At 63.1% G+C, this 112,398-nt stretch carries 100 protein-coding genes, 1 tRNA gene, 1 other RNA gene and 2 pseudogenes (1 of these 104 only partly in view); 49 read left to right on the plus strand and 55 right to left on the minus strand.

Annotation, left to right across the window (positions count from 1 at the left end; translation table 11 throughout):
* Positions 1–972 carry the 5' portion of a DNA/RNA non-specific endonuclease gene (locus tag ACPEE1_RS08455; protein WP_116925945.1) on the minus strand. It extends 96 nt beyond the left edge of the window, so 972 of the gene's 1,068 nt are visible here — the first part of the coding sequence; its start codon is at positions 970–972; its stop codon lies off the left edge, out of view.
* A 537-nt stretch (positions 973–1,509) separates the two neighbouring features.
* Here ACPEE1_RS08455 and ACPEE1_RS08460 point away from each other — a divergent pair.
* Positions 1,510–1,785, plus strand: a complete 276-nt coding sequence (locus ACPEE1_RS08460; RefSeq protein ID WP_182342827.1) for a hypothetical protein — start codon at positions 1,510–1,512, stop codon at positions 1,783–1,785.
* A gap of 940 nt (positions 1,786–2,725) precedes the next feature.
* Here ACPEE1_RS08460 and ACPEE1_RS08465 read toward each other — a convergent pair.
* Positions 2,726–3,421, minus strand: a complete 696-nt coding sequence (locus tag ACPEE1_RS08465) for a LexA family transcriptional regulator (RefSeq protein ID WP_182342825.1) — start codon at positions 3,419–3,421, stop codon at positions 2,726–2,728.
* Positions 3,422–3,847: 426 nt separating this feature from the next.
* Between ACPEE1_RS08465 and ACPEE1_RS08470 the strand changes: the two genes are divergently transcribed.
* The 15 genes from ACPEE1_RS08470 to ACPEE1_RS08540 all read left to right on the plus strand — a co-directional run bounded on the left by ACPEE1_RS08470 (position 3,848) and on the right by ACPEE1_RS08540 (position 18,054).
* Positions 3,848–4,120, plus strand: a complete 273-nt coding sequence (locus tag ACPEE1_RS08470) for a helix-turn-helix transcriptional regulator (protein WP_182342823.1) — start codon at positions 3,848–3,850, stop codon at positions 4,118–4,120.
* A 2-nt stretch (positions 4,121–4,122) separates the two neighbouring features.
* Positions 4,123–5,064, plus strand: a complete 942-nt coding sequence (locus ACPEE1_RS08475; RefSeq protein ID WP_182342821.1) for a hypothetical protein — start codon at positions 4,123–4,125, stop codon at positions 5,062–5,064.
* Positions 5,061–5,522, plus strand: coding sequence for a hypothetical protein (locus ACPEE1_RS08480; RefSeq protein WP_182342819.1), 462 nt, complete (start codon positions 5,061–5,063; stop codon positions 5,520–5,522). The genes ACPEE1_RS08475 and ACPEE1_RS08480 overlap by 4 nt, the downstream gene beginning before the upstream one ends.
* A gap of 52 nt (positions 5,523–5,574) precedes the next feature.
* A complete protein-coding gene (locus ACPEE1_RS08485) occupies positions 5,575–6,087 on the plus strand; it encodes a hypothetical protein (RefSeq protein WP_182342817.1) in 513 nt (170 codons plus the stop codon).
* A gap of 721 nt (positions 6,088–6,808) precedes the next feature.
* Positions 6,809–7,456, plus strand: coding sequence for a phage tail tube protein (locus tag ACPEE1_RS08490; protein ID WP_182342815.1), 648 nt, complete (start codon positions 6,809–6,811; stop codon positions 7,454–7,456).
* Between the two features lie 99 nt (positions 7,457–7,555).
* Positions 7,556–7,939 carry a phage tail assembly chaperone gene (locus ACPEE1_RS08495; RefSeq protein WP_182342813.1) on the plus strand — a complete coding sequence of 128 codons (384 nt, stop codon included), beginning with the start codon at positions 7,556–7,558 and terminating at the stop codon, positions 7,937–7,939.
* The gene (locus ACPEE1_RS08500) at positions 7,939–8,280 is read left to right on the plus strand and encodes a DUF1799 domain-containing protein (RefSeq protein WP_182342811.1); all 342 of its coding nucleotides are present in this window, start codon (positions 7,939–7,941) and stop codon (positions 8,278–8,280) included. Before ACPEE1_RS08495 ends, ACPEE1_RS08500 begins: the two co-directional genes overlap by 1 nt.
* A gap of 64 nt (positions 8,281–8,344) precedes the next feature.
* Positions 8,345–13,342, plus strand: a complete 4,998-nt coding sequence (locus tag ACPEE1_RS08505; protein ID WP_182342809.1) for a phage tail length tape measure family protein — start codon at positions 8,345–8,347, stop codon at positions 13,340–13,342.
* Entirely contained in the window at positions 13,339–14,235 is an 897-nt protein-coding gene (locus tag ACPEE1_RS08510) for a hypothetical protein (RefSeq protein ID WP_182342806.1), read from the plus strand. The genes ACPEE1_RS08505 and ACPEE1_RS08510 overlap by 4 nt, the downstream gene beginning before the upstream one ends.
* Positions 14,236–14,300: 65 nt before the next feature.
* On the plus strand, positions 14,301–14,891 hold the full coding sequence (locus ACPEE1_RS08515; RefSeq protein WP_182342804.1) for a hypothetical protein: 591 nt from the start codon (positions 14,301–14,303) through the stop codon (positions 14,889–14,891).
* A 33-nt stretch (positions 14,892–14,924) separates the two neighbouring features.
* Positions 14,925–15,698 (plus strand): glycine-rich domain-containing protein, encoded by a 774-nt coding sequence (locus ACPEE1_RS08520; protein ID WP_423936415.1) that lies wholly within the window; start codon positions 14,925–14,927, stop codon positions 15,696–15,698.
* A 138-nt stretch (positions 15,699–15,836) separates the two neighbouring features.
* Positions 15,837–16,493 (plus strand): SGNH/GDSL hydrolase family protein, encoded by a 657-nt coding sequence (locus ACPEE1_RS08525; protein ID WP_182342800.1) that lies wholly within the window; start codon positions 15,837–15,839, stop codon positions 16,491–16,493.
* A gap of 57 nt (positions 16,494–16,550) precedes the next feature.
* Positions 16,551–16,889 (plus strand): hypothetical protein, encoded by a 339-nt coding sequence (locus tag ACPEE1_RS08530; RefSeq protein ID WP_423935946.1) that lies wholly within the window; start codon positions 16,551–16,553, stop codon positions 16,887–16,889.
* Positions 16,886–17,518, plus strand: coding sequence for a glycoside hydrolase family protein (locus tag ACPEE1_RS08535; protein WP_260719908.1), 633 nt, complete (start codon positions 16,886–16,888; stop codon positions 17,516–17,518). Before ACPEE1_RS08530 ends, ACPEE1_RS08535 begins: the two co-directional genes overlap by 4 nt.
* Positions 17,515–18,054 (plus strand): hypothetical protein, encoded by a 540-nt coding sequence (locus tag ACPEE1_RS08540; protein ID WP_182342794.1) that lies wholly within the window; start codon positions 17,515–17,517, stop codon positions 18,052–18,054. Before ACPEE1_RS08535 ends, ACPEE1_RS08540 begins: the two co-directional genes overlap by 4 nt.
* A 312-nt stretch (positions 18,055–18,366) precedes the next feature.
* On the opposite strand, the gene ACPEE1_RS08545 is transcribed toward ACPEE1_RS08540, so the two are convergent.
* Positions 18,367–18,451: transfer RNA gene (locus ACPEE1_RS08545), tRNA-Leu, on the minus strand.
* A 37-nt stretch (positions 18,452–18,488) separates the two neighbouring features.
* On the opposite strand from ACPEE1_RS08545, the gene cysM reads away from it, so the two are divergent.
* Genes cysM through ACPEE1_RS08560 form a run of 3 tightly spaced genes read left to right on the plus strand, consistent with a single transcriptional unit; the run spans position 18,489 to position 20,334 of the window.
* Positions 18,489–19,400 (plus strand): cysteine synthase CysM, encoded by a 912-nt coding sequence (gene cysM / locus ACPEE1_RS08550; protein ID WP_182342792.1) that lies wholly within the window; start codon positions 18,489–18,491, stop codon positions 19,398–19,400.
* Positions 19,401–19,447: 47 nt separating this feature from the next.
* The gene (locus ACPEE1_RS08555; RefSeq protein WP_423935949.1) at positions 19,448–20,074 is read left to right on the plus strand and encodes an NUDIX domain-containing protein; all 627 of its coding nucleotides are present in this window, start codon (positions 19,448–19,450) and stop codon (positions 20,072–20,074) included.
* 32 nt (positions 20,075–20,106) lie between these two features.
* A complete protein-coding gene (locus ACPEE1_RS08560; protein ID WP_027010629.1) occupies positions 20,107–20,334 on the plus strand; it encodes a sulfurtransferase TusA family protein in 228 nt (75 codons plus the stop codon).
* A 71-nt stretch (positions 20,335–20,405) separates the two neighbouring features.
* Here the strand turns inward: ACPEE1_RS08560 and galU are convergent, their stop codons facing one another.
* The 9 genes from galU to hemC form a co-directional block, all read right to left on the minus strand.
* The gene (galU, locus tag ACPEE1_RS08565; RefSeq protein ID WP_116925950.1) at positions 20,406–21,293 is read right to left on the minus strand and encodes a UTP--glucose-1-phosphate uridylyltransferase GalU; all 888 of its coding nucleotides are present in this window, start codon (positions 21,291–21,293) and stop codon (positions 20,406–20,408) included.
* A 108-nt stretch (positions 21,294–21,401) separates the two neighbouring features.
* Positions 21,402–24,305 carry a valine--tRNA ligase gene (locus tag ACPEE1_RS08570; RefSeq protein ID WP_423935952.1) on the minus strand — a complete coding sequence of 968 codons (2,904 nt, stop codon included), beginning with the start codon at positions 24,303–24,305 and terminating at the stop codon, positions 21,402–21,404.
* A 231-nt stretch (positions 24,306–24,536) separates the two neighbouring features.
* On the minus strand, positions 24,537–25,112 hold the full coding sequence (locus ACPEE1_RS08575) for a YceI family protein (RefSeq protein WP_116925952.1): 576 nt from the start codon (positions 25,110–25,112) through the stop codon (positions 24,537–24,539).
* A gap of 43 nt (positions 25,113–25,155) precedes the next feature.
* Positions 25,156–25,731, minus strand: coding sequence for a YceI family protein (locus ACPEE1_RS08580; RefSeq protein ID WP_116925953.1), 576 nt, complete (start codon positions 25,729–25,731; stop codon positions 25,156–25,158).
* Positions 25,732–25,774: 43 nt separating this feature from the next.
* Positions 25,775–26,338 (minus strand): cytochrome b, encoded by a 564-nt coding sequence (locus ACPEE1_RS08585; RefSeq protein ID WP_116925954.1) that lies wholly within the window; start codon positions 26,336–26,338, stop codon positions 25,775–25,777.
* Positions 26,339–26,901: 563 nt separating this feature from the next.
* Positions 26,902–28,188: a heme biosynthesis HemY N-terminal domain-containing protein gene (locus ACPEE1_RS08590; protein ID WP_116925955.1), complete on the minus strand. Its 1,287-nt coding sequence runs from the start codon at positions 28,186–28,188 to the stop codon at positions 26,902–26,904.
* A 3-nt stretch (positions 28,189–28,191) separates the two neighbouring features.
* Positions 28,192–29,331 carry a uroporphyrinogen-III C-methyltransferase gene (locus ACPEE1_RS08595; protein ID WP_423935955.1) on the minus strand — a complete coding sequence of 380 codons (1,140 nt, stop codon included), beginning with the start codon at positions 29,329–29,331 and terminating at the stop codon, positions 28,192–28,194.
* Complete coding sequence (locus tag ACPEE1_RS08600) at positions 29,328–30,164, minus strand: uroporphyrinogen-III synthase (protein WP_423935957.1); 837 nt, start codon at positions 30,162–30,164, stop codon at positions 29,328–29,330. The genes ACPEE1_RS08595 and ACPEE1_RS08600 overlap by 4 nt, the downstream gene beginning before the upstream one ends.
* Before the next feature lie 20 nt (positions 30,165–30,184).
* On the minus strand, positions 30,185–31,105 hold the full coding sequence (hemC, locus tag ACPEE1_RS08605; protein WP_423935959.1) for a hydroxymethylbilane synthase: 921 nt from the start codon (positions 31,103–31,105) through the stop codon (positions 30,185–30,187).
* Between the two features lie 177 nt (positions 31,106–31,282).
* Between hemC and ppc the strand changes: the two genes are divergently transcribed.
* The 3 genes from ppc to ACPEE1_RS08620 all read left to right on the plus strand — a co-directional run bounded on the left by ppc (position 31,283) and on the right by ACPEE1_RS08620 (position 36,752).
* Complete coding sequence (ppc, locus tag ACPEE1_RS08610; RefSeq protein WP_423935961.1) at positions 31,283–34,168, plus strand: phosphoenolpyruvate carboxylase; 2,886 nt, start codon at positions 31,283–31,285, stop codon at positions 34,166–34,168.
* 180 nt (positions 34,169–34,348) lie between these two features.
* The gene (locus tag ACPEE1_RS08615) at positions 34,349–34,681 is read left to right on the plus strand and encodes an SMR family transporter (protein WP_133248137.1); all 333 of its coding nucleotides are present in this window, start codon (positions 34,349–34,351) and stop codon (positions 34,679–34,681) included.
* 127 nt (positions 34,682–34,808) lie between these two features.
* Positions 34,809–36,752: a trypsin-like peptidase domain-containing protein gene (locus ACPEE1_RS08620; protein WP_260719903.1), complete on the plus strand. Its 1,944-nt coding sequence runs from the start codon at positions 34,809–34,811 to the stop codon at positions 36,750–36,752.
* Positions 36,753–36,819: 67 nt separating this feature from the next.
* Here ACPEE1_RS08620 and ACPEE1_RS08625 read toward each other — a convergent pair whose 3' ends face one another.
* The 3 genes from ACPEE1_RS08625 to ACPEE1_RS08635 form a co-directional block, all read right to left on the minus strand.
* Entirely contained in the window at positions 36,820–37,740 is a 921-nt protein-coding gene (locus ACPEE1_RS08625; protein WP_116925961.1) for a sulfurtransferase, read from the minus strand.
* Positions 37,741–37,842: 102 nt separating this feature from the next.
* The gene (locus ACPEE1_RS08630) at positions 37,843–38,724 is read right to left on the minus strand and encodes a DMT family transporter (protein WP_116925962.1); all 882 of its coding nucleotides are present in this window, start codon (positions 38,722–38,724) and stop codon (positions 37,843–37,845) included.
* Between the two features lie 148 nt (positions 38,725–38,872).
* On the minus strand, positions 38,873–40,012 hold the full coding sequence (locus tag ACPEE1_RS08635; RefSeq protein ID WP_116925963.1) for an aromatic ring-hydroxylating oxygenase subunit alpha: 1,140 nt from the start codon (positions 40,010–40,012) through the stop codon (positions 38,873–38,875).
* Between the two features lie 397 nt (positions 40,013–40,409).
* Here ACPEE1_RS08635 and ACPEE1_RS08640 point away from each other — a divergent pair, with 397 nt between their 5' ends.
* The 4 genes from ACPEE1_RS08640 (at position 40,410) to ACPEE1_RS08655 (ending at position 44,943) form a co-directional block, all read left to right on the plus strand.
* Positions 40,410–40,667 (plus strand): exodeoxyribonuclease VII small subunit, encoded by a 258-nt coding sequence (locus tag ACPEE1_RS08640; protein ID WP_021026004.1) that lies wholly within the window; start codon positions 40,410–40,412, stop codon positions 40,665–40,667.
* Between the two features lie 9 nt (positions 40,668–40,676).
* Positions 40,677–41,585: a polyprenyl synthetase family protein gene (locus ACPEE1_RS08645; protein WP_116925964.1), complete on the plus strand. Its 909-nt coding sequence runs from the start codon at positions 40,677–40,679 to the stop codon at positions 41,583–41,585.
* Between the two features lie 125 nt (positions 41,586–41,710).
* Positions 41,711–43,624, plus strand: a complete 1,914-nt coding sequence (dxs, locus tag ACPEE1_RS08650) for a 1-deoxy-D-xylulose-5-phosphate synthase (protein WP_260719900.1) — start codon at positions 41,711–41,713, stop codon at positions 43,622–43,624.
* Positions 43,625–43,857: 233 nt separating this feature from the next.
* Complete coding sequence (locus tag ACPEE1_RS08655) at positions 43,858–44,943, plus strand: TRAP transporter substrate-binding protein (RefSeq protein WP_116925966.1); 1,086 nt, start codon at positions 43,858–43,860, stop codon at positions 44,941–44,943.
* Between the two features lie 292 nt (positions 44,944–45,235).
* Here the strand turns inward: ACPEE1_RS08655 and ACPEE1_RS08660 are convergent, their stop codons facing one another.
* Both ACPEE1_RS08660 and ACPEE1_RS08665 read right to left on the minus strand, forming a co-directional pair.
* On the minus strand, positions 45,236–47,065 hold the full coding sequence (locus tag ACPEE1_RS08660; protein ID WP_182342774.1) for a TRAP transporter large permease: 1,830 nt from the start codon (positions 47,063–47,065) through the stop codon (positions 45,236–45,238).
* Positions 47,066–47,086: 21 nt separating this feature from the next.
* Positions 47,087–47,719 carry a TRAP transporter small permease subunit gene (locus ACPEE1_RS08665; RefSeq protein ID WP_182342772.1) on the minus strand — a complete coding sequence of 211 codons (633 nt, stop codon included), beginning with the start codon at positions 47,717–47,719 and terminating at the stop codon, positions 47,087–47,089.
* A 442-nt stretch (positions 47,720–48,161) separates the two neighbouring features.
* On the opposite strand from ACPEE1_RS08665, the gene ACPEE1_RS08670 reads away from it, so the two are divergent.
* Complete coding sequence (locus ACPEE1_RS08670; protein WP_260719899.1) at positions 48,162–48,794, plus strand: OmpA family protein; 633 nt, start codon at positions 48,162–48,164, stop codon at positions 48,792–48,794.
* An 88-nt stretch (positions 48,795–48,882) separates the two neighbouring features.
* Here ACPEE1_RS08670 and modC read toward each other — a convergent pair whose 3' ends face one another.
* The 3 genes from modC to modA all read right to left on the minus strand — a co-directional run bounded on the left by modC (position 48,883) and on the right by modA (position 51,641).
* Complete coding sequence (modC, locus tag ACPEE1_RS08675; protein ID WP_260719898.1) at positions 48,883–50,019, minus strand: molybdenum ABC transporter ATP-binding protein; 1,137 nt, start codon at positions 50,017–50,019, stop codon at positions 48,883–48,885.
* The gene (gene modB, locus ACPEE1_RS08680; RefSeq protein WP_423935967.1) at positions 50,016–50,714 is read right to left on the minus strand and encodes a molybdate ABC transporter permease subunit; all 699 of its coding nucleotides are present in this window, start codon (positions 50,712–50,714) and stop codon (positions 50,016–50,018) included. Before modB ends, modC begins: the two co-directional genes overlap by 4 nt.
* 171 nt (positions 50,715–50,885) lie before the next feature.
* A complete protein-coding gene (modA, locus tag ACPEE1_RS08685; protein ID WP_423935969.1) occupies positions 50,886–51,641 on the minus strand; it encodes a molybdate ABC transporter substrate-binding protein in 756 nt (251 codons plus the stop codon).
* 200 nt (positions 51,642–51,841) lie between these two features.
* Between modA and ACPEE1_RS08690 the strand changes: the two genes are divergently transcribed.
* The gene (locus ACPEE1_RS08690) at positions 51,842–52,672 is read left to right on the plus strand and encodes a TOBE domain-containing protein (protein ID WP_182342762.1); all 831 of its coding nucleotides are present in this window, start codon (positions 51,842–51,844) and stop codon (positions 52,670–52,672) included.
* 255 nt (positions 52,673–52,927) lie between these two features.
* Here the strand turns inward: ACPEE1_RS08690 and ACPEE1_RS08695 are convergent.
* A pseudogene (locus ACPEE1_RS08695) lies at positions 52,928–53,455 on the minus strand (LysR family transcriptional regulator substrate-binding protein); the annotation flags it as partial.
* 46 nt (positions 53,456–53,501) lie between these two features.
* Here ACPEE1_RS08695 and chrA point away from each other — a divergent pair.
* Entirely contained in the window at positions 53,502–54,737 is a 1,236-nt protein-coding gene (chrA, locus tag ACPEE1_RS08700) for a chromate efflux transporter (RefSeq protein ID WP_423935971.1), read from the plus strand.
* Positions 54,738–54,769: 32 nt separating this feature from the next.
* On the opposite strand, the gene ACPEE1_RS08705 is transcribed toward chrA, so the two are convergent.
* Positions 54,770–55,654 (minus strand): LysR family transcriptional regulator, encoded by an 885-nt coding sequence (locus ACPEE1_RS08705; RefSeq protein ID WP_116925974.1) that lies wholly within the window; start codon positions 55,652–55,654, stop codon positions 54,770–54,772.
* A gap of 128 nt (positions 55,655–55,782) precedes the next feature.
* Here ACPEE1_RS08705 and argC point away from each other — a divergent pair, with 128 nt between their 5' ends.
* The gene (gene argC / locus ACPEE1_RS08710; protein ID WP_423935974.1) at positions 55,783–56,709 is read left to right on the plus strand and encodes an N-acetyl-gamma-glutamyl-phosphate reductase; all 927 of its coding nucleotides are present in this window, start codon (positions 55,783–55,785) and stop codon (positions 56,707–56,709) included.
* Between the two features lie 25 nt (positions 56,710–56,734).
* Here argC and ACPEE1_RS08715 read toward each other — a convergent pair whose 3' ends face one another.
* Positions 56,735–57,100 (minus strand): hypothetical protein, encoded by a 366-nt coding sequence (locus tag ACPEE1_RS08715; RefSeq protein WP_423935976.1) that lies wholly within the window; start codon positions 57,098–57,100, stop codon positions 56,735–56,737.
* A 75-nt stretch (positions 57,101–57,175) separates the two neighbouring features.
* Here ACPEE1_RS08715 and ACPEE1_RS08720 point away from each other — a divergent pair, with 75 nt between their 5' ends.
* The 6 genes from ACPEE1_RS08720 (at position 57,176) to ACPEE1_RS08745 (ending at position 62,011) form a co-directional block, all read left to right on the plus strand.
* Entirely contained in the window at positions 57,176–57,811 is a 636-nt protein-coding gene (locus tag ACPEE1_RS08720; protein WP_116925977.1) for an ABC transporter ATP-binding protein, read from the plus strand.
* A 118-nt stretch (positions 57,812–57,929) separates the two neighbouring features.
* Complete coding sequence (locus ACPEE1_RS08725; RefSeq protein ID WP_116925978.1) at positions 57,930–58,757, plus strand: undecaprenyl-diphosphate phosphatase; 828 nt, start codon at positions 57,930–57,932, stop codon at positions 58,755–58,757.
* A gap of 203 nt (positions 58,758–58,960) precedes the next feature.
* The gene (locus tag ACPEE1_RS08730) at positions 58,961–59,488 is read left to right on the plus strand and encodes a 2,4'-dihydroxyacetophenone dioxygenase family protein (protein WP_021026020.1); all 528 of its coding nucleotides are present in this window, start codon (positions 58,961–58,963) and stop codon (positions 59,486–59,488) included.
* A 1-nt stretch (position 59,489) separates the two neighbouring features.
* A complete protein-coding gene (locus tag ACPEE1_RS08735) occupies positions 59,490–60,227 on the plus strand; it encodes an SDR family NAD(P)-dependent oxidoreductase (RefSeq protein ID WP_423935979.1) in 738 nt (245 codons plus the stop codon).
* 34 nt (positions 60,228–60,261) lie between these two features.
* Complete coding sequence (locus ACPEE1_RS08740; protein ID WP_116925980.1) at positions 60,262–61,242, plus strand: Bug family tripartite tricarboxylate transporter substrate binding protein; 981 nt, start codon at positions 60,262–60,264, stop codon at positions 61,240–61,242.
* A 43-nt stretch (positions 61,243–61,285) separates the two neighbouring features.
* Entirely contained in the window at positions 61,286–62,011 is a 726-nt protein-coding gene (locus tag ACPEE1_RS08745; RefSeq protein WP_423935981.1) for an SDR family NAD(P)-dependent oxidoreductase, read from the plus strand.
* Between the two features lie 103 nt (positions 62,012–62,114).
* Here ACPEE1_RS08745 and tolA read toward each other — a convergent pair whose 3' ends face one another.
* The 9 genes from tolA to ACPEE1_RS08790 form a co-directional block, all read right to left on the minus strand.
* Positions 62,115–63,284 carry a cell envelope integrity protein TolA gene (gene tolA / locus ACPEE1_RS08750; RefSeq protein WP_423935983.1) on the minus strand — a complete coding sequence of 390 codons (1,170 nt, stop codon included), beginning with the start codon at positions 63,282–63,284 and terminating at the stop codon, positions 62,115–62,117.
* Positions 63,285–63,295: 11 nt separating this feature from the next.
* A complete protein-coding gene (locus ACPEE1_RS08755) occupies positions 63,296–63,730 on the minus strand; it encodes an ExbD/TolR family protein (RefSeq protein WP_021027304.1) in 435 nt (144 codons plus the stop codon).
* Positions 63,731–63,747: 17 nt separating this feature from the next.
* A complete protein-coding gene (gene tolQ / locus ACPEE1_RS08760) occupies positions 63,748–64,446 on the minus strand; it encodes a protein TolQ (RefSeq protein WP_021027305.1) in 699 nt (232 codons plus the stop codon).
* The gene (ybgC, locus tag ACPEE1_RS08765) at positions 64,443–64,856 is read right to left on the minus strand and encodes a tol-pal system-associated acyl-CoA thioesterase (RefSeq protein ID WP_116924447.1); all 414 of its coding nucleotides are present in this window, start codon (positions 64,854–64,856) and stop codon (positions 64,443–64,445) included. Before ybgC ends, tolQ begins: the two co-directional genes overlap by 4 nt.
* 105 nt (positions 64,857–64,961) lie before the next feature.
* Positions 64,962–66,146, minus strand: coding sequence for a pyridoxal phosphate-dependent aminotransferase (locus ACPEE1_RS08770; RefSeq protein WP_116924446.1), 1,185 nt, complete (start codon positions 66,144–66,146; stop codon positions 64,962–64,964).
* Positions 66,147–66,294: 148 nt separating this feature from the next.
* Positions 66,295–66,831, minus strand: a complete 537-nt coding sequence (nusB, locus tag ACPEE1_RS08775; protein WP_116924445.1) for a transcription antitermination factor NusB — start codon at positions 66,829–66,831, stop codon at positions 66,295–66,297.
* The gene (ribH, locus tag ACPEE1_RS08780) at positions 66,828–67,289 is read right to left on the minus strand and encodes a 6,7-dimethyl-8-ribityllumazine synthase (RefSeq protein ID WP_021027309.1); all 462 of its coding nucleotides are present in this window, start codon (positions 67,287–67,289) and stop codon (positions 66,828–66,830) included. The genes nusB and ribH overlap by 4 nt, the downstream gene beginning before the upstream one ends.
* 5 nt (positions 67,290–67,294) lie before the next feature.
* Positions 67,295–68,416 (minus strand): bifunctional 3,4-dihydroxy-2-butanone-4-phosphate synthase/GTP cyclohydrolase II, encoded by a 1,122-nt coding sequence (gene ribBA, locus ACPEE1_RS08785; RefSeq protein WP_260719890.1) that lies wholly within the window; start codon positions 68,414–68,416, stop codon positions 67,295–67,297.
* A 132-nt stretch (positions 68,417–68,548) separates the two neighbouring features.
* On the minus strand, positions 68,549–68,839 hold the full coding sequence (locus tag ACPEE1_RS08790; protein ID WP_116924442.1) for a 2Fe-2S iron-sulfur cluster-binding protein: 291 nt from the start codon (positions 68,837–68,839) through the stop codon (positions 68,549–68,551).
* 370 nt (positions 68,840–69,209) lie between these two features.
* Between ACPEE1_RS08790 and ACPEE1_RS08795 the strand changes: the two genes are divergently transcribed.
* The 3 genes from ACPEE1_RS08795 to ACPEE1_RS08805 all read left to right on the plus strand — a co-directional run bounded on the left by ACPEE1_RS08795 (position 69,210) and on the right by ACPEE1_RS08805 (position 74,439).
* A complete protein-coding gene (locus ACPEE1_RS08795) occupies positions 69,210–70,127 on the plus strand; it encodes an SDR family NAD(P)-dependent oxidoreductase (RefSeq protein WP_116924441.1) in 918 nt (305 codons plus the stop codon).
* A 226-nt stretch (positions 70,128–70,353) separates the two neighbouring features.
* Positions 70,354–71,886, plus strand: a complete 1,533-nt coding sequence (gene gshA, locus ACPEE1_RS08800; RefSeq protein ID WP_116924440.1) for a glutamate--cysteine ligase — start codon at positions 70,354–70,356, stop codon at positions 71,884–71,886.
* A 177-nt stretch (positions 71,887–72,063) separates the two neighbouring features.
* Positions 72,064–74,439: an FUSC family protein gene (locus ACPEE1_RS08805; RefSeq protein WP_260719889.1), complete on the plus strand. Its 2,376-nt coding sequence runs from the start codon at positions 72,064–72,066 to the stop codon at positions 74,437–74,439.
* Positions 74,440–74,593: 154 nt separating this feature from the next.
* Here the strand turns inward: ACPEE1_RS08805 and ACPEE1_RS08810 are convergent, their stop codons facing one another.
* The 3 genes from ACPEE1_RS08810 to ACPEE1_RS08820 form a co-directional block, all read right to left on the minus strand.
* Positions 74,594–75,538 (minus strand): IS110 family transposase, encoded by a 945-nt coding sequence (locus tag ACPEE1_RS08810; RefSeq protein ID WP_423935988.1) that lies wholly within the window; start codon positions 75,536–75,538, stop codon positions 74,594–74,596.
* Positions 75,539–75,763: 225 nt separating this feature from the next.
* Entirely contained in the window at positions 75,764–75,991 is a 228-nt protein-coding gene (locus ACPEE1_RS08815) for an oxidoreductase-like domain-containing protein (protein WP_182342738.1), read from the minus strand.
* Entirely contained in the window at positions 75,988–76,239 is a 252-nt protein-coding gene (locus ACPEE1_RS08820; RefSeq protein WP_021027316.1) for a hypothetical protein, read from the minus strand. The genes ACPEE1_RS08815 and ACPEE1_RS08820 overlap by 4 nt, the downstream gene beginning before the upstream one ends.
* Before the next feature lie 55 nt (positions 76,240–76,294).
* Between ACPEE1_RS08820 and ylqF the strand changes: the two genes are divergently transcribed.
* From ylqF to ACPEE1_RS08835, 3 genes are all read left to right on the plus strand, one after another.
* On the plus strand, positions 76,295–77,239 hold the full coding sequence (gene ylqF, locus ACPEE1_RS08825; protein WP_116924437.1) for a ribosome biogenesis GTPase YlqF: 945 nt from the start codon (positions 76,295–76,297) through the stop codon (positions 77,237–77,239).
* Positions 77,240–77,684: 445 nt separating this feature from the next.
* Positions 77,685–77,930 (plus strand): hypothetical protein, encoded by a 246-nt coding sequence (locus tag ACPEE1_RS08830; protein WP_182342736.1) that lies wholly within the window; start codon positions 77,685–77,687, stop codon positions 77,928–77,930.
* A gap of 40 nt (positions 77,931–77,970) precedes the next feature.
* Positions 77,971–79,944: an AAA family ATPase gene (locus ACPEE1_RS08835; protein ID WP_423935991.1), complete on the plus strand. Its 1,974-nt coding sequence runs from the start codon at positions 77,971–77,973 to the stop codon at positions 79,942–79,944.
* Between the two features lie 86 nt (positions 79,945–80,030).
* Here the strand turns inward: ACPEE1_RS08835 and ACPEE1_RS08840 are convergent, their stop codons facing one another.
* From ACPEE1_RS08840 to ACPEE1_RS08870, 7 genes are all read right to left on the minus strand, one after another.
* Positions 80,031–81,161: a TraB/GumN family protein gene (locus ACPEE1_RS08840; protein WP_182342732.1), complete on the minus strand. Its 1,131-nt coding sequence runs from the start codon at positions 81,159–81,161 to the stop codon at positions 80,031–80,033.
* A 62-nt stretch (positions 81,162–81,223) separates the two neighbouring features.
* Positions 81,224–82,420 carry a M20 aminoacylase family protein gene (locus ACPEE1_RS08845; RefSeq protein WP_116924435.1) on the minus strand — a complete coding sequence of 399 codons (1,197 nt, stop codon included), beginning with the start codon at positions 82,418–82,420 and terminating at the stop codon, positions 81,224–81,226.
* 142 nt (positions 82,421–82,562) lie between these two features.
* Positions 82,563–83,828 carry an MFS transporter gene (locus tag ACPEE1_RS08850; RefSeq protein WP_409935164.1) on the minus strand — a complete coding sequence of 422 codons (1,266 nt, stop codon included), beginning with the start codon at positions 83,826–83,828 and terminating at the stop codon, positions 82,563–82,565.
* Between the two features lie 57 nt (positions 83,829–83,885).
* Positions 83,886–84,698 carry a pseudouridine synthase gene (locus ACPEE1_RS08855; RefSeq protein WP_182342729.1) on the minus strand — a complete coding sequence of 271 codons (813 nt, stop codon included), beginning with the start codon at positions 84,696–84,698 and terminating at the stop codon, positions 83,886–83,888.
* Positions 84,699–84,764: 66 nt separating this feature from the next.
* Positions 84,765–85,178 carry a DUF6691 family protein gene (locus ACPEE1_RS08860; RefSeq protein ID WP_423935994.1) on the minus strand — a complete coding sequence of 138 codons (414 nt, stop codon included), beginning with the start codon at positions 85,176–85,178 and terminating at the stop codon, positions 84,765–84,767.
* A gap of 10 nt (positions 85,179–85,188) precedes the next feature.
* The gene (locus ACPEE1_RS08865; RefSeq protein WP_182342725.1) at positions 85,189–85,617 is read right to left on the minus strand and encodes a YeeE/YedE family protein; all 429 of its coding nucleotides are present in this window, start codon (positions 85,615–85,617) and stop codon (positions 85,189–85,191) included.
* Between the two features lie 36 nt (positions 85,618–85,653).
* Positions 85,654–85,977: an ArsR/SmtB family transcription factor gene (locus ACPEE1_RS08870; protein ID WP_116924431.1), complete on the minus strand. Its 324-nt coding sequence runs from the start codon at positions 85,975–85,977 to the stop codon at positions 85,654–85,656.
* 91 nt (positions 85,978–86,068) lie between these two features.
* Between ACPEE1_RS08870 and ACPEE1_RS08875 the strand changes: the two genes are divergently transcribed.
* Complete coding sequence (locus tag ACPEE1_RS08875) at positions 86,069–86,989, plus strand: MBL fold metallo-hydrolase (protein ID WP_182342723.1); 921 nt, start codon at positions 86,069–86,071, stop codon at positions 86,987–86,989.
* Between the two features lie 158 nt (positions 86,990–87,147).
* Here the strand turns inward: ACPEE1_RS08875 and ACPEE1_RS08880 are convergent, their stop codons facing one another.
* From ACPEE1_RS08880 to ACPEE1_RS08890, 3 genes are all read right to left on the minus strand, one after another.
* Entirely contained in the window at positions 87,148–88,428 is a 1,281-nt protein-coding gene (locus tag ACPEE1_RS08880) for an MFS transporter (RefSeq protein ID WP_116924430.1), read from the minus strand.
* A gap of 346 nt (positions 88,429–88,774) precedes the next feature.
* Positions 88,775–89,611 carry an META and DUF4377 domain-containing protein gene (locus ACPEE1_RS08885; RefSeq protein ID WP_182342722.1) on the minus strand — a complete coding sequence of 279 codons (837 nt, stop codon included), beginning with the start codon at positions 89,609–89,611 and terminating at the stop codon, positions 88,775–88,777.
* Between the two features lie 270 nt (positions 89,612–89,881).
* Positions 89,882–90,754 carry a peptidoglycan DD-metalloendopeptidase family protein gene (locus tag ACPEE1_RS08890; RefSeq protein WP_182345779.1) on the minus strand — a complete coding sequence of 291 codons (873 nt, stop codon included), beginning with the start codon at positions 90,752–90,754 and terminating at the stop codon, positions 89,882–89,884.
* A gap of 382 nt (positions 90,755–91,136) precedes the next feature.
* Here ACPEE1_RS08890 and ACPEE1_RS08895 point away from each other — a divergent pair, with 382 nt between their 5' ends.
* On the plus strand, positions 91,137–91,694 hold the full coding sequence (locus ACPEE1_RS08895) for a DUF2242 domain-containing protein (RefSeq protein WP_312986736.1): 558 nt from the start codon (positions 91,137–91,139) through the stop codon (positions 91,692–91,694).
* A gap of 102 nt (positions 91,695–91,796) precedes the next feature.
* On the opposite strand, the gene ACPEE1_RS08900 is transcribed toward ACPEE1_RS08895, so the two are convergent.
* The 10 genes and pseudogenes from ACPEE1_RS08900 to gyrA all read right to left on the minus strand — a co-directional run bounded on the left by ACPEE1_RS08900 (position 91,797) and on the right by gyrA (position 108,065).
* The gene (locus ACPEE1_RS08900) at positions 91,797–93,173 is read right to left on the minus strand and encodes a YdgA family protein (RefSeq protein ID WP_423935998.1); all 1,377 of its coding nucleotides are present in this window, start codon (positions 93,171–93,173) and stop codon (positions 91,797–91,799) included.
* A gap of 202 nt (positions 93,174–93,375) precedes the next feature.
* Positions 93,376–95,300 (minus strand): annotated as a pseudogene (locus tag ACPEE1_RS08905) (gamma-glutamyltransferase family protein).
* 149 nt (positions 95,301–95,449) lie between these two features.
* Complete coding sequence (locus tag ACPEE1_RS08910; RefSeq protein WP_423936417.1) at positions 95,450–96,964, minus strand: alkaline phosphatase D family protein; 1,515 nt, start codon at positions 96,962–96,964, stop codon at positions 95,450–95,452.
* A gap of 345 nt (positions 96,965–97,309) precedes the next feature.
* Entirely contained in the window at positions 97,310–97,636 is a 327-nt protein-coding gene (locus ACPEE1_RS08915) for an integration host factor subunit beta (protein WP_021027333.1), read from the minus strand.
* Positions 97,637–97,762: 126 nt separating this feature from the next.
* Positions 97,763–99,445, minus strand: coding sequence for a 30S ribosomal protein S1 (gene rpsA, locus ACPEE1_RS08920; protein WP_116924423.1), 1,683 nt, complete (start codon positions 99,443–99,445; stop codon positions 97,763–97,765).
* Between the two features lie 202 nt (positions 99,446–99,647).
* Positions 99,648–101,735, minus strand: coding sequence for a bifunctional 3-phosphoshikimate 1-carboxyvinyltransferase/cytidylate kinase (locus ACPEE1_RS08925; protein WP_116924422.1), 2,088 nt, complete (start codon positions 101,733–101,735; stop codon positions 99,648–99,650).
* Between the two features lie 145 nt (positions 101,736–101,880).
* Positions 101,881–102,774, minus strand: a complete 894-nt coding sequence (locus ACPEE1_RS08930; protein ID WP_232539687.1) for a prephenate dehydrogenase — start codon at positions 102,772–102,774, stop codon at positions 101,881–101,883.
* Between the two features lie 22 nt (positions 102,775–102,796).
* Positions 102,797–103,897: a prephenate dehydratase gene (gene pheA / locus ACPEE1_RS08935; protein WP_021027337.1), complete on the minus strand. Its 1,101-nt coding sequence runs from the start codon at positions 103,895–103,897 to the stop codon at positions 102,797–102,799.
* Between the two features lie 98 nt (positions 103,898–103,995).
* Positions 103,996–105,099: a 3-phosphoserine/phosphohydroxythreonine transaminase gene (serC, locus tag ACPEE1_RS08940; RefSeq protein WP_116924420.1), complete on the minus strand. Its 1,104-nt coding sequence runs from the start codon at positions 105,097–105,099 to the stop codon at positions 103,996–103,998.
* Between the two features lie 104 nt (positions 105,100–105,203).
* Positions 105,204–108,065 carry a DNA gyrase subunit A gene (gene gyrA, locus ACPEE1_RS08945; protein ID WP_116924497.1) on the minus strand — a complete coding sequence of 954 codons (2,862 nt, stop codon included), beginning with the start codon at positions 108,063–108,065 and terminating at the stop codon, positions 105,204–105,206.
* A gap of 227 nt (positions 108,066–108,292) precedes the next feature.
* Between gyrA and ompA the strand changes: the two genes are divergently transcribed.
* The 5 genes from ompA to ACPEE1_RS08970 all read left to right on the plus strand — a co-directional run bounded on the left by ompA (position 108,293) and on the right by ACPEE1_RS08970 (position 112,245).
* Positions 108,293–108,949, plus strand: a complete 657-nt coding sequence (ompA, locus tag ACPEE1_RS08950) for an outer membrane protein OmpA (protein WP_182342710.1) — start codon at positions 108,293–108,295, stop codon at positions 108,947–108,949.
* 84 nt (positions 108,950–109,033) lie between these two features.
* Positions 109,034–109,744, plus strand: a complete 711-nt coding sequence (gene ubiG / locus ACPEE1_RS08955) for a bifunctional 2-polyprenyl-6-hydroxyphenol methylase/3-demethylubiquinol 3-O-methyltransferase UbiG (RefSeq protein WP_182342708.1) — start codon at positions 109,034–109,036, stop codon at positions 109,742–109,744.
* Positions 109,744–110,409 (plus strand): HAD-IA family hydrolase, encoded by a 666-nt coding sequence (locus ACPEE1_RS08960; RefSeq protein WP_021027342.1) that lies wholly within the window; start codon positions 109,744–109,746, stop codon positions 110,407–110,409. The genes ubiG and ACPEE1_RS08960 overlap by 1 nt, the downstream gene beginning before the upstream one ends.
* 12 nt (positions 110,410–110,421) lie before the next feature.
* Positions 110,422–110,799, plus strand: a transfer-messenger RNA (tmRNA) gene (ssrA, locus tag ACPEE1_RS08965).
* A gap of 204 nt (positions 110,800–111,003) precedes the next feature.
* Complete coding sequence (locus ACPEE1_RS08970; protein WP_312986724.1) at positions 111,004–112,245, plus strand: tyrosine-type recombinase/integrase; 1,242 nt, start codon at positions 111,004–111,006, stop codon at positions 112,243–112,245.
* Positions 112,246–112,398: the final 153 nt, after the last annotated feature.

A 112,398-nucleotide genomic window follows, 5' to 3' on the forward strand; every position in this document is an offset into this window, starting at 1 on the left:
CACCCAGGCCCAGGCGCGTTGTTGCTGTTCATCAAACACCAGCTTGTACAAATGGCTGGGCACCCAGACCTGGTTGCGGCCGATGGTGGGGGTCTGGCCCTCAAACAAGGGGCCGGTATAGACAAACACGTTGCCGCTGGCGCGCTTGGCGTACTTGCGCACATCCGCTTCGAGCTTGGACCAGACCTGGCGGTTGTGCGTCGGGTCCTGCGGCACCATGTTGGACAGCGCAAAGGACTGCGCCATGCCGGTGGCGGTGCTCTGGTCCGCTGCCGGCGCCATATGGCCCCGGTCATAGCCACTGGCCTGGTAATCGGACAGCTCGGCCTTGTAGGCCGCGCGCAGGCGCGCATCGGCATAAAAGTGGTCGGTGCGCTGCAAGCCCGCCGCGCCTTGCAGCCGCTGGCGGCTCAAGCGCTCCACCGTGACGATCGGCGTTTTGGACAGCCCCGAATAAAGCACCGCAAACCCGGTCGAGCACAGGGTGACGGGCATCCAGTTGCGCCCCACACTGGCAGCACTGAGCGGCGCGCTGGCGGGCAACTGCTCGGCGCAGTCGGCAAAGCCCTGGCTGCCTTTATCGCTGCTCGCCTGGCTGGAAGGGGGCGGGGTGGGGGTGGCTGAAGCGTGCCCGGCATCTGACGCAGCGCCCCGGCTTTGCCGGGCAATCTCTAGAAAGCGGCTTTGCCAGTCTGCCGCGGTGGACTGGACCTCTTCCACCCAGTGCTGCACCGTTTGCACCGGCGGCAGCTGCTGCAGCCACTGAGTGCTATGGCTGACCGCCCATTGGCGGATAGGGTCGAGTTGCGGCACATAGGCGGCCGACGCGATGGCTGCGACCGCGCTGTAGGCGGCAATCGCCCCTTTGCCCACCATGCCGCGTAAATAACCGCGCAGCAGGCCGGGGGCGGACTTGGATGCTTTTTTCTTTTTGGCGGGGCGCTTGGCGGAACGGGGAGGAGGGCAGGCCATGAACTACGACAACCGGGGCATGCCGACCTTTAGCCAGCACAGCAAGACAACTGCCGTATTGTGGCTCAAATTGCTACCTGTTGCCTGAAATTGCTATGAATTTTTAAGCTAACTATCTAGTGCAATGAATGCGTTGTGGCTATATGGTGCTGAAGGCCGCCAAGCACAGGACTGTATAAAAATATGGCAAATATTGCGCTGTAGAAGCGCAGCTGGCACAGCCGCCCCCGCGCCACCGGGGCTGGTGCTTCAACCAACGGTCTGCGGCGGTGGCTGCATCCCTCATAAAACAGATTTCACACGAATAGCAAACAACTGCAAACTGATAGTTGTTGTTAACCACAAATAGATTTAATCGAATATCATATAGCTATCAATTATAGCTAAGTGTTAGCGCGGAGTTAATCGCTGTAGCCGTTTCTGTCATTTACCATCCGCGCTGGGGGAGAATCCAGTGCGGAATTTTTGATGGCGGCACAGGTAATGGGTAGTAATGGTATTTGCTGCCCCCTAATTCGCAAAGACAATATTTACTCAATGTACACCCCTGTCTACGTGTATTTGTCGTCAGAGCCGTTTTCGAAGATAAAACTCAAGCCCACCAGCCATTTCGGCGTGTACAGAACGGATCCCATCAAGCTCGTGGTGAACGAAACCACGGTGGCGACCTACCAGTATGTGCGGCTGGACCGGGTATTCAACAAGATTTTTATCTACGATATCCATTTGCGCCGCGATGTGGGCAGCCTGGGCCTGGGCCAGTTTTATGATGAGCAAATGGGCGGGCGGGCGAAGTCGGGCGGGGATGAGTAATTATTGAAGTATTTTAATAAGGTACTCATTGCTTTATTAAGCTGCACATGAGCTATTCGGCCAGTTTGGAAGTTAGCGATATGGATCTATTTGGTAGCCATGGATCGTTGCTTCAAATACCTTACTCAACATGCTGTATTTGTGCATTGTTGCCAAGCCCCTATGACGTTAGCTGGACACGCAGTTCAAATATCTACTCAGACTTTTGAGCTATATATGTGAGCACATGTGTTAGTAGTATCTCCATTTTCCAGAGCCATGCTACTGGACTGCGCACTGAAGTGGCATGCATTGCTCGCCGCTCTTAACCTCGTCGCTTATAGACGAGGTCACCCGATCAAGCCATCTCTTTGAACGGGAGGACCGCAGCACTAGCTGGTCGGAGTGCGCTGTTAGTAAATACACGGGGTGGTTTTGGCTACCTCAATGAATCAACCGCTCTCTGTGGAGCACGTCTATGGCGAACTGCTACAGGCTGCGCACCATTGTCATGACCTCTATCGCTGCATTGAGTATTATAGGTATCAAAATTAATTAAATGATATCTATGAGATGCTTTTCTGCGATCATGTGCGCTTGTTCGTGGCTTAGCGTCTTCCAATTTCAGCGGTTTCGGCGCCCGGTCCGAACCATCTGCAGTCGCGGGATCCGTTATTTGGGTTACGGTTTGCGCGGGCTATGTCCGGTGTCACTTGTTGGCTAGCCTTCGCCAGGATGGATAGATAGTCAAACCTAAGTTAATATCAAAATTTAACTATAGTTAAGTAAATTTCTGAACTATTCTTAATTTCTACAATAAGATGCCCGGTGTCGGGTGCAGCATTGGCGCCAAGTATGCAGGCAGTGCTGACCGGTGATCTGCACCGGTCGCCTGCAATCAATAGTTGGTGGGTCAAAAGCCCGAGCGTGCGGTGGGTAAAGACAAGGCTTTGGCTGGTGGTCAGAGCTTCTGTCCATTCCAGGCCCAAAGAACTCGGCCGCGCACATCGAGTTGCTCCCGGCCGTCGAGCAAGTCTGAGGTCTTGATGCTCGGGTTGTCGCTGCTGATCTCGAACTGGCCATCCCAGCGTTGGCGCACGCGTTTTACAAAAAGTCGGTCATGGGCGCACAGCACATACACCCCATCGATATCGACCAGGCGAATGCCAGTATCAACCAGCAAGATATCGCCATCGTTGAAGGTGCCCTTCATCGAGTCACCATAGGCATGGATAAAACGCAGCGCCTGCACATGGGAAGGCTTGACGCGCTGCGTGACCCACTCCTGAGAGAGCTTCAGATCTCCTGTCAGCACGTCGTGCTCCAGCAACTCTGCGCCTGAGCCCATCGATGCGCTGTTGGACAGCACAGGCACGGCGATGGTGGGACGCCCGGGAATCGGCGCAGGGGACAGGTCACTATAGGGCATCACCATGTTGGAGCGCGACATCGTACCTTCGCCCAGCGCCAGCCAATCAGACGAGACATTGAGCAGCTGCGCTGCGCGAGCGCTGTTCTCCGCCGTCAATGCCTTGGTGTTCCCGTCCACCACCTTCTTGATCGCTTGGTAGGACAGTCCCAGCCGGTCTGCCAGATCGGCTGTTTTCATCTCTGCAGCAGTCATCGCCTGAACCAGGCGGTCTTTGTATTCAACCATGGTTTAAATTCTCGTAGAAAACGTCTTAACTATAGTTGCTATTTGTTCTGAACTATGGTTTAATTGTGACATGTCTACACCAAAGTCACAAGCCATCCAAGATCAGAGCCAGGCCCCCGGTTCTGTGGTGGCGCATGAAGCAGCGCTCATGGAGTCGGTTTCAGAAGCAGGGGGCTCTTATGGCGTGGTGGGCCGCGTCGGATTCAACAAGTCAGGCTGGTCAACCCTTGGTGCTTCTGTGCACGCAGGGTTGGTCCCGAATGCCTTTAGCCGCCCGGCGCAGTCTGTTGCATCCAAGTTCAGCCCGCAGCGGGTATCCAGAACCGTGGAGCGCAATCCCCGATACCCCGGCTATTTCATCGAGAGCGGGGCCCAAGCCCAGGCCTCTCACCATAAAACCCAACGTATTTTGAAAGGAGCACTGCGATGAACAACACCCGAGCCTATGACCCTGTGAGCAGCCCCTGCGCTGCAGAGCATTCGGCACGGTTTGCTGACAGACATGTCTCCCGCATCATGGCAGCGCTGCAAGATGAGAAGTCGCTGACGGCAGGCGAGATGGCCGAATGCACTGGCATGACGGTTGAGCAAATCTGCCGTCGCCTGCCCGAGCTTGAGCGACGTGGCCATACCCAGGTAGTGCAGTTTGAAGGCGCGGATCTGCTGCGCAATGGCTATCGCGTATGGGAGGCGGTGTGAGCATGCAGCTGCCCTGGTTTCGCGCCTACACGGAGATGGTCGACGACGAGAAGCTGCGCCTGCTCGCCTTCGAGGATCGCTGGCATTTCATGGCGCTGCTGTGCCTCAAGGGGCGAGGTGTTCTGGATGATGCCGGCCCTTTGATGATGCGCAAGGTCGCCGTCAAGATGGGCATTGACACCCGCACCTTGGCGGAGGTGGGTCGTCGCTTGGCTGAGGTAGGTCTGATCGACCAGGAGAGCTTGCAGCCTTTGCGCTGGAACTCGCGCCAGATGCGCAGCGACACTGACCCCACGGCTGCTGATCGCAAACGCCGCCAGCGCGCAAAAGCCAAAGCCGGTTCCGCGCTGCAGTCCGAGACGGATGGGGTACGCGTGACCGCAGGCGATGTCACGCGTACAGACAGAGAGACAGATGCAGATACAGAAGCAGAGAAAAATACAAATGATGCTGGTGCGGTGACGGCTGGCGCAGGCCTGGGCTTTGGTCAGGCTGCCGGAGCCATGCATGACTCCAAGGCCAAAGCGGCCACACGCCTTGCCGATGCCTGGATGTTGCCGCAAGCCTGGTGTGACTGGGCACAGCAAGCCCGGCCAGATCTGACAGACGATGACGTGCGCAAGCAAGCGGAGGTGTTTGCCGATTTCTGGCATGCCAAGGCTGGCGCTGATGCGAAAAAGCTGGACTGGCTGGCGACCTGGCGCAACTGGATTCGGCGCTGCGAAACCCTCAAGCCCTTTGCACGGCAAGCATTTGGTGCGCAGTATCACAGCGGCGAGACCAGCTACCAGCGCAGCATGCGGGAACGCGCCCAAGAGGCAGTTCCTTCCATTGCCCGGCAAGCTCCTGAAGCTTCGCCCGCCGATTTTTTCAAAAGCCAGGCCATTGAGGTCGCGGCCAGGCGCATTGAGCGGCCACAGAAAAATATCGGAGGTGCGGCATGAGCTTGCCGGTCGCATGGATAGACAAGATTTTTACCAAGCTCACCTTGGTATATGGCCGCGACTTTCTGGGACGATGGGAGGGCCTGGACCTCAATGCCGTGAAATCCGATTGGGCGCATGAGCTGGCGGGTTTCGAGAAATTCCCGGAAGGCATCGCCCACGCATTGACACACCTAGATCTGGTCAAGCCGCCCACTGTGTTCCAGTTCCGCGATCTGGCGCGCAAGGCACCTGTGCCAGAGGCTCGGCAACTGTCCGCGCCGCTGGCCTCGCAAGCCGTTGTCGCCGAGCAGCTCAAACGCTTGGCGCCGCAGCTCCAGCGTGCGCAGGCGCCGGCGGACAAAGGCTGGGCACACGCGATCATCCAGCGCGTCAAGGCCGGCGAGAGGCTCAACCCGACCACGGTCCGCTTTGCGCGTGAGGCAGTGGACGCGGATGGGAGGCAGGCATGGTCTTGACCACCATGCCAGACGAGCGCATGGCACTAGACCGCAGCGCCCACCTGAACATATGCGCAAGCAGAACCCGACTGAACCCAGCCAGCACAACGGCATTGAAGGAGCAAGCATGAGCAATACAGCAGAGCGGTACACGGCCGCGATAAGTTCCCGTGATCTGTCGGATGAATCGCACCGCATCGGCCAGGTGGACCTGATCAAGGCCAGCGGGATGAGCAAAGCCAACGTCGCCTTGCACTATCTGCGGATCATCACCAAGCCTAGCAGGGTGGATATGGAGCGTATGTACACAGCCTTGATCCAATACGGATCGACCAAGAAGCTGGCCGATCCTCAAGATGCTGCCCTTGAAGCCATGGCTTGGCTGCTGGACCAAAGGTGCAAGCCATGCCAGGGAACAGGCCTGACGGCCAAGGATGGCAAGAGCTACAAGTGCCTCAAATGCAAGGGTGCGATGCTGGCCAAGGAACCCAGCCGCAGGGATGTGCAGTTCCTTATCGACTATGTGATGGATTGCAAAAGAACGCACAGCAATAACTTGAATAAGTTGTTGCGGCCTGGCTAAAACTGTGGTATTCTCGTAATCGTTGAGACAGTGATGCGAAGGACGCGAAAGTAGCCCGCCAATGTCCCCAGCCATGAACTACTTGCGATGCTGTTGCGGCATCGCAAGGCCTTGGATGGCAGAGCTATGCCACCAGCCTTTGAAGCCTCGCCCCGTGCGGGGCTTTTGCATTTCTGGCGTGGGTAAATGCGCTGAAAAATGTCTGCACAGATGGGCTGTGGCGTTGTGCTGCTTCACCTATACGGCGCCACACAATTGCACTTACCAGGCACCCATTCTTCTTACCTGCATGTTTGCGCCGAGGCCCGCTTTATGTGGGCTCTGTCGTTTCAACTGCAGCAAGCGCAGTCCGCACCTGAGTGGTTTGACGGTGTGGTATCTCCTGCTGAGAGCTTCCCAGTGCTTGAAGAAGCGAACAGCAGCCCCAGCCCGCTTGGGTGGTCTGATGGGGCATTGATCTGGAGGCCAGTGTTCGTGCTGGCCTTTGTAGTTACCGCAGGGCAGGCTCGGCGCGCATGCGCAGCCAACCATCTGGAGCCTAGCCCCTGCGACCCTTGACGAGAAAGCGCAGGCTGCTGACGTTCAATATATCGTCGACTGCCTTGTCTCTTTCAACCATCGCATACCGCCGAGAGGCGGTTTTTTTGTGCCCGACGAGGGCGAAACCGATCCGCCCTGCAATGGCGCAGGCGGATTTTTCTTTTTCTAGAAAGGCCCAACCATGGCTTATGAAGTATCGACCGGCACCCGCTTCGCAATCTCGACCGGCTTTGGCGCTCCCGTCTCCGTGACCACCATCTCCAACGCCGCACCTCCTGTGATTGCTGCAGCCGCGCACGGCCTGAGTGCCAAGGACCCCTTCCTGCTCAACACGGGCTGGGAGGACATGAACGACTCGATCTTGCGTGTGGGTTCGGCCACCACGGGTGCCATCACCCTGGAAGACGAAGACACCTCTGATCTGATCCAGTTCCCCAGCGGCTCGAGCGCCGGCACGGTCCGACCCATCACCGGTTGGACCGAGCTGCAGCAGGTCAGCGAAATCAGCCCTACCGGCGGTGAGCAGCAGTACGCGGAATTCGCGCCGCTGTCGCAGAAGTACGGCATCAAGATCCCCACGACCCGCTCGGCAATGAGCTGGGAGCTGACCTTCGGCTGGGATCCCACCCTGCCTGGCTACAAGGCAGCGGTGAATGCCTCCCGTGCCAACCGACTGGTGGCGATTCGCATGGCGCTGCCCAACGGGGGCTCGGTCAGCTATGCCTATGGCTACATCAGCGTGCAGGAAACCCCCGTGGTGGCCTCCAACGCTGTGACCACCGGCAAGCTGACCCTGTCCATGCTGCGCCCCATCAAGACCTACAAGTAAAGGTCGCCACACCTGTCTTGACCGATCAAGGCGGGTTTTCTATGCCCGGCAGGTAGCACCTGCACGGGCTTTTTTTGTTTGAAAAGAAGGAAATTCATCATGGCGAAGTCTCTCGCATCGTTTGCACCCACTCCCACCTTCAAAGGCACTGCCGATGTGCCCGTTGCCGGCAAGGGCCCGCAACCCCTGGGCCTGACCTTCCGCTTTCATGACACCGAAGCCATGAAGGCGCTGTCGGCCGAGTTCACAGCCTTGCAAGACAAGTACAAGGCGACGGCCGAGGCCCCGCTCAGCGATGAGCAAGAGAAGGACATGCGTACCGACCAGGCCAAGCTGGTGATGAAGATCGTGTCCGCCTGGGAGTTCACCGATGACTTCAGCGTTGAGAACATCACGCAGTTCTTTGTGACCCATGCGTTCGCCTTCGGTGCGATTGTGACTGGCTTCTTCCAGGCTCATTCGGGCGCCAAGACAAAAAACTGATGGAGCTGGGCCGCGCGCTGTTTGGCGAACGGTCCAGTCCCCAACAACTGGTGGCCATGGGCTTTCCTTCCGAGATCATTAAGGAACGCGAGCCCCTGGTGTGCTACCCCGACAACGAGCTGGCCTACCGCTGCTTCATCGACAACTCCAGCCAGTGGCGTGCAGGCATGGGCGGCATCTACGCCCTTGACTACAACGTGATCTACAGCTGGTTGGATGCCGAGGGCATCAAAAAGCGCAAGCGCAACCAGGTGCTGCGCGAAGTCGGCCTGCTGGAACGGGGCGCGCTTGAAGCGATGCAGACGCGCAGGGAAGCACAGGAGCGCTCCCGCCAGAAATAGCCCACCTCGGTGGGCTTTCCTTTTTCTACGCTCGCCTCGGCGGGCCATTTCTATTGGTGCTGCTATGGCTGATCTAGAAAAAAATATCAAGATTGGTGTCGACCTCTCGGATCTCCAGGTGGGTGTCCATGAGGCCATCAACAGCATTCAGGGCTTCTGGAGTTCGGTCGAGGCCGGCTCCAGAAATTCCGCACAATCGTTCGAGCTGATGACCTCGGCGTTTCAGAGCCAGTCATCGGTGATCCAGGTGGGGATCCGGGATACCCAGCGCTTCTCAGAAACCTTTGTTCAGGTGCAGCAAACCAGCCAGGTTGCGCTGAGTAGCTACTCCAGAGACCTGGCGACGGTGCAGCAAGAGCAAGAGAGCGCAAATGCCTCTGCCAAACGCTGGACCGAATCCACCAAGGTGGTGTTCGGCCTGCTGGCACAAGGCGCGCCCGCGTTCTTTGGCAAATTCATCACCGAGACCATCAATGCAGAGAAGCAGCAGGCCCAGCTCTCTGCCGTGTTGAAGTCCACCGGCGAGGCTGCGGGTTGGTCACAGGAACGGCTCAACGGCATGGCGACATCGCTGTCCAAGTCCAGTGTCTTCTCGACCGGCGATATCACCCAAGCGCAAACGCAGCTGCTGAACTATTCCAATGTGGTGGGGCAACAGTTTCCGCAGGCCATGCAGGCCGTGGTGGATATGTCTTCGCGCATGGGCACATCGGTGACCAGCTCTGCGGAGACCATTGGACAGGCGTTGAACTCCCCGTCCGAAGGGCTCAAAGCGCTGGCGGACAAGGGGGTGCAATTCACCGACCAGCAAAAAGAGATGGTCGCGCAGTTGGAAGCCACCGGCCAAGTTGGTGCGGCACAGGCCGTTATTCTGGATGCGCTGCAAACCTCGTATGGCGGTGCGGCAGTTGCTGCCAGGGATACGCTGGGTGGCGCCTTGGAGGCGCTGCAGCACAGCTTTGCGACGGCCATGACAGGCGACAGCGGCAGCCTGCAAGGGATGCGCGAGGGCATTGAGTCGTTGAACGATACGCTGTCCTCCGAAGCGACACGCGAAGGCTTTCAGACAGTGATTGGCGCGATTGCTGGCGTCATTGAAATTGCCATCAAAGGCATCAGTGCGCTTGGGCAGCTGGCGAATGCCGCCTCGCTGAGTCGCAAGGAGACTGCGCACAAGACCGCCAGTGCTAACTTTGACTGGAACAAGAAGAACTATGAGGAGGCCAAGGACTTGGCAGAAGCTGAGCCTGGCAACAAGCGCTACGCAGCTGAAGCTCAGAAATACTACGATGCGATGCGGGCTGACCATGCGAATATGCAGCGCATCACTGCATCGATGCAGCCTCCGACCATCGAGCTACCGACGGTCAAAGTGGAAACTCCCAAAATCACGCCGAGGCGGGCACCTTCTGCAGGAAGTAATTCTGCTGGCAATGCCCCCCGTGAATCTAATGGGGGTGATCAGGAGCATGCGATTTCTGGCATCAAGTCCAGGATTGCGGCCGAAGAGGATCTGATTGATCGTCTCAAGGAGCGGGCTGCAGCGGCCGCCAGCATGAGCGAGTCAGACCAGCTAGTCATGAAGCTGCAGAAAGAAATTGCTCGCACAACGGATGCGAGTACCAAAGCCAATTTGCAAGGCCAGCTTGTTGAAGCGCAGCGCTACCAGGTGATCCAGCAGGTCCGGGGTGAACTGGAGAAGCAGATTCAGACCCAGGACGAAGCAAGCAAGAGCTATCTCAAATATATCGACGACCTGAAAAAGTCAGCAAGTGCGATTGGCGATATGGCAGACAAGCAGGATGTGGCCAACGCAAACTTTGGAAAGTCCAAGATAGCTATTGCCGAAATGGCGATGGAGAAAGCCCGGTCCGAAGCAAACAATGCCAGCGGAGTGCCCTGGAGACCTGAGGTCAGCGAAGGTTTGGCGAAGGTTGCCGAGCAGCATGAGCGTTATGTGCAATCGCTGAAAGAAGGCGCATACATCGAGGCCAGCAGCAAGTATGCAGAGCAGCTGAAAGCTGCAAAAGAGGAATATGAACTGCAGCAATACAGCATGTCCCTGCTGGGCGTGGAAGAAAGCCAGCGCCAGAAACTGCTGGCTGTGCGCAAGGCTGAGTTGCAGCTTGCGCGTGAGATTGAGCAGATCAAAAAGAGTTCTTACGATTCCAACAGCGAAAAGAACGCGATCAAAGAAGCTGATTTGATTGCTCAGGCGAGACTCACTGCAGAGACGAAGCTACAGACCGAGCTGGCGCGCATTCAGGACCAATACGTCACGCAGCAGGCAAGCAAATATGCGGATGTCGTGCGCCAGGGATTCGCCGACTTTCTCAATAACGGCGCTCAGGGTCTGAAGAACTTGGGCAAGTCTTTGAAGACGACCGTACTGACCTCCATTTCAGATGCTTTGTACAAGGCATTCGCGCAGAAGTTTGTGATGAACATCGGCGCGAACATCACGGGCATTATTACCAGCGGAGTGGGATGGCTGGCTGGGTTGTTTGGTGGAGGCTCGGGACTTGGTGGTTCAGGCGATGGCGCCATGAGCTTGCTGAGCGGTGGGTCTAATGCATACAGCCTCTATACCGGGGAAGGATTGCTGGGTCAGACTTCTCGCTACGTAGGAAGCATGCTTGGCTGGGGTAATACTGCGACCTTTTCCGCGCATACCCTCAACTCAGCAAATGCAATAGGTATGGCCGGAGGTGACTCTCTTGGATTTCTGGCTACAAGCTCGGAAGCCGCGGGAGCTGGCGGATCCGGGATGGGCAGTTGGTTTTCCGGTGGCGGTTGGGTGATGAGTATCCCAATCATCGCGGCATACCTCGGCGGCATGTTCAAGGAAGAAAAGCAGGTCGGCAGCGGCCTGATGGGTGAGCTCGGCGGAGACATGTATGGCTACCAGCTGATGCGAGAAAGCGGCAGCTTGTTTGGTGGTCCGAAGTACCGCTACCTGGCTGCAGAGAAGGAGATCGAGAAGGCCAATGCGCAGATCGAAACGCTCCAAGGCCAGATCGCGGCGAACCCGGATGCCAAGGAGAATGGCTACCGTGAGCGCCAGCTCCAGCAGCTGTATTCGCGTGTCGAAATGCTCAAAGAGAACTATGGCACGGCGATTGAAGGCTCCAAAGGCCCCATCAAGGTGCTGCAGGATGCCTTCAAGGACATGCGTGAGGACACGGCCAAAAAAGCCGATACCCTGGGGCTGAATGGAGACGCAATCCGTGCCATGAAGGTGGCACTGGGGCTCGATGAGATCCATCCGGACACGGGCGGCAACGGCTTGCGGTTGACGGGCCTGTCGCAAGAGGAAGCATCGGCCAAGATCCAGCAGGCGCTCGCGCAGGCCAATGAAGAGCTGGCACGCAGTGTGCTCGGCAGCTGGCAGGAGCAGACCAGCGAAGTGACCCGCATGGTGTGGGACAACGTGCAAGTGGCCGGCGATGGAGACACTGAGCAATGGGCTCGTGTCGGCCGCCAGGTGACGGAGACGGTTACCGAGCAGATCTTCGTGATGAGCGAGTATGTGCGCACGGGTGAGACGGCAGTTGATGCCTTGACCCGCATGTCATCCAGCCTGGTCGGCGTCAACCAGATCTTTGAACTGTTTGGCTCTACCTTGCTGGAGGGCTCGCTCTCTGCAGGTGACTGGGCCAGCAAGCTGGTGGATGCGGTTGGCAGCATGGACGCGCTCACACAGGCCGCAAGCACTTATTACGATTTGTATTACAGCGACGACGAGAAGCGAAGCCGTGCGACCAAGGTGGCCAACGACGGTATGGAAGAGCGTGAGCTGGACCTGCGTGTTGGCGATGTGGATGCAAAGAAGAAGTACCGCGCCCTGGTTGACAAAGCGATTGCGGACAAGGACGAGGAGCTGCTCGCTTGGCTGCTGCAGTTTGCGGATGATTTTGCCAATGGCGTTGATGCCGTGAATGCCAGCTTGGAAGAGGGATCCAACAAGCTTCAGCATGCCCGGGAAACGACGCTGTCAACGTTGGGGCTGTCGATGGATGGCCTGGTCGATGGCTTCATCAATGAGATCAACGAGGGACGTGGTGCGGAAGCCGGTAGCTGGCTGGCCAATCAAATCTCGGCGGGCTTTGAGCAGGCTGTGTACGAGCAGGCGGTGAACACCATTCTGGCGTCCATGATCGACGGGATGATCACGCCGATGCTGACTGCTGCACTCACTGGAGCCAATGTGGCTGATGCCGTGAGCGGTGCAGCGATTGACAACATGATTTCAAATGCCAATGCGGCGCTGCAAGCACTGAATACGTTGCTGACCAGCACCGAATTCGTGGAGGGCATGGAGAAAATCAAGGTCACCGTCAAGTCGTTGGGGAACTCCATTGGCGTCAGCATTCCCAAAATGCGCAGCTACCAGGGAGGCGTCTCCAGCCTGGGCAGTTCCTACGACTCGTCCGCCAAGGCTGCAAACTCTGCGGCGGATGCGGCCAAGAAGCTGGCTGAACAGTGGTCCAAAACCATTGACGCCATGTCCAATGAAATGAAGCGGCTGCGCGGGCAGTTGCTGGGCTCTGGCCCGGACCACGGAGCGGCATATTACGAGTCCCTTTTTGCCATCAAGACGGCCCAGGCCCGATCTGGCAATCAGGATGCAGCCGACGAGCTGCCCTCGATCATCCAGGCGCTGGAGGAGCTAGCAAAAGCCAGTGCAACGTCCCAGGCCGATGTCTTGCTCAAGCAGTCGGCCTGGCTGGCGTCGTTGGCCGATACGAGGAACTTCCTGGCCAATAAATACGGCGTCGATATCGGCGATGTGAAAACCGCAGAGGTGGGCGCTGCCACTGCAGGGCGCGTGGTTCAGGCGAGTGGCAACACCGCTTTGCTCAGCGCGCTGCAGGCGTCGAGCGACAACCCGGTGCTGGTGGCGGAAGTGCGGGCCCTGCGCTTGGCACTCGACAACCATGATGCCAACCGCAAGGCCGAGGCCACGGTCGTTGTGCCTGCCGTGCAGCAACTCAACAAGACGCTGCGCATGTGGGACGCCGATGGAATGCCTGCAACACGTACACAGGAGGAAAACGCATGACAGGATTGAGAACCGTCAGCCCGCTGGAGATCAGCGATGGCGTGATCGTTGCGCAGCCGCCCGTGGAAGACACAGCTGCGGCCTGGTTGGCTGGCGCCTGGCCCGCAGGCGGCAGGGTGCGCTACCAGCATCTGGTCTACCAGGCCGGGGCGGACATCAATGACAGCATTCCGCCGCCGGACAACCCCACGCTCTGGATCAAAGTCGGGCCCACCAATACGTGGGCCCTTTTTAATGGGCGCACGTCGCAGAGCTCCAAGTTCAATGCGACGGCGTCCTACCGGTTCCGATTTGGACGCGCAGTGGATGCCGTATGTGCCATGGGCATGACCGGTGTGCATTCCGTCCGAGTGCGCGTGCTGGACCCTACCTATGGCACCGTCTATGACAAGGCACTCACCGTAGGCCTGGCGCCAGAGACCGCCGATTGGTGGGAATGGCACTTTGGCGAGTGGACGCCTACGGGTGTGCTGGGGCTCTTTACCGGGCTACCGGCATTCCCGCAAGCGGATGTGCTGGTGGATTTCATCGGCACGACCGACATGGAGGTCGGCAACCTCATTTTGGGCAATGCCAAAGAGTGGGGTCTGGGTGTCGAGATCGGGGCCTCGGTGGGTATCCAGGATTTTTCCCGAAAGGAGCTCGATGAGTTCGGCAACCGTGTGCTGGTCGAGCGCACCTACATCGGATGGGCGGATATGTCTGTGCCCATCCGGCGCTCAGAAATCATGGCCATCAAAAACTACATGACCAAGAACCGGGCCAAGCCCATTCTGTTCCTGGGCTCTCAAGACATTGAGGCCCTGAACGTATTTGGTATCGCCAAGGATTGGTCAGTCGCTATCGAGTACCACGACTACTCGATGTTTGCAATTCAACTTGAGGAGGTGTGATGCCTTTAGTCGTTCCAACCCCTATCCCCGCCTATCCCCCAGCGCCGCAGCCCACGGATGACCGTGTGAGTTTCAGCACCAAGGCCTTTGCGCTGGCGGCTTCTTATGAGCCGCAGCGGGTGGCGTTCAATACCGCTCTTGACCAGGTGTTCAGCAATTCCCAATGGGCGCAATCCAAAGCGCAGGAGGCGCAGGACTCCGCCATGGCGGCGAGCCAGTCGGCCAGCAACGCCCATGCCAGCCGTGTTGCTGTAGATGAAGCCGTCAATGATGTGAGAGAGGCATTGGATGCCATCAAGGCAGGTCCCGTTGCATCCGTCAACGGGCGCAATGGTGTTGTGGTGGGCTTGCAGGAGGCGCTGGTTCAGCGCGCCTCCACAGCTGCTGATAACGGGCAACCGCTGCTTGTGGGCTCGGAATACGCACTGTCCGCAGGCTCCGCATATAGCCGCCCTTTGCCTGCAGGTGTTGCAGGCAATCAGATCGTGCTCAACGGCACCGGTGGCTGGGCTGCAAGCTTTTTTACGCTGGGCCGGGCGAGCGCAGCACACACCATCAATGGAGTGGCAGATAACGTGTTGTTCGATTCCGATTCTGCTCGCCGAATCATCGCCTCCTGCACCGCTCCCGGTGCTTGGGTATTGTCCATTTCTTAACAGGATTAACCTATGCAAAATCTTTCGAGCATGATGAGCGGCGGCGGCAAGCTACGGTATCAGCGATTTACTGCGAGCGGCACGTTTGTGCCGAGTACAAAGCTACTTGCCAGTGGCGGGCAATGTCTTGTTCTGCTAATTGGTGGCGGTGGTGGCGGTGGTGCTGGCAATGCCGGTGGCGGTGGCGGTGCCGGGCAGCACAGTGAAGAATTGGTGACTGTGACAGGGAATGTCGCGGTGACTATTGGTGGCGGTGGCGCCGGGGGGGCGACAGAAGGGGCAAATGGCTCAAATGGAGGGAATTCCTCATTTGGGTCATTACTTATTGCTATTGGTGGAGGCGGCGGCAGCGGCGGTAGTTACAGTAATAGGCCTGGCCTTGCTGGTGGTAGTGGTGGGGGTAGCGGGTACGGAGCGCAATCCGGTGCTGGCGTGGGTGGCGGTGGTGGCGGAGCTTCCAGTGCTGGAGGAGGAGCTCTAGAAGGGAGTGGTAATTCTGTTGGCGCTGGTCTTTTCGGGTATCCAGGAGGCATAGGGAATTCAAACGCCACCGGTCGGAATCACGGGGGAGGTGGGATCAATGGCCGTGCTGGTGGGGGCGGCGGTGGTGGTTCGAGCGCAGGCTGGGCTGGGTTTGGTACGTCTGGTGGCGGTAACGGCGGTTACCCATCATCTCCCGCCCTTGCAGCCACTAGCGGCCGAGCAAACTCGGGTGGCGGAGGTGGTGGAGGCGGCGGTGCTACAGGCGTATCTCTGCCAGGGGGGGCAGGCGGATCCGGCTACTGCATGGTAGTTTGGACCGAATAGCAATTTAGTACGGTTCTGAGGAACGCTGTAACTGTGATATCAGCATTGCAGAGTTGGACATTGAATGTCTGTACTGCGGAGCTTTAGCAACGCTGCGTCCCATGCTTGCTACAACACATCATCCTTGTAACGATACACATGAATTTGAAAGAACTAATCTGCAAAATCCTGCGCAAATTTTGCGTTCGTTGCTGTCCCTTGTCGGTAGAACTGAACGGGGACAGCATTTTGTTTGGCTGGGGCTGCGATAGCACGCCAGCAATGCAGATGCGCGCACAGCGCCCTCGATGGACGCTGACGGACCGCAATGCCTGTGGTCTGCGGATGGCGGACTTCATGCAGGGTTACCAGGAGCCATTTCCTGATGCGCCGCCAGACATGTATCCCGCAGGTCCGCAGCCCGCATTCAAAGATGCCTTGCACCAGGCACAGGTGATAGTGCTTGGTCTGGGCCTGAACGACTCCTACGGCTATCTGTCGCCAGAGGCCTACCGGCAGCAACTGCTCGATGCGCTGGTGGTCATTCGCAGTGGGGGCGCCGTTCCCGTATTCACAGGTCTTGTGCCTATTCCCAGTGGTTACTACGACCCTGTGCAAGATGCCAATCTTCTGGCCTTCCAGCAAGTGATGCGCGAAGTGGCGGATGCGCAGTGTGTCATCCATGCGGGTTGGGACCAGGAGTACCAAGGCGAAGGGGACCTGCAGGACGACCATATCCATCGCAGCCAAGGCGCGACGGACCGCCTGGCGGCCCGCTTGATCGCAGCCATTGACCGCGCGGCAAAGCGCGTTTGACCTGGCTGTACCACCCATGACCCGCTTCGGCGGGTTTTTTTATTTTTAGGAGGCCTGATGCAAAGCACAGACATCAGCATGCCGATGGCCAAGGCGACCAGTGCGGTTACCTTGGCCACCGCTGCACAGACGGACATGGCGGACAAGCTGGTTCAGGCTGCCACCGTTAATACCAGTGCACAGAGTTGGCACTGGGTCAATTCAATTCCCTGGGGCATCATTGCCTCCATCGTGGCAGCGCTCTATACCTCGCTGTTGATTTGCGAGTGGTTCTGGAAAAAGCTGTGGCGTCCGGCTTTCGAGCGCTGGGGGTGGATGGCACCGAATAAGCGGCGAACCACTATGACCCTCGATGAATGCCAGCACATGAGTGAGACGCCAAGGATGGAGCCATGAGCCGCGTGCCCCATGCGCTGCGCGCGGGCCTGCTTGCTTTGGCTGTACTGCTGGCCGGTGGTGGCGGCTATGTGGTGGCTGAGCGCGACCAAGCTGCCGCCCAGGTGATGGCGGAGCAAAGTCATTACATCCAGGCCGTTGCGGCTGACGCTGACACTTCGGATGCCGCCAAGATCGCGATGGTCATGGGCAGCTATTACGAAAGCAGCTATCGCCACATCGGCAGGCCCTATTTTGACCAGCTGGGCAAAGGGGCGCCGCTGACGGTTTGCAATGGAATCACCGGGCCTGCAGTGGTGGCCGAGCGCTATTACTCACCGGCTGAATGCTATGGGCTTGAAAAGTCCCGCTACCTGGCATCCGAAGCCGCTGCAAAGCGGCTTTTTCGTTTTTGGGCGCAGTACACGGCGCTGCAGCAGGCGGTGTTTATCGACTTCATCCACAACAAGGGCGAGGCCGCTTTGGCGGGATCGACCTTGCTGCGCAAAGCCAATGCCGGTGATGTGTTGGGCGCCTGCCGAGAAAACCCGCGCTGGAACCGGGGTACGGTCAACGGTGTGTCGGCGGTGCTGCCTGGTCTGCAGCGCCGGGGCGATGCCAACGGCGAGATTTGCGAGGAGGGCTTATGACCCTGAAGCTCCAGCTGATGCTGGCGGCCGTCATGGCCGCGCTGGCTTTCTCGACTGGCTGGGTGGTCAAAGGCTGGCAAACCGGCACCCGCCTTGCTGAGATGCGCGCTGATCAGGCGCTTGACCTGGCTGCACGCACTGACGCTGCCCGAAGTGACGAAGCCCACACCGCCCAATTGGAGAGCAAACATGCCCAAGATACCCTCTACAACGCTGACAAGCTGGCGGCCTTCAAGACGGGCATTGCTATGGATGTGCGTGCTGAGCTTGCTCGTGCTGAGCGCCTGCAGCGCAGCGCCGACCGCAGAGCCGCCACTTATCGCGCGCAAGCCCAGGCCGACACCGCTGCCCGCAGCGATCTTGCAGATAAAGCCGCAGCCCTCGACCGCCAGCTTGCAGAAGGCCTCGGCGTGGTCGCAGAACTCGGAGGTCATCTTAGGCGGCGAGACGCAGAAGTAGCTGCGCTGTGCAGCCAGGTCAATACCGAGCGCCAGCTTGGTGGCGATGAGAGTGACAAAGCCTGCACTCAGCCATGATCGGTTATGCAAAGAGCCTCCCTGGCGCCATCTGGTGTCGGGGAGGCTCTTTTTTTGTTGGTGGAGCCAGATAGATATGTGATGCCGACCTGCGTGTGTACGAGGCAGGCGCCGTTGAAGCGAGGAGACTGTTGCCGCCTCCGGCACCCCCAACACCAACCCAACAAGGGGCTTGCCCTCTGGTTAGAATGTCGGCTGCTATCGTTTTTAAACAAACGCAATCGGTTTCAACCGCGAACGCCTAGACATGCAGCACCCCGCACCAGACAAAGAAAAAGCCGCTAAGTTGTTTAAACTTAACGGCTTTGAATGTGGTGCCCGGGGCCGGAATCGAACCGGCACGCCTTGCGGCGGGGGATTTTGAGTCCCCTGCGTCTACCAATTTCACCACCCGGGCTGTGTCTGTATCGCAGCTCGCAATTATGGCACAAATAATGAGCTCCAAAAAATACCTAACGATTGAGGATGCGATTGGCAAGACCCCTTTGGTGGCCCTGCAGCGCATCGGTGCCGACTACAACGAAGCCCATGGCAATGTGGTGCTGGGCAAGCTCGAGGGCAACAACCCAGCTGGCTCGGTCAAGGACCGCCCAGCGGTGTCGATGATCCAGCGCGCGCAGGAGCGCGGCGAGATCAAGCCCGGTGACACCTTGATCGAGGCGACCTCGGGCAACACCGGTATTGCGCTGGCAATGGCTGCAGCCATCAAGGGCTACCGCATGGTGCTGATCATGCCCGAGGACCTTTCCATCGAGCGCGCGCAGACGATGAAGGCCTATGGCGCGCAGCTGATCCTCACGCCCAAGAGCGGCGGCATGGAATATGCCCGCGACCTGGCCGACAAGATGGTCGCCGAGGGCAAGGGCATTGTGCTGGACCAGTTTGCCAACCCGGACAATCCGCGCGCCCATTACGAGACCACCGGCCCCGAGATCTGGGAGCAGACCGGCGGCCAGATCACCCACTTTGTCAGTGCGATGGGCACGACCGGCACCATCACCGGCGTCTCGCGCTACCTGAAGGAAAAGAACCCGGCCGTGCGCATCATCGGCGCCCAGCCCACCGAGGGCTCGCGCATCCCCGGCATCCGCAAGTGGCCCGAAGAATACCTGCCCAAGATCTACGACCCCAGCGCGGTCGACGAGATGGTCTATGTGACCCAGAACGATGCCGAGGACATGGCCCGCAGCCTCGCCCGTGACGAAGGCATCTTTGCCGGCATCTCTGCTGCTGGCGCCTGCCATGTCGCCCAGGAAATTGCGCGCCGCGAACGCAACGCTACCATTGTGTTCGTCGTCTGCGACCGGGGGGACCGCTATCTGTCCACCGGCGTGTTTCCCGCCTGAGCACGCGCGCCGAGCGATGAGCGCTCGGTTGCCGGCATGAAAGCCCTATGCAATACGAAACGAAATTTTGCGTGAACTGCGCCACGGCGCTGCAATGGAAGGTGATGGCCGAGGACAGCGGCGAGGTGAGCCGACTGCGCTGCCCGGCCTGCGGCTGGACGCACTGGGGCAACCCCACGCCCGTGCTGGCCGCTGTCGTCGAGAACGACCTGGGCCAGGTGCTGCTGGCGCGCAATGCGCTGTGGCAGCCGGGCATGTTTGGCCTGATCACCGGCTTCATGGAGGCTGGCGAATCGCCCGAGGCCGGCATTGCCCGCGAGGTGCTTGAAGAGACGGGCCTGCAGACCCAAGCCCTGCGCCTGATTGGCTGCTGGGAGTTTTTGCGCATGAACCAGGTGCTGATCGCCTACCATGTGCGCGTGGCGGGCCGGCCCGAGGACGTGCGCCTGTCGCCCGAGCTGGTGGAGTACCAGTGGCAGACTGCGCAGGAAGTGCTGTGCTGGCCCTCCGGCACGGGATATGCGATGGCCGAGTGGGTCAAGAGCAAGGGCGAGCCGGTGCGCTTTGGCGCGTTCCGCCCCAACAACCCGAACCCGAACCCCGATCCCGCCAAATGGCCAGTCAATTATTGGGAAGATGACGCGCGCTTTGTGGTCGCTCCCCGTTTGGACTGAGCAGGGTGGGTTATCGATAACGAATGAACACGATGGATATTGACCAGGAAGTGGATACGCGCGGACTGAACTGCCCGCTGCCGATTTTGAAGGCCAAGAAGGCCTTGGCCACCATGCAAAGCGGCCAGCTGCTCAAGGTGGTGGCGACGGATACCGGCTCGATCCGGGATTTCCAGGCCTTTGCCAAGCAGACCGGCAATGAGCTGGTGGAGCAGCAGACCGTGGGTGAGGAGTTCATCCATATTCTGCGCCGCCGCTAGGCGCCACACCCGCCACTGAAACACCAAGGCCTGCATCTGCAGGCCTTTGTTTTGAAGAGGTGGAGCGCCGATCAGATCTGCAGGTTCTTCAAAAAGGCGCGGAAATCATCGCCCACGTCGGGGTGCTGCAGCGCCAGCTCCACGGTGGCCTGCAAAAAGCCTTCCTTGCTGCCGCAGTCATAGCGCTTGCCGCTGTAGCGGTAGGCATACACGGTTTCGCTGTGCATCAGACGCTCTATCGCATCGGTCAGCTGGATCTCGCCGCCCACGCCCTTGGGCTGGTTGCGGATCTCGTCAAAAATGCCGGGGGTGAGCACATAGCGGCCGGCCACACCCATGCGCGAGGGGGCTTTTTCCGGGGCGGGCTTTTCGACGATCTCGTCAATGCGCATCAGCGGGCCGCCTGCGGGCTCGCCCTTGACGATGCCGTAGCGCTTGGTGTGTTCCAGCGGCACTTCCTGCACCGCCAGCAGCGAGCGGCCTTGTTTGGAAAAGGCGGCCGTCATCTGCGCCATCACGCCCGGGCCGCCTGGCGCGCCGGTCATCAGGTCGTCGGCCAGCAGCACGGCAAAGGGCTCATTGCCCACCAGTGGCTCGGCGCAGAGCACCGCGTGGCCCAGGCCCAGCGAGCGGGGCTGGCGTACAAACAGGCAATTCATGTCATCGGGGCTGACGCTGCGCACCAGGTCCAGCATGGCCTGCTTGCCGGCGTTTTCCAGCTCGTTTTCCAGCTCATAGGCGGTGTCGAAGTGGTCTTCGATCGCACGCTTGCTGCGGCCAGTGACAAAGATCATGTCCCGGATACCGGCCTCGTAGGCCTCTTCCACCGCGTACTGGATCAGGGGCTTGTCCACGACGGGCAGCATTTCCTTGGGCGATGCCTTGGTGGCAGGCAAAAAGCGGGTGCCCAGGCCAGCGACTGGGAAAACGGCTTTGCGGACACGGGTCGGTGTAGTCATAAATACTCGGGTGCTAGGACTTGGATGTGACAAAGGCGCAGCAAGCTGCGCCTTTGTGTGCAGGGCCAAGGGGCATTATGTGCTGATTTTTGCACGGCCCCGGCCGATTCAACCCAGGCGCTGGAGCTGCTCCTGCAGCTTGCTGAGCGAGGCGCCAAAGTCCGCCACGCGCTTTTTCTCCTGGTCCAGCACGGCAGCGGGGGCCTTGGCGCAGAAAGCCTCGTTGGACAGCTTGGCGTTGGCCTTGGTGATCTCGCCTTCGAGGCGCTTGATCTCCTTGCCCAGGCGCAGCTTCTCGGCCTCCACATCCACTTCGACAAACAGCGCCATGCGCGCATCGCCCACCACCGACACGGGGGCATGCTGGGCTTCGGCCGCCCAGGCCGCTTCGTCGTCAAACACCTTGACCTCGCTCAGCTTGGCCAGGTTCTTGAGCACATCGGCGTTGGCGCGCAGGAAGGCGGCGCCCTCGGCAGAGCCGGCCACCGTCAGCAGCGGCAGGCGCTGCGCGGGCGACACGGCCATTTCTCCGCGCAGCGCGCGGCAGGCATCCACCATCTGCTTGATACGCTCGACATAGGCAATCGCTGCGTTGTCGATCTTCTCGGGCTGGGCTTGCGGGTAAGCGGCAATCGCAATCGATGCGCCTTCGCGGCCGGCCACGGGTGCCACCTTCTGCCACAGCGCTTCGGTCACGAACGGGATGATCGGATGGGCCAGGCGCAGAATGGTTTCCAGCGTGCGGATCAGCGTGCGGCGGGTGCCGCGCTGCTGGGCTTCGTTGCCGGTCTGGATCTGCACCTTGGCGATTTCCAGGTACCAGTCGCAGAACTCATTCCAGACAAAGTCATAGAGGGTGTTGGCGACGTTGTCCAGGCGGAACTCGGCAAAGCCCTTGGCCACCTCGGCCTCGACCTTTTGCAGCTGCGAGACGATCCAGCGGTCGGGCTGGCTGAACTGCAGGTAGTCGCCCGTGGCGCACTGGTCCTTGCTGTGTTCCAGCAGACCGCAGTCATGGCCTTCGCAGTTCATCAGCACAAAGCGCGAGGCGTTCCACAGCTTGTTGCAGAAATTGCGGTAGCCTTCGCAGCGCTTGCTGTCGAAGTTGATCGAACGGCCCAGCGACGCGAGCGCTGCAAAGGTAAAGCGCAGCGCATCGGCGCCATAGGCGGGAATGCCTTCGGGGAACTCCTTTTGCGTGTTCTTGCGCACCTGGGGCGCCGTCTCCGGCTTGCGCAGGCCCACGGTGCGCTTGTCCAGCAGCGGCTCCAGTGCAATGCCATCGATCAGGTCGACGGGGTCGAGCACATTGCCTTCGGACTTGGACATCTTCTTGCCCTGCGCATCGCGCACCAGGCCGTGGATGTAGACATGCTTGAACGGCACGTGCCCGGTGAAGTGCGTGGTCATCATGATCATCCGGGCGACCCAGAAGAAGATGATGTCGTAGCCGGTCACCAGCACCGACGAGGGCAGGTAGAGGTTGAAGTCGTCATCGGCGGCGTCGCCCTGCTCGGGCCAGCCCATGGTGCTGAAGGGCACCATCGCCGAGGAGTACCAGGTGTCGAGCACATCGGCGTCGCGGCGCAATACCTTGCCGGGGGCCTGTGCCTGGGCTTCGGCCTCGTTCTTGGCGACGTAGATGTTGCCTTCTTCGTCGTACCAGGCCGGTATCTGGTGGCCCCACCACAGCTGGCGCGAAATGCACCAGTCCTGGATGTTGTTCATCCACTGGTTGTAGGTGTTGACCCAGTTCTCGGGCACAAACTGCACCTGGCCCGAGGCCACGGCGTCGATGGCCTTTTGCGCAATGCTCTTGCCGGTCGGGTCCTGGTCACTGACCTTGCTCATCGCGATGAACCACTGGTCGGTCAGCATGGGCTCGATCACCTGGCCGGTACGGTCGCAGATGGGCACCATCAGCTTGTGCTTCTTGGTCTCGACCAGCAGCCCCTGGGCTTCGAGGTCGGCCACGATGGCCTTGCGCGCGACAAAGCGGTCCATGCCGCGGTATTTCTCGGGCGCCTCGTCGTTGATCTTGGCCTCCAGGGTCAGCACCACGATCATCGGCAGCTTGTGGCGCTGGCCGACCTGGTAGTCGTTCTGGTCGTGCGCGGGCGTGACCTTGACCACGCCGGTGCCGAATTCGCGGTCCACATAGTCGTCGGCAATGATCGGGATCTGGCGGCCCACCAGCGGCAGGGTCACGGTCTGGCCGATCAGGTGCTGGTAGCGCGTGTCTTCGGGGTGGACCATCACGGCCACGTCGCCCAGCATGGTTTCGGGGCGGGTGGTGGCCACCACCAGCTGGCCTTCGCCACTGGTCAGCGGGTAGGTAATGTGCCAGAGCGACCCGTCCTTTTCCTGGTTTTCCACTTCCAGGTCGGACACGGCCGATTGCAGCACCGGGTCCCAGTTGACCAGGCGCTTGCCGCGGTAGATCAGGCCTTGCTGGTAGAGCTTGACGAAGGTCTCGGTCACCACTTTGGAGAGCTTGTCGTCCATCGTGAAGTACTCGCGGCTCCAGTCCACGGTATCGCCCATGCGGCGCATCTGCGTAGTGATGGTGTTGCCCGACTGCTCCTTCCACTCCCAGACCTTGGCGACAAAGTTCTCGCGGCCCAGGTCATAGCGGCTTTGGCCGGCGGCCTGCAGCTGGCGCTCCACGACGATCTGGGTGGCGATGCCGGCATGGTCGGTGCCCGGAATCCAGGCTGTGTTGTAGCCCTTCATGCGGTGGTAGCGGGTGAGCGAGTCCATGATCGTCTGGTTGAACGCATGGCCCATGTGCAGCGTGCCGGTCACATTGGGGGGTGGCAGCTGGATGGAGAAGTTGTGCTGCGCCGCGACCGATTCCGCATTGGGCGCACCGGTGCCGCGATAGCCGGCGTTGCCGTAGCCGCGCTTTTCCCATTCCGGGCCCCAATGGGCCTCGATGGCCGCAGGCTCAAAAGACTTGGACAGGCTATCGAGACCTGGTTGGGAGATCGGTTGGCTGTTGGTGTCGCTCATGGTGTGATCAATGGAAAACGGCACCACAGATCGAGATGCCGTTGGATAGCTTGGAATGAATAGGCTGATTTTAGCCCGCCTGCGGCCATGACCGGCCCGCGTGGGCTTGTGCCGCCGTTGGCGGCGGCCTCGCCCTGGGCGATGGCCATAAAAAAACTGCCAGGGGCCGTCAATCGGCCACTGGCAGTCTGTGCTCCTGTGCGGAGGATTTCAGCGTGGGTATCGGCTGGATTACTGCTTCACAGCTTCGATCTGCACGACCAGGCGCACGTTCTTGGCAGCGCCATAGTTCACACCATAGTCCAGGCCGAAGGCGGTGCGGTCAAAGGTGGTTTCGAAATCGCCACCGCAGACTTCGCGATCCTGCAGCATCTTGTTGGGGTAGCAGTTGAACTTGCTGGCCTTGAAGGTGATGGGCTGGGTCTTGCCCAGCAAGGTCAGGTTACCTTCGACGGCGCTGAGCTTGTCGCCGTCAAACACGAACTTGGTCGACTGAAATCGGGCCTTGGGGTGCTCGGCCACGTTGAAGATGTCCTTGCTTTGCAGGTGCTTGTCAAAAGCGGGCGTGCCGGAGTTGACCGAGGAGGTGTCGATGCTGATATCGACCGAGCCGGTCTTGCCCGCGCGGTCCAGCGTCAGCGTGCCTTCTTTTTTGTCAAAGCGTGCACGGTTGGTGCTGGCGCCGTTGTGGTCGATCTCGAAGGTCGCAAAGGTGTGCGTCGGGTCGATCGCGTAGGTGGCTGGCGCCGCGTGCACGGCACCGGCGAACAGGGAAGCAGCGGCCAGGGCCAACAGGGAAGTGCGCATCAGGAATCTCCTAAAAAAGGTTGAGAGAAAAGGGAACAACAGCTTAGATCTTGCCCACGCCGGTCAGGGCCAGCTTGAACTGCACCAGCACTTCGTCGGCCACCATCGAGGTGTCTTTCCAATCGCCATCACCGATGGCGTAGGTCAGGCGCTTCAAGGGCAGGGTGCCCGCTGCGGTGGTGGTCGTGCCCGACTGGGTCAAGGTGACGGGCAGGCTGACCTTCTGGACATTGCCCTTGATCGTCAAGGTGCCATCGACCTGGTACTTGCCGCCGCCCAGCGCCTTGACGGCGGTGGAGTCAAAAGTGGCTTGCGGGAACTTGGCGACGTTGAACCATTCGGCCTTGGGCAGCTCAGCATCGGTTTCCTTGACGCCCATCGTGGCGCTGCCGGTATCGACCGAGAAATGGATCTTGCTGGCTTCGGGCTTGACCGTGTCGAAAGCGATCTTGGCATCGAACTTCTGGAAGTGGCCCTTGATCGGCACGCCCATCTGCTTGGCTTCGAAGTTGACGGCGCTTTGCGCCGGCACCAGCGCTTGCTGGGCCATCACGGGGGTGGCAAAGGCAGCTGCGGTCACGGCGGCAGCGAACAGGGCGGTGGGGGAGAGCTTGGACATCAGATCAGACTCCAGTAAAAAAACGCTAAGAAAACGGTACAAATCAGGAGGCGCGGCCGGGCAGCATGCGCGAGAGCAGACCATCGCGGTCGATCAGCTGGTGCTTGAGCAGCGCGGCCACATGCATCACCACCAAGGCTGCCAGCGTATAGGCAAGGTAGGCATGCCAGGGCTTGAGGGCTTCTGCGAGCTCCGGGCTCTTGCTCACCAGATCGGGCAGCGGCACCACGCCAAACAGCACGATGGGAAAGCCCGATGCCGAGCTGTAGATCCAGCCCACCAGCGGCACCGCAAAGAACAGTGCATACATCAGGTGGTGCACGCCGTGGTGGGCCACATGCTGCCAGGCGGGCATTGCGCGGGCGGTGGCCTCGGGCAGCGCCGGTGGGCGGTGGGTGAAGCGCCACAGGATACGCACGGCCGACAAAATCAAGATCGTCATACCGGCCCATTTGTGCCAGTTGAAGTACTTGAGGCGCGTAGGGGAGAAAGGCAGGCTGGTCATGTACAGGCCAAAGGCAAAGATACCAATCAGGGCCAGGGCCAAAATCCAGTGCAGTGCGATCGCCGTGCCGGTGTAGCGGGTGTTATTCGTCGTGGTAGCCATAAAAAACGCTGCAGCGGTAGGCCCAGCGGTATTGTTTGAAGCGAGTGTAGGAGCGGATCAACCGGTAGAAGTTCAGCCCGATTGATGGCGAAGTTCAAATTAATTGAATTGATCGATCCTCTGGTGGCGAGTTCCAGAACCAATCCACATTAGCATATGCCGAGCAGGCGCTAGCTCGCGCTGCTCACTGGTGCGCATACAACAGCGGGGGACCGGGACTTTGTATCGCCTTGTATACCGTGCTGGGGCAGCGGCGCCCTACACGGAGCCCGACGGGGCCTGAGCGGGCCTGCCTCAGAACCTGTTCAAAGTCTCCTCGCGCCGCGACAGTGTCTTTGCGGGATGGGATGCTAGGCGCAACACCGCAGCAATAGCTCAGCTATTGCGAGGATTTGCAACAACGCAGACCGCCCGCAAAGCCACTGTCCCTACGGGTTGGAGTGAAATCGGGCGATTTCTGCGCGCTGGCCCTTGCTTGCACCCCGGTGCAAGCTGCGTTCCATCCCTTCGAACTCATCCCGATTGCACTCCAACGCGGCTGCGTAGAGACATTGAACAGGTTCTCAGGCTTGCTCGCCGGCGAGGGCTGCCTGCTTCCAGGCATGGGCGGCCGCAGCGGCATCGCCCCGGTACTCGGCCTGCCGTGCCAGGTGCTGCCAGGCGCGGCGGCGCAGCGATTCCTCTTGCAGCGAAGGAGCCGCCTGCTGCAGCCACTGCTGGGCCTTGCCCCAGAGCTGGCGCTGCAGGCAGGCGCAGCCGGCCAGGTACTGCAGGTAGGGGTCATGGGGGCGGCGCTGCTGGGCCGCCTCAATGCGTGCCAGCCAGCTGGCGTCGAGCGCACCCATGCTGTCTTCGAGCACACGCACCAGGCGTTCGGCCTGCAGGCTGGGCAGGCCGTTGTTGCTGGTGGTGTAGCGCTCCCAGGCGGGCAGCAGCCACTCGCGCATCTGCTGCGGGTTGCCGCCCAGCTGCTGCAGGCGCCGCGCCGCGTGGATACCCACTTCGGGCAGGTTGCGCTCGGCCGCATCCAGGTTGCGCCAGGCCTGCATCAGCTGCTCGGGGTCGTGGGCGTCGTTGATCAGCTCGGTCGCCAGGCCCTTGATGATGCTTTGCGCCGCAGCGGCCGAAAACGCGCGGTGCTTGGCCAGCAGGCGGGCGGTATCGAGCGCGGTCAAAGCCTGGCGCAGCTGGCGCGCGGCCTTGAGCTTGAGGCGCAGCGCCAGGGTGCGACGCGCCGCCCCCTGGGGCAGGCGCGCGAGCTGCTCGATCGCGCTGTGGGCATTGTGGTCATCGAGCGCCCATTGGGCCGCGCGCAGCTGGGTGCCTTCGGCCAGTTCGGGCTGGTTTTTGGCCTGGGGGGTGGCCGCTTCCTGCATCGCCAGCTCCCAGTGCTGGTCGCGCTGGGTTTGGTCCTGCAGCGCATGCGAGCTCTCAGCGGCCAGCACATGGCCCAGCACGCGCAGCTGCAGGCCGTTGGGGATGGCGGCGCCACTGTCCTGCAAGGCCTGCTCCTGGGCCAGTGCCGACAGCGCAGCCTTGCGGGCGCGCACGAAGCGGCCTGCTTGCAGCTGGGTCACGGCATCCAGCGCTGCGCCATGCATGGCGCGCTCTTTTTGCTGGATGCGCCAGCGCTTGGCCTGGCGCGGCAGCTCGAACATGGCGCTGACGCCGCGCAGCGCGCCGTAGACCAGCACAAAGGCCAGCAGCAGCAGCACGACGACCATGTTCAGCGAGAAATCGATGCGGTAGGGCGGCCAGTGCAGGGTCACGCTGCCCTGGTTGCTGCCGGCAAACAGCGCGGCGGCCACTGCCACGGCAAACAGACCGATCAACCAAAGTGCGGCTCTCATCGCTTACCGTCCTGCCGCTGCCGTGGCCAGTGCGGCCAGGGTGTCATTGGCGCGTGGCACTTCCACATCCTGCATGGCCTGCTGCAGCTGGTTGAGTTGCTGGGCGGCCTGCTGGCCTCGGCGCGAGGAGATATCGAAATACTTGTGCACGGCGTCAGCCGCAGCGGCCAGGTCATTGCGCGAGGCATTCATCTGGCGGCCCAGCAAGGCCATGCGGGCGTTCAGGATGCGCAGCTTGAGGTTCTCGCGCACAAAAAATGCCTGTGTGGGCGAGAGCAGCACCGCATCGGGGTAGTCGATGCGGCGTACGCGCACGAGGCTGCGGGCTTCCTCATGCACCACGCCCCAGGCGGTGGACAGCGCCGACAGCCACCAGCTGGGGCTGGCACTGTCGTCCGTTGCAGCTTCGGCTGGGGTACTGGCTGCAGCGGGGGTAGCCGATGGGTTGCCCCGGTTGCGGGCGGGCGCCGTGCGGCGGGCGTTTTTGTCGAGCACATCGTTTTGCAGCGGCAGATCATCGATCTGGCGCAGCAGGTCATCCATGCGGGCCAGCAGGCCGGCGGTGTCCAGCGATTTGCTCGCGGCGATGCGGTCCAGGTCGCGGGCAATGGCGCGTTGCAGCGGGGCCAGGCGCGGTTGGGCCGAGACGGTCACGCGCTGCTGGGCGATCTTGAGGGCGCTGACGAGCGGGTCGGGGCTGCCGCTCAGCTGGCTTTGCTGCATCGCAAAGCGCACGGCGCTTTCGATATCGCCGACCATGGTGTCATCGCGGTTGCGTGAGAGGCTTTGCACCAGCTCTTCGAGCTGGCCGCGCTGCAGCGCAACTTCGCCCACGCGCGCTTCCATTACCGACATGCGCGAGGCGGTATCGCGCGAGACATCTTCGGCCTGGCGGGCGAGGGTGCGCGCTTCCACGGCCTGGCTGCGCGAGTCGGCGCTTTGCAGCGCCAGCTGCTGCTGGATGTTGTTGAGCCGCTGCCAGAGCATGGCCGCGCTGATGATGGCAATGGTGGCGGCAACGCCCAGAGCCACTGACGTCCAGACCCAGGCTTGCGGCATGCGGCCGCCCGCAGGGTGGGCCTGGTGGGAGGAGGTGGCCGGGTGGGGAGGCGTGGGGTTCGGTGCGTGCTCGGGCAGCGTCATAGGGCAGATTCTAACGACGCCACCACGTCTTCCAGCGAAGGCCTGCACTGCTGAATGTGGACAAATCCTGCCGCTCGGGTCGCTTGCGCGATGCGTGCATGGGTGCTGAGCGCCTGGGCAGGCGCCAATGCGTCGGCGCTGAATCTGTTGCTTAAATGCATCACCGCCTCGGAGCTGCTGAACAGCCAGATGCTGCCATCGGTCAGCGCCTGCGTTGCCAATGCCAGTTGCGCTGGCGTCCAAGCGGGCGCGCGGCGCTCGTAGACACCGACAAAATCCACGCCCACACCAGCCGCTTGCAACTGGCGCGCCAGCCATTCGCGGCCTGAGCCGCTCACCAACTGGTCGATCGCGCTGCCCGCGCTGGCGCCGCGCACCACCAGCACGCGCTGGCCCGATGCTGCCATCGCTGCGGCCTGGGCGCCGACCTCGGTCCACAGCGATTCGGAGTCGAACTGCGGGGCATCGGTGGCGGGTTGGTCGATCAAATCAATGGGCACGCCCAAGGCCTGTGCCGCGCGGGCCGTGCCTGGGCCCGGGCACCACAGCCGGGTATGGGGCGCCTTGCGCTGCTGCTGGGCCAGCGCCTGCACCAGGGCCGGGTCCAGAAAAAAACGGGCCGCATTGGTGCTCACCAGCATCAACGCGCCATAGTGCTGCCAATGCTGGCGCGCATGCATTCGCGCCGTGTGGTGGGCGGGGCTGTCGGCTTGAACAATATCGATCAGTGGCAGCGCATCGGCCCGCAACCCCCGCTGCCGCAACTGGGCGACCCAGTCGTCCGCCTCGGGTTGCGGGCGGGTGATGATGGTGCGGTGGTGTGACGGGGCCATGGCGGACGGCGGCCGGGTGCTTAGCGGCGCACCTGCGCGCCCGCTTGCTGAAGCAGCGATGCCACCTGCTGGCCCAGTGCATCGGCGCTGGCCAGGTCGGTGACGGCCGCGCGGGCCTGCGCAGACACCAGGGGCGCGTTCGGGTTGGCTTCGTCGCCCCAGGCGGCGCGCAGCCACAGCTGGCCGTCCTGCCATTCACCGTGCGCGGCCAGCGGCATCGAGCAGCTGCCGCCCATGCAGCGGCTGACGGCGCGCTCGGCCGTCACGGTCTTCCAGGTGCGCGGATCGGCCAGGCCGGCAAACAGGGCCAGCAGGTCCTGGCGGTCGCTGCGCACCTCAATGCCCAGCGCGCCCTGGCCGGCCGCGGGCAGCATGGTGTCGGTGGCAAAAGCATGGCAGATGCGTGCATCCAGCGCCAGGCGCTTGAGGCCGGCAGCGGCCAGCACAATGCCGTCGTACTGGCCTTCGTCGAGCTTGCGCAAGCGGGTGTTGACATTGCCGCGCAGCGGCTGGATATCCAGATCGGGACGCAAGGCCTGCAGCAACACCTGGCGGCGCAGGCTGGAGGTGCCGACCACGGCGCCCTGGGGCAGATCCTGCAGACTGGCGTAGTGGTTGGAGACCCAGGCATCGCGCGGGTCCTCGCGTTCGAGCACGGCTGCCAGCGCAAAACCCGGTGGCAGCTCCATCGGCACATCCTTGAGCGAGTGCACGGCCAGGTCGGCGCGGCCCGTCTCCAACGCGGTTTCCAGCTCTTTGACAAACAGGCCCTTGCCGCCCACCTTGGACAGCGTGCGGTCCAGAATCTGGTCGCCCAAGGTGGTCATCCCCAACAGGCTGACCTGGTGGCCCAGGCGCTGCAGGATATGTTGCACATGTTCAGCCTGCCACAGGGCAAGCTGGCTTTCGCGGGTGGCGATGGTCAGGGACAAGGAGCTCATGGGATGGGGGAGCACGCCAGGCCCGGTCACCTCTTTATTGGCGGCCGGACACCTTACGTGGTCAACAAGCGGTTCACAACAGGCGGCTGATGCTAGCATGTGCAGCGCCGCTCTTGGCGCAGTGCGACTTTGAGCGGCATCAATCGTTCAGCCCCTTTGCTACTTTGCCCTTCGCCCATGACCACTGCCAGCAAAAAAGACAACCCTGCAGTCGCCAAGACCCCTGCGCGCAAACCGAAGGCGAGCAGCCCTGCCGCCACCCAGGCCGTGACGCGGCGCGCGGACAAGGACCAGCCTTTGATGGATGACATCCGGCTTCTGGGCCGGATTCTGGGCGATGTGATTCGCGAGCAGGAGGGCCAGGCCGCGTTCGATCTGATCGAACAGGTGCGCCAGCTGTCGGTAGCCTACCGCCGCAATGACGACCAGGATGCAGAGAAATCGCTCAAGTCGCTGCTCAAGGGCCTCTCGGGCGACCAGACGGTGAGCGTGATCCGCGCCTTCACCTATTTCTCGCACCTGGCCAACCTGGCCGAAGACCGCCACCATATCCGCCGCCGCGAGATCCATGAGCGCGCCGGCAACACCCAGGAGGGCAGCATCGAGGTGGCGCTGGCGCGCCTGCGCTGGGCCGGCATCCCCGTCAAGGCCGTCTCGCAAACCCTGGCGCACAGCCTGATCTCGCCGGTGCTCACGGCCCACCCCACCGAGGTGCAGCGCAAGAGCATTCTGGATGCTGAGCGTGCGATTGCCGCCTTGCTGGTGGCGCGCGACGATATCGCCCAGCGCGCCCAGCTCTTCAACAGCAGCAAGGACACGCTGACCCCGCGCCAGCTGGCCGACAACGAGCTGCAGCTCAGTGCCCAGGTCACCCAGCTGTGGCAGACGCGCCTGCTGCGCTACTCCAAGCTGACGGTCGAGGACGAGATCGACAACGCGCTGAGCTACTACCAGGCCACGTTCCTGACCGAGATCCCCAAGCTCTACGCTGCGCTCGAGCGCGAGCTGGGCGAGCGTGACCTGGCCACCTTTTTGCGCATGGGCCAGTGGATTGGCGGCGACCGCGACGGCAACCCCAATGTCACCGCCAAGAGCCTGCAAGAAGCGCTGCGCCGCCAGTCCGACCTGGTGCTGCGCCACTACCTGACCGAGGTGCACTACCTGGGGGGGGAGCTGTCGATGTCCCAGCGCTTGGCCGGCAACACCGCCGCCTTGCAGGCGCTGGCCGCGCGCTCGCCCGATACCAGCCAGCACCGCGAAGACGAGCCCTACCGCCGCGCGCTGATTGGTGTGTATGCGCGCCTGGCCGCGACCTTGAAGAACCTGAGCGGCGGCGAAGCGGCCCGCCATGCGGTGGCGCCGCAGAATCCCTATGCCACCAGTGACGAGTTTCTGGCCGATCTGCGTGTCATTGAGGATTCGCTGCGCGACAACCATGGCCGCGCGCTGGTCGAGCAGCGCCTGTCACCGCTGATCCGTGCCGTGCAGGTGTTTGGCTTCCATCTGGCCACCGTCGATCTGCGCCAAAGCTCGGACCAGCATGAGGCTGTGATCAGCGAGCTGCTGGCCACCGCCGGCCTGCAGGCCGACTACAGCCAGCTGAGCGAGGCGGCCAAGCGCGAGCTGCTGCTGCAATTGCTGTGCGATGCGCGCCCCTTGCGCGTGGTGGGCGCCAGCTACAGCGAGCGCTGCCAAAGCGAGATGGCAATTTTCGAGCGCGCGCGGCTGTCGGTGCAGCTCTATGGCCAGGATGCCATCCGCCACTACATCATCAGCCACACCGAATCGGTCAGCGACCTGCTCGAAGTGCTGCTGCTGCAAAAAGAGGTGGGCCTGCTCAGCGGCCGCATCAACGACGGCCAGTCGCGCGCAACCTTGATCGTGAGCCCGCTGTTCGAGACCATCGATGACCTGCGCCACGCGGCCACCATCATGCGCGAGTACTACGCGCTGCCCCATATTGCCGCGCTGATCCAGCGCAGCGGCGCCGAGCAGGACATCATGCTGGGCTACAGCGACAGCAACAAGGATGGCGGCATCTTCACCAGCAACTGGGAGCTGTACCAGGCCGAGCTGGCGCTCGTCGCGCTGTTTGACGAGCTGAGCCAGCCCAACCCCGTGCAGCTGCGGCTTTTCCATGGCCGGGGCGGTACCGTGGGGCGGGGCGGCGGCCCGAGCTACCAGGCGATTCTGGCCCAGCCGCCGGGCACCGTGCGCGGCCAGATTCGCCTGACCGAGCAGGGCGAGGTGATCGCCTCCAAGTACGCCAACCCCGAGATCGGCCGGCGCAACCTGGAAACGCTTGTGGCTGCCACCTTGGAAGCGACCTTGCTGCAGCCCACCAAGCCCGCCAGCCAGGCGTTTTTGGATGCCGCCGCTGACCTGTCTGCTGCCAGCATGTCCGCCTACCGCGACCTGGTCTACGGCACCAAGGGCTTTGAGAGCTATTTCTTCAGCTCCACCCCGATCCGCGAGATTGCCGAGCTCAATATCGGCTCGCGCCCCGCGTCGCGCAAGGCCAGCCAGCGCATTGAGGATTTGCGCGCCATTCCCTGGGGCTTCAGCTGGGGCCAGTGCCGCCTGACCTTGCCAGGCTGGTACGGCTTTGGCTCGGCTGTGCAGGCCTTTGTCGGGCAAGAGGGCAAGACCGCCAAGCTGCAATGGGCCTTGCTGCAGAAGATGTACCGCCAGTGGCCGTTTTTCCGCACCTTGCTGTCCAACATGGACATGGTGCTGGCCAAGAGCGATATGGCGCTGGCATTGCGTTACAGCGAGCTGGTGGCAGACACCCGTTTGCGCAAACGCGTGTTCCAGGCGATTGAGGCCGAATGGAAGAGCACGGCCGAGGCGCTGGCGCTGATCACCGGCGAGGCCAATCGCCTGGCCAACAACCCGGCGCTGGAGCGCTCGATCCGCCACCGCTTCCCTTATATCGATCCCTTGCACCATCTGCAGGTGGAGCTGATCCGACGCTGGCGCAATGGCGAGGACAATGAACGGGTCAAGACCGGTATCCATATCTCCATTAACGGCATTGCAGCGGCGCTGCGCAACACCGGTTGAGGTGATCCGGATGTGGGCTGGGCTCCCTGCCGTTGGCAAGCGTCCGCCCCTGCGATAAGGCCCTGGCGCCCAGCCGGGGCCTTTGTTATTTTTACGGGGCAGGTGGGTTATCTGCCTTGGATGCAAATACCTGCAGCTGTGGAGCTTTGACACACAGCTGCCAAACAAAAAGGAATGGTGATGAATGCCTATGTGTACCTGGGTGGCGCGATTGCGCTGGAAGTGATGGCCACCACGGCGATGAAGTCGTCCGAGGGCTTTACCCGGCTGGTGCCCAGCCTGATTTGCGGCCTGGGCTATGTGCTGTCGTTCTACCTGCTGGCGCAGACCTTGAAAACCATACCCACCGGCATCGCCTATGCGATCTGGTCGGGCGTGGGGATTGTGGCGATCTCGCTGATCGCCTGGGCCTTGCATGGGCAAAAGCTCGATGCCGGGGCGATGGCAGGGATGGGCCTGATCATTGCCGGGGTGCTGGTGATCAATCTGTTCTCGAAGTCGGCGGGGCATTGATGCGGTTTGTCCACAGATGCGCTCCTTGCAAGGATTGACACAGAAGCTCCGCCAGCGATTTATAAAATTAATCTTAGAATGCTTCGTTTTGAATTGAAGGCCAAGAAGGGGTACAGGCATGGGGTGGATGGCAAAAATAGGGGCCAGTGTGGTCACCTGGGGTGCGATGGCGGGCATGGCCGCAGCGGCTGGCGCGGCGGTGCCAGCAGGCCAGGCGGAGCAGGTCTTCAAGGTGCCGGCGCTGGAGCAGCCCGCTGGCGTACCGCTTGAGTTTGTCCGCACCAAGAGCATGGAAGCGGGCCTGGCCATCCAGCCGGTCGCCATCGACCTGGGCGAGTGGACGGGCCTGAAGTCTGCCCCCGAGATGCCCGTGCACATCATTGGCGCCTCGCGCGCGGTGCAGCAAGCCCAGTCCGCTGCGCAAACGGCGCAGTTGCTGCAATGGCAGCCCTCGGCCAAGGGCGGCACCGTGGCGGCCTTGAGTGTGCGCTCGGGTGGTGCCCAAGGCCTGCGTTTGGGCCTGGTGGTGGAGCAGCTGCCTGGCAGCGCGATGCTGCGCCTCTATACCGACCACCAGCCCGCAGCGGTGTTCGAGATTGCCGGCCAGCGCGTGATGCAGACGCTGCAGGCCAATCGCGATGCCGGCGACCACAGCGAAGCGGGCCGTACCTGGTGGACGCCCAGCAGTTCTGGCGAGCAGGTGAGCTTGGAGATCGAGCTGCCTCCGGGCACGGCGCCTGAGCAGCTCAAGTTGTCGCTGCCGCAAGTGATGCACATCTATGAAAACCTGTCGCTGCCACTCGGTACGGAAGAATCGGATGCAGCGCAGGAGGATGCCAAGGCCATGCCGCTGGGCAACCCGGTCGAATGCCACCTGGATGTGAACTGTTTCAGCCAGCTCGCCACCGAGCGCAAAGGCGTGGCCCGCATGGCCTATGTGACCGAGCGCATGGCCGATGGCAGCTACTACTATGGCCTGTGCACCGGCAGCCTGCTCAACGATGCCCAGGGCTCCAGAACACCGTACTTTCTGACCGCCGCCCACTGCATGTCGACCCAGACGCTGGCTTCGGCGCTGGAGACCGACTGGTTCTACACGTCCACGCGCTGCTCCAGCAACAGCCTCTCGCCCAGCAGCGTGAATCTGCGCAATGGCGCCCAACTGCTCTACAGCAGTGCCAACCCCGATGTCACCTTGCTCAAGCTCAACGACACGCCGCCAGCGGGTGCCGTGTTCCTGGGCTGGGACAGCAGCATCGTGCCCAACAGCACCAGCGTGGCGGGCGTGCACCACCCCGATGGCGGCCTGCAAAAGATCAGCTTTGGCATCATGTCCTCGCGCTATGACTGCAGCCTGGACAGCAAGAGTGTGTTCTGCACCTCGGCCCCCAGCAGCGGCAACTACTACTTTGTGCAATGGACCCTGGGCCTGACCCAGCCGGGCAGCAGTGGCTCCCCGCTGTTCAACAACGGCGCCGTCACCGGTGTGTTGACCGGCGCTTCGGAGGCCAGCTGCCGCGCCAACGCGGGCGGCGCCTACAGCTTCTACCCCAGCTTGAACAGCGTGATGCCGGCTCTGCGCAAATGGCTGGTGGATGCGGGCGGCACGCAAACCCCGGTCGCAGGCCGCATGCCGGTCTACCGCTTCTACAACACGCAAAACGGCACACACTTCTTTACGGCCAGCGCGCAGGAGCGCGATGCGGTGATCCAGGGCAACCCGAACTACCAGTATGAAAATATTGGCTTCTATGCGTCCACGCAAACGGCTGCAGCGCCCAATGCGGTCTACCGCTTCTACAACAACAACTCGGGCTCGCACTTCTACACGATCAATGCCGACGAGCGCGCCTTCGTGATTGCGAACTACCCGCAGTTCAGCGTGGAAGGCACTGCCTGGTATGCACGCCAGGCCCAAGGCGAGGGCTCGGTCCCGATGTACCGTTTCTACAATACGCTCACTGGCGCGCACTTCTACACGACCAACCCGTCCGAGCGCGACTTTGTCGTGGCGACCTATCCGCAGTTCAATTTCGAGGGTGTTGGCTACTACGTCTGGGGCAGCCAGTAAGCGGGCGCCGACTGGGTCTGACAGCTGGCGGGAGCGCGGTCAGACCCTGTAGTTCAGCACCGGCCCATCAGCCCCTTTCCACCGGGCGCGCTGGGTCGCTGCACCATTCGCTCCAGCTGCCGGCAAACAGCGCCGTGGGCGCATAGCCTGCAATCTCCATCGCGATCAGATTGGGCAGTGCGCTGACGCCGCTGCCGCACTGGTGCACCACCGTCTGCGGGTCGTGCCCGGCCAGCAGCGCATCAAACTCGGCACGCAGTTCAGCGGCGGGCTTGAAACGGCCATCCGCATCGATATTGGTCGTAAAGGGCCGGTTGAGGGCGCCAGGGATATGGCCGGCCACCGGATCCAGCGGTTCGACCTCACCACGGTAACGCGCAGGCGCACGCGCGTCGATGATGGTTTGCGGCGTACCCAGGGCTTGCTGTACCTGGGCAGCGGTCTTGAGTGTGCGCAGCGCAGGGCGCAGCTCGAAGTTGCTCTGGAAATGGCTGACCGCCTCGCCCGCCTCCACCGCGCCGCCTGCGGCCTGCCAGGCCTGCAAGCCGCCGTCGAGCACGGCGACGGCATCATGGCCGGCCCACTTGAGCATCCACCACAGGCGGCCAGCGTAGTTCACGCCATTGCGGTCATAGACGACCGCCTGCATGTCATTGCGAAAGCCCACTTGCGACAGCCACACCGCAAAGCGCTCGCGGCTGGGCAGTGGATGGCGGCCGCCAGAGGCCGGCTCGCCCAGGTCGGTGGCAGCAATCGTCTGGCCGTGGCTGAGGGCGCCGTGCGGGGCGCTCAGGTCCTTGTCGAGGTTGGCGTAGACGGCGCCTGCGATATGGCTCTGGGCAAACTGCTCGGCACCGGCGGCCGGCTGGCTCAGGTCAAAGCTGCAGTCAAACACCATCACGTGTTGGGGGCTGGACTGCTGCAGCGCCTGCAATTGGGCGACGGTGATCAGGGTGGTATAGGCAGCGGTGAGGGGCGTGGTGGCCATGGCAGGTGCTCCAAGAAAAATCTTGCAAACATTATGTGGCAGCGCCGCGCCCGCTGCAGGCAACGGGTGCCGCCCCACCCCGCAAACGGCTGCCGACCCGGGTCAGCGCTTGCGCAGCACCGTGGCGACGATGCCGCTGCCGACGATCAAGGCCATGCCCATCCAGCCAATCGCCGGAATCTGGTCGCCAAAGACGACGATGCTAAAGAGGCCTGCAAACACAATGCCCGAGTACTGCAGGTTCGCGACCACCAGGGTGGCGCGGCGCGTGGTGGCCGAGCCGTAGGCGCGCGTCATCGCCAGCTGGGCGCCGGCGGCCAGAATGCCGACGGGGATCAGCCACAGCGCCGGCCAGCCGGGAAAGCTCGACGTGCCGACAAACAAGGTCGCCAGGCCGCCGGCGATGGCCGAGCCCACGGCAAAGTAGAAGACCACACGCTGCTCGGGCTCACCCATGCGCGACAAGGCCACCACCTGCATGTAGGCAAAGGCCGAGATCAGGCCGGACATCAGGCCCACCAGGCCGGCGAACATCTGGTCGGCCTCGATATTGGGGCGCAGCATCAGAATGACGCCGCAAAAACCACTGATCACCGTCAGCACCAGTGGAATGTTCAGCGCCGGCTGGTCGCCTTCTGCCTTGGGGCGCCAGGTGAGCAGCGCGCTGCCCACGACAAAGGCCGCGACCCAGAGGCTGCTCATGTAGTTCAAGGTCATTGCGGTGGCCAGCGGCAGCTTGCCGATCGCATAGAACCACATGCCCATCGAGGTGACACCGATGCAGCTGCGCCAGGCATGCATCTTGGGGTAGCGGGTGGTGAGCGAAATATGCTGGCGCCGGGTGAGCCACCAGATCAGCGCCATGCTGATGAGGCCGCGGTAGAACACGATCTCGGCCGCATTGAAGTACACAGAGGCGAACTTGATGCACACGCCCATGAGTGCAAACATGAACGCGGCGGCCACCATCCAAAGGGCTTGCATCGGAAATTTCTAAATAAAAAAGCTGCTATCGCAAAGCGCTAGCAGCTGTGGGGTGATCTGCAGAACCTTCGCCCGGGCCCTTGTTCAGACCCTGGCAAGGTGTTGTGCAGACCTTACCTGGTAGTTGGGAGTGCCTGGCCGTGGCAGATCACCTGTCTGGAACGGCGGTCTGCATCATACCCCGATACCACTCGTGGAAGTGCTGCATGCCGTCTTCCATCGGACTCTGGTAGGGGCCCACTTCGTTGTCGCCGCGCTCGAACAAGGCCTTGCGGCCGGCATCCATGCGCTCGGCGATCTCGTCGTCTTCGATGGCCGTTTCCATATAGGCGGCGCGCTGCGCCTGCACAAACTCGGGCTCGAAGGCGCTGATTTCCTCGGGGTAGTAGAACTCCACCACATTGAGGGTCTTGTCCACGCCCAGTGGGTGCAAGGTCGAGACCGTGAGCACATGCGGGTACCACTCCACCATGATGTGGGGGTAGTAGGTCAGCCAGATCGCGCCGTGCTCGGGCATCTTGCCGCCTCGGAAGTTCAGCAGCACCTCGTGCCAGGTCTTGTAGATGTCCGAGCCTGGCTTGGCAAAGGTGGGCGCCACGCCCACGGTCTGCACCGAGTACTCCTTGGCGAACTCCCACTTCAGATCGTCGCAGGTGACGAAATTGCCCAGTCCGGGGTGGAAGGGGCCGACGTGGTAGTCCTCCAGGTAGACCTCGATAAAGGTCTTCCAGTTGTAGTTGCACTCATGCATCTCGACATGGTTGAGCACAAAACCATCAAAGCTCAAGGCAGCGGCCGGGCCCATGTTGGCCAGATCGGCCTGGATGTTGCGGCCGTTGTCCTCAAAGAGGAGGCCATTCCACTCCTGCAACTTGTAGTTGTTCAGGTTGAGGCAGGGATCCTGGGCAAAGTGCGGGGCGCCCAGTAGCTCGCCGCTTGGGCTGTAGGTCCAGCGGTGCAGCGGGCAGACGATATTGCCGCCGGCGCTGCCTTTTTGCTGGTGGTTGAGCGAGCCCCGGCCCTTGAGCATCAACGCCTGGCGGTGGCGGCAGACGTTGGAGATCAGCTCGGCCTGGCCTGCGGCATTGCGCACCAGGGCCCGCCCTTCCTTTTCATGGGGAAGGGCGTAGTAGTCGCCAATTTCGGGAATCGCCAGCTGGTGGCCCACATATTTAGGGCCGTTCTGGAAGATGGTTTGCATCTCGCGCTCGAAAAGCGCTTGATCAAAGTAGCTTGAAACTGGAAGTTGGCTTGCGGCCTGCTGCAGTTGAAGACTTAAATCAGACATGGGTGACCTGACCTAAAGACTCCCCACAGGGAGGGTGCGCGTGCGCACGCGGAGAAAAAAATAAAACCGGCAGCAACAACAAAGGATGGCCGGTTTCGCGAAAAATGGGATTATACCCAGTGGGGTTATTCCCGTTCCGACCATGCGTGAATTGGCCATGGGTGACACAGCATGTCACCGATCCTTCATCGCACAGACAGACCGCCAATATTATCAAATTGATAGCTATAGCCTCATATTTCACGATAGATCGCCGGGATTTTTTGTGGGAATTGGGCCGGGCCTGCAGGCCTCGCAACGGTGGTTGGTCGTCGCTGCGCGCGCAGCCGCTTGTCCTGCGCCTAAAATCGAGCCTTTACATCCATGCACCTGGGCACGCTGTTTGCCCCCTTTGCCCATGCCCAAGGCCACTGCCTCCAAGACGTCTGCCACGCCGGACCTGCCCGAACCCGATAACTACGAAAGCGCGCTGCAGGAGCTCGAAGGCCTGGTTGCGCGCATCGAGTCCGGTCAGCTGCCTTTGGGCGACATGCTGGCCGCCTACCAGCGTGGCGCCGTGCTGCTGGCATTTTGCCGGGGCAAGCTCGAGGCGGTGCAGGACCAGATCAAAGTACTGGATGAGGGCCAGCTCAAGCCCTGGACCAGCGAGGAATAAGTGCTAACCATGACTTCAGCACACGATAATTTTGCCCTTTGGTGCAGCCAGGAACTCGCCCGCGTGGAGGACGCCCTCACGCTGTGGATCGCCGCCGATGCCCCTGCCAACCTGGGCGAGCCCATGCGCTACGCCGTGCTCGATGGCGGCAAGCGCCTGCGCCCGCTGCTGGTGCTGGCCGCTGCCCAGGCCGTGGGCAGCCTGGATGCGTCCCAGGCAGAGGCCGCCTTGCGCGCCGGCTGCGCGGTGGAGCTGATCCACGCCTATTCGCTGGTGCATGACGATATGCCCTGTATGGACAACGATGTGCTGCGCCGTGGCAAGCCCACCGTCCATGTGCAGTTTGGCCAGGCCCAGGCCTTGCTCGCGGGCGACGCGCTGCAGGCGCTGGCGTTCGAGATCCTGGTTCCCGAGGGCAGTGCCATCTCCGATGGCGTGCAGGCGCGCCTGTGCCGCCAGCTGGCCTGGGCAGCGGGCTACAACGGCATGGCCGGTGGCCAGGCCATTGACCTGGCCAGTGTGGGCAAGCAGCTCAGCCGCGAGCAGCTCCAGCAGATGCACAAGCTCAAGACCGGCGCGCTGCTGCAGGCCAGCGTCGAGATGGGCGCCACCTGCGCCGGCATCCAGGGCGCAGCGCTCGCAGCACTGAAGCAATACGGCGCCGCCCTGGGACTGGCGTTCCAGGTGATCGACGATGTGCTCGATGTGGTGGCCGATTCGGCAACGCTGGGCAAGACCGCCGGCAAGGACGCCGACAACGACAAGCCCACCTATGTATCGCTGATGGGCCTGCAGCCCGCGCGCGACTATGCCCATGAGCTGCTGGCCGAGGCGCAGCGGGCACTGGCAGGCAGCGGTTTGCCCCAGACGGCCGCGCTCGCGGCGCTGGCCGACATGGTGGTGCGCCGCAGCCATTGAGTAGGCCAAATGCGCCTTGTGACGGCTTAACCAGCCTCAAGGCGCTAACATAGCCCCTTGCCATTCCAGTAAAAAAACTGCGCGGATGCTTCCGAGGTATGCGTAGCAAGTGACCAAACCATAGTATGTCCACGAAGACCTTTCCCCTGCTAGCCACCGTCAATGACCCGGCGGATCTGCGCAAGATGTCGCGCGCCGAGCTCAAGACCCTGGCGCGTGAGCTGCGGGAATTTGTGCTCGAGAGCGTGTCCAAGACCGGCGGGCACCTCAGCTCCAACCTGGGCACGGTGGAGCTGACCATTGCGCTGCACGCCGTCTATGAAACGCCGCATGACCGCTTTGTCTGGGATGTCGGCCACCAGACCTATCCGCACAAGATTCTGACGGGCCGGCGCGACCGCATGCAGGGCCTGCGCCAGTGGGGCGGCATCTCGGGCTTTCCGCTGCGCAGCGAGAGCGAATACGACGCCTTTGGCACCGCCCATTCATCGACCAGTATCTCGGCGGCGCTGGGCATGGCCGAGGCCTTCAAGCTGCAGGGCAGCGACCGCCAGGCCGTGGCCATCATTGGCGATGGCGCAATGACGGCCGGCATGGCCTTCGAGGCGCTGAACAACGCCGGGGTGAGCGACGCCAATCTGCTGGTGATCCTGAACGACAACGACATGAGCATCAGCCCGCCGGTGGGCGCGCTCAACCGCTACCTGGCGCAGCTGATGAGCGGCCAGTTCTATGCCAAGGCGCGGGGCGTGGGCAAGAGCATGCTCAAGCAGGTGCCGCCGCTCCTGGAGCTGGCCAAGCGCCTGGAGCAGCAGGCCAAGGGCATGGTGGTGCCCGCCACCCTGTTCGAGAACTTCGGCTTCAACTACATCGGCCCCATCGATGGCCATGACCTCGATTCGCTGATTCCCACCTTGGAGAACATCCGCCAGCTCAAGGGCCCGCAGTTTCTGCATGTGGTCACCAAAAAGGGCCAGGGCTACAAGCTGGCCGAGGCCGACCCGGTGGCCTACCATGGCCCGGGCAAGTTTGACCCGGCCATCGGCCTGGTCAAGCCCGCCACGCCGCCCAAGCCCACCTTTACCCAGGTCTTTGGCCACTGGCTGTGCGACATGGCCGCCCAGGACGAGCGCCTGGTCGCGATCACTCCAGCCATGCGCGAAGGCTCGGGCATGGTCGAGTTTGAAAAGCGCTTTCCCAAGCGCTACTTCGATGTGGGCATTGCCGAGCAGCACAGTGTGACCTTTGCCGCTGGCCTGGCCTGCGAAGGGCTCAAGCCGGTGGTCGCCATCTATTCGACCTTCCTGCAGCGCGGCTATGACCAGCTGATCCACGATGTGGCGCTGCAAAACCTGCCCGTGGTGTTTGCGCTGGATCGCGCGGGCCTGGTGGGGGCCGATGGCGCCACCCATGCCGGCAACTACGACATCGCCTTTACCCGCGCCATTCCGAACATGAGCGTCGCCTGCCCGGCCGATGAGCGCGAATGCCGCCAGCTGCTGAGCACCGCTTTTGCGCAGAACCACCCGGTGACCGTGCGCTACCCGCGTGGCGCGGGGGCCGGTGTGGCGCCACTCGAATCGCTGGAAGGCCTGCCCTTTGGCAAGGGCGAGATCCGCCGCCAGGCGCAGCCTGCGGTGGCGGGCCGCCCGCGTATCGCCATCCTGGCCTTTGGCAGTCTGCTCTATCCGGCCTTGCAGGCCGGTGAGGCGCTCAACGCCACGGTGGTGAACATGCGCTGGGCCAAGCCGCTCGATACCGAGCTGCTCGAGCAGGTAGCGCAAAGCCATGAGGCGCTGGTCACTGTCGAAGACGGTTGCCTGATGGGCGGCGCGGGCAGCGCGGTGCTCGAGGCATTGCAGCAGCTGCACATCGATGTGCCGGTGCTGCAGCTGGGCCTGCCCGATGCCTTTATCGAGCATGGCGACCCGGTCAAGCTGATGGCCATGCAGGGCCTGGATGCGACGGGCATCGAGCGCAGCATCCGCGAACGCTTTGCGGTGCCTGAGGCGGCCGCCGGCCAGAGCGCTGCGGCCTGATCCGCCCGCCTGGCACGCGCCTGGTTCTCTTGACAAGCCCGGTCATGGTGAACCGGGCTTTTTTGTGGCCTGCGCCGCCTGTGGCGCAATGCGGACAGAATCCTTTGCAAAACTCTGGGGAAAACCCGCTGAAGTCACTTCTGCAACCATTTCTACAATTTGCAAAGCTAAAAGCGGCTCGCGCCTATGGCAGGATAGCTACCTTTACTTTCAACAAATAATTGGAGACACGAATGGATCGTCGTTCGCTTATCAAAAATGCCGGTATCGCTGGCGTTCTGGCCGCAGGGGTGGCACCGGCCGTGCATGCACAGGCTGCAGTGCGCTGGCGCCTGGCCTCGAGCTTCCCCAAGTCGCTTGACACCATCTTCGGCTCCGCTGAAAAGCTGTCTGCGGCCGTCAAGGCCATGTCCGGCGGCAAGTTTGAAATCTCGGTCCACCCTGCGGGCGAGCTGATGCCCGCATTCGGCGTGGTCGATGCGCTGCAGGGCGACACCATCGACATGGCCCAGACGGCGGCCTACTACTTCACCGGCAAGGACCCGATCTTCGCGTTCAGCTGCGCCGTGCCCTTTGGCCTGACCACCCTGCAGATGGCGGGCTGGAAGGACCACGGCAACGGCCGCAAGCTGCTCGATGCCTTCTTTGAGAAATACAACTTCAAGACCGCATCGGCGGGCAACACCACCACCCAGATGGGCGGCTGGTACCGCAAGGAAATCAAGACCGTGGCTGACTTGAAGGGCCTGAAGATGCGCATGGGCGGCGGTGTGTTCGGTGAGGCCATGGCCAAGCTGGGCGTGGTCGCGCAGAACATGCCAGCGGGCGACGTGTACCAGGCGCTGGAAAAGGGCACGCTGGACGCGGTGGAATTTGTCGGTCCCTACGACGATGAAAAGCTGGGCTTCAACAAGGTCGCTCCGTTCTACTACTACCCCGGTTGGTGGGAAGGCTCGGCTGATCTGGAGTTCTTCATCAATATCAAGAAGTACAACGCGCTGTCGCCCGAGAACAAGGCCATCCTGGACGCCGCCACCCGCGTGGCCGCTGCCGACATGACCGCCAAGTACCAGGTGCTCAACCCCATCGCGCTGAAGAACCTGGTAGCCAACAAGACCCAGCTCAAGCCGTTCTCCAAGGAGCTGATGGACGCTGGCTTCAAGGCCTCGATGGAAACCTTTGCCGAGCACGAGGCCAAGTCGCCCGAGTTCAAGAAGATCCACCAGGACATGCGCGCCTTCCAGAAGGACCAGATCCTGTGGAACCGCTTCTCCGAGTACCCCTTCAACCAGTACATGGCCCAGGTCAAACTGCCCTGATCGGGAGATGCGCCAGGCCATTGGGGCTTGGCCGCAGCAGCCAAGAGCCGCAGCTTGCTGCGGCTTTTTTGCGTCTATACAGGCTGCGTGGGTGCATCGGCATGCGGCTTGGGTACTTCGCACTCATTCATGACTGGGTGCGGCCGGAGCGCCTCGATGCCGGTTCGCCGGGCCGCCGGGCCGCCGGTTCGCCGGACCACCAGCGCACGGGGCGTTGTGGCACCCAGCTGCAGGCAGCCATAAAAAAACCCTGGGCAAGCCAGGGTTCGGGTGGGAAGGGCTTGGGCGCCCCTTATTTGCTTTCTGCGGGAGCAGTGCCCAGCGAGTCCTGCAAGGCCTTGGCTGGATCGTCCGAGCCATAGCCTTCTGCGGCGGGTGCCGGCATTGCGCCTGCATCGGAGCCCGGTGCTGCGCCTGCATCGGCGGGTGCATCCGGGCTGGCAAAGGGGTTGTCCCCATAGCCGCCGTCTGCGTTGCCCAGCTGGTTCATCATCTGCTCATTGACCTTCTGCATGTCGACAACCGCCGGCTTTTCCAAAGCTCCCGTAACGATGCCCGGGAAGGCGATCAGCACACCGACCATGATCAGCTGGATCAGCACAAACGGCACAGCGCCCTTGTAGATCTGCATCGTGGTCACCGGCTCGATCACCTTGTGTGTGACCCGGTCCACATACTGCTTATCAGGCGCCACCGATCGCAGGAAGAACAGCGCAAAGCCGAACGGCGGGTGCATGAACGAGGTCTGCATGTTGACTGCCAGCAGCACACCGAACCAGATCAGGTCGATGCCCATTTTGTCAGCCACGGGGCCCAGCAGCGGCACGACGATGAACGACAGCTCAAAGTAGTCCAGGAAGAAGGCCAGGAAGAAGATCATCACGTTGACGACGATCAGGAAGCCGGTCTGGCCGCCTGGCAGGCTGGTGAGCAGGTGCTCGACCCACTTGGGGCCGTCTGCGGCCTGGAACACCAGGCTGAAGGTCGTCGCGCCAATCATGATGAACATCACAAAGCTGGCAAGCTTGGTGGTCGAGCCCAGCGCCTGCTTGAGCAGGTTCATGTTCAGGCGCTTGCGGGCAAAGCCCATGATGAGCGCGGCCATGGCACCCATGGCGCCGCCTTCGGTGGGGGTGGCGATGCCCAGGAAGATGGTGCCCAGCACCAGGAAGATCAGCAGCAGCGGCGGGATCAGCACAAAGGTCACGCGCTCGGCCAGCTTGGACAGCAGCCCCAGCTTGAAGACGCGGTTGATCGAGGCGATGACAAAGGCGATGAAGGTGCCGCCGCACATGGCCGTGACAATCTTCTCGTCGGTGGCCACGTCGGTGACCAGCTTGCCTTCCCACCAGGTGTGGATGTCGGCCATGTGGTTGGCCAGGAAGATCGCGACAATCGTCGACAGGCCCATCACCACGATCAGCGAGGTGTAGCCGGCATTGCCGTTGGCTTCGCGGTAGATACGGGCTTCAACGGGCAGCGCAGGCACCAGCTTGGGCTTGAAGATGGCCAGGAAGGCGACCCACAGCACATACAGACCCATCAGCATGAAGCCGGGGATGAACGCGCCCTTGTACATATCGCCCACGCTCTTGCCCAGCTGGTCGGCCATCAGGATCAGCACCAGCGAGGGCGGAATGATCTGGGCCAGGGTGCCCGATGCGGCAATCACGCCCGAGGCCAGGCGCCGGTCATAGCCGTAGCGCAGCATGATGGGCAGCGAGATCAGGCCCATGGAGATGACCGATGCGGCGACCACACCGGTGGTAGCGGCCAGCAGCGCGCCGACAAAGATCACGGCGAGCGCCAGACCGCCACGGATCGGGCCAAAGACCTGGCCCACCGTGTCGAGCAAGTCCTCGGCCATGCCGCTGCGCTCCAGTATCAAGCCCATCAAGGTGAAGAACGGCACGGCCAGCAAGGTGTCATTGGCCATGATGCCGATCAGGCGCTGGGGCAACCAGGCCATCACCGACGAGGGAAACACATTGAGCTCAATGCCGATAAAGCCGAACATCAGGCCGGCAGCGCCCAGGCTGAACGCCACGGGAAAACCAAGCAGCAAAAAGACGATCAGGCCCGCGAACATGATCGGGGCGTAGTTGGTAGCGATAAATTCCATGGTGAGATCCTCGTGCTACCTTCAAGACTGGCGCGCAGCAGCCTGGACTGCTGCAGCCGCCTGGGCCTGCTTGATTTCAGCTTCGGCACGCAGTGCTTCGGCCAGCTCTTCCTCAGCGCTCTTGTCGCTGAGCTTGCCCATCGGGTCGGGGCCATCGCCAGTCAGAAACGCGATGCGCTTGACCAGCTCGGACAGGCCCTGGAGCATCAGCAAGGTGATGCCCACGGGGATGGCGGCCCATACCGGCCAGCGGATCAGGCCGCCGGGATTGCCCGACATTTCGCCAGATTGGTACATCTGGATCACCACCGGCATGCTCAGCCACAGAATCGTGACGCACAGCGGAGTGAGGAACAGCGCAAAGCCGATGATGTCGATCCAGACCTGCTTGGTCTTGGACAGGCGCGAGTTGATGACGTCGATGCGCACATGCTCACGGTGCAGCAAGGTGTAGCCGGCGGCCAGCAAGAAGGACCAGGCGAACAGGTACCACTGCACTTCCAGGAAGGCGTTGGAGCTGGCGTCGAAGGCCTTGCGGACGATGGCGTTGGCGGCGCTGATGAAGGTGGCGGCAAAGATAAGCCAGATTGAGTATTTGCCGACGAAAGCATTGAGCCTGTCGATAGCCCTGGATAGGGCGAGTAAAGCCTGCATGGTGTCTCCAATGGTTGGCTAGTCCTGTCACACGTGCTCATTGCCGGTAAGCAAATGCACATTTTCGAAAAGCACTGATTTTACGAATAACTACGCGCTTCCCCATACAAATTACCTTGCCGATGTTGCGAACAGGCGCAAGGATGAAAAAATATTTCAGAGAAAGCCGCCAACTCAAGGGTAATCACTAGGTAAAGGGCATGGTGTCACGATGACCTGCTATCTATTTTCGAGCGCCGGGTGCCGGGTTACTACCTGGTTGGTTGCCACTTTGCGCACCGGATTGGCTGCATCGGCCGTGGGAGGTTCGCTGCGCAGCGCCAGTGCTGCAAGGTACAATCTCGCGCGTATCTGCCATGGGGCTGTGCAGGGCCTGCGCGGCCACGGCATGCAGCCACAACAATTTCTTTTTTAATGCACCACGGGTGCCTGGAGTCTGACTGTGAGTTCTTCGCAAAATAATGACGGTGATGAGCGCTTTGCCTTGGGCCTGGTATTTGCCCTGATCACCCTGGTGGTGTTGGGCGTGATCTGGTTTGGCGCCTACACAGGCTTGCATGGCGCCAAGTCTGGCCAAGCCGGCGTGGTCGCTGCTGAGACTGGCGCCAAGCGCGGCGCCGTGCTGGGTGGTACGGACCCGGCCGTTGCTGCTGCCCGTGCGGCCGCTGCGGCGCAGGCTGGCAATGCCGCTGGCGCTACCGGCGTAGCCGCTGCTGCTGGCGGTGCTGCCGTGGTGGCCGATGACGCTGCTGCGGTGGTGATCGAAAACGGTGTGGTCAAGTTCTACTTTGCCACGGCCAAGGCCGAGCTGGCCCAGGGTGCGAACGAAGCGCTGGTGGATGTGATCGCTGGCGTCAAGGCCGGCCAACGCGCCGTCATCTCGGGCTACACCGATGCCACTGGCGACGCAGACAAGAACGCCGAGCTGGCCAAGCAACGCGCCTTTGCCGTGCGCGATGCGCTGCTGGCCCTGGGCGTGACCGAAGACAAGCTGGAGCTGAAGAAGCCCGAAGCGGTGGAGAGCGCGGGCAACAATGCCCAAGCGCGCCGCGTGGAAGTGGTGCTGGCCCCTTAATCGGCCCCAGCAGACACGACCAAGCCCGGATGCGTCCGGGCTTTTTTGTTGTTGGCGGGGCCTGAGCGGCCGCTGCGCGCCATGGCGGTCAGCGCAAGACGGCAACGCCCTTGAGCTGCGCATGCACGAGCAGGCCGGGACCCAGCTGCAACAGACGTGCCGAGCGGGCCGAGACCAGCGCCAGCAGGTGGGGCGTGTCATCAGCCGCACCCGGTGCCAGGCGCAGCTGCACCAGCACCTGGCCTGGGCTGCTTTGCTGCAGGGCCGTCACCACGGCCGGCAGGCTGTTGAGAATGGAGCTGCCGGTCTGGGGCATCAGCGACAGGCTGACATCGCGCGCCATCACGCGCAGGCGCACCCGCTCGCCTTGCCGGTAATGGGCATCGGCCTGCGTCCAGTGCAGCTGCAGCTGCGGGTGGGCGCCTATTTGCAGCGACCACAGGTGGTCTTGCAGGTCGTGGCCGCAGACCTGGCCTTCGAGCAAGCTGGCTTGCTGGGCATCGGGCAGGGCCTGGGCCAGCGGGGCATTCAGCGCGGTCAGCATGTCGGCCACCGGCCCCTGCGCCACGACACGGCCGGTTTGCAGCAGCACCACCCGGTCGGCCAGGCGGCCCACTTCGTCGATCGAGTGGCTGACGTACAGGATCGGCAGCTTGAGCTGATCGCTGAGCTGGTCCAGGTAGGGCAGCACCTCGGCCTTGCGCTCGGCATCCAGCGCCGCCAGCGGTTCATCCATCAGCAGCACGCGCGGGCTGGTAGCCAGTGCACGGGCAATGGCCACGCGCTGGCGTTCGCCGCCCGACAAGGTGGCAGGTTTGCGCCCCAGCAGCGGGCCAATGCCCAGCAGCTCGACCAGGCGCTCGATCTGCACGCGCTGGCGCGCGGCCGGGGTGCGGCGCAGGCCGTAGCGGATGTTGTCATGGGCGCTCAGGTGCGGGAACAGGCTTGCCTCCTGGAAGACATAGCCCAGTGCCCGCTGGTGCGTGGGCAGCCAGTGGGCGCTGTCATCGTCTTGCCAGCGCTCGCCATTGACGCTGACCTGGCCCTGGGCACGTTCGAGCCCGGCAATGGCGCGCAGGCAACTGGTCTTGCCGCAGCCCGAGGGGCCAAACAGTGCGGTGACGCCCTGGCCGGGCAGCTGCAGGTCCACCTGCAGTTGGAACGCGGCGCGCTGCAGCTGCAGGCGCGCGTGAATGCCGTCGTGGTGGTTCTGGGCTTGCGTCATAGGGGGCTCGCGTTGTTCCTGTCGCGGGGTTGCAGCCATTGCAAGGCCACCAACACCACAAAGGCAAACACCACCATGCCGCCGGCCAGCCAGTGTGCCTGCGCATACTCCATCGCTTCGACATGGTCGTAGATCTGCACCGACACCACGCGCGTCTTGCTGGGGATATTGCCGCCCAGCATCAGCACGATGCCGAACTCGCCCACCGTGTGGGCAAAGGTCAGTACGGCTGCGGTGATAAATCCGGGGCGCGCCAGCGGCAGCGCCACGCTGAAGAAACTGTCGATACGGCTCGCGCCCAGGGTGGCAGCCACTTCCAGGGGGCGGCGGCCCAGGCCCTCAAAGGCCCGCTGCAACGGCTGCACGGCAAAGGGCAGCGAGTAGACCAGCGAGCCCACCACCAGCCCGGCAAAGGTAAAGGGCAGATAGCCCAGACCCAGGGCGCTGGTGAGCTGGCCCACCGGGCCATTGGGGCCCATCGCGACCAGCAGGTAAAAGCCGATCACCGTTGGCGGCAGCACCAGCGGCAAGGTCACCACCGCGCCAATGGGGCCGCGCCAGCGCGATGCCGTATGCGCGAGCCACCAGGCCAGCGGCGTGGCCAGCACCAGCAGCAGGGCAGTCGTGACGCTGGCGAGCTCCAGCGTCAGCCAGATGGCGGCCCAGTCGTCGGGGCTGAGAAGGGAGGTACTCACGGCAGAGGAGGGCGTGGCGAGGTGGGTTGAAGGAGGGAGGCTGCTGCGCACATGGTGCACGCGCAGCGCGGGCCCGGCAAGGGCAGTGTTTGGCCGGACCAACGCGCTGAGGTCAATGGCCGAGCAGAGACCAGCGGGATCAGACCCGCCAGTTCGGTGGCCCGCCGCGCCTTAGAACGCGTAGCCGTAGGACCTGATGATGGCACGCGCCTTGTCGCCCTGGAGGTATTGCATCAAGGCGGTGGCGGCGGCATTGTCCTTGGCGCTACTCAGCACAATGGCGTCCTGGCGGATGGGTTCATGCATGGCCGATGGAACCATCCAGGCCGAGCCTTCGCGCAGCTTGCCGTCTTCCATCACCTGCGACAGCGCCACAAAGCCCAGTTGGGCATTGCCACTGGCTGCGAACTGGTAGGTCTGGCCGATGTTCTCGCCCTGCACGATTTTTGGCGTCACCTGGTCGGTCAGGCCCAGGTTCTTGAGCGTTTCCATCGCGGCCAGGCCATAGGGGGCGAGCTTGGGGTTGGCGATCGCGATATGGCGGTAGTCACCCATCTTGAGCACGGCGCCCTTGTCGTCCACATAGCCCGCTTGCTTGCTCCACAGCACCAGCTGGCCAATGGCGTAGGTAAAGCGGCTGGCGGCGACGCCCTTGCCTTCCTGGGCCAGCTTGGCCGGCGTCGTGTCATCGGCAGCCAGCAAAATGCCAAAGGGTGCGCCGTTGTTGATCTGTGCATAGAACTTGCCGGTGGCGCCGAACGACAGCACCGCCTTGTGGCCGCTGTCTTTTTCGAACTCGGCGGCAATCTTTTGCATCGGCGCGGTGAAGTTGGCGGCCACAGCCACAGAGACTTCATCGGCATGGGCGCTGGCAGCGAGGGCGGCCAACAGGGACAGGGCGAGGGGGGCGAAGCGGCGTTGGATCATGGCGGTCATCAAATCGCTATTCTGTTAATGAATAGCGCGAGTGTAGCGAGATTGTTTTGGGGTGCCAAATGATGGGGGCCATAGGCCCCTGTATGGGCACGCTATTGGTCCGCTATTGGCACGCTATTCTGGGCAAGGCTTTTCTCCAACCGCGCTTTGGGCACCGGCGCGGGGCGCTAAAGCATGCGAAGATTCGCGCCATGATTCCCCAAGCATCGCTCGCTGCCGCGCTCGCCGAGAAGCGCTCTGACCGCCGCATGGATGTGCTGCGCCATATCCAGGATTGCGGCTCCATCTCCGAGGCCGCGCGCCGCGTGGGCATCAGCTACAAGGCGGCCTGGCAGGCCCTGGATACCTTGTCCAACCTGGCGGGTGTGGAGCTGGTGCAGCGCAGTGTGGGCGGCAAGGGCGGCGGGGGGGCGCAGCTCACGGCCGATGCGCTGCTGCTGCTCGAAGCGGCCGATGCCATGGGCCATGCCCGTGAGCAATTGCATGTGCAGCTCGAGCATGCGCGCCAGCTTCCAACGGCTGCAGACCCCCAGGCACGCAATGCCGGGCAAGCAGGCATCTCAGTGGCCACCACCCTGGCGCGATTGCAGGTGATGACCAGCATGCGCAACCAATGGCCCTGTGTCGTGGCCCAACTCAGCCGCAGCGGCCCCTTGGTGCAGGTGCAATTGCAGGGGGCCGATGCTGGCGCGCAGTTTGTATTGCATTCCCATATCACCGATGAGAGCGCGCAGCTCTTGGGCCTGCGCCAGGGCCTGCCGGTGCTTGCCATGTGCAAGGCCACCGCTGTCGCGGTGCAAGCGGAATCGGCCGCTGCCGCGCTGGCGCCGGGGGGCAACGTCTGGCAGGGTGCGGTTACACGGGCGACGCGCGGCGGCACGGTGCAGGAGCTGGCCGTACGCCTGCAGTCTGGCGTGCAGCTGGTGGGCTTTAGCCGCGAGGCCACGTCGCTGCGCGCGCGCTCTGCGGTGCAGGTGACGGTGGAGCCCTCGGCGGTGGTGATTGCGCTGAGCGGCGAATAAACCCGGCTTGCGCCCGGCAGCGAGGCGCTGACGTCCAGGCGCCTTATTCCAGCACCAGGCGCTTGCGCAGTTTTCGGGTGGTTTCGACAAAGGCCGCTGCTGCCGGCGATAAGCGGTCAAAGCGCAGCGCCGCCAGCGCGATGGGCCGGTGGTTGCGCGGCATGAGCCGGCGGTAGGTGACGCCGGCCGGGGCGCGGGCAGCGCCAGGCGCGCGGCAATGGTCAGCGCATCGCCTTGCGCGACAAAGCCCATCATCGAGCTGAGCTGCTCAAACCGGTACAAGGTGTTGGGAACGGCGCCTTTGTCGGCCAAGAACGCGTCCACCCGCGGGCCGGAGCCCGCCGAGGTGCGAATAAATGGCTGGTTATGAAAATCCAGCGCGCTGATGCTGGTCTTCTGGGCCAACGGATGGGTGGCGGGCAGCACGGCCACCAACTCGCCCTCGATCAGCGGCACCGAGTCAAAGCGCTCGTCGGGCAAAACCACAAAGCCCAGCTCCACGCGGCGCTCCAGCAGCCATTGCAGCACCACGCTGTTCACCGCTTCTTCGATATGCACCTCGACCAGTGGATGGGCCTGGCGAAATGCGGCCAGCAGCTGCGGCAGCAGGCGCAGCGAGGATGTCGCGCCAAACGAGGCGATCTGCAGGCGCTCGCACCGCTTCCTTGCTGGTAGGTGGTGGTGCGGCGATTGTCGGCATGGGGCTGATGAATGCGGGCAGCAAGCGCTTGCTGCCAAGGCCTGCGCAGGCAAGTTGATGCATGATCGTCTTGGCAATGCCACCGAGCCCGCTTATGCTGCTGGCCAACCACCGCGACTGTGCCTCCCTATGAACGCCCACCCCAGCCCAGAGCCTTGCCCTTCACCGCAAGCAGATCCCGCCCCGGCCAAGGGCTCTGCGCTGGAAGTGCTGGGCGCCTTTTTGAAGCTGGGCCTGACCTCGTTTGGCGGGCCGGTCGCGCATCTGGGCTATTTCCATACCGAGTTTGTGCTGCGCCGGCGCTGGATCGATGAGCGCGCCTATGCGGATCTGGTGGCGCTGTGCCAGTTTCTGCCCGGCCCGGCCAGCAGCCAGGTCGGCATGGCCTTGGGCCTGGGCCGGGCGGGTTGGTGGGGGGCCTTGGCAGCCTGGCTGGGTTTTACCTTGCCATCGGCCCTGCTGCTGATGCTGTTGGCACTGGGCATGTCGCAATGGACAGGGCTGGCCACATCGGGCGCCGTGCATGGCCTCAAGGTCGTGGCCGTCGCGGTGGTGGCGCAGGCTGTATGGGGCATGGCGCGGGCGTTGTGTCCGGACCGGCTGCGTGCCGCATGGGCCATCGCCGCCGCCTTGCTGGTGCTGGCCGTGCCTTCCACCTATGGGCAGCTGGCAGCCATCGTGCTGGGTGCAGTGCTGGGCCGCTGGGTGCTGAAGCTGGGCCCGCTGCCTGCGGCACAGCACCAGCACTATGGTGTCAGCAACCGTGTGGGAAGCTGCTTGCTGCTGGTCTACGCCGTGTTGCTGGGGCTGAGCCCCTGGCTGATAGCCGCGTATGGAGGCAGCTTGCTGGCCATCGCAAGCCAGGTCTTCCAGGCCGGTGCACTGGTGTTTGGCGGCGGCCATGTGGTGTTGCCGTTGTTGCAGGCCAGCTTGGTGCCGGGCGGGCTGGTGTCCAACGACATACTGCTGGCCGGTTACGGCGCAGCCCAAGCCGTGCCGGGCCCGCTGTTCACGTTTGCCGCCTACCTGGGCGCGGCCATGCCCGCGCCATGGGGCGGCTGGTGGGCCGGCCTGGCCTTGCTGCTGGCGGTGTTTTTGCCGGGCCTGTTGCTGGTGGCCGGTGTGCTGCCGTACTGGGAATCGCTGCGCCAGCGGGCCGGCGTGCAGCGGGCGATGGCGGGCATCAATGCATCGGTTGTCGGCGTGCTGCTGGCTGCGCTGTACGACCCGGTGTGGACCAGCGCCATCCATTCCCGGCTGGATTTTGGCCTGGCGCTGGCCGCATTTGGCCTCTTGGTGTTTGCCCGGCTCTCCGCGCTATGGGTGGTGGTGGGCGCGGCCTTGTGCGGCTGGTGGTTTTTCTAGCGGGCAGGGCGATTGGCCAGCGGCAGCGGCGCTCACACCAGGCGCAGGCCCCACAGCACATCCAGCACATGCTGGGTGGAGGGCTCCACATAGCCGGCGCGGTGGGCGATGCCCAGCCGGCGCCACAGCGCAGGGCGCAGCGGGCGCATGGCGATGCGCGCGTCCGGCGGTGGGGCCGTGGCCTCGTGCGGCAACAAGGTGGCGCCGTAACCTGCGGCGACCAGGCTCTTGATGGCATCGTTGTAGTTCAGCGCAATGCGCGGCACCGGGTGGTGGCCGCCCGCGGCAAACCACTCGCTGGTCTGGCGTGACAGGCGTGTGCTGGCATCGTTGAGGATCAGCGGCTGGCCGGCGAGCCACTGCGGTGTGAGGCGGGCCGGGCAGGTCCAGTCGGCAGGCACAAAGGCCATCACAGGATCGCGGCGCCAGGGCTTGATCACCAGGCCTGCGACGGCTGGCTGGGGCAGGGCGGTGACGCCGATGTCCAAGCGGCTATCCACCAGGCGCGCCAGCGTCTCCTCCGAGGTCTGGACGCTGATCTGGATGTCGATGCCCGGATGCTGATCGCGCAGCACTGCCAATGCCTGGGGCAGCAGATGCGCAATCACCCCGGTCGATGCGCCCAGCCGCACACGCCCTTCCAGCCCCTGCACCTGGCGCTGGATGTCGCTCAGCGCCAGCTCGGCCTCGTCCAGCAGGCGGCGCGCGCGTGCGACCAACACCTCCCCAATGGCCGAGGGCCGCACATGCCCGCGCTTGCGCGACAGAAGCGGCGCGCCAATGCGCTGCTCCAGCTCGGCAATATGCAGGCTGACCGTGGGTGCTGCCAGGTGCAGGCTATGGGCGGCCTTGATGAACGAGCCCTGGTCGGCAATCGCCACCAAGGTGCGCAAACGGTCCAGGCTGATCTCTCGCATCGTGGCTCCAAATTCAGAAATGCTGAACGTCTGGTTTGTGAAATTCAACTTTCATTATTTTAGGGCCCGGAGGAACATAGCGGCTCGATCCATGGGCCAGCGCCCGCATTCTCGGAAGTCATCTACATATGCGCACTCCTCTTGTTTTTATCGACGGCGACCAGGGCACCACCGGTTTGCAAATCCATGAGCGGCTGCGCGGGCGCAGCGATATCCGTCTCGTGACCCTGCCAGCCGCTGAGCGCAAGGACGCCCAGCGCCGGGCCGAAGCCATCAATGCCTGTGATATCGCCATCCTCTGCCTGCCCGATGCGGCTGCGCGCGAGGCGGTGCAGTCCATCGTCAATCCTGCGGTGCGGGTGATCGATGCCAGTTCTGCGCACCGCACCCACGCCGATTGGATCTATGGATTTGCGGAGATGTCGGCAGCGCAGGCCGAGCGCATTGCCAAGGCCCGCCGGGTGACCAATCCCGGCTGCTACCCGACGGGGGCCATCGGCTTGCTGCTGCCGCTGGTGCAGGCCGGGCTGGTGCCTGCCAGCTACCCGCTCAGCGTGCATGCGGTATCCGGCTACTCCGGGCGCGGGCGCGCTGGCGTCGAGGCGCATGAGGGCGGGGGCGATGCCAAGCCGCCAGCCTTCCAGGTCTATGGCCTGGAGCTGGCGCACAAGCATGCGCCGGAGATGCAGTTGCACGCAGGCCTGGACGCGCGCCCGCTGTTTGTGCCGGCCTATGGCGCGTATCGCCAGGGCATTGTGCTGACGGTGCCGCTGGCATTGCGCATGCTGCCGCCTGGGGTGGATGCCGCTGCGCTGCAGGCCTGCCTGGCACGTCACTATGCGCAGGCGCCTGATGTGCAGGTCTTGTCGCTGGACGAGGCCAAAGCGCTTACACACCTGGATCCGCAACTGCTCAACGGCACGAATGCCATGCAACTAAGCGTCTTCCACAACGAGGCGCAGGGCCAGGTGCTGCTGGCGGCCATTTTTGACAACCTGGGCAAAGGCGCATCAGGTGCGGCGGTGCAAAACCTGGACCTGATGCTGGGCGCCTAGCAGGCCACCGTCGGCCAGCTATTCGCTAGTCGTTACTGCCCAAAAACTGCTCGGTCAGCTGCTGGGCAAAGGCATCGGGGCCGCTGAGGGTCAGGCTCAGCTGCAGCGCGGTCTGCTGAGCAGCTTGCGGCGCCAGCAGCTGGCGCTGCAGCGCATCCCAGTGCAAGGCCAGCGCGTCACCTGCATCGCTTTGCAGCTGCAGGTCCAGATCCCAGCGGTGGCCATCTTCCAGCGGGCCGGGGGCGCCAAAGGCATCGCTGCACCAGGCCAGCAGCTGCGTGACCTCGGCCGTCAGCGCCGGCCACTGGGTGGCCTTGGCATAGGCCATCGCATCGAGGCTGGTAAGGCCTTCGCCGTCATCGCTGGTGTCAAAGTCCAAATAGTCAAGCATCTGCGGGGGTTTCATCGATATTGCGCGATTTTATGCTATGTTTTTAGGAGTTAATCAAGCAAGCCGGATACCCCTATGAGCCTGGAATGGAATGCGCTGGATTTCTCCTACCCGCAAGCGGCCCCGCTGCTGGTCGGCTGGCAATGGCAGGCTGCGCCTGGCCTGGTGCAGCTGGTCGATGGCCTGAGCGCAGGCAAGACCACGGCATTGCAATTGCTGGCCGGGCAGCTGCAGGCCAGCGCAGGCAGCGTGCACATCGATGGCCAGACGCCGGAGGCGCTCAAGAGCGCAGGGGGCGTGTTCTGGCACGAGCCGCGGCTGCCTGCGACCATGCCGCCAGGCACTACGGTGGTGGCCGATTGGGTGGCGCAGTTGCGCCGCGACTGTCCGGGCTGGGACGAGGCGCTTTTTGTGCAGTGGCAGGCGGGGTTGGATCTGGCCGCGCACAGCGCCAAGCCGTTGCTGGCGCTCTCGACTGGCAGCCTGCGCAAGCTGGTCATCGCGCTGGGCCTGGCCAGTGGCGCCCGGCTGGTGCTGATCGATGAGCCGACCTCGGGGCTGGACAAGCCGGCGCTGGCTTTTTTGCGCGAGGGCCTGCAAACACTGGCGCCGCACCTGGCCGCGCAGGGGCGTTATGCCGTGCTGGCGCATTACGAGCCTTTGGTGGATGCCGGGGGCGCCGTGCAGGTGGTGGCGCTGCCGGCGCCGTAGTGGCTGCGCAGGCGCGGGCGCTGCATTGTGTAAATTTTCGTGCGCGCCCGGGGGCCAGCCCTGTGGCGCGTGTTGGGCCGCTGGATAATCGGGCAGACCGATTTTTTGAAAGACTGTTGTGGATACCTTGCTGTTGATCAAAGCCGCCATCATGGGCGTGGTGGAGGGGCTGACGGAGTTCTTGCCGATCTCCTCGACAGGGCATTTGATTTTGGCCGGCAGCCTGCTGGGCTTTGACGATGCCAAGGCCAAGGTGTTTGACATCGCGATCCAGACCGGTGCCATCTTTGCGGTGATTCTGGTGTATTGGCAAAAGATCCGCAGCACCGTGGTGGCGCTGCCATCGAGCCGCCAGGCGCAGCGCTTTGCGCTCAATGTCTTCATCGGCTTTTTGCCCGCCGTGGTGCTGGGCCTGTTGTTTGGCAAGTACATCAAGGCGCATTTGTTCACGCCCATCGTCGTGGCCACCACCTTTATCCTGGGCGGCTTTGTGATTCTCTGGGCGGAAAAGCGCCAGTCGGCCCATGTGCGGGTGCAGACGGTCGATGAGATGACGCCGCTCGATGCATTGAAGGTGGGTCTGGTGCAGTGCCTGGCGATGATTCCGGGCACCAGCCGCAGCGGCTCGACCATCATCGGCGGCATGCTGATGGGCCTGTCGCGCCAGGCGGCCACCGATTTTTCCTTCTTCCTCGCGATCCCCACCTTGATCGGCGCAGGTGTCTACAGCCTCTACAAGGAGCGGGCACTGCTGTCGATGGCGGACCTGCCCATGTTTGCGACGGGGCTCATCTTCTCGTTCATCAGCGCCTGGCTGTGCGTGCGCTGGCTGCTGCGCTACATCGCCTCCAACAGCTTTGTGCCCTTTGCCTGGTACCGCATTGTGTTCGGCATCATCGTGCTGGTGACCGCCTTTAGCGGCATGGTCAATTGGGTGGATTCCTGATCGCGAACATCCTCGCGCATCCGCACACTCAAGCCCGGCCCGACAGCCGGGCTTTTTTTGTGCCCGTTGGGCCACTGCCGCAGCCCGGTCCCTGTCGCCAATATGTCTGTGCCGCCCAAGGCTTGGGGTTTGTCTGGGCTGCGGGTCTTTCGGCGTTCTCTACAATTATCCATATTATGAACTTTAGTCCATATGGTGGATAAATGCCTGTAGATAGCCCTGACCAGACCCCGTTGATGCCTTACCAGTATCCGAACCCACCTGATGCCTTGCCCGAGATCGTGGTGGAAAGCGCCATCCCCACCGATGAGCGGCTGTGGGTGCCGCAGGCCGAGAATGTCTGGTTTCGTCCGCTTTGCCTCAATGCCAGCCAGGGTTACTGGATGAACCTGCTCAAGGTGCGCAAGTCCGGGGTGCTCAGCCGCCACCGCCACCCCCAGGCGGTGCATGGCTTTGTGCTCAAGGGCCGCTGGAAATACCTGGAGCACGACTGGTGGGCCAAGGAAGGCAGCTATGTGTTCGAGCCACCAGGCGAGACCCACACCTTGTATGTGCCCGAAGACTGCGAGGAAATGATCACCTACTTCCAGGTCAATGGTGTCATGTACTACACCGACCCCTGGGGCAAGGGCATGGGTTTTGAGGACGTGTTCACCAAGATCGACATGTGCCGCAAGCACTTCGAGGCCGTTGGCCTGGGTGCCGATTACACCAACCAGTTCATCCGCTGACATGGCCGATTGCAGCTACCAATTTGGCGGCCGCGTGGCCGTGGTGACGGGGGGCGCCAGCGGCATTGGTGCCAGCCTGGTGCAGGCCTTGCAGCAAGCGGGCGCGCGGGTCGCCGTTTGGGATTTGCAGCCGCTTGCCGCAGCGCTGGCCGGCGATGCGCTGTTCTGCCCGGTCGATGTGACCGAGCCGGCCAGCATCCAGGCGGCGCTGGCGCAGACCTTGGCCCGCCTGGGCCGGGTTGACATGCTGATCAACAGCGCCGGTATCACCGGGCCCACGATGGCTCTCGATGCCTTTGACGATGCCGTCTGGAAACGCGTGATCGATATCAACCTGGTCGGTGTCTACCACGTCTGCAAGGCGGTCGTGCCGGTGCTGCGTGCCCAGGGCTATGGCCGGGTGGTGAATATCGCCTCGCTCGCAGGCAAGGAGGGCACGCCCAATGCGTCGGCCTACAGCGCCGCCAAGGCCGGGGTGCTGGCGCTGACCAAATCGCTGGGCAAGGAGCTGGCCGGCAGCGGCGTGCTGGTCAATGCGGTGGCACCGGCAGCGGTGCGCACGCCCATTTTGGAGCAGATGGCCCCCGCGCATGTGGCCACGATGATTGCCAAGAGCCCGATGGGGCGGCTGGGCGAGCCCGAGGAGATTGCGGCCCAGGTGCTGTGGCTGGCGTCTGACGCCTGCTCGTTCAGCACTGGGGCGGTGTTTGATGTATCCGGTGGACGTGCGACCTATTGAAACTGCACGACAAAGTAAAAACAGAGGAGACAGTATGAACATGAGCAAAACGCGCCGAGGCGCCATCGGCTTGTTTGCGGCCAGTGCCAGCGCGGTATTGATGGCGCTGGGCAATGTCGCAGCAGCTGCTGATTTCCCGACGCGCCAGATCGAGTTGATCGTGCCCTTCCAGCCCGGTGGCGGCACCGACGGTGTGGCCCGTGCCTTTGGTGAGGCGGCGCGCAAGCACATTCCCCAAAGCGTGGTGGTGATCAACAAGCCCGGTGCCAGCGGCGCCATTGGCTGGACCGACATGATCAATGCCAAGCCTGATGGCTACAAGCTGGCCGTGGTGACGGTGGAGCTCGTGACCCTCAAGCCCATGGGCCTGGCCAAGTTCTCGTACGACGATGTGCAGCCCATCATCCAGTTCAATGCCGACCCGGCCGCGATCACCGTGCGCGCCGATGCGCCCTGGAACACGATTGAAGAGTTCCTCGCCGCCTCCAAGAAGGACCCCGGCAAGATGGGTGTGGGCAATGCCGGCAATGGCTCGATCTGGCACTTTGCCGCCACGGCGCTGGGCGACAAGACCGGCATCCAGTTCAACCATATTCCGTTCCAGGGCGCGGGCCCGGCGGTGCTGGCGCTGATGGGCGGCCACGTCGATGCGGTGGCGGTGAGCCCGGCCGAAGTGGCCCAGCAGCTGCAGGCGGGCAAGCTCAAGATGCTGGCCGTGATGGCAGACCAGCGCGTGAAGAACTTCGACAAGGTCCCCACCCTGAAGGAAAAGGGCATCGACCTGAGCATTGGCACCTGGCGCGGCATTGCCGGCCCCAAGAAGCTGCCCACCGATGTGCTGAACTACTTGAAGGCCGCCGCCAAGAAGACCGTCGATGAGCCGGCCTTCCAGGAAGTGCTGGCCAAACAGAACCTGGGCTTTGTCTATGCCGACGACCAGGGTTTCCGCAACCAGATGATGAAGGATGCGACCTATTTCGCCGACCTGATCAAACTGCTGGACATGAAGAACTGAGCCCCAAGCGGGCGATAAGCAAGCAATGCGAGAGATGCGAGTGATGACTACGACCTACCAGAAAGACCTGTTGACAGGCAAGACCGCCCTGGTCGCCGGTGCCACCCAAGGCATTGGCGCCGTGATCGCCAACCATTTGGCGGCGCTGGGCGCGCGCGTGATTGCGCTGGGCCTGGGCGAGGGCGATGGCACGCTGGATGCTGGGGTGGAGGTGCGCCAGGCCGATGTCACGCGCCAGGCCGATCTGGATGGGGCGCTCGCCGATCTGGACGAGCTCGATATCGTCTTCAACTGCGCGGGCATCATCAAGCGCGGGCTGGAGCACGATGTGGAGGTCTTCCAGCGCGTGCTGGAGGTGAACCTGACCGGCACCATGCGGGTCTGCACCGCCACGCGCGACAAGCTGCGCGGCCGGCGCGGCTGCATTGTCAACACCGCATCGATGCTGACCTTCTTCGGCGGTGGCCTGGTGCCCGGCTATGCGGCCAGCAAGGGTGGCATTGGCCAGCTGACCAAGTCGCTTGCCATTGCCTATGCGGCCGACGGCATCCGGGTGAACGCGATTGCGCCGGGCTGGATTGCGACGCCGCTGACCCAAGCGCTGCAGGACGACCCGGCCCGCTCGGGCCCCATCCTGGCACGCACGCCGCTGGGGCGCTGGGGCACACCGCAGGATGTGGCGCAGGCGGCCGTGTTTCTCTGCACGCCGGCGGCCAGCTTCATGACGGGCGTGGTGCTGCCGGTCGATGGCGGCTATATGGTGAGCTGAGGCTGACGCCCGAGAGGGCGGTGGCAGCAAGCTGTCTATCCAAAGACAAATGCCCTCGGCCAGGTGGCCGAGGGCATTTTTTTTGAGGAAGACGAACAGGTCGTCAGTCCTTGGGGCGGAAGCCAATGACCAGGCTCGACGGCACGCGGCCATCGGTGTCGCGCGGCAAGGTCTCGGTCTTGTGCATTGCGCGGACAACGGCATCGTCCCAGGCCTTGTTGCCGCTGGACTTGGTGACGCGCACGCCCACGATGGTGCCATCGGGGGCAGCGCGCACTTCCAGCTCGGCACGCGGGTTGCCCTGGATGTCATCAGGGAAGGTGATGTTGGGGCGCACCTTGGCAGCGACCTTGCCGCCATAGCCGGCCGATGGGCCGCCTTGGCCAGAGGCGCTGCCCGATGGCGTGCCACCCTGGCTGCTGCCGGCCGCACCTGCAGCGCCTGCCATACCGGCCATGCGGGCGATATTGGCCTGGCGCTGGGCTTCGGCGGCCTTGGCATCTGCTGCTGCCTTGGCTTTGGCGTCAGCAGCGGCCTTGGCCTTGGCGTCCGCTGCTGCTTTGGCTTTCGCATCTGCAGCGGCCTTGGCCTTGGCGTCGGCTTCTGCCTTGGCTTTCTCGGCCTTCTCGCGCTCGGCCTTGTCCTTCTCGGCTTTTTCCCGGGCGTCCTTTTCCTTTTGCAGGCGGTCCTTCTTGTCCTGCTCGGCCTGCTTCTTGCGGTCGGCTTCCTTGCGGTCCTTCTCCGCCTTCTCGGCCTTTTCGCGGGCATCCTTTTCCTTTTGCAGGCGTTCCTGGCGCTCCTCTTCCAGGCGATCCTTCTTGTCCTGCTCGGCTTGCTTCTTGCGCTCGGCTTCCTTGCGCTGGGCCAGCTCACGCTCCTTTTGCTCGCGCTGCTTGGCTTCCTGCTCCTTTTTCTTGCGCAGGGCAATCTCGGACTCGCGGTCGTCGTCATCCTGCACGGCCGCCACGGGCTTGGGCGTGGTCACGGTCGGGGCGGGCGCGGGGGGCGGAGGTGGCGGAACCGGGGCGGGCGGCGGCGGTGCCACGGGCGGGGGAGGTGGGGGCGGCGTCAGCGGCGCAGGCGCGGCCTGCTCATTGGTGGGCGCCCACAGCTCGGCTTCGACCGAGGGCTGGTCGCTGTCGCGCGGGTTGCGCACGGTCCACAGCAGGGCGACGACCACCAGCAAGTGGGCCGCAGCCGCCACGGTCCAGGACTTGGTCCGTGACGGAGGTTTGGGAGGGGCAAGCTGATCGCGCTCTTGACGAGGAGACATGGGCACTCTTCTTATTGGCTGCCACCAGCCACTTGCAGGGCGACACGTTTGACACCGGCCTTCTGCAAGGTCGACATGGCATCGATCACCTTCTGGTAGGCCAGGTCCTTGTCCGCCACGATGAGCATGGCGCTGTCCTCAGGCGGGTTGTCCGCTTGCCAGGCCTTGGCCCGGTCGGCCAGATCGCCGGCGGCCACGGCTTGCGTGACATTGCCGGTCTTGAGCTGGATCGAGCCGTCCTTGTCCAGCAGCACATGGGCAATGTTCTTGGTGGGCGGACGCTCGCTCTTGCCTGCCTTGGGCAGATTGATGGCGCCCGGCGTGAGCATGGGGGCGGTGACCATGAAGATGATCAGCAGCACCAGCATCACGTCGATGAAGGGCACCATGTTGATTTCGTTGACGGTGCGGCGGTTGCGTTTTCCGCGAGAGGCGACGGCCGGCATGGCTGTTTCCTTTGTATTTAGTGCGCAGCGTGCAGCGGCTGGGCACCCAGGTTGCGCTGCAAGATGTTGGAGAACTCTTCAATGAAGGTTTCTTGCTGGCTGGCGATGCGGTCAATGCCGCTGGAGAAGCGGTTGTAGGCAGTCACGGCGGGAATGGCCGCGAACAGGCCCATGGCCGTGGCCACCAGCGCTTCGGCAATGCCGGGCGCCACGGTGGCCAAGGTGATCTGCTCCATGCTGGCAAAGCCGGTGAAGGCATGCATCACGCCCCAGACCGTGCCGAACAGACCGACATACGGGGAGACCGAGCCGATGGTGCCCAGCAGCGACAGGCCCGATTCGATCTCGTCCATCTCGCGCTGGAAGCTCGCGCGCATCGCGCGGCGCGTGCCGTCGAGCAAGGTGTCAGGGTTGGTGATGTGGCGCTCGCGCAGTTTCTGGTACTCGCGCATGCCGCTGGCAAAGATGCGCTCCATTGGGCCGCAGGCTTTGACGTTGTGCATCGCGTTCTGGTAGAGCTCGTTGAGGCTGGAGCCGGACCAGAAGTCGCTCTCGAAGCTTTCATTCTTGTTCTTGATGGCTTTGAGCATGCCGACCTTGCGCAGGATCGTGGCCCAGCAGGCGACCGAGGCGGCCACCAGGATCAGCATCACGAGTTGCACCACCCAGCTGGCGTGCAAGACCAGGCTGGCAATGGACATTTCTTGGGAATTCATGAGATGGTTTGGATCAGGGATTGAGGAATTCTTGCCGGGCGCATGCTGAGGGCATCGACCCAGCCGATACGGATTGTGCCCTCACACAGCAGCTGAGGTGTATCTGTTGGTTGCTTCTGTTTTAAGAGCACGCGCTGCGCGATCTGCATCGAAGCGCGCCCCGCTTCTTGGAGCGCTGCCGTCACGATGAGTTCATCGTCCAGACGTGCAGGTTGTAAATATTTGATATGGGCTTCGCTGACCACAAACATGCCGCCCACCTGCTCGCGCAGGCGCTGCTGCTCCAGTCCCAGTGAGCGCAGCCATTCGGTGCGGCCCCGCTCCATGAACTTGAGGTAGTTCGCGTAGAACACGATGCCGCCGGCATCGGTGTCCTCCCAGTACATGCGGATCGGAAACTCAAAGGCCATGGCTATCGCCTTTCAAAGGGGCTTTATAGCGTGGCTGAAAGGTGGCGCTGCGCAGCACCCCTTGCGGGGCGACTGGCAGTGGGCAAGGCGCAGCGGTCTGCATCATCAGGCCAGCAGCTTGCGCAGCCGGGCAATGGCCTCTTGCAGCTGCTCCATCGAGTTGGCGGTCGAAAAGCGCACGAAGCGGCCGGTGTCATGGCTGCCAAAGTCGCGCCCCGGCGTGATGGCCAGGTGGGCCCGCTCCATCACCGCATAGGCAAAGTCCCAGGAGCCTTCCACGCCCAGCTTCTTGGCCGCCTGCGTGCAATCGGCCCAGGCGTAGAAAGCGCCATCGGGTGCGACCGGCACCGGCAGGCCCAGCGCTTCGAGCGCGGGGATGAAGTAATCGCGCCGGGCCTTGAACTCGGCGCGGCGGCGCTCGTACTCGGCAATGCTCTCGGGCGCAAAACAGGCCAGCGCTGCGTGTTGCGCAATCGTGCTGGCGCAGATGAACAGGTTCTGCGCCACGCGCTCGATCACCGGCACCAGGGCCTCGGGCACCACGGCCCAGCCCAGGCGCCAGCCGGTCATGTTGAAGTACTTGCTGAAGCTGTTGATCGAGATGATGTTGTCATCGATCGCGAGCGCAGTCTGGCCAAAGGCCTCGTCATAGGACAGGCCCAGGTAGATTTCGTCGATGATGGTCAGGCCGTCGCGGGCCTTGACCACCTCGTGGATGCGGCGCAGCTCCTGCGGCGCAATCGAGCTGCCCGTGGGGTTGGAGGGCGAGGCCAGCAGCACGCCACGGGTCTTGTCGCCCCAGGCGGCCTGCACCTTGTCGGCGCTCAGCTGAAAGCGCTCCTCGGCCGTCGTGGGCAGCAGCACCGCCTGGCCTTCTGCTGCGCTGACAAAGTGGCGGTTGCAGGGGTAGCTGGGGTCGGGCATCAGGATCTCGTCGCCGGCATCGATCAGCGACAGGCACACGAGCTGCAAGGCAGCCGATGCGCCGGCGGTGATGACGATGCGGCGCGCCGGCACATCGATGCCAAAGCGCTGCTTGTACCAGTCGGACAGCGCCTGGCGCAAGGGCTCGATGCCCAGCGCCGGGGTGTACTGCGTGCGGCCTTCGCCAATGGCGCGCTCGGCGGCCTGCTGCACCAGCTGCGGTGCGGTGAAGTCCGGCTCGCCGATGTTCAGGAAGATCATCGGCTCCGCGCTGCCCGCCACCTGGGCCGCCAGTGCCTGGGCGGCCTTGGCGACCTCCATCACATAAAACGGCTCAATGCGCTCGGCTCGGGTGGCGATTTTCATGGTCTTCAGCTTGGATCAGAGGGCTCCCACAGCGTTGGCGGCATATGGGCAAGCACGGAGTGTGCTATCAAAAGTATAACTGGCAGCGGCTAAGCCCTTAGAAAAACCGATGCCAGCGCGCAGGCATGGGCATCGGTGGTCAGGGCGATCAGGCCGCGTTGTTGCGGTCAGCAGTCACTTCGGCGGCGCGCAAGCTTGGGGCCAGCGCGTTGAGCACGGCGTTCACATACTTGTAGCCGTCGGTGCCGCCAAATTCCTTGGCCAGCTCGATACTTTCGTTGATGACCACGCGCCATGGCACATCCAGGCAGTGCTGGAATTCATAGACGCCAATCCACATGCAGGCATGCTCGATGGGCGAGATCTCTTCCATCTTGCGGTCCAGATGGGGCAGGATCTGCGCATTGAGCTGCTCGGCCGCCTCGATGCATCCGTGCAGCAGTGCGTCGTAGTGGGCAGCATCGGCCTTGTGAAAGCCCGCCAGATCGCGCGTGAACAGGTCGATCTCGGTGGCGCTGTTGCCGCTCAGGATGTACTGGTAGAGCGCCTGCAGCGCGAACTCACGCGAGCGGCTGCGGGTGGACTTGGAGGCGGCCTTGCGCGCGCCGGTGGAGGTCAGACCCTTGCGGGCCTGGCGCGGAGGGCGCTGGCTGGAGGAAGAGTCGCTCTGGTCGTTTTCGTTCATAGTGTTTTCAGCAGATTGGCCATCTCGACAGCGACGATGGCGGCATCGCGCCCCTTGTCGATCTGGCGGGCGATGGCCTGGGCTTCGTTTTCAGTGGTGAGGATGGCATTGGCCACGGGGATCTGGAAATCCAGGCCGATGCGGGTGACGCCAGCGCCCGACTCGTTGGCCACCAGTTCAAAGTGGTAGGTTTCGCCGCGGATGATGCAGCCCAGCGCAATCAGCGCGTCGAATTCTTCGGATTCGGCCATGGCCTGCAGTGCCACAGGCACTTCGAGTGCGCCGGGTACTTTGACATGGCGGATGTTCTCGGCTTGCACGCCCATGGCGGCCAGCTCCTGCAGGCAGGCCTGGGCCAGGCTGTCGGTGATGCTTTCGTTGAACCGGGCCTGCACAATGCCGATGGCAAGCGCGCTGCCATCCAGGTTGATGGCACTGCCTTTTTCTGCTCCAAACATGCTGCTTATTCCTTGTTGATGTATCCGGTGATCTCAAGCCCGTAGCCGGCCATGCTGGGCAGGCGGCGGGGCGCGCCCAGCAGGCGCATCTTCTGCACGCCGCAGTCGCGCAGGATCTGGGCACCGATGCCATAGGTGCGCAGGTCCATGCGGCCGCGCTCGGGCGCTTGCGCAGCACGTGCCTTGCCGTCGAACTGGCGGATCAGCTGGGAGGCGCTTTCATTGCAGTTGAGCAGCACGGCCACGCCGCAGTTTTGCTGCTGCAAATAGGCCAGGCTCGCGTCCAGGGTCCAGCTGTGCATCGCGCGGCCGCTCTCGAGCAGGTCCATCACCGACAGCGGCTCGTGCACGCGCACGGGTACATCGCTGTCCGTCTGCACGCTGCCCTTGACCAGGGCCATGTGCACCGCGTGGCTGGCATGGTCCTGGTAGAGGTGGGCGGTGAATTCGCCATGCGCCGTTTGCAGCGGGCGGCTGCTGATGCGCTCGACCAGCGATTCGTGGCGGCTGCGGTATTCGATCAGGTCGGCAATAGTGCCGATCTTGATGCCGTGCTCGGCGCAGAACAGCTGCAGATCGGGCAGGCGGGCCATGGTACCGTCGTCCTTCATCACTTCGCAGATGACGGAAGAGGGCGAGCAGCCCGCCAGGCGCGCCAGGTCGCAACCGGCTTCGGTGTGACCCGCGCGCATCAGCACGCCGCCATCCACCGCCTGCAGCGGGAAGATATGGCCGGGCTGCACCAGGTCGCTGGCCTGGGCATTGGCGGCCACCGCGGCCTGCACGGTGCGGGCGCGGTCTGCGGCAGAGATGCCAGTGGTCACGCCTTCGGCCGCCTCGATCGAGACGGTGAAAGCGGTGGACAGCGGGGCGCCATTGTTGGCGGTCATCTGGCGCAGCTGCAGGCGCTCGCAGCGCTCGCGGGTCAGGGTCAGGCAGATGAGGCCCCGGCCCCACTTGGCCATGAAGTTGATGGCTTCCGGTGTGACATGGTCGGAGGCCAGCACCAGATCACCTTCGTTCTCGCGGTCGGCTTCATCGACCAGAACGACCATGCGGCCAGCGCGCATCTCGGCAACAATGTCCTCCACCGCAGAGATCGGCGCAGGGGTCAGGGGGCTGCTCATGGAATGCCTTTAAAGAACTTGTGTCGTGTCTGCGCGCAGATCTGCGGCGCGTGAGACAGTAAAAACCCCAATTTTAGACCAGCTGCTCCCCGGCTGGGCGGCTTTGGCGCTTCTGGGGACTGGCGCAGCGGGTCAATACTCGCCACGCATCAGCACCACATTGCCATCCGGATAGGCCACGCAGGGCAGGATGCAGCCCGCTTCCTTGTCCTCGGCGCTGAGCCCGGGCCATTCGATCTCGTAGTGCACACTGCCCGATTTCAATCGACCCACACAGGTGCGGCAGGTGCCATTGCGGCAGGAGCTGGGCCAGTCCACACCGCCTTCTTCCAGCGACTGCAGCAGCGGCGTGTCTGCCCAGGCATCGACCTGGATATCTTCGTTGTCGATCTGGGCGTTGTAGAGCTCGGGGGTGATGGGCATGGGGTGTGGATCCTAAAGGCCATATCAAAACCATAGCTGCCCAGCTAAGTGTGGTAAGCACTGATGCTGGATAGCAAGGATGAGGCCAGTTTTGCTGAAATTGCGGGCAATGTAACACGCGGCTAATAAAAACATGGGCTTAGCGGGTTAAATGGCCCGCGATGCGCAGTTATCCACATGGTTGTTCAGCCATTTTCGGGATAACCCTAGCGCACCGCTGGCCGCTGGCCTGCATTGTCGCCCCCGCGTCTGTCGCCCAAGCGGCGCGCAAAGCAAATGTGAACACGTACAGTGCGAATGCATCCGGGGCTGCAAGCCTCTTCCAACATTGGGCGGCACAAGCGCCCGCATGGTGTAAAGGTGCGAACGTATGGGTTTGGATTTCAGCGACAAGGTAGCGATTGTGACGGGGGCCGGCGGCGGGCTGGGGCGTGAACATGCGTTGGCGCTGGCCCGGCGCGGGGCCAAGGTGCTGGTCAATGACCCGGGCGGCGCGGTGGACGGGCAGGGCAACTCGTCAGCGGCCGAGAAGGTGGTGCGCGAGATCGAGGCGCTGGGCGGCGTTGCCATGGCCAGCCATGCCTCGGTGACCGACTGGCCGGCGGTGCAGGCCATGGTGGCCCAGGTGGTCGAGCGCTGGGGCCAGGTCGATGTGCTGGTCAACAATGCCGGTACCTTGCGCGACAAGAGCTTTGCCAAGATGGAGATGGACGACTTCCGCGCCGTGCTGGAAGTGCATCTGATGGGCAGCGTGCACTGCTGCAAGGCCGTGTGGCCCTTTATGCAGGCGGCCCACTACGGCCGCATTCTGGTGACGACCTCGTCATCGGGCCTGTTTGGCAACTTTGGCCAGAGCAACTATGCCGCCGCCAAGATGGCGCTGGTGGGCCTGATGCAGACCCTGGCGCTGGAAGGGGCCAAGTACAACATCCATGTGAATGCGCTCGCGCCCACGGCCGCCACGCGCATGACCGATGGCCTGCTGGCGCCCGAGATGCTGCGCGCACTGCGGCCCGAGCTGGTGAGCCCGGCCATGCTGGCGCTGGTGCACGAGAGCGCGCCGACGCGGGCCATCGTCTGCGCCGGGGCCGGCAGCTTCGAGGCTGCGCACATCACAATGACGCGCGGGCTGCACCTGAGTGCTGACAGCGTACCGGTGGACGAGATGGATGCCCACCTGGCCCAGCAATGGGCCGAGCTGACCGACCGCCGGGGCGATATCGTGCCGGACAACGGTTTTGTGCAGGGCGACCTGGAAATCCGCAAGGCGCAGCAAAAGCTGCACTAAGGCGCCGGCCTGCGTTGGGTGGTTGGTCTGATCCCCCGGTGCCCCGGGGCCGGGCTTTATTGCAGTACAGAAAACAACAGCGCGGGCGATCGCTACACGTTCTTACCAAGGTGTGCTGCGGCTATCGGGCTAAATCCCGAAGCCCGGTCAGGCTGAGCGTGCAATACTCTGCCAGTCGCCGGGCAACCTGCTATCGTGCAGCCCGGCTTAGACAAGAACAACGCAGATGAACCATATCCAAGAACGCATTGATGCCATTGGCACCCAGCGCCTGCTGGGCATTGGGCGAGGCATCGAGAAAGAAGGCCTGCGCGTGAACGACGAGGGTGCGCTGGCCTTGACGCCGCATCCGGCCGCTTTGGGCTCGGCGCTGACGCACAGCAGTATCACGACCGATTTCAGCGAGTCGCAGATCGAGATCATCACCGGCGTGCACCAGGGCGTGCAGGCCTGCCTCGATGAGCTCTCCGAGGTGCACCAGTACGTCTACCAGGTTCTGCAAGCCAATGACGAGCGGCTGTGGATCTCGAGCATGCCTTGCTCGCTGCCTTCGGACGAGACCATTCCGCTGGGGCGCTATGGCACCTCGCACATTGGCCGCTCCAAAAGCATCTACCGCATGGGCCTGGGCCACCGCTATGGCCGGCGCATGCAGACCATCTCGGGCATCCACTACAACTGGTCGATGCCAGGGGTGAGCAGCGAGGCCTATTTTGGTCTGATCCGCAATTTCCGCCGCGAAGCCTTTTTGCTGCTTTATCTCTTTGGCGCGTCGCCCGTGCTCTGTCCTTGCTTTGTGCAGGGCCGCCCGCACCAGCTGCAGCCGCTGGGTGATGGCCAGGGCGCCCTGCACCTGCCCCACGCAACCTCGCTGCGCATGGGGCGCCTGGGCTACCAAAGCGATGCCCAGGCCTCGATCAGCGTCAGCTACAACGACCTCAAGGGCTATGCCGATTCGCTCTATGGCGCCTTGACCCAGCCGTATCCAGCCTATGAAAAAGTGGGTGTGATCAACCCGGGCGGCGAGTACAACCAGCTGGGCACGAGCCTGCTGCAGATCGAAAACGAGTTCTACGGCACCATCCGCCCCAAGCGCACGGTGCAGCGTGGCGAGCGCCCGCTGCATGCGCTGCGCGAGCGCGGCGTCGAGTATGTTGAAGTGCGCTTGATGGACATCAATCCGTTTGACAGCATGGGCATCTCGGCCCCGACGATGCGCTTGCTCGATGTCTTCTTGCTGCACTGCCTGCTGAGCGACAGCCCGCCCGATTCGCCCGCTGAAATCGCCGAGATGAAGCACAACCAGCACATGGTGGCCGAGCGCGGCCGCGAGCCGGGCCTGACCCTGCAGCGCCAGGGCCAGGAAGTGCTGCTGACCGACTGGGCCCAAGAGGTGCTGCAAGCCTGCCAGCCCATTGCGGCGGCGCTGGACCAGGCCCATGGCACGCAGGACTACAGCCAGGCGCTCCAGCAATCCCAGCATCTGCTGGCCCACCCGGAGCAAACTCCATCGGCCCAGGTGCTGGCGGCGGTCAGCGGGCAGTTTGGCACCTCGTTCAAGGCCTTTGGCGCCGCCCAGTCGCAATGGGCCCGCGAGCAGACCCTCGCCCGCCCCTGGAGCGATGCGCTGACGGCCAAGTACCAGCAGCGTGCGGCCGAGTCGATCAAGGCGCAAAAGGACATGGAAGCGGCGGACACGGTGCCGTTCGAAGAATGGCGCCAGTGCTATATGTCTCCCGAACACCTGGTCGTGTCTTGATAGACCTCGTGCCCTAGAGCCCGCTGCTGCGGGCTTTTTTGTTGCTGGCACGCCGCAGCGGTCGGGGGCAGAATGCAAGCGTTTGCAAGAAGCTTTGCGCTTCTGTTTTGATAGCTGTCCACGTTGGCTATCATTTGTCCGACATCTTTGGGTGTTGATTTCTCGTATTGTTCTGCCATGGCGCACTTCTCTTCCGACCGCAGCTGGCGCACGTTCAAGCGTGGCCTGCTCAACCACTATGTGCTCAACGGGCTGGAAGTGGCGCTGGGCCTCTTTCTCGTAACCACGCTGGTGCAGCTGATCTGGGGCACGCAGCATGCGGCGGCGGCCTCGGTCGGGGTCATCGTCACCATCGTGGTCGACAACCCTGCGCCGCGCCGGGGCAAGTTCTGGCGCATGCTGCCTGCCCCCTTGCTGGGGGCGCCGCTGTTTTTCATGGTGCAGCTGATGCACCAGCACCTGGTGCTGCTGGGCCTGGTGGCCGTGTTGTCCACTTTTCTGGGCTTTTTGTGGATGGCCTGGGGCAAGCGCGGCGCGCCCATTGCCATTGCGGTGGTGCTGGCCATGGTGCTGGGCATGTCGGTGCCCAAGCCGGCCGAGGGGCAGCTGCTGGCCGCAGCGGCCGAATCGACGATGTTCTTCAGCATTGGCGCGGGCATGTTCCTGGTGTATGCGGTCATCGCCAACACCTTGCTCAATTTCCGCTACCGCGTGCAGTTCATCGCCGATACCGTGCTGTCGCTCGCTGCCCTCATGCTGGAGCAGGCGCGCATGGTGCTGCCCGAGGCGGCCCGCCATGTCGGGCTGGAAGGGGAGTCGGTCGATGGCGAGGCCTATGGCGACAACCTGGCCGACCGCAATTTTGGCAAATTCTCGCGTTCAGGCCAGCCCCAGCAGCACATGGGCCAGCTGATGGCCCGGCACGCAGCCTTTGCCGACCAGCTGCAGGCGGCCCGCGACATTGTGCTGGAGAGCCCGCGCACGCCGCGCCGCCAACGCCTGGCCGGCATGCTGATGCAGATGCTGGAGATCCGCGACCACCTGCTCGCCTGCGAGCTGGACCTGGAGCATTTGCGCAAGTCGCCCGAGCAGGCGCCGATGCTGCTGGCCCAGCAGGCCATGCTGCGTGCCCTGGCGATGGAGGTGGTGCACCTGGCCGACAGCCTGCTGCTGGGCCGCAAGCCCCGCGCGATGAGCAATCTTGACGCCTTGCTGCGCCCCATGCAGATGGCCAGCAAGCTGCCCGCGCAGCGGCTCGAAGAATCGCTGCCTGACCACTACGACACGGACGTCTCGCCCCAGGCACTGTCACGCGAGCTGAGCGAGCGCATTGTGCGCATCCATGAAGAGGTCAACCGCTTGATCGGCCTGGGCCGCGACGAGGTCGAGCCCGATCTGGCCGTGGTGCGCGCGAGCTGGCAGATGTTTGTCAGCCCGACGGCCTGGTCCTGGACGCCATTCAAGGGCCTGATGAGCTGGGATGCGCCTCCGCTGCGCCATGCGATCCGCGCGGCGCTGGCCATTGCGGTAGGCTACCTGGTGGTGCAGGTCCTTCCCTGGAATGCCCATGCCTACTGGGTGCTGCTGACCATTGTGGTGGTGCTGCGCGGCAGCCTGGCGCAGACCCTGGAGCGGCGCACGGTGCGGGTGCTGGGCACTTTGCTGGGCTGCGTGGCGGCGCTGGCGATTTTGTCGGCGCATCTGTCGCCGCTGGGTTTGATTCTGTGCCTGACGCTGGCCCAGGGCGTAGCGCACGGGTTTGCGCTGCGCCGCTACCTGTTCACCGCGATGGGTGCGACGGTGCTGGGACTGGTGCAGGCGCATATGCTGCATGCCGGAGGCAGCACCACCTTCCATATGTTCGAGCGCGTGGTCGATACCTTGATCGGCACCGGCATTGCCTGGGCCTTTGCCTATGTGCTCCCGTCCTGGGAGCGCTCGCAGCTGCCGGCGCTGGTGCAGCGGGTGCTCAAAGCGCAGGCCGCGCATGCCAGCACGTCGCTGGCGGTGGACCAATTGCAGGCCGTGGACAACGCCCCCGAGCTGGCCTGGCGCCTGGCGCGGCGCGAAGCCTATGACAGCCTGTCCGCGCTGATCCAGGCCGTTGACCGCTCACTGAAAGAGCCGCGTGCCGTGCAGCCGCCGCTGCAGGCGCTCGAGCTGTTCCAGGCCCATTGCTACCAGCTGCTGGGCCAGATGTCTTCGGTCAAGATCATGCTGATGATGCGCCGGGGCCAGACGCCGTCGCCGTTTGCGGTGCAGCAGCTCCAGGACACCGCTGCCACCATCGATGCCTGCCTGCTGCAGGCGCCGCCGTTGCCGGCCGCTGGCGATGCCGAGGCCCAGCGCCCCGCCAAGATGCCCGCTCCCGAGCGCGTGCCCGGCCCGGAAGACCGCGACCAGCTCATTCCCTGGCTGATGCGGCGCCTAGCCACGGCGCGCATTCTGGCCGGCCAGCTGCAGCAGGATGCCGTGCAGATCCGCCAGCTGCTGGCGCGCGAGGAGACCTTGCCGCCGGTGCAAGCAGAACCGGTTCAGGCGCAGTCCACTTGAGCGTGAAAAATGATGGAGGGCTTAGAGTCGCTAACACGACCCAGCAAACCGAAGGTTTGCGGTTGAGACTAGGCGCCGAGCCGCAGGCAGTACAGTAGTGCGACAAGGCTCGGCAACGACGTATCAAGGGTTGTGTTAGGTTCTATGTTTTTCGTCAAGCAGCGTTGGGCAGCAATTGTTCCGGATTGAAGGTTTCCTGGCTCTTCCAAATGGCAAATGCCACCCGTAAAAGCTTGCGAGCCAGGATCACCATTGATTCCGTTGTTGAGAAGCCTTTGGCCCTGATTTGGGTGTACAAAGGCTTGAGAGCTTTGCTGTGACTGGCTGCGAATGCGGCCAGGTACATCTGCCTGCGCAGCAGAGCCGGGCCTCGCTTGCTCAGGCACCTGCGTCCTTTTTTGGTGCCTGAATCATTCGCTCGCGGATCAAGTCCGCTATAAGCAACCAGTGCATCTGAGTTGGCAAAGTGCACGCGGCTGAGCAACTCGGTGAGCAAAGCTCCCATTTGTGGGCCAATGCCTGTGATGGTCTGCAGCCGCACACAGCCTTGTTGCATCACCTCGACCTTGGCAATCAAATCAATGACCTGCCTGTCCATTGCTGCAATCAAATCCTTGAATGACTGCATCAGTTGAGTCAAGTGCTCTTGAGGCAGAGGTGTATCTTTGAGCGTTTGCTTGATTGCCGCCTGATGGGTACTGACTTGTGCGCGCCGGGTCAACAGCGCATGTAACTGCTGCTGTACTTTTGTGCCCGGCTGCCATGGATACAGGTTTTGGAAGTGCTCCTGCACGTAGCGGCGGATCACGACACAGTCGAGGGCATTGCTCTTGGCTCTTGCACCAAGAGCTTTGGCGTAGAAATACACATCCCGTGCATTGAGCACATAGACCATGAGGCCCGCTTGTAAGGCAAGCTGCGCAAGTAACAGGTGATAGCGCCCGGTGGACTCCATGGCAATACAGCAATCTCTGGGCAGTTGGGCTAGCCAGCGCGTGATATGCGCGAGGTCATTGACTACGCTCAGAGGGGGCAAGTCATCTACGCTGATAACCAGTTCTGATTTGGAGACATCCACTCCAATGAAGCTTGTTTGCATAAAAGCACCTCCAACAAAGACAATGGTCCAGTCGGGGTGCTGCTCCACCTTGTGCGTTGGCTTGCCTTCAGATCGGCAGTCATGCAGCCTGAGGGCCGCGTGCTGCTCAGTTCCTTATCGACGCTATGAGGTGGGGTGGGAGGGGTCTAACACGGTCGGTCTGCGCTAACAGCCGATAGCGGCTCTAGTCCCTCACCCCGACACCTCTAAACATACAAGCGACTCTTAGGACTGCAGCGCCTCGAGTGCGCATTCCTGCCAGTACATCGCCGCGGCAAAAAAACCTTCCCAGACGCAGCCATTGCAGCCCCGGCCGCAGCAGGTGGTGGGCGCGGCTGGGGGCTCGCGCAGGCTGATCTGGCGGGCGCTGGCGCTGGCCTGCAGCGCGGCAAAGCACTGGCGCGCCTCGCGCAGGCTGGCCAGCGGCTGGAGGCGGAGGACGGCAGCGTTCACTGCTCGGGACGGGGTGGCACGGCTTTGCGGCGCAGGCCAAAGCGCAGCACAAAAGCCGCGCCCAATACCAGGGAAAACCAACCCACTGCCGGGGCCTTGGCGAAAACTCCCTGCACAATATCGCCCTGAGCGACATAGGGCGAGACCACAATCACCAGCCCTATCAAGACCAAGATGATGCCTTTGATGAGCAGGTCCTGATCGGATTTGCGCTGCGCATCCCACTGGCGTTGAGATAAAGAAGACATGGCAGCATTATCCGGCACAGCACGCCTGCCTGCCATTCCCCCCGAAAGCAAGAGTATGAGTATCCAATGGTTCCCCGGGCATATGCACCTGACGCGCAAGCTGATTGCCGAGCGCATCAAAGACATCGATGTGGTCATCGAGGTGCTCGATGCACGCATGCCTGGATCGAGTGCCAACCCGGCGCTGACGGAGCTGACCGGCCACAAGCCCACGCTCAAGATCATCAACAAGCAGGACATGGCCGATGCCAGCCGCACGGCGCTGTGGGTGGCCTGGTATGAGGCCCAGCACGAGACCAAGGCCCTGCCGCTCGATGCCAGCGAGCCGGCCCCGGCCAAGCGCCTGGTGGAAGCCTGTCGCCAGCTGGCACCCGGGCGCGGCGGCCTGGCCAAGCCCATGCGGGTGCTGATCTGCGGCGTGCCCAATGTGGGCAAGTCCACCCTGATCAACAGCATGAGCGGCAAAGGCCAGGCCAAGGCCGGCGACGAGGCCGGTGTGACCAAGGACGAGCAGCGCATTGTGCTGGCCGATGATTTCTACCTCTGGGACACGCCCGGCATGCTCTGGCCCAAGATCATCGTGCCCGAGTCGGGCTACAACCTGGCGGCCTGCGGATCGGTGGGGCGCAATGCCTATGACGACGAGCTGGTGGCGCTGGAGCTGCTGCTGTACCTGCAAAAGCACTACCCGCGCCAGCTGGACGAGCGCTACAAGCTGGGGCTCGAAGATGCGGACATCGCTGCGCTGAGCGATGACGAGCTGCTGACCTTGATTGGCAAGAAGCGCGGCGCAGTGATGGGCGGCGGGCGCATCAACATGCAAAAGGCCGCTGAGCTGCTGATCACCGACTTTCGCACCCAGATGCTGGGCCGCATCACCGTCGAGACGCCGGCAGAGTTTGAGCAATGGCGGGCGGCTGGCGAGGCGGCCGAGGCCTTGCAGCAAGCCAAGAAGGCAGAACACGCCAAACACCGCAAGGCAGGGCGCAAGCGCTACTGATCTGCGCGGCAGGCTCGCGCTGGCTGGGGCGCTGCTGGCAGGTTGCTGCCTTTTATGCGCACAAAGCCGCTCAAAAGCGGCCAAAGCCAGCGGTTGCTGTGGGCTTTTATGCAACAAGCGGTATATGGTCCTTGCATTCTTGAGAAATAACCGCTATAGTTCACCCTTCGTCTTCTTATCGCTGCAGCAACGAATGACCTTCTGCAGCGCACCATTGGGAGTTTTTGCTATGTCCTGTTTCATGTTCAACCCTCTCCACTGAACACGGTTTCTGCCCCGGCTAAACCATGTTCATATGGTTTAGCCTTGGCCCAGATCGCCGCCTGCACCACTGCAGCCGGGATCGACAAAAGCCCTGGCTACTTCGCCGGGGCTTTTTGTTTCGGGGTTTTGCTGCGCCCGCCGTCAGGCCATAGGCGCGCCAGGCCCCTGAGGAACCGCACAGATGAGTGCAAAAACGGTTTCCCGTGCCTTTGAAGAGGGCCGGGTCAAGGCTTTGCGCCGCATGAAGCAACCTATTGCGTTGCTGATCGTGGCCGATTCCACTCCTTTCAACCCTGTTGCCAAAGCCATGGCCCAGCGGCGTCTGTCCGGCGCTGCGGGCAAGCACATTCGCAGCCAAGGCGCCCAGCGCCGTGCCGACCGGATGGCCTTGCAACAGATGACCCGCAAAGCCGACCATGGGGATTGAGCGGCTGCGCTGGATGAAAAGACAGCACAACATGAAAGAAATGAAAACCTCCCCGGAGCTATTGCTTCGCGTACAGATGCATGAGCGTCAGCAAAACCTGCAGGCCATTGCGGCCCAGCTGAAAACCGAATTGATCGGTATTGATGACGTGATTGACCGTGTGATGGGCGCCGTGCGCGCCTGGTACGTGATGCCCCAGCTCATTACCCGCCCTGTGATTGTGTGCCTGTGGGGATTGACAGGCACGGGCAAGACCCAGCTGACGCGCCGCCTGGCGCAGCTGCTGGGTTTTTATGATCGCTTTGTCGAAGTCCAGATGGACGGCTTCAGCCAGAACGGTGACAGCTATGGCGCATCGACCATCTCCGGCACGCTCGAGAGTGCGGGGCTGGTGGAAGGCGCGCCCGGCATCCTGGTGCTCGATGAGTTCCAGCGTTACCGCACCGTGAGCAGCCGGGGCGATGACAGCAAGGTCGAGCGCTTCCAGGATGTCTGGGCCTTGTTGTCGGATGGCAAGCTGCCGCCTGCCTTGTCGGAGCTGCACAGCATCGAGCGCAAGCTGGCGGACGCGCTCTATGACGCCGAGCGGGCCGAAGAAGACGACGCGCAGGAGCGGCGTAAAAAGCAGCAGATGCGCTACAAGATCGATGCCTGGGACGCGCAGGCACTCAAGCGCAGCTTGAAGCTCGATGCGCCCTTGCTGGACATCATGCAGTGGAGCAATGACTACATTCACCAGCTGCTGGTCCAGTTTCGCAGCTCCCAGCAATCCTGGGAGACCGATTACAGCCGGCTGCTGGTCTTTGTCTGTGGCAATCTCGACGAGATGTACACGGAGACGGCCAGCCGCGTCGAGGACTGCGACACCGATGCCGACATTTTCCACCGGCTCACAAGCCGCCTGTCGCTGATCGATGTCAAGCGCGCCTTGGCCGAGCGCTTCAAGCCCGAGCAGATTGCCCGGCTGGGCAACCAGCATGTGATCTACCCGTCGTTCAGCCGCTCGGCCTACGAGCAGCTGATTGCGACGACGGTGCAGCACTATGTGCAGGGGCTTGAAGCCAATTGCGGTCTGCGCTTTGTCATCGGCAGCGATGTGCTCGCGCAGATCTACCAGAACGCGGTGTTCCCCACTCAGGGCACGCGGCCGCTGTTCTCGTCGGTGCACACGATCTTGTCGAGTGCGTTGGTCGATGCAGCGCTGTGGGCGCTGGAGCAGGGCGCGCAGGCCGGCCAGCCATTGCAGGTGCAGATGGCCGCTGGCGCGGCGCAGCTGCAGGTGCAACTGCCACTGCCAGGTGCGCCAGAGGTGCTGCAGCAGTGCTTTGCGGTTCCGCTGGATCTGAACAAGGTCAAGCAGCGCACCAGCGCGGATTTTCGCGCGCTGCTGGCGGTGCATGAGGCCGGGCACGGCCTGGTCTATGCGCTGCTGTATGGCCGCACGCCGCAGGAGCTCAAGATCAATATTGCGACTTTCGAAGGCGGCTACAACAGCTTTACCGAGCTGCAGGCGACATCGCGGCGCAATATGCTGGACATGGTCTGCGTGGGCCTGGCCGGCCGCGCGGCCGAGCGCCATGTGTTTGGCCAGGAAGCCTGTACCACCGGCGCCGAGCAGGATATCCGGCAGGCCACGGCGGATGCGGCGCGCTACCTGCGCCACCTGGGCTTTGGTGCGCGTCTGTCGCGCACCGATGTGGCCCAGGAGCCTGGCGACAACACCAATACCGAGGTGGGGCCCAGCAATGCCGGTATCGAAGCCTTGCTGCAAGCGCAGATGCTGCGTGCGCAGGACCTGCTGGTGCAGCACAACGCCTTGCTGATGGCGATGACCGCCTTGCTGCTGCGCGAGGGTCTGATCAGCCCGGCCGCAATGGCGCAGCTGTGTGCCGAGCATGGCCAGGTGGTGCAGGCCAGTGCGGCGCAGATCCCGGATGCGGCTGAACAAAAATGGGTGCTGGAGCCCTATGCCGATATGCTGGCCAAGCACGACCAGCGCCCGCGCATGGCCTGAGTGCGCGAGCTGTTCAGCTACTTTTTACGCCGCCTGTTGCAAAACAGGCGGCGTTTTTTTATGGGCGCGGATGGCGCCCATTACAGCTACTGAGCCTTGGCGGGCGTGCTTGCAGGCACTGCGCTGCTGGCAGCGGCTGCAGCCTCTGCGCCCTTGCCGGTCAGCTGCCGCACCGTAAAGCCCTGCTTTTGCAGCAATTGCAGCAGGTTGTTGTCGCCCACCATGTGCAGCAGGCCCACGGCGATGAAAAGCTGCGGTTGGGCCGCCATCATGGCCGGCAGCCGCTCGGCCATGCGCTGGTTGCGCGTATCGAGCAGGGCCGCTTGCATGCCCACATCGCCCAGGCATTGGCAGGTCTGCATCAGCTGCTCCAGCGCAGCCAGGTCACCGCTTTCCCAATACTCGGCCAATTTCTGGGCGACCTGGCGGTTCTTGCCGCTGTCGATGTCGTCGAGCGCCTTGCGGATGTCGTCGGGTGTGGCCAGCTGCGCGGGCACACCATCGCCACCCAGGCCCATGGCCAGCAGCTGCTCCTGCGCCGTCTCGATGGCCTGCACCGGTTTGCCCACCGCATGGGCCATGGCCGCCAGGTTCAGGTCGATGCCGTAGGCCGGGTGGTAGCCGCTGCGTGCCATGTCCTGCATACCGAGCGCGATCAGGCGGGCCAGGGTGGCGGCATTGGTTTGCCAGGTGCTCTGGTCCACACAGGATTCAAAGGCCATGCGACCCATGCGTGTCTGCAGCTCGGGGTTTTGGCGCATGACCAGCTTTTGCCGGTCATTGTCTTCGCGCATCGCCTGGGTCAAGGCCTGCAAGGTGGCGGGGTCCACCGGGTCGAGCTCCAGCGCAATGGCGGGGGCCCCGCGCAGCGCTTGTGCGGTGCGCGGTCCGGGAAAGATCCAGGGCAGCTGGCCCACATGGATGCTGCCCCAGAGATAGGCGACCGTATCGCCTTTGCGCAGTTGCCACAGCACGCCCCGGTCCGGATGCGGCTTGCGCGATTCCGCCTGGTAGACCGCCGGATCTTTGACGGCTGGGGCCGGGCAGGAGGGGTTATCCGCTGGTGCCAGCTGCGGTGCTGGCGCGGCTGCAGGCGTGCGTGCCTGGGCCGCATGGCCGCCAGCGAGCAAGGCCAGGCCCAGCAGCAGCTGTGGCAGCAGGCGCAGGCCGCGTGCGGGGTGGTGGGGGAGAAGCGAGAGGGGTGCTGAATGCTGCAAAACGGGCTCCAGATCATGGCCGCAAGGCTTGCGGTGATGCGAGCCCTTGCGGCGATTAACGCTTAGCGCTGTGCCTGGGTCGCAAACCAGCGGCGTGCCAGGCGATCCCAGAACTTGGCGCCCAGGGCGATATTGTTGTCGTTGAAATCATAGCCCGGGTTGTGCAAGCCAACGCCGGGCTGGCCATCGGAGCCGTTGCCGATCCAGCCATAGGCACCGGGTACTTCTTCGAGCATGAAGCCAAAGTCCTCGGCTGTCATCGCCGGCAGCACATCGGTGTGGGCGTTGGTGTTGCCAACCATCTCGCGCATCACCTCGCCCATGAACAGCGCCTCCTTGCGGTGGTTGGTCGTGTTGGGGTAACCGGGCTTGATGATCACTTCGGCGCTGGCAAAATGCGCCTCGGCGATGTGGCCGGAGACCCGGTGCAGGCCGTCGATCAGGAACTGCTGCGAGGCCAGCGTCAGGTTGCGGCAGGTGCCGTAGATACGGGCCTCATCCGGGATGATGTTCTCCACCGTGCCCGACTCGATCTTGCCCACGGTCAGCACCGCAGCATCCAAGGGATCAGTGCCGCGCGAGACCAGGGTCTGCAACTGGCCGACGATGGAGCAGGCCACCGGGATCGGGTCCACTGTCGTATGGGGCAGTGCCGCATGGCCGCCCCGGCCACGCACCACAATCTCAAAGCGCAGCGCAGCTGCCATGATGGGCCCCACGCGCACCCCCATCTGGCCCTGCGGCAGCGCGGGCCAGTTGTGCAATGCAAACACGGCCTGGCAGGGGAACTGGGTAAACAGCCCGTCCTGCATCATCGCGCGCGCGCCTGCGCCGCCTTCTTCACCGGGTTGAAAGATCAGGTGCACCGTGCCATCGAAATCACGCCGGCCAGCGAGCAGCTCAGCGGCCCCCATCACCATCGTCGTGTGGCCGTCGTGGCCGCAGGCATGCATGCGGCCCGGGTACTGGCTGATGTGGCCAAACTGGTTGGTTTCCTGCACCGGCAGCGCATCCATGTCGGCGCGGATACCGATGGCAGGCCCGGGGTTGGCGGCATCGCGCCCCTGGCCGTAAATGCTGGCCACAATGCCGGTGGTGCCCAGGCCCCGCACCATGGGGATGCCCAGCGCCGTCAGATAGGCCGCGATCTTGTCGGCGGTGCGGTTTTCTTCGTACTTCAGCTCCGGGTGCATGTGCAGATCGCGGCGAAATGCAGTGAGCTGGTTGATGTTGGGGGCGTTGTCTTGGTCGAGGTACATGGTTTCTCTCTCGTGTCGGTGCAGGCGGCCACTGACCGCCATGCCGGAACTGCAAGCCTACCATTGTCCTCCTGTCTGCCCGGAGTGTCTGCGCGACAGTGTCTGGCGGGAAGCTCTGGGCGGGAAGCTTCGGGCCGCCCCTTTATGCCGCGTCGGTGGCAGAGGCCACGGCGCCCGGATGCGACAATCTGCGGTCCGCCAGCAGGGCCGCCACATTGAGCAGGGCCAGCACCGTGCCAGCGATGCAGGCACCCGTCCAGCCGCCGTGGTGCCAGGCCCAGGCGCCGATGGCCGAGCCAGCCGATGCGCCGATAAAGTAGCCCGTCATATAGCAGGCGTTGATGCGCGAGCGCGCCTCGGGTGCCAGGCGGTAGATGACGTTCTGGTTGCAGATGTGGGTGCCTTGCAGCGCCAGCTCGATCACCAGCATGCCGACGATGAACAGGAACACCGAATGCTGGCTGTACCACAGCAGCGCCCAGTTGACGACCAGCAGCAGCACCGAGAAGGCGGTGGTCGGGCGCTCCAGGCCTTTGTCGACCAGGCGGCCCGCGGCATTGGCCATCAAGGCGCCGGCTACACCCGACAGGCCAATGAGGCCGATCGACGAATCGCTCAGGCCGTGCTCGGGGCCGCCGAGCATCAGGGCCATCGTCGAGAACAGCACACTGACCGATGCAAAGGCCAGGCCCCCCAGCAAGGTGCGGGTGCGCAGGCGGGGCTGGGTGCGTATCAAGGTGGCCATGCTGCCCAGCACCTGGCCATAAGGCAGGCGTGGGCCGCTGTGTGCCACCTTGGGCAGCACCCGGTAGAGGGCCAGCGCCACCAGCACCATCGCGATGCCGCCCGCCTTGTAGACCAGGCTCCATCCGCCCACGGCCGACAGGAGTCCGGCGACTGTGCGCGAGAGCAAAATGCCGGTGAGCAGGCCGCTCATCACCAGGCCGACGGCGCGGCCACTTGACTCACGCGGGGCCAGGCTGGCGGCCATCGGCACCAGCACCTGGGCCGCGACCGAGAAGAGACCCGTGACCAAGGTGCCCAGCACCAAGGCTGTGAACGGTGAGGGCATCAGGCCGGCAAAGCCGCTGACCAGCAGGCCGATCGCCGCGAGCAGCATCAGGCCCACGGTCAGTTTGCGGCGCTCGAGCATATCGCCCAGCGGCACCAGAAACAGCAGGCCAATCGCATACGACACCTGCGCGCAGGTGACCAGAATGCCGGCCGTGCTCTCGCTCACCTGCAGCGCATGGGCGATGGAGTTGAGCAGCGGTTGGTTGAAGTAATTGGCGCCGGCGCAGAGGCCGCAGGCTGTGGCCATCAGCAGCAAGACGGCAGGGCTGAGCGTTGCAGCAGGCGCTGCCGAGGAGGGTGCGGCGGCAGAGGTTGTTGTTTGTTTATTTTTCACGGGGCGAGTGTGCGCGCATCCGAAAAACAATGTGCACCCTTGGTCTTGGCGCAGCTGCTAGGCTTGCCGCGACCAGGCCGGGTTGCGCAGCAGCGCCTGCCATTGCTGCAGGCTGGGGTGCGATTGCGGCACGGACATGCCCGCTGTGGGTTCTGTGTGCCGGAACTGCAGCCCACTTTCAATATGCAAGGGTGCCTGCGTATAGGGGTGCTGCAGCGACAGCGACCAGGCATGCAGCCACAGCCGCTGCAGGCCCAGACGCTCGGCCCACCAACGGTTCAATGGGCCCTTGCCATGCGTGGCATCGCCAATGATGGGGTGGGCGATGTGCTTGAGGTGGCGGCGGATCTGGTGGCGGCGCCCGGTGTGGGGTGTCGCCTGGACCAAGGACAGCCGCGTGCCGGCAAAGCGGCTGTCATAGGCCTCGGCGTGTTCCAGCCTCGCCAGGCGCGCAAAGCGGGTCCGGGCCGGCTGGGCGGGCGCGTCCTCAGGCGCATCATCGGGGCGCAGTGCATGGTCGACCTCCGCTTGCAGCGGCGCCCAGCCGCGCACCATCGCCAGGTAGCGCTTGTCGATCTGGTGGTTCTCAAACTGGCTGCGCGTGCGGCTGGCGGCCTCGGCATGCAGCGCCAGCAGCAGCACGCCGCAGGTGCCCTTGTCGAGCCGGTGCAGCGGAAACACATGCTGGCCGATCTGGTCGCGCAAGGTCTGCACGATAAAGCGCGTCTCGCCTGCGTCCAGGCCCGTGCGGTGCACCAGCCAGCCGGCAGGTTTGTAGATGGCCACCAGGTGCTCGTCGCGCCACAGCAGGGGCAGGGGGCAGTCCTGCGCATGGGTATGCGCAACAGCAGGGTCGATGGCGAAAGACATGGGTGGGCGGGCTGGTGAAACGATGTTGCAGGCGTGATCAGCTATGGATTTTATAGTGGCCGTGCCTCAAGACCTCTTGGACCACAGCCCAAACAACAGCATGCCCACCAGCATCGCCGCACTGAAGATCGCCGCCGAGCCCATGCCCGCCGCCGTGCCCAGCAGTGCCGGGCCTGGGCAGTAGCCGGCCAGGCCCCAGCCGATGCCAAATAGCGCCGAGCCGATCAGCAGCGGTGCATCAACCGCTTGGCGTGCAGGCAGCTGCATGGGCTCGCCCAGCAGGCTGCGGCTGCGCCGGCGCGCCAGTGCAAAACCGGGCAGACCCAGCGCTATCGCGCCGCCCATCACCAGCGCCAGCGACGGGTCCCAGGGGCCTGCCAGATCGAGAAAAGCCAGCACCTTCTGCGGATCGGCCATGCCGGACACCAGCAGGCCCAGGCCAAAGACCAGGCCTGCAAGGGCCGCGATCAGGATAGTCATCATGCTCTCCTTATAGAAGGTGGCGCACTACAAACACCGTCGCGAAACCGGTGGCCATAAAGACCAGGGTGGCCACCAGGGAGCGCAGCGACAGGCGGGAGAGCCCGCAGACCCCATGCCCACTGGTGCAGCCCGAACCCAGGCGCGTGCCTATGCCCACAAGCAGGCCGGCCAGCACCAGCAGTGGCCAGGCTGCAGAGCTGCTGGCCGCTGGCAAGGGCGCAAACCACTGGTAAATCCATGGGGCTGCCAGCAGGCCAAGCACAAATGCCAATCGCCAGGCGCCGCGCTGCAGGCGTGGCGGCAGCAGTGCGGCCACGATGCCGCTGATGCCCGCAATACGGCCATTGAACAGCACCAGTAGCACGGCAGCCAGACCAATCAAGGCACCGCCTGCGAGGGCGGCCAGGGGCGTAAAGGCAGACAGATCGAGCGACATGGGCGACTTCCTTGACGTGAACGATGCGGTGGGGTTTCAGGCTGCCGGGCAGTACTGGGCGTACAGCGTCTGCAACAGCGCCAGCAGGCGCGCATCGGCCACCTGGTAGAAGATGTTCTTGCCCTCGCGCCGGGTGCTGACCGCGTTTTCGCGCCGCAACACGGCGAGCTGCTGCGACAAGGTGGGCTGCGCAATGCCCAGCTGCGCCTCCATATCGCTGACGCAGCATTCGCCTTGGCTCAGGAGGCAGAGCAGCAGCAAGCGGTCCTCATTGCCCAGAAGCTTGAGGGCAGAGACGGCATGGTGCGCTGCCTCGCGCATGGCGTCGGGCGAAGGGGAGGCCTTGGTTTTTGCAGACATGGGAAGAAGGCTTGGACGCAGCAGGCTTGCCGAAAAGGAGGATTTTTATTATATTAAAAGATATATTGTTTTGTGTGAATGTGTTTTGACCATGCGCTCTGCCCCTTCTTTTGGCGTTCAGGCATTTTTTGACGAGGTGACCGGCACCGTCAGCTATGTGCTGCACGATGTGGCCAGCCGCGAGGCGGCAGTCATCGACCCGGTCTGGGACTTTGATGCCAAGAGCGGCCGCACCAGTACCGCATCGGCCCAGCGCATCGCTGATTACCTGGATGCCGAGCGGCTGACGCTGCGCTGGGTGCTGGAGACCCATGCCCATGCAGACCACCTGTCTGCGGCCCAGTGGCTGCGCAGGCAGATGCCCGCAGGCGCGGTGCGCATTGCCGCGCCGGTGGTGATTGGCCAGCAGATCACGCAGGTACAAAAAGTGTTTGGCGGCATCTACGGCATGGAGGGCTGCATCGCACCGCAAGGCGCAGACTTTGACTGCCTGCTGCGCGATGGCGATGTGCTGGCGCTGGGGGCCACTCGCATCCGCGCGCTGGGTGTGCCCGGCCACACGCCGGCGGACCTGGCCTATGCGGTGGAAGAGGGCGGTGCTGCGGCAGGCGCAGTGGCCGCCATTTTTGTCGGCGACACCTTGTTCATGCCCGATGTGGGCACAGCGCGCTGTGATTTCCCTGGCGGCGATGCCCATGCGCTCTACCGCTCGATTGGCCGGCTACTGGCGCACCCGCCAGAGACGCTGCTCTATGTCTGTCACGATTACCCGCCAGCCGGCCGCGCTGCCGCTTGGTGCAGCACGGTGGCCGAGCAGCGTGCGCACAACATCCATGTGCACGAGGGTGTGGACGAGGCCGCTTTTGTCGCGATGCGCGAGGCGCGCGATGCAACGCTGGCGATGCCGCAGCTGATGCTGCCCTCGGTGCAGGTCAATATCCGCGCCGGGCGCCTGCCCGATGCCGATGCGCAGGGCCGGCGTTTTCTCAAGCTGCCAGTCGATGCGCTCTGAGGGAGCGTTGAGGTTTGGTCTTAGAGCCGGTAACACGACCCAGCGAATCGAAGGTTTGCGGTTGAGACTAGGCGTCAAGCCGCAGGCAGTACAGGCGTACGACAAGGCTTGGCGCAGCCGGCGAGGCTACGACGTATCAAGGGTTGTGTTGGCGGCTCTTAGCGGCCCGCAGACTGGTGCTGCGCGTCTTCGAAGCGGTTCACTTTCCACAGGCTGGGGAAGAGCCGCGTCCACAGCCCCACCACCAGGAGCGAGCACAGGCCGCCCGCCACCGCTGCGGGAACTGCGCCCAGCAGGGCAGCGCTGCTGCCAGCGCGGAATTCACCCAGCTCATTGGACGAGCCGATAAACAGCATGTTGACGGCATTGACGCGGCCGCGCATGTTGTCGGGCGTGGCAAATTGCAGCAGCGATCCGCGTACATAGACACTGACCATGTCGGCCGCGCCAGCGACGGCCAGCGCCAGGCAGGACAGCCACAGCCAGTGCGACAGCGAGAACACCAGGTTGGCAATGCCAAACACGGCCACGGCCAGCATCATGCGCCGGCCCACCTGGGTGCCAAAGGGGCGGCTGCTGAGGTAGAGGCCGGCGCAGACTTCGCCCATCGCCATGGCGCTGCGCAGCAGGCCCAGGCCTTCGGGTCCGGTGTGCAGCACCTCATGGGCGTAGATGGGCAGCAGCGCCACCACGCCGCCCAGCAGCACGGCAAACAGATCGAGCGAGATGGTGCCCAGCACCATGGGGCGGCCAAAGATAAAGCGGATGCCCGCGCCAAAGCGCTGCCAGATCGTGTCGCGCGCGGCGCCTGGCTCGGCAGCGGCCTTGGGCGCCGCATACAGCACCTGGACGCGCAGCAGTAGCGCGGTGCCAATTGCAAAGGCCAGCATGCAGACCGCATAGGTCCACACGGCCCCGCCAGCGGCGTACAAAAAGCCGCCCAGCATCGGCGCGCCAATGGCCGAGCAGCGCATTACCACGCTGTTGGTGGCAATGGCCTTGGGCAGCAGCGCCATCGGCACCAGCTGCGGCAGCAGGCTTTGCAGCGATGGGCCCGAGAAGGCGCGCGTGGCGCCATACAGCACCAGCACCGCATAGATGCCTGCGACCCCGGCATGGCCATGGCCCGACAGCCACAGCAGCAGCGCGCTGCAGACACTGCCCAGCGCCCAGCTGGTGGCCAGCACCTTCTTGCGTGGCAGCCGGTCGATCAGCTCGCCGGCAGGCAGCAGCAGCAGGAGCATCGGGATGAACTGCGCCAGGCCGACAAAGGCCAGCGCCATGGGGTTGCGCGTCAAGTCATAGACCTGCCAGGCGACGACCACGGCCTGGATCTGGGTGGCACCCACGGCAAAGACGCGCGCGATCAGAAAAACGAGAAAGCCGCTGTGCTGGTCGCGCAGCAGCGGCGGAGGGGCGGAGTGGGTGGTCGCTGGCATGGGGTGGGGCGCAGCCTGCGCTGGTGCAGCTGCTGCAACCGCAATATGGTTGTAGGTGTTTGTGGCGCCATTCTGCCATGCCTGCTCAACTCTTATATAAGAGTTGGGCTTATCCATGCGGCAAGCAGGGCATGCCCAAAAGCGGGGCATGTGCGCAACGGCGCTGCGATGCGCGCATTGCGCCAATGCGGGCTGCAAAAACCAAACCCCCTGTCACCGCTGTGGGGCGACTGGGGGTTGGTGATGTGGATGTAGCTTGAGGCCTCTAACTGGCAATAGCTGCGAGCTGCCAGACCTCAATGTCAGCTGAGTAAGCGGGCGCTGTCAGCAGCACCCGCCGGGGCCATCAAGGGGCCTTGGCGGTCTCGACCGTCAAGTCCAGTACATAGGCGTAGCGCGACGCGTCCGCTGGCGGATTGGCAATGGTGTAGCGCTTCACGCGCAGCACATTGCTGTAGCCGGGTTCGTGCTGGTAGCCTTCGATATTGCCGTAGAAATGCTGCCAGTCGCCGGCCACGGTCTTGCGGCCGTTGCTGTCATAGCGCAGCTCACGCACCTGCAGGCATTGCACGCCCTTGGCCACGCCGTGGCTGCAAGGCTTGGTCTGGGGGGCCACTTCATAGAACATGGTCTCCCCGGCGCTGCCGTACTTGGTGGCGTTGGTGGGCACCGACTTCAGCAGCCAGCGGCTGCCATCGTTGAACTGCAAGGTCAGGCGCGGGGCGTTGCTGTCCTGCGTGATGCGCAGGCTCTCGGCGCGTGTGATCTGTGCGCTCACTGCCTGCTCGAGCTGCATCAGTGGGGGCTCACACGCCATCATCGTGCCAATCGGGTTGGTGATGCTGATCTTGTCGCCATCGAGCTGGTAGCCCGCGCCCATCACATTGCAGAGGTTGCCGATGCTCACGCGGTGTGCTGTCTTGGCATCGCCGCTGAAGCCCAGGCGCAGCACCTTCTTGGGGGCCAGTGCGGTGAAGGCGGGCAGCGGACGGCCGGACTGGTCTTCGGCGCGCTCCAGGTCCCAGTGGTAGGACTGCAAGGTCTTGTCGGTGGCAGATACGTTCATGGCGGGTGCGGTGCTGCCTGTGGCAGGTGCTGCAGGGGTGGACGATGGGGTGCTGCTGCAGGCGGCCAGGGCCATCGCAGCGGCTGCGCTGAGGCTCATCAGTTTCCAACGTTGCATATGAAGTTTTTCCTTGTTCGAGGCAGCGCACAGGCGCGCGCTGCGGTGGGTGAAAGCAAACTTAGCTTGCCATCCTAGGGGCTGCCGGCCGGCGCTGGTGTAGGCCAAGCTTGGTGCTTGGCAGCCCGCTCCATGGCCGCTGCCGCAGCAGCGTTTGCCTAAAACTTAGGCGCATGAAAATTGTTGAAGCAAGTCAAAGGCTTGCCATCTTGTCCAGAGCCTTGTCCACATGCTGACCCACAGATATCTGGGATAACCACAGGCGCGCTATCAGGCGGTGAGGAAGAGGGCCGGGTCGACCATGCTGCGGTTGAGCATCACGCCCCAATGCAGGTGCGGGCCTGTGACCCGGCCGGTCGCGCCGACCTTGCCGATCACTTCGCCAGCGCGCACGCTCTGGCCCACCGTGACCTGGGTCGCGCTCAGGTGGCAGTACATCGTCAGAAAGCCGCCACCATGGTCCATCCAGATGGTGTGGCCGTTGAAGAAGTAGTCACCCACATCGATGATCTTGCCATCGACCGGTGCCTTGACGGGCGTGCCGGTGGCTGCGGCGATGTCCATGCCGCTGTGCGGATTGCGCGACTGGCCATTGAAGACGCGGCGCAACCCGAAGGAGCTCGAGCGCCGGCCGGGCACCGGCACGGGCAGCTGCATCTGCGCGGGCAGCGGCGTGCTGAAGGTGGCCATCACTGTTTGTTGGTGGTAACGTTCGCGTTCATAGCGGACATTGTCGGCGGCAGACAGATCGACCGTCTTGGGGGCGACCTTGAGGCGCTGCTCGCTGTACTTCTTGTCGCGCACCGTGTAGGGGATACTGCGTGGGCCGCTGGCCGTATGCAGCCGGATCTCTGCGGCGCCGGTGGGGGCCGACAGCGGTATGCCGACCAGCGCTGTCCATTCGATGGCGTCACCCAGCACCAGCAGCGGTATATCGCCCGCAAAGGCCTGGGGCCGCTCGGCCGCCGGGCCCAGCGACAGGCGCGCTACGCCACCGGGAACGCGCGCGTCAGCGGGCCAGCCATCGGTGGCCGCTGCCTGCGCGCCGTGCAGCCAGGGCAGCAGCAAAAGGCCGCTGCCAGCTTGCAGCAAAAGGCGGCGCTGCAGGCCTGGGGAGTCGGTTGGGCGGGCAGGGTCTGGCATGGACATGGGGGTTGGGCAGGGAGGTTGAATGTGCTTTTAAAAGCATAGCGCGTTGTGCTTTTCCATCCTGGGTAAATGCCGCGCATAATATGCAAAATTTGGTAAACCAGTGCAGCGCTGCTGGTGCTGGGGAACGCGGCTGGTAGCATGCCTCTTTGCCCCCTGTGCCGGGCGTGCTATACAGGCGTTGGCTGACATGCTGCGCCGGCCATATCCATTACAGTGGTGCGGCTGGGCCTGCATCTCTGTCATCCAGGTCATCATGTTGTTTCGGGAGTTCGTTTCGTTCATGTTGGGCAAGCATTCAGATCTATTTTTACTGGCTGCATCCACCCGCTGCACACCGCATCGCTCATGGGCGGGTTGGTCCTTGGTGGCGGCCTTGGCGCTGTCTGTATCGGGTTGCGGCAGCCTGGACCGCGAGGCCGACAGCCACCGCTACAACGTTGTGGCCCATGAGACCTTTGGATCGTCTGCCACCTATTCACGCCTGTTTGATGCGCCGCCGGAGCGCGCTTGCGAGGCCGCACGCCGCGCGCTGTTGAGCCAGGGTTATCTGATCAACGTCTCCAAGGGCAAAGAGGTCGAAGGCCAAAAGAGCTTCCAGCCAGCGACGGACAACCACCAGATCATCACCATCCGCGTGGTCTGCGCTGCCGACAGCAAGGACGGCAAGGTGACCCTGGGCTTTGTGTCCGCACTCAAGGACACCTACAACCTCAAGAAGAGCAGCAACTCGGCCAGTGTCGGTGTGGGCGCTTTGGGCTCGCTGTCGCTGCCGTTTTCTGCCGGCAATGATTCCATGGTCAAGGTGGGCAGCGAGACGGTGAGCTCGGCCACCTTCTACGACAGTTTCTTTGACCTGATCAAGTCCTACCTGCGCCAGGACGATGAACTGCGCCAGCAAAGCCTGACCGGCGACGAAGAGTTCGTCGAGTAAAGCGGCGCCGCAGCTTGCCGCTGCATGTTGGCCACCTGCAAAAAAGCCCGCCATCGGGCAGATGGCGGGCTTGGTTTTTGGGGGAGGGGCCCAGGCCCCGGTTCAAGGCATCGCGGACAACAGACCCATCATCCCGTTCTGGTCCAGTGGCTTGCCATTGGCTTGCAGCTTGCCGTCAGCCCATTGCAGCTGAGACGTCATGCGGTCGCTGTTTTCGACCAGCAAGCCGGCCTGCACCAGACCGCTTAGGCGGGCATTGACATCTTCTTGCACGACGCTGGCGAGTTGCTTTTCATCAAGCTCGGCGTCCTCGTTCTCCAGCAGGTAGGTCTCGCGCACCTTGCCGGCATACAGGGACTGCAGCACGGGCTTGGGCATGTCCAGGCGCAGCATGGCCTTGAAGTCCATCATTGGGTTCAGGGGCTTGCTGGAGTCACCCTGGTAGGCCAGCGAGGCCGCCACCTCGGCCGTGCCTTCGGCGGTGCGCCAGCTGATGCGCTTGACTTCCAGCTCGGGCTTGCGCGCCAGCAGCTGCTGCATGCCCTGCATCAGCAGCATCTGCATGGCCTGCGGATCGCCCTGGATCTTCTGCGACTCTTTGGTGAACTGGTTCAGCCAGCCCGCGTCCAGGTTGTGCAGACCCAGGTCGACGGCGATGTCGTCGATCTTGTGGTCCTTTTGTACAAAGGATTTGACCGAGGTATTGATGGTGGTGTTGACCACCTCGGCTGCCAGCTGCGTGTCGGCCACCATCTTCAGCCCCGCCAGCTCTGCCGGGGCATCGCCGTTCTTGGGCGTGACCTTGAGGCTGGCCAGGTCCCACTGGAGGCTGCCCACCATGAACTCCTGGCCCGTGGGCTGGTGCATGTCAAAGCGCATGATGTTGCCGCTCATCAGCATCTCGGAGGCCTGGCCGTCGTCTTCTTCGCCGGGCTTGCTTTGCATCAGCAGGCTGGGCATCGATGCATCGCCCTTGATGCGGCTGAAATCGGAGGACATCTCGAAGTCTGACTTGAAGCCGCCAAAGGCGAGCTTGTCCGCGCCAAATTCGCCATTGAATGCCGGCGATGTCACCTCGTTCTGGGTGTTCTTGGACCAGCCCACCTTGCTCTTCCAGACCAGAGGCGCCTTGTCCTTGAAGGCCACCACCCACTCGGGCGGGGCATCGGGATTGATGGCAAAGGTGGAGACGATTTCTGCCAGGTGCGCAATCGGCAGCGGGCCGTGGCTGATGGCGTGCAGGGCGGTGAACTGCAGCTTTTCTTCACCGGTGTCCACCGTCCACAGCGTTTGCGCGGTCGACGAGAAAATGCCCTTCTGGTAGTCCTGCACCTGCACCAGCAGCGGCGGCTTGCTCCACTCCTTGGCGGCGGTCGCAAAACCTTGCTCGATGTTGTTGCCGACCAGGTAGCCTGTGGTGGCGCCGCCTGCGGCCAGCACGGCCACGGCTGCGGCAATGCCGATGCCTAGTTTTTTCATGTGTTTTCCCCTCTGTGGTTTGAAACCGGATGGACGCAGCTTGTGGTGTGCTTGGATGCTGCGCCTTGCGTGGAGCCCGCATTGTAGAGGGCGGGCTGCAAAATCAGCAATGCGGTGCCCAGGCGCTATGTGACCAGGTGTAGCGGCGCGCAGATATTAAACGAGCCGCAAGCGGCCCGTGTGTTGGCAAGCAGAGGGGCGCTTACTGGCCCATGACAATGCCTTCGCGGCGCGGATCGGCGCCACCAAACCACCAGGATTTGCCATGCGCCTCGCCGCGCGAGATCGCCTGCAGGCCGCTGGTGAGGTTTTGCTCCTTGACCTCGGCGCCACGCGCCTGCAAGGACTGCACGGTGGCAGCGGGGAAGCGCTTTTCCTCCAGCACCGTGGGGCCATTGAGGCTGCCAAAGTTGGGCTGGTTGATGGCCTGCTGCGGCATCAGGCCCCAGTTGAGCATCCGTACAAGGTCTTGGTGGTGTAGTGGATGATCCAGGCGCCGCCGGGGCTGCCGGCGCTGATCACGAGGCGGTCCGTGGCCTTGTCGAACACCAGGGTGGGCGCCATCGACGAGCGCGGCCGCTTGCCGGGCTCGACCCGGTTGGCGATGGGCTGGCCCTGCGCATCACGCGGCGCCAGGCTGAAATCGGTCAGCTCGTTGTTGAGCAGGAAGCCGCCGGCCAGCCCGCGACCGGTGTTGACCATCTGGCGCGAGCCGAACTGGTCTTCAATGGTTGTGGTCATCGCAATCGCATTGCCGTAGCGGTCCACGATGCTGATGTGGCTGGTGCCGTATTCCTGCTGGTAGGGCTGGCTGGCGTAGGCCATCTGCACGCTGCCTGGCCGCCCGGGTTGGGCTTGCTGCATGCTGCGCGCGCCGATCAGGCGGGCGCGCTGGGCCAGGTAGTCGGGCCGCAGCATGCTTGACCAATCCCCTGCCGGCGCCCCGACAAAGGCCGGGTCGGCCACATACTGGTTGCGGTCGGCAAAGGCCAGGCGCGAGGCCTCGGCATAAAGGTGCAGCCAGTCGGCGCTGGGCAGGCCGTCGGCGCCCAGGCCCATTTGCCCCGCCGGAGTGTTGGCCAGGATGCCCAGGATTTGCGCCACCGCAATACCGCCCGAGCTGGGTGGTGGAAAGCCGCAGAGCCGGTAGCTGCGGGTCGACGCCGGTTGGCTGGCGGGGGCGCCCGCAGCGCTGGGCGAATAATCGCTGCACAACGCCTGGCGCTTGAGCGGCTGGTAGGCGGCCAGATCGGCCAGGCTGAGCTTGCCGGGGTTGCTGGCATGGCCCTGTACCTTGCGCACGATGGCCTCGGCCACCGGGCCTTCGAGCAGGGCCTTGGAGCCGTGCTGGGCAATGCCCTGCAACACGGCGGCGTATTCGGGGTTCTTCAGCAGATGGCCAACGGGCCAGGGCTTGCCATTGGCATCGAGAAAGTAGCCGCTGGCAACCGGATCCTGGCCCAGAAATTTCTCCTGCGCAGTCAGGGCGTTCAAACGCGCACTGACCTTGAAGCCATCGGTGGCCAGGCGAATGGCCGGCTCGAACAAGCTGGCCCAGGGCAGTTTGCCGTGCTCCTTGTGCGCCATCTCCAGCATGCGGATGGCGCCGGGCACGCCCACCGAGCGGCCGCCCACCACCGCATCATGGAAGGCCATGGGCTTGCCGTCACGCATGAACAGGTTCTCGTCAGCGGCCATCGGCGCGACCTCGCGGCCGTCATAGGCCTCGACCTGGCTGCCTTGGGCATGCAACAAAAAGGCGCCGCCACCGATGCCGCTCGATTGCGGCTCGACCAGGCCCAGCACCAGTTGCACGGCAATGGCCGCATCGATGGCCGAGCCGCCCGCTTGCAGCACCTGGTAGCCGGCATCGGTGGCCAAGGGGTTGGCAGCGGCTACCGCGTATTGCTCGGTGGCCCAGCCGGGCTTGTCGGTCCAGCCGGAGCTGCCTTCGGGCTGGTCAGACGCAGCGGGGGGCTGGTATTGCAGCTTGGGCTGGCTGCTGCAGGCGGCCAGCAAGGCAGCCGTGGCGACGGCTGCCAGAGACAGCGACCAGCGGCTGATCGCAGCACGGGTAGGCGGCAAATGCGGGTGGCGGGTGTGGGACCCCGGGGACAGTCGTGGCATGGCGATCTCCTGGTTGTGGCGGCAATGTCTGGCATGCTAACCGCTTTGCCGCGACAGGCGTAGCGGACAGCACCGCTAGAGGGGCCACAGAGCGTTGCTGAATGCAGGCTGCCCAGGGCTAAGGGATCGGCGGCAAGATCAGGCCAGGATCAGGCCCATTGCGGCCCGGCGACCTGGTCCTCCACCACAAAGCGGGCCAAGGTTTGGGCGGCACTGTCCGCATACTGCGGCTGGTTGACCACGCGCAGCTGGGTGGTCCAAAGCTTGGGGGTGATGTCGCACAGCCCATAGCCGCGTTCATCGCAGCGGGCGAGCAGCACATGGGGATTGCGGGCCACGATGGCGTCGACCCGGGCTTGGGTGGTGCCCGAGTGCGAGCTGATCGAGGTGCCGCAGAATTCGCTGGCTAGCACCCGTTCGGGGCTGGCGCCCTCCAGGTACTGGATGCGGCAGACATAGTTCTGGTGAATGTCGCCGCCCAGCAGCACGGTGTTGCGCAGCTGCGCCTCAGCCATCGCGCGCAGCAGCCGCTGGCGTGCGGCGGGGTAGCCATCCCAGGTATCGGCACTGCTGCGGCCGTTGGGAAAGTGGCGAGGCGCAAACAGCGTTTGTTGGCAGATGATGCTCCAGCGCCGGCTCTCAGGATTGGCCGCGCTGTTGCCTGCCAGCTGGGCGGCCAACCAGCGCTCCTGGCTCCAGCCCAGAAAGCTGCGGCTGTTGCGCGCCAGATCGGCGCAGTCTGCGGCCTTGACGGAGGCCGGGCTTTTGTCGGTCACTGCACGGCAGGCCTGGGCATCGCGGTACTGGCGCGCATCGAGCACCCACATCGCGGCCAAGGCGCCCCAGCTTTGCTGGCGGTACAGCGGCGTGTGGGCCGGGGGCAGGGCCAGGCCAGCCTGTTTGCCGGCGACCGAGGCGCGCAGCGGCATGTTCTCGTAAAACGCCTGGTAGGCCGCCATGCGCTTGGCGACAAAGGCCTGGACTTGGCCTACGCCATCGTCGCCGACATAGTTGTCTTCAACCTCATGGTCGTCCCAGGTCACCAGCCAGGGGCAGTGCGCATGCATGGCCTGCAGGTCCGGGTCGCTCTTGTGCAGCGCATAGCGGTCGCGGTAGTCCTGCAGGCTGACGGCATGGGCGAGCGGCTGCAGGCGCGCGAGCTGGCTGCGCTGTTGCTTGGCAGCGGATGCGGGCGAGGCATATTCGTAGATGTAGTCGCCCAGAAAGACGACCAGGTCGGGATCGTCCTCGCGCGCATGGCGCCAGGCCGCGTAGTAGCCATGCTCCCAGCGCTGGCAGGAGGCATAGACCAGACGCAACCGGGCCACCGCAGCACCTGCGGCGGGCGCGGTGCGGGTGCGGCCTGTGGCGCTGGTCTGCCCCTGGCAGTGAAAGCGGTAGTGGTACCAGCGGTCGGCCTCCAGACCCTGGGCCAGCACATGCACGCTGTGGCCGCCGTCTGGGCTGGCCAAGGCCTCGCCCTGGCGCAGGATCTGGCGGAACTGCGCATCCTGGGCCAGCTCCCAGTGCACCGCCACCGGGCGCAGCAAGGGCGCGCTGGCGCTGGGCAGCAGCCGTGTCCACAGCACCACGCTGCTGGCATCGGGCTCGCCACTGGCAACGCCCAGGCCAAACAGCTGCTCCGATACCGGCCAGGGGGCCATGGCCAGCGGGGTGTTGCTATCTGCCCGCGCGATGGCCGGCAACTGGGCGGCCAGGCCCAAGGCACCCAGGCCTTGCAGCCATTGGCGCCGGTTGAGGAGCTGGGCCAGGTCTTGATCCAAATCTTGGTTCTGGCGGCCGGGTAGGACTTGCTGCGGCATAGGTCGACGGTGTAATAGCGCAGCATAGCGCTGGCGCCGATCCGCAGCAGGTTGCACAGGTACCTCGGTGACATCAGTGCAGCGTGGGGAATGGCTGGCATAAAAAACGCTCCTTAAGGAGCGTTCGTTGGTTTGGCTTCTAACTGCCTGGGGCAGATGGGCCATCCGGGTGGTTCAGCCGGCGCTTTATTCGTCGTTGTTCTTGGGGCTGGCGGTCGAGGTCAGGATATTGCTGGGGTCGTCCACCGATTCGCGCAAGGCCTTGCCTGGCTTGAAGTGGGTGACGCGCTTGGCGGGCACCTGCACGGCTTCGCCGCTGCGTGGGTTGCGGCCCAGGCGGGGTTGGCGGTGGGTGATGGTGAAGCTGCCAAAGCCACGGATCTCGATGCGTTGTCCGCGTACCAGCGAGTCTTCGATGGCCTCCAGAATCGTTTTGACGGCCTGCTCCGCATCCCGCTGCGTCAGCTGGTGGAATCGAGCGGCAAGCTCTTCAATCAGATCGGATCGGGTCATACGAATGTGGAATCTTCGTGAATCAAATAGTCAAAGCGTTGGTGGGCGCACTGGGCGCCCACCTTGTCTGCAAGCTACCGACTATACCAAGACGGGCAAGGCATGGGCCGGCAGCGGAGCCGTCAATTACTTGTCGGCGTCCAGCTTGGCGCGCAGCAGTGCGCCCAGGCTGGTGGTACCAGCATTTTCCTTGGACGATTGCTGCGACAGCGACGCCATGGTTTCTTGCTGTTCAGCGTGGTCCTTCTGCTTGATGGACAGGGAGATGCTGCGGCTCTTGCGATCCACATTGGTCACCACGGCGGTAACTTCATCACCTTCCTTGAGCACCGAACGTGCGTCTTCCACGCGGTCCACCGAGATTTCGGAAGCACGCAGGTAGCCGACGATGTCGTCGCCCAGGTCGATTTCAGCGCCCTTGGCGTCCACGGTCTTGACCTTGCCGGTCACGATCTGGCCCTTGTCGTTCACGGTAGCGAACGTGGTGAATGCATCGCTGTCGAGCTGCTTGATGCCCAACGAGATACGCTCACGGTCCACGTCCACGGCCAGCACGATGGCTTCCACTTCCTGGCCCTTCTTGTAGTTACGAACCGCGGCTTCGCCGGTTTCGTTCCACGACAGGTCAGACAGGTGAACCAGACCGTCGATGCCCGAGGCCAGGCCCACGAACACGCCGAAGTCTGTGATCGACTTGATCGGGCCCTTGACGCGGTCACCGCGCTTGGTGTTTTGCGCGAATTCCTGCCATGGGTTGGCCTTGCACTGCTTCATGCCCAGGGAGATACGACGCTTGTCTTCGTCGATTTCCAGAACCATGACTTCGACTTCGTCGCCCAGGGTCACGAGCTTGGAAGGCGCAACGTTCTTGTTGGTCCAGTCCATTTCGGACACGTGCACCAGACCTTCGATGCCTGGTTCCAGTTCCACGAACGCGCCGTAGTCGGCAATGTTGGTGACCTTGCCGAACAGACGGGTGCTCGATGGATAACGGCGCGACACGCCCATCCATGGATCGTCGCCCATTTGCTTCAGACCCAGCGAGACACGGTTCTTTTCGGTGTCGAACTTCAGGATCTTGGCGGTGATTTCCTGGCCAGCGGTCACCACTTCGGATGGGTGACGCACGCGGCGCCATGCCATGTCGGTGATGTGCAGCAGGCCGTCGATACCGCCCAGGTCCACGAACGCACCGTATTCGGTGATGTTCTTGACCACGCCTTGAACGATGGAGCCTTCCTTGAGGGTTTCCATCAGCTTGGCGCGCTCTTCGCCCATCGAGGCTTCCACCACAGCGCGGCGGCTCAGCACCACGTTGTTGCGCTTGCGATCGAGCTTGATGACCTTGAATTCCAGGGTCTTGTTTTCGTAAGGGGTCAGGTCCTTGATCGGACGGGTGTCGATCAGCGAGCCTGGCAGGAAGGCACGGATGCCGTTGACCAGAACGGTCAGGCCGCCCTTGACCTTGCCGGAGGTGGTACCGGTCACGAATTCGCCCGATTCCAGCGCCTTTTCCAGGGCCAGCCAGGAAGCCAGACGCTTGGCGGTGTCGCGCGACAGAATGGTGTCGCCGTAGCCGTTTTCGATGGAACCGATGGCCACGGACACGAAGTCACCCACTTGGACTTCGATTTCGCCCTGGTCGTTCTTGAATTCGTCGATTGGCACATAGGCTTCGGACTTCAGGCCGGCGTTCACCACCACGAAGTTGTGCTCAACGCGCACGACTTCAGCAGTGATCACTTCGCCAGGACGCATTTCGGTGCGTGTCAACGACTCTTCAAAAAGGGCGGCAAAAGATTCAGACATGTATTTCCTTAGACACGGGCAGGTTTCCGGCAGCACTATTGCTGACGTTTTTATGGCTGGCCGTGCAGGTTGTGTGGTTGTGACACCACGGGGTTCAAAGTTAAACAACCCGGCAACCCATGGCGGTTAGATCCACCAGTAGAAGGTTGCAGGGGCGGGTAACACCGCCGCCAAAGGCAGGAGAAAGGGCGCGCTGGGCGCCTCAGGCCGGCTCTTTGCCAAACGGCTGTCGCTTTTCCCACCAGGACAGCACCTGAGCGACCGCGTTGTCCACGCTCATCTCGGAGTTGTCCAGCAAGAATGCATCCTGCGCTGCATGCAAGGGGGCGGTGGCGCGGTTCATGTCGCGCGTGTCCCGCGCCTCAAGGTCAGCACGAAGGTCGGCTATTGTAGCCGGTATTCCTTTTTCAATCAACTGTTTATGGCGGCGCTCGGCGCGCTTGGCGGCGCTGGCCGTCAGATAGACCTTCAAAGGGGCGAGCGGGAAAATCACCGTGCCCATGTCGCGCCCGTCGGCCACCAGGCCCGGCAGCTGGCGAAAATCATGCTGGGCCTGCACCAGCGCCTGGCGCACGGCGGGCAGCGCTGAGACCAAGGAGGCGTTGGTGCCCGCTTCTTCGCTGCGGATGGCCAGGCTGATGTCCTCGCCATCGAGGCGCACGCGCTGGTCGGCGCCAAACTGGATGTCCATCTGCGAAATCAACGCGGCAATCTGGCTGGCATGCTCGGCATCGATCGGGATGCCAGCGCGGGTGGCGGCCAGGCCGGTGATGCGGTAGAGCGCGCCCGAGTCGAGCAGGTGGTAGCCCAGCTGCTCGGCCACGGCCGAGGCCACGGTGCCCTTGCCCGAGGCGCTGGGCCCGTCGATGCAGATCACCGGAATAGAGCCGGGCACCGCGCGCACGGCCGAGAACATGGCCTCGAAGTAGCCGGGGAAGGTCTTGGCCACACACTTGGGGTCTTCAATACGCACCGGCAGGCCGGCGGGGTTGAAGGCGGCCAGCGAGAAGCACATCGCTACGCGGTGGTCGTCATAGGTGTGGATGCTGGCGGGCTTCCAGGCCTCGCGGTTCGCGGGCGGGGTGATGGTCAGGTAGTCCGCGCCTTCCACCACGACAGCGCCGAGCTTGCGTAGCTCGATGGCCATCGCCGCCAGGCGGTCGGTTTCCTTGACACGCCAGCTGGCGATATTGCGCAAGGTGGTGGTGCCATTGGCGTAGAGCGCCATCGCAGCCAAGGTCATGGCTGCGTCGGGGATGTGGTTGCAGTCCATGTCGATGGCCTGCAGCGGCCAGGCGCCCCGGCGGATCTCCAGCCAGTTGGGGCCGCTGGTGATGGCCGCACCCATCGCGCGGGCGGCATCGACAAAGCGGATATCGCCCTGGATGGACTGCGCGCCCACGCCCATCACCTTGACGACGCGGTCCACGCTGGAGGTGCCGCCCTGCGCATTGGGCCGGCTGCCCTTGCTGGCGGCAATGGCGCCCAGCGCGATGAAGTAGCTGGCCGATGATGCATCGGCCTCGACATGGATCTCGTGCGGCGACTGGTAGCGGCTGCCGGCCAGCACGGTAAAGCGCTGCCACTGATCGTTCTTGATCTGGATGCCAAAGCGTTTGAGCAGCTCCAGCGTGATGTGGATATAGGGCTTGGAGATCAGCTCGCCAGCGACTTCGATGATGATGTCCTGGCGCGTGGCCACCAAGGGCAGCGCCATCAGCAGCGCGGTCAGGAACTGGCTGGAGACATCGCCGCGCACCGTGATGGGCGTGTTCAGCTGCAGCTGCGCGGCCGTCACGGGCTGGATGCGCAGTGGCGGAAAGCCCTCGTTGCCCAGGTAGTCGATCTGGCAGCCCAGCTGGCGCAGCGCATCGACCAGGTCGCCGATGGGGCGTTCGTGCATGCGCGGCACGCCGCTCATCTCGAACTGGCCGCCGAGCAAAGCCAGCGCAGCGGTCAGCGGCCGCATGGCCGTGCCGGCATTGCCCAGGAACAGCGCGGTGCTGCGGGCGGCCAGCGCGGGCGCCAACTGGCCGGCGATGCCGGTGATGTGGTAGCTGTTGAGGTGGGCCGGATCGGTGCTGCGCACCACGGCGCAGCCCAGTTGCTCGAGCGCGCGCAGCATCACCTGGGTATCGTCGGAGTCGAGCAGGTCATGGATGGTGGTGGTGCCCGCGCTCAACGCGGCCAGCAGCAGCACGCGGTTGGAGATGCTCTTGGAGCCGGGCAGCTGCACTTCACCATGGGCGCTTTGCAAGGCGGGGATATCGAGAAATGCAGTGGAGAACATGGCGGGCTCTGCTGTGGGGTAGTTGCGCCAGGCCTGCTGCGCAGGCGGCGCGGTGGTCGCAAACGAAGGTGGCGCTGCCCGGTATCAGGCAGCGCCACTGGCTATTATCGGTCCACCGGCTGGGCCAGTGCCTGCGCTGGGCCGATCAAGCGGTGGTTTTGTGCTTGGACAGCGACTCTGGCGTGTAGAGCTTGCCCTGCTTCCACTGCGCGCGGGTGCTGCTGGCCTCGCGCAGCAGCTGCTCGAGCGCGGGCTGGTCGTCGCTCAGCAACGCGGCCTCGTAGCTGCCCAGCATGTGCTGCAGCGACTGGATCTGCTTGAGGATCTCGCTGCGGTTGGCCAGGAAGATATCGCGCCACATCTGCGGCTCGGCGGCGGCGATGCGGGTGAAATCACGAAAGCCGGGGCCGGCGAGCGACAGCATGCGGTGCGCGCCGTCTTGCGACAGCAGCGAGTTCATATAGGCCATGGCCACCAAGTGTGGTGCGTGGCTGCTGGCGGCCAGCGCGGCATCGTGCTGCTCGGGCGCCATGCTGGTCACATGGGTGCCAATGGCCTTCCAGATGGCCTCGGCCTGGCGCAGCTGGGCGACCTTGGTCAGCTCAGTCGGGGTAAGCACCACCTGGGCATCGCGGTAGAGGTTGACGTCGGCATGGTCCACACCAAAGACTTCCTTGCCGGTGATCGGGTGGGCCGGCACAAAGCAGCCAAAGCGGTCGCGCAGCGCACGGCGCGCGGCAGCCACCACATCCATCTTGGTCGAGCCCACATCCATCACCAGGGTGTCGGGGTTGATCAGGTGCTTGATGTTGGCCAGGGTCGACTCGGTCGAAGCGACCGGGATGGCCAGCAGCACCAGATCGGCGCCCGAGACGGCCTGCAGGGCCGAGCTGGCTTCCTCGTCGATGACGCCCATCTGGCGCGCGCGGCTGGTGGTGGATGGCGACTTGCTGTAGCCGACAATGCGTTTGACCAGCCCCGCCCGTTTGGCTGCAAGGGCAAATGAGCCGCCCATCAGCCCGCAGCCGATCAGCGCCATATGTTCAAACTTTTTCACCGATTCAACTCCCGACAGGGTAGGCGCCGAGCACCTTGTAGAACGCACACAGCGCGCGCAGCTCATCCAGCGCCTTGGCCACATGGGGCTGCGACGGGTGGCCGTCCAGATCAATATAGAAATAGTATTCCCACTGGCCGGTGCGGGCCGGGCGGGATTCGAAGCGCGTCATCGACACGCCATGCTTGCTCAGCGGCATCAGCAGCTCATGCACGGCACCGGGCCGGTTGGGCACCGAGACGACCAGGCTGGTGCAGTCCTTGCCACTGGGCTCGGGCGTGGCCAGCGTGTGGGGCAGGCAGATGATGGCAAAGCGCGTGCGGTTGTAGGCATCGTCCTGGATGGCGTGGCTGATGATGTGCAGGCCGTACTGCTGGGCCGCACGCTCGCCGGCGATGCCGGCCATGTTCGGGTGCAGGGCCGCCAGGCGCGCGCCTTCGGCATTGCTCTCGACCGGGCGGCGCTCGGCATGGGGCAGGTGCTTGGAGAGCCAGCCCTGGCACTGGGCCAGCGCCTGGGGATGCGCGGCCACGACCTCGATGCCTTCGAGCGAGTTGGTCGTGCGCATCAGGTTGTGGCGGATCAGCAGGCTCACTTCGCCCACCACGTGGCAGGGCGTGTGCAGGAACATGTCCAGCGAACGCGTGACCACGCCTTCGTTCGAGTTCTCCACGCCGACCACGCCAAACTGGGCACTGCCCGCAGCAGTGGAGTGGAAAACCTCTTCAAAACTGTTGCAGTACTTGATGTCGGCAGCGCCGCCAAAGTACTGGATGGCTGCCTCTTCGCAGAAGGTGCCGGCCGGGCCCAGGATGGCGACGCGCTGGGGCGATTCCAGCGCCAGGCAGGCGGACATGATCTCGCGCCAGATGGCCGAGACATGGGCGGCCTTCAAGGGGCCAGGGTTGGCGTTTTCGATCTTCTGGATGACCTGGGCGACCCGGTCCGGGCGGAAGAAGGGCGTGCCTTCGCGTTTTTTCAGCTCGCCCACCCGTTCGGCAACCAGGGCGCGCTGGTTCAGCAAGGTCAGCAGCTGCGTGTCGAGATTGTCAATCTGGACACGCAGTGCGGCGAGTTCGGGGGACGCTTGGGGTGAAGTGCTCATGGTGGCCTGGGTGTGCGATGCGGGCAGCTCCCGGGGAGGCTGCCAACCAGTAAGAATAACGTAAGAGTGTTTCCCGGGCAAAACCGGGGCGTTGCTGATCAGCCCTGTTTTTCAAAACTTTGCATATAGTCCACCAGCGCCTGCACGCCTGCCAGTGGCATGGCGTTGTAGATGCTGGCACGCATGCCGCCCACCGACTTGTGGCCCTTGAGCTGCAGCAGACCGCGCGCCTTGGCGCCATCCAGAAATGCCTGGTTGCGCGATTCGTCCTTGAGGAAGAAGGGCACATTCATGCGCGAGCGGCAGTCGCGCGCCACGCGGTTCTCATAGAGCTGCGAGCCATCGATGGCCTGGTAGAGCAGCTCGGCCTTGGCGCTGTTGCGTGCTTCGAGCGCGGCAACGCCGCTGGCAGCGCCTTCTTGCTGGCGCAAGATCCATTCAAAGGTCAGCCCGGCGATGTAGATGCCCCAGGTGGGGGGCGTGTTGTACATCGACTGGTTGTCGGCGACCAGGCGGTAGTTGAAAGCGCTGGGGCACATAGCCATCGCGTGGCCGAGCAGGTCCTCGCGCACGACGACCAGGGTCAGGCCGGCGGGGCCCAGGTTCTTTTGTGCGCCGCCAAAGGCCAGGCCCACGCGGCTCCAGTCCACGCTGCGCGATGCCACATGCGACGAGAAATCGATCACCAGCGGCGCCTGGCAGCCCAGGCTAGCCAGATCGGGCAGCTGCTGGAACTCCACGCCATTGATGGTCTCGTTGCTGCAGATATGCACATAGCGCGCATCGCTGCGCAGCTTCCAACTGGCGGGATCGGGGATATGGGTAAAGCCCTGGGCTTCGTCGGTGGCGGCGACTGCGGCGTTGCAGAACTTGGCCGCTTCCTTGGTCGACTTCTGGCTCCAGCTGCCGGTGACGACAAAATCGACGGCGCCGCCTTGCGACAGGTTGAGCGGCACGATGGCGTTCTCGGCCAGGCCACCGCCTTGCATGAACAGGATGTGGAAGTTCTGCGGCACGGCCAGCAGCTGGCGGAAATCGGCTTCGGCCTTCTCGCAGATCGAGATGAACTCCTTGCCGCGGTGGCTCATCTCCATCACGCTCATGCCGCTGCCGCGCCAGTCCAGCATCTCGCTGGCTGCTTGCTGCAGCACGTCTTCAGGGATGGCGGCCGGACCGGCCGAGAAGTTATAGGGGCGTTGCATGGAAGGCCTTGTTGGCTCGCACAGCGAGCGGTGATAGCTATGAAAAAGAGAGCATAAGAGTGCAGGAAAAAGCCATGTCGCAACATGGCTTTTTCTGTGCAGGCTTAGGAGCCGTCTGCCGGGCTTGGGGCGTCGTCGCCGTCTGCCGCCTCGGCGCCATCGGCCGCATCGGCGAGCTCGTCTGCCTGCGCATCGTTCTCGACAATGCGCTGCAGGCCGCTCAGCTTGGCGCCTGCATCCAGGCTGATCAAGGTCACGCCCTGTGTGGCGCGGCCCATCTCGCGGATCTCGGCCACCCGGGTGCGCACCAGCACGCCGGTGTCGGTGATCAGCATGATCTGGTCATCCGGGCTCACCAGGGTGGCGGCCACGACCTTGCCGTTGCGCTCCGACTGCTGGATCGCGATCATGCCCTTGGTGCCACGGCCGTGGCGGGTGTACTCGACGATCGAGGTACGCTTGCCGTAGCCGTTTTCGGTGGCGGTCAGCACGCTGTGCAGCGTCTCGCGTGGCAGCTCGCCCAGCGCCGCAATGGCGGCCAGGTCGGCCGCTTCCAGCGCGGCGCGGGCCTCGTCGATCTGCTTGCGCACCGCGTCAATATCAGCCGCCGGTGCCTGGGCGTCCTGCAGCTCCTTGTCGCGGATCTGCAGGTTGTCCAGCGCGTCCTTGGCCTTGCGCGCTTCGACTTCGGCCGGGTGCTGCTCGGCCACCAACATGGCGATCAGGTTCTGGCTGTCGTCGATGTTCATGCCGCGCACGCCGCGCGCATTGCGGCCCATGGGGCGTACATCGTTTTCATCGAAGCGCACGGCCTTGCCGCCATCGCTGAACAGCATCACATCGTGGCGGCCTTCGGTCAGTGCCGCGCCAATCAGCACGTCGCCATCGTCCAGGCCCACGGCGATGATGCCGGCCTTGCGCGGGTTGCTGAATTCGTCCAGCGAGGTCTTCTTGACGGTGCCCATGCGGGTGGCCATGAAGACGTAGTGATCGGCCGGGAAGCTGCGGTATTCGCCGGTGAGCGGCAGCACCACGTTGATCTTCTCATCGTCCTGCAGCGGGAACATGTTGACGATGGGGCGGCCACGCGAGCCGCGCGAGCCGGCAGGCACTTCCCAGACCTTGAGCCAGTACAGGCGGCCCCGGTTGGAGAAGCACAGCAGGTAGTCGTGCGTGTTCGCAATGAAGAGCTGGTCGATCCAGTCGTCTTCCTTGGTGGCTGTCGCCTGCTTGCCGCGCCCGCCGCGCTTTTGCGAGCGGTATTCGCTCAGCGGCTGGCTCTTGATATAGCCGGTGTGCGACAGGGTCACCACCATGTCGGTCGGGGTGATCAGGTCTTCGGTGGACAGGTCCTGCGCGCTGTACTCGACCTGGCTGCGGCGTGCGCCCAGCTTGGTCTGGCCGAACTCGGTCTTCAGGGCCACCAGCTCTTCGCCGATGATGGTCGAGACGCGCTCGGGCTTGGCCAGGATGTCCAGCAGGTCTTCGATGACTGCCATGATGTCCTTGTACTCGGCAACGATCTTGTCCTGTTCCAGGCCGGTCAGGCGCTGCAGACGCATCTGCAGGATTTCCTGTGCTTGCGTTTCGGACAGGCGGTAGAGGCCGTCCTGCTGCATGCCGAATTCCACTTCCAGACCTTCGGGGCGGTAGTCGTCGGCATTGATGACGCCGCCATCGGTGCGCGTGCGGGTGAGCATCTCGCGCACCAGCTTGCTGTCCCAGCTCTTGGCCATCAGCTCGGCCTTGGCCACCGGCGGGGTGGGGGCGTTGCGGATGATGGCGATGAAGTCATCGATGTTGGCCAGCGCCACGGCCAGGCCTTCGAGCACATGGCCGCGGTCGCGTGCCTTGCGCAGCTCATACACGGTGCGGCGCGTGACTACTTCGCGGCGGTGCTCCAGGAAGACCTTGATCAGGTCCTTCAGGTTGCACAGCTTGGGCTGGCCATTGATCAGGGCCACCATGTTCATGCCAAAGGTGTCCTGCAACTGGGTCTGCTTGTACAGGTTGTTGAGCACCACCTCGGGCACTTCGCCGCGCTTGAGCTCGATCACCAGGCGCATGCCGGACTTGTCCGATTCATCCTGGATGTGGCTGATGCCTTCGATCTTCTTCTCGTGCACCAGCTCGGCCATGCGCTCCTGCAAGGTCTTCTTGTTGACCTGATAGGGCAGCTCGTCGACGATGATCGACTGGCGCTGGCCCTTGTCGATGTCTTCGAAGTGCACCCTGGCGCGCATCACCACCTTGCCGCGGCCGGTGCGGTAGCCTTCCTTGACGCCATTGATGCCGTAGATGATGCCGGCGGTGGGGAAATCGGGCGCAGGCACGATCTCCATCAGGTCATCGACCGTCGCGTCGGGATGGTGCAGCAGGTGCAGGCAGGCATCCACCACTTCATTCAAGTTGTGTGGAGGAATATTGGTGGCCATACCCACCGCAATACCGGCCGATCCATTGATCAGCAGATTGGGAACGCGCGCGGGCAGCACCAGCGGCTCGCTTTCGGAGCCGTCGTAGTTGGGGCCGAAGTCCACGGTTTCCTTGTCGATATCGGCCAGCATTTCGTGGGCGATCTTGGACAGGCGGATTTCGGTATAACGCATGGCCGCAGCACTGTCGCCGTCCACCGAGCCGAAGTTGCCCTGGCCATCGACCAGCATATGGCGCAGGGAAAAATCCTGGGCCATGCGCACGATAGTGTCGTAGACGGCGCTGTCACCGTGCGGGTGGTACTTACCAATCACGTCACCCACGATACGCGCACTCTTCTTATAAGGGCGGTTCCAATCATTGTTCAGCTCATGCATCGCATACAGAACCCGGCGGTGCACCGGTTTCATGCCGTCGCGGGCATCTGGGAGGGCGCGGCCGACGATCACGCTCATCGCGTAATCGAGGTAGCTGCGGCGCATTTCCTCTTCCAGGCTGATCGGCAATGTTTCTTTAGCAAACTGGGTCATAGTGCTGGCATAGGTGGCGAAGTACAAGAGGCATTTTAGGCGCAAGCTGATGTTGCATGTGGGCAACATTCTAGGCCCAATGCGCTTTTGTCTTACCGTTGGCGCTACAGATAACTATGGCGATCCGGTACGCCTATGGCACAATAAGTAAGAACGTTTTTGGTGATGGTCACTGACGACGTCTTGATTCGCAGCGCGGCTGCGGCTTTTTCCCCAAGAGGAGAACCATGAAGAAACTGAACAAAGTGGCGATGTTGTTTGCCTCTGCAGCGCTTGCAACCGCCGCTGGAGCACAAATTAAGGCTGCTGACGGCGGCAATGTAGTTGACAACTGGCAAAACGGCAGCGGTGAGTTGGTCTGGAAGAACGGTACCAACGAACTGTGCTGGCGCGATGCTAACTGGACCCCTGCTACCGCTGCTGAAGGCTGTGACGGTGCCCTGGTGAAGGCTGCTCCTGCACCAGCACCTGCACCTGCTGCTACTCCAGCTGCTCCTGCACCTGCTCCAGTGGCTCCTCCAGTGGCCCAGACCCAAAAGGTCACCTACGCTGCTGACGCATTCTTCGACTTCGACAAGTCGGTGCTGAAGCCAGAAGGCAAGGCTAAGCTGGACGATGTGGCTTCCAAGGTGAAGAACATCAACCTGGAAGTGATCATCGCTGTGGGTCACACCGACTCCATCGGCTCCGATGCTTACAACCAAAAGCTGTCCGTGCGTCGCGCTGAAGCTGTGAAGGCTTACCTGGTGTCCAAGGGCATCGACAAGAGCCGCGTGTACACCGAAGGCAAGGGCGAAAAGCAACCAGTGGCAGACAACAAGACTGCAGCTGGCCGCGCCAAGAACCGTCGCGTGGAAATCGAAGTGGTGGGCACCCAGAAGTAATTCTTCTGCCCCCGCGCAAAAAAGCCCCATTCGTGGGGCTTTTTTTATGCCTGAATGCGCCTGCAGATGGTGGACAATCAGGCCATGAACCAGACTGTGAATGCCGATCCGGCCGAATTGGCCAAGTTTTCCGAGCTCGCCATGCACTGGTGGGATCCGGACAGTGACTTCAAACCCTTGCACCAGATCAATCCACTGCGATTGGGCTGGATCAATGCCATCACTCCGCTCAATGGCCAGAAGGTGCTGGATGTGGGCTGCGGCGGCGGCATTTTGAGCGACTCGATGGCGCGCAAGGGTGCCACCGTTACCGGCATCGACCTGGCCACCAAGGCGCTGCGCGTGGCCCAGCTCCATGCGCTGGAGGCGCAAACCCCCAGTATCACCTACCAGGAAATCGCTGTCGAGACGCTGGCACAGCTTCAGCCCGAGAGCTTTGATACCGTCACCTGCATGGAGATGCTCGAGCACGTGCCCGACCCCGCATCGGTGGTTCAGGCCTGCCATGACCTGGTCAAGCCTGGTGGATGGGTGTTTTTCTCGACGATCAACCGCAATGCCAAGGCCTTTGCGCTGGCGATTGTGGGTGCAGAATACATCTTGCAGATGCTGCCCAAGGGCACGCATGAGTTTGCCAAGTTCATCCGTCCCTCGGAGCTGGCCCACTACTGCCGCAGCGCCGGCCTGGTGCAGGAGCACAGCACGGGCCTGCAGTTCAATCCCTTGACGCAGCGCTACTGGCTCAACGAAGACACCAGCGTCAACTACATGATCGCAACCCGAAAGCCCGGCTGATGCAAAGATCGATACGCGCCATTCTGTTCGACCTGGACGGAACCCTGATTGACAGCGCCCCGGATCTGGGTGCTGCTGCGGACCAGATGCGGGTGGCACGGGGCATGCCATCCTTGCCGATGGCCGATTACCGGCCGTATGCCGGATCGGGCGCGCGCGGCATGCTGCGCGTGGCCTTTGGCATGCAGCCCGAGGATGCCGAGTTCCCCACCATGCGCGAGGAGTTCTTCCAGAACTACGAGCGCCGCATGACGCAGGACACCACCGTGTTCGATGGCGTGTCCGACATGCTGGCCAGCATTGTGGCGCGCCAGCTGCACTGGGGCGTAGTGACCAACAAGTCCAAGCGCTTTACCGAGCCGTTGTCGCGCCAGATGGCCTTGTTCGCCAGCGCCGGTGCCGTCGTGAGTGGCGATACCACACCGCATGCCAAGCCCCACCCCGAGCCGCTCTTTGAAGCAGCACGCCGCATCGGCGTCGATCCGCAGGACTGCGTCTATGTGGGCGATGACGAGCGTGACATCATCGCCGGCAAGGCCGCTGGCATGCACACGGTCGCCGCTGTCTACGGCTACCTGGGTGAAAAGCAGTCGGTCGCGCACTGGGAAGCCGATGATGTCATCAATTCTCCACACGAGCTCTTGAAACGGCTGAATCTGGCCTAAAATAGATGCTATGGGGCTGTCCTGGTTTCGACGTGGGTTCGGGATCGGTGTGGTGCATGTCGAGCTTGAATGACGCTCGTAAATCTCCGTTCAAAAAACTAACTGCAAACGACGAACGTTTCGCACTCGCCGCTTAAATCCGGTGAGCCTTGCAACAGTATGTTGATGGGCTGGGCAAGGGGGTAGCAATACCTCCCGGCTGCAAGGGAATTTACATCAGCTGGCCGTCTACCGGGTACCTTGGTAGATGGCAAGATCTAAGGGTACTGGCTTGCAATGCAGCGTGTGTCTGCGCGGCTTTGCAGGCGAGATTCAAACCAGAACACTAAACATGTAGATCTGCTCGACGAAGGCTGACGGACGCGGGTTCAATTCCCGCCAGCTCCACCACCATACTGTCCAAAGGCGTTCACTGAAATCCAGTGAGCGCCTTTTTTATATATTGAATCAATGACTTGCGGTCTAATCTAGTCCAATGGTGTCCAATGGCAGCCAAGCGCTGACCGGGGAACGTATCGGGGAACAAATACCTGTAAAGTGTGCGTAACGGGGATTGTTCCCCGGTTCGTCTGTTCCCCGTTTGGAGCCTTGGACATGTTGACCGATAAGCAATGCAAAAACGCTACCTGCCCACCAGATAAGAAGCGAGCGCGCTTCACCGACTCGCTTGGCCTGTACCTTGAGGTCAGTCCATCGGGTTCCAAGCGCTGGTTCTGGAAAACGTACTTTGATGGCAAGGAGGGGCGGATGGCGCTGGGGAGCTATCCTGCTCAGAGCCTGGCTGATGCGCGCAAGGCTCGCGATATCGCCAAGTTGAAAAAGGCAGATGGCATTGATCCTGTTCAAGAACGCAAGCTTGAAAAACTGAAGGGCTCTCGAAGTGGTGGAGATACCTTTCAGGCCATTGCCCTCGAATGGCATGGCAGGCAGGTTGATCAATGGAGTGAAACCCACGCAGGGCGTACGAAGCGTCAATTGGAGCGTGATCTCTTCCCCTGGATTGGTGATCGGCAAATGGCCAGCATTGAGCCAATGGAGCTGCTTGCGACACTGCAAAAAATTGAAGAGCGGGGGGCCTTGGAAACAGCAGATCGTGCATTGATGCTGTGCCGTCAAATTTGGCGCTACTGGTTGCCCACAGCGGGGAACACCCAGCGCGATATCACCGTCGGATTGAAGAACCGACTGACGCCGTACCGGGGAACAAATTTCCCTGCAATTGTTGAGCCAAAGCGGTTTGGTGAATTGCTGCGTGCAATGCATGTCTACAAAGGCAGTCACACCGTGCGAACGGCGCTTTTGCTGGCACCTTTGCTATACCAACGTCCAGGAAACCTTCGCACGATGGAATGGGCAGAAGTGGACCTTGATGCCGCGCTTTGGACAATTCCCAGCATGAAAATGAAGCGCACGAAGGTAGAAAAGGAACAGGGAGAGCCACATGTGGTTCCGCTACCGACGCAGGCTGTAGAGCTGTTGCGAAACCTGCAAGCGCTGACGGGGCGTGGCACCTATGTATTCCCAGGGCAGCGTGATCATGAAAGGCCGATGTCCGATAACTCTGTTCGAAGTGCTCTGTATTCGCTAGGGTTCGGAACTGAGCAGTCATGGCATGGCTTTCGAGCCAGTGCTCGGACGATGTTGGTTGACCAGTTAGATCTTGATCATTTGGCTATCGAAGCCAATCTGGCTCACGCGGTCAAAGACTCCAATGGGCGCAGCTATAACCGGACTCAGTATCTGAAAAAGCGGTTTGACCAAGTACAGGCGTGGGCTAACTACCTTGACCGTCTGCGTTTTGGCGCGGAGGTTGTTCCTCTGGTGCGACAGGCATAAATATCTGATGAACGCTGTGGGGCGAAGTTGGCTAATGCTTGCCGGTGAATGACAGATATGCAGCGTTAGGAGTCGTTTAGATGCTTTAGTCCTACGGCCGCTTCCCAGCGCAAAACTGCCCTTTGTAACGAGCGAAGCGCTGAGCATAAGCGT

Origin of the sequence: Comamonas sp. 23 (genome assembly GCF_049601575.1) — a bacterium.
GTDB classification, from domain to species: Bacteria; Pseudomonadota; Gammaproteobacteria; order Burkholderiales; family Burkholderiaceae_C; genus Comamonas; species Comamonas squillarum.

Excerpts from the sequence above, each read along its gene's own strand:
- ACPEE1_RS08460 (WP_182342827.1), top strand. The coding sequence starts at position 1,510 with ATGTACACCCCTGTCTACGTGTATTTGTCGTCAGAGCCGTTTTCGAAG.
- ACPEE1_RS08465 (WP_182342825.1), bottom strand. The coding sequence starts at position 3,421 with ATGGTTGAATACAAAGACCGCCTGGTTCAGGCGATGACTGCTGCAGAG.
- ACPEE1_RS08470 (WP_182342823.1), top strand. The coding sequence starts at position 3,848 with ATGAACAACACCCGAGCCTATGACCCTGTGAGCAGCCCCTGCGCTGCA.
- ACPEE1_RS08475 (WP_182342821.1), top strand. The coding sequence starts at position 4,123 with ATGCAGCTGCCCTGGTTTCGCGCCTACACGGAGATGGTCGACGACGAG.
- ACPEE1_RS08480 (WP_182342819.1), top strand. The coding sequence starts at position 5,061 with ATGAGCTTGCCGGTCGCATGGATAGACAAGATTTTTACCAAGCTCACC.
- ACPEE1_RS08485 (WP_182342817.1), top strand. The coding sequence starts at position 5,575 with ATGCGCAAGCAGAACCCGACTGAACCCAGCCAGCACAACGGCATTGAA.
- ACPEE1_RS08490 (WP_182342815.1), top strand. The coding sequence starts at position 6,809 with ATGGCTTATGAAGTATCGACCGGCACCCGCTTCGCAATCTCGACCGGC.
- ACPEE1_RS08495 (WP_182342813.1), top strand. The coding sequence starts at position 7,556 with ATGGCGAAGTCTCTCGCATCGTTTGCACCCACTCCCACCTTCAAAGGC.
- ACPEE1_RS08500 (WP_182342811.1), top strand. The coding sequence starts at position 7,939 with ATGGAGCTGGGCCGCGCGCTGTTTGGCGAACGGTCCAGTCCCCAACAA.
- ACPEE1_RS08505 (WP_182342809.1), top strand. The coding sequence starts at position 8,345 with ATGGCTGATCTAGAAAAAAATATCAAGATTGGTGTCGACCTCTCGGAT.
- ACPEE1_RS08510 (WP_182342806.1), top strand. The coding sequence starts at position 13,339 with ATGACAGGATTGAGAACCGTCAGCCCGCTGGAGATCAGCGATGGCGTG.
- ACPEE1_RS08520 (WP_423936415.1), top strand. The coding sequence starts at position 14,925 with ATGAGCGGCGGCGGCAAGCTACGGTATCAGCGATTTACTGCGAGCGGC.
- ACPEE1_RS08525 (WP_182342800.1), top strand. The coding sequence starts at position 15,837 with ATGAATTTGAAAGAACTAATCTGCAAAATCCTGCGCAAATTTTGCGTT.
- ACPEE1_RS08530 (WP_423935946.1), top strand. The coding sequence starts at position 16,551 with ATGCAAAGCACAGACATCAGCATGCCGATGGCCAAGGCGACCAGTGCG.
- ACPEE1_RS08535 (WP_260719908.1), top strand. The coding sequence starts at position 16,886 with ATGAGCCGCGTGCCCCATGCGCTGCGCGCGGGCCTGCTTGCTTTGGCT.
- ACPEE1_RS08540 (WP_182342794.1), top strand. The coding sequence starts at position 17,515 with ATGACCCTGAAGCTCCAGCTGATGCTGGCGGCCGTCATGGCCGCGCTG.
- cysM (WP_182342792.1), top strand. The coding sequence starts at position 18,489 with ATGAGCTCCAAAAAATACCTAACGATTGAGGATGCGATTGGCAAGACC.
- ACPEE1_RS08555 (WP_423935949.1), top strand. The coding sequence starts at position 19,448 with ATGCAATACGAAACGAAATTTTGCGTGAACTGCGCCACGGCGCTGCAA.
- ACPEE1_RS08560 (WP_027010629.1), top strand. The coding sequence starts at position 20,107 with ATGGATATTGACCAGGAAGTGGATACGCGCGGACTGAACTGCCCGCTG.
- galU (WP_116925950.1), bottom strand. The coding sequence starts at position 21,293 with ATGACTACACCGACCCGTGTCCGCAAAGCCGTTTTCCCAGTCGCTGGC.
- ACPEE1_RS08570 (WP_423935952.1), bottom strand. The coding sequence starts at position 24,305 with ATGAGCGACACCAACAGCCAACCGATCTCCCAACCAGGTCTCGATAGC.
- ACPEE1_RS08575 (WP_116925952.1), bottom strand. The coding sequence starts at position 25,112 with ATGCGCACTTCCCTGTTGGCCCTGGCCGCTGCTTCCCTGTTCGCCGGT.
- ACPEE1_RS08580 (WP_116925953.1), bottom strand. The coding sequence starts at position 25,731 with ATGTCCAAGCTCTCCCCCACCGCCCTGTTCGCTGCCGCCGTGACCGCA.
- ACPEE1_RS08585 (WP_116925954.1), bottom strand. The coding sequence starts at position 26,338 with ATGGCTACCACGACGAATAACACCCGCTACACCGGCACGGCGATCGCA.
- ACPEE1_RS08590 (WP_116925955.1), bottom strand. The coding sequence starts at position 28,188 with ATGAGAGCCGCACTTTGGTTGATCGGTCTGTTTGCCGTGGCAGTGGCC.
- ACPEE1_RS08595 (WP_423935955.1), bottom strand. The coding sequence starts at position 29,331 with ATGACGCTGCCCGAGCACGCACCGAACCCCACGCCTCCCCACCCGGCC.
- ACPEE1_RS08600 (WP_423935957.1), bottom strand. The coding sequence starts at position 30,164 with ATGGCCCCGTCACACCACCGCACCATCATCACCCGCCCGCAACCCGAG.
- hemC (WP_423935959.1), bottom strand. The coding sequence starts at position 31,105 with ATGAGCTCCTTGTCCCTGACCATCGCCACCCGCGAAAGCCAGCTTGCC.
- ppc (WP_423935961.1), top strand. The coding sequence starts at position 31,283 with ATGACCACTGCCAGCAAAAAAGACAACCCTGCAGTCGCCAAGACCCCT.
- ACPEE1_RS08615 (WP_133248137.1), top strand. The coding sequence starts at position 34,349 with ATGAATGCCTATGTGTACCTGGGTGGCGCGATTGCGCTGGAAGTGATG.
- ACPEE1_RS08620 (WP_260719903.1), top strand. The coding sequence starts at position 34,809 with ATGGCAAAAATAGGGGCCAGTGTGGTCACCTGGGGTGCGATGGCGGGC.
- ACPEE1_RS08625 (WP_116925961.1), bottom strand. The coding sequence starts at position 37,740 with ATGGCCACCACGCCCCTCACCGCTGCCTATACCACCCTGATCACCGTC.
- ACPEE1_RS08630 (WP_116925962.1), bottom strand. The coding sequence starts at position 38,724 with ATGCAAGCCCTTTGGATGGTGGCCGCCGCGTTCATGTTTGCACTCATG.
- ACPEE1_RS08635 (WP_116925963.1), bottom strand. The coding sequence starts at position 40,012 with ATGTCTGATTTAAGTCTTCAACTGCAGCAGGCCGCAAGCCAACTTCCA.
- ACPEE1_RS08640 (WP_021026004.1), top strand. The coding sequence starts at position 40,410 with ATGCCCAAGGCCACTGCCTCCAAGACGTCTGCCACGCCGGACCTGCCC.
- ACPEE1_RS08645 (WP_116925964.1), top strand. The coding sequence starts at position 40,677 with ATGACTTCAGCACACGATAATTTTGCCCTTTGGTGCAGCCAGGAACTC.
- dxs (WP_260719900.1), top strand. The coding sequence starts at position 41,711 with ATGTCCACGAAGACCTTTCCCCTGCTAGCCACCGTCAATGACCCGGCG.
- ACPEE1_RS08655 (WP_116925966.1), top strand. The coding sequence starts at position 43,858 with ATGGATCGTCGTTCGCTTATCAAAAATGCCGGTATCGCTGGCGTTCTG.
- ACPEE1_RS08660 (WP_182342774.1), bottom strand. The coding sequence starts at position 47,065 with ATGGAATTTATCGCTACCAACTACGCCCCGATCATGTTCGCGGGCCTG.
- ACPEE1_RS08665 (WP_182342772.1), bottom strand. The coding sequence starts at position 47,719 with ATGCAGGCTTTACTCGCCCTATCCAGGGCTATCGACAGGCTCAATGCT.
- modC (WP_260719898.1), bottom strand. The coding sequence starts at position 50,019 with ATGACGCAAGCCCAGAACCACCACGACGGCATTCACGCGCGCCTGCAG.
- modA (WP_423935969.1), bottom strand. The coding sequence starts at position 51,641 with ATGATCCAACGCCGCTTCGCCCCCCTCGCCCTGTCCCTGTTGGCCGCC.
- ACPEE1_RS08690 (WP_182342762.1), top strand. The coding sequence starts at position 51,842 with ATGATTCCCCAAGCATCGCTCGCTGCCGCGCTCGCCGAGAAGCGCTCT.
- chrA (WP_423935971.1), top strand. The coding sequence starts at position 53,502 with ATGAACGCCCACCCCAGCCCAGAGCCTTGCCCTTCACCGCAAGCAGAT.
- ACPEE1_RS08705 (WP_116925974.1), bottom strand. The coding sequence starts at position 55,654 with ATGCGAGAGATCAGCCTGGACCGTTTGCGCACCTTGGTGGCGATTGCC.
- argC (WP_423935974.1), top strand. The coding sequence starts at position 55,783 with ATGCGCACTCCTCTTGTTTTTATCGACGGCGACCAGGGCACCACCGGT.
- ACPEE1_RS08715 (WP_423935976.1), bottom strand. The coding sequence starts at position 57,100 with ATGCTTGACTATTTGGACTTTGACACCAGCGATGACGGCGAAGGCCTT.
- ACPEE1_RS08720 (WP_116925977.1), top strand. The coding sequence starts at position 57,176 with ATGAGCCTGGAATGGAATGCGCTGGATTTCTCCTACCCGCAAGCGGCC.
- ACPEE1_RS08730 (WP_021026020.1), top strand. The coding sequence starts at position 58,961 with ATGCCTGTAGATAGCCCTGACCAGACCCCGTTGATGCCTTACCAGTAT.
- ACPEE1_RS08735 (WP_423935979.1), top strand. The coding sequence starts at position 59,490 with ATGGCCGATTGCAGCTACCAATTTGGCGGCCGCGTGGCCGTGGTGACG.
- ACPEE1_RS08740 (WP_116925980.1), top strand. The coding sequence starts at position 60,262 with ATGAACATGAGCAAAACGCGCCGAGGCGCCATCGGCTTGTTTGCGGCC.
- ACPEE1_RS08745 (WP_423935981.1), top strand. The coding sequence starts at position 61,286 with ATGACTACGACCTACCAGAAAGACCTGTTGACAGGCAAGACCGCCCTG.
- tolA (WP_423935983.1), bottom strand. The coding sequence starts at position 63,284 with ATGTCTCCTCGTCAAGAGCGCGATCAGCTTGCCCCTCCCAAACCTCCG.
- ACPEE1_RS08755 (WP_021027304.1), bottom strand. The coding sequence starts at position 63,730 with ATGCCGGCCGTCGCCTCTCGCGGAAAACGCAACCGCCGCACCGTCAAC.
- tolQ (WP_021027305.1), bottom strand. The coding sequence starts at position 64,446 with ATGAATTCCCAAGAAATGTCCATTGCCAGCCTGGTCTTGCACGCCAGC.
- ybgC (WP_116924447.1), bottom strand. The coding sequence starts at position 64,856 with ATGGCCTTTGAGTTTCCGATCCGCATGTACTGGGAGGACACCGATGCC.
- ACPEE1_RS08770 (WP_116924446.1), bottom strand. The coding sequence starts at position 66,146 with ATGAAAATCGCCACCCGAGCCGAGCGCATTGAGCCGTTTTATGTGATG.
- nusB (WP_116924445.1), bottom strand. The coding sequence starts at position 66,831 with ATGAACGAAAACGACCAGAGCGACTCTTCCTCCAGCCAGCGCCCTCCG.
- ribH (WP_021027309.1), bottom strand. The coding sequence starts at position 67,289 with ATGTTTGGAGCAGAAAAAGGCAGTGCCATCAACCTGGATGGCAGCGCG.
- ribBA (WP_260719890.1), bottom strand. The coding sequence starts at position 68,416 with ATGAGCAGCCCCCTGACCCCTGCGCCGATCTCTGCGGTGGAGGACATT.
- ACPEE1_RS08790 (WP_116924442.1), bottom strand. The coding sequence starts at position 68,839 with ATGCCCATCACCCCCGAGCTCTACAACGCCCAGATCGACAACGAAGAT.
- ACPEE1_RS08795 (WP_116924441.1), top strand. The coding sequence starts at position 69,210 with ATGGGTTTGGATTTCAGCGACAAGGTAGCGATTGTGACGGGGGCCGGC.
- gshA (WP_116924440.1), top strand. The coding sequence starts at position 70,354 with ATGAACCATATCCAAGAACGCATTGATGCCATTGGCACCCAGCGCCTG.
- ACPEE1_RS08805 (WP_260719889.1), top strand. The coding sequence starts at position 72,064 with ATGGCGCACTTCTCTTCCGACCGCAGCTGGCGCACGTTCAAGCGTGGC.
- ACPEE1_RS08810 (WP_423935988.1), bottom strand. The coding sequence starts at position 75,538 with ATGCAAACAAGCTTCATTGGAGTGGATGTCTCCAAATCAGAACTGGTT.
- ACPEE1_RS08820 (WP_021027316.1), bottom strand. The coding sequence starts at position 76,239 with ATGTCTTCTTTATCTCAACGCCAGTGGGATGCGCAGCGCAAATCCGAT.
- ylqF (WP_116924437.1), top strand. The coding sequence starts at position 76,295 with ATGAGTATCCAATGGTTCCCCGGGCATATGCACCTGACGCGCAAGCTG.
- ACPEE1_RS08830 (WP_182342736.1), top strand. The coding sequence starts at position 77,685 with ATGAGTGCAAAAACGGTTTCCCGTGCCTTTGAAGAGGGCCGGGTCAAG.
- ACPEE1_RS08835 (WP_423935991.1), top strand. The coding sequence starts at position 77,971 with ATGAAAACCTCCCCGGAGCTATTGCTTCGCGTACAGATGCATGAGCGT.
- ACPEE1_RS08845 (WP_116924435.1), bottom strand. The coding sequence starts at position 82,420 with ATGTACCTCGACCAAGACAACGCCCCCAACATCAACCAGCTCACTGCA.
- ACPEE1_RS08855 (WP_182342729.1), bottom strand. The coding sequence starts at position 84,698 with ATGTCTTTCGCCATCGACCCTGCTGTTGCGCATACCCATGCGCAGGAC.
- ACPEE1_RS08860 (WP_423935994.1), bottom strand. The coding sequence starts at position 85,178 with ATGACTATCCTGATCGCGGCCCTTGCAGGCCTGGTCTTTGGCCTGGGC.
- ACPEE1_RS08865 (WP_182342725.1), bottom strand. The coding sequence starts at position 85,617 with ATGTCGCTCGATCTGTCTGCCTTTACGCCCCTGGCCGCCCTCGCAGGC.
- ACPEE1_RS08870 (WP_116924431.1), bottom strand. The coding sequence starts at position 85,977 with ATGTCTGCAAAAACCAAGGCCTCCCCTTCGCCCGACGCCATGCGCGAG.
- ACPEE1_RS08875 (WP_182342723.1), top strand. The coding sequence starts at position 86,069 with ATGCGCTCTGCCCCTTCTTTTGGCGTTCAGGCATTTTTTGACGAGGTG.
- ACPEE1_RS08880 (WP_116924430.1), bottom strand. The coding sequence starts at position 88,428 with ATGCCAGCGACCACCCACTCCGCCCCTCCGCCGCTGCTGCGCGACCAG.
- ACPEE1_RS08885 (WP_182342722.1), bottom strand. The coding sequence starts at position 89,611 with ATGCAACGTTGGAAACTGATGAGCCTCAGCGCAGCCGCTGCGATGGCC.
- ACPEE1_RS08890 (WP_182345779.1), bottom strand. The coding sequence starts at position 90,754 with ATGCCAGACCCTGCCCGCCCAACCGACTCCCCAGGCCTGCAGCGCCGC.
- ACPEE1_RS08900 (WP_423935998.1), bottom strand. The coding sequence starts at position 93,173 with ATGAAAAAACTAGGCATCGGCATTGCCGCAGCCGTGGCCGTGCTGGCC.
- ACPEE1_RS08910 (WP_423936417.1), bottom strand. The coding sequence starts at position 96,964 with ATGGCCCCCTGGCCGGTATCGGAGCAGCTGTTTGGCCTGGGCGTTGCC.
- ACPEE1_RS08915 (WP_021027333.1), bottom strand. The coding sequence starts at position 97,636 with ATGACCCGATCCGATCTGATTGAAGAGCTTGCCGCTCGATTCCACCAG.
- rpsA (WP_116924423.1), bottom strand. The coding sequence starts at position 99,445 with ATGTCTGAATCTTTTGCCGCCCTTTTTGAAGAGTCGTTGACACGCACC.
- ACPEE1_RS08925 (WP_116924422.1), bottom strand. The coding sequence starts at position 101,735 with ATGTTCTCCACTGCATTTCTCGATATCCCCGCCTTGCAAAGCGCCCAT.
- ACPEE1_RS08930 (WP_232539687.1), bottom strand. The coding sequence starts at position 102,774 with ATGGCGCTGATCGGCTGCGGGCTGATGGGCGGCTCATTTGCCCTTGCA.
- pheA (WP_021027337.1), bottom strand. The coding sequence starts at position 103,897 with ATGAGCACTTCACCCCAAGCGTCCCCCGAACTCGCCGCACTGCGTGTC.
- serC (WP_116924420.1), bottom strand. The coding sequence starts at position 105,099 with ATGCAACGCCCCTATAACTTCTCGGCCGGTCCGGCCGCCATCCCTGAA.
- gyrA (WP_116924497.1), bottom strand. The coding sequence starts at position 108,065 with ATGACCCAGTTTGCTAAAGAAACATTGCCGATCAGCCTGGAAGAGGAA.
- ompA (WP_182342710.1), top strand. The coding sequence starts at position 108,293 with ATGAAGAAACTGAACAAAGTGGCGATGTTGTTTGCCTCTGCAGCGCTT.
- ubiG (WP_182342708.1), top strand. The coding sequence starts at position 109,034 with ATGAACCAGACTGTGAATGCCGATCCGGCCGAATTGGCCAAGTTTTCC.
- ACPEE1_RS08960 (WP_021027342.1), top strand. The coding sequence starts at position 109,744 with ATGCAAAGATCGATACGCGCCATTCTGTTCGACCTGGACGGAACCCTG.
- ACPEE1_RS08970 (WP_312986724.1), top strand. The coding sequence starts at position 111,004 with ATGTTGACCGATAAGCAATGCAAAAACGCTACCTGCCCACCAGATAAG.